The 83,854-nt window shown below is 59.0% G+C and carries 80 protein-coding genes and 9 pseudogenes; 52 read left to right on the top strand and 37 right to left on the bottom strand.

What is annotated here, in order from left to right; translation table 11 throughout:
- The first annotated feature begins 351 nt into the window (after positions 1–351).
- Together ABIB78_RS33395 and ABIB78_RS33390 are read left to right on the top strand one after the other, a co-directional pair.
- Complete coding sequence (locus ABIB78_RS33395; protein WP_429032543.1) at positions 352–675, top strand: Kazal domain-containing protein; 324 nt, start codon at positions 352–354, stop codon at positions 673–675.
- 113 nt (positions 676–788) lie between these two features.
- Positions 789–1,484 (top strand): hypothetical protein, encoded by a 696-nt coding sequence (locus tag ABIB78_RS33390; RefSeq protein WP_429032541.1) that lies wholly within the window; start codon positions 789–791, stop codon positions 1,482–1,484.
- Between the two features lie 771 nt (positions 1,485–2,255).
- Here the strand turns inward: ABIB78_RS33390 and ABIB78_RS33385 are convergent.
- The 4 genes from ABIB78_RS33385 to ABIB78_RS33370 all read right to left on the bottom strand — a co-directional run bounded on the left by ABIB78_RS33385 (position 2,256) and on the right by ABIB78_RS33370 (position 5,378).
- Positions 2,256–2,876: a hypothetical protein gene (locus ABIB78_RS33385; RefSeq protein WP_429032539.1), complete on the bottom strand. Its 621-nt coding sequence runs from the start codon at positions 2,874–2,876 to the stop codon at positions 2,256–2,258.
- Positions 2,873–3,352: a hypothetical protein gene (locus ABIB78_RS33380; protein ID WP_429032538.1), complete on the bottom strand. Its 480-nt coding sequence runs from the start codon at positions 3,350–3,352 to the stop codon at positions 2,873–2,875. The genes ABIB78_RS33385 and ABIB78_RS33380 overlap by 4 nt, the downstream gene beginning before the upstream one ends.
- Before the next feature lie 523 nt (positions 3,353–3,875).
- A complete protein-coding gene (locus ABIB78_RS33375) occupies positions 3,876–4,892 on the bottom strand; it encodes an HNH endonuclease (RefSeq protein WP_429032535.1) in 1,017 nt (338 codons plus the stop codon).
- Between the two features lie 42 nt (positions 4,893–4,934).
- A complete protein-coding gene (locus tag ABIB78_RS33370) occupies positions 4,935–5,378 on the bottom strand; it encodes a mobile mystery protein A (protein ID WP_429032554.1) in 444 nt (147 codons plus the stop codon).
- 280 nt (positions 5,379–5,658) lie between these two features.
- On the opposite strand from ABIB78_RS33370, the gene ABIB78_RS33365 reads away from it, so the two are divergent.
- Both ABIB78_RS33365 and ABIB78_RS33360 read left to right on the top strand, forming a co-directional pair.
- Positions 5,659–6,762 (top strand): type IV toxin-antitoxin system AbiEi family antitoxin, encoded by a 1,104-nt coding sequence (locus ABIB78_RS33365; RefSeq protein WP_429032534.1) that lies wholly within the window; start codon positions 5,659–5,661, stop codon positions 6,760–6,762.
- A gap of 86 nt (positions 6,763–6,848) precedes the next feature.
- A complete protein-coding gene (locus ABIB78_RS33360; RefSeq protein WP_429032532.1) occupies positions 6,849–7,658 on the top strand; it encodes an antitoxin in 810 nt (269 codons plus the stop codon).
- 20 nt (positions 7,659–7,678) lie between these two features.
- On the opposite strand, the gene ABIB78_RS33355 is transcribed toward ABIB78_RS33360, so the two are convergent.
- Positions 7,679–8,671 carry a hypothetical protein gene (locus tag ABIB78_RS33355; protein WP_429032531.1) on the bottom strand — a complete coding sequence of 331 codons (993 nt, stop codon included), beginning with the start codon at positions 8,669–8,671 and terminating at the stop codon, positions 7,679–7,681.
- Positions 8,672–8,846: 175 nt separating this feature from the next.
- Positions 8,847–9,116, bottom strand: a pseudogene (locus ABIB78_RS33350) (transposase domain-containing protein); the annotation flags it as partial.
- A gap of 171 nt (positions 9,117–9,287) precedes the next feature.
- On the opposite strand from ABIB78_RS33350, the gene istA (ABIB78_RS33345) reads away from it, so the two are divergent.
- From istA (ABIB78_RS33345) to ABIB78_RS33335, 3 genes are all read left to right on the top strand, one after another.
- Positions 9,288–10,826, top strand: coding sequence for an IS21 family transposase (gene istA, locus ABIB78_RS33345; protein WP_429032529.1), 1,539 nt, complete (start codon positions 9,288–9,290; stop codon positions 10,824–10,826).
- Between the two features lie 15 nt (positions 10,827–10,841).
- Entirely contained in the window at positions 10,842–11,603 is a 762-nt protein-coding gene (istB, locus tag ABIB78_RS33340; RefSeq protein ID WP_429032526.1) for an IS21-like element helper ATPase IstB, read from the top strand.
- Positions 11,604–11,960: 357 nt separating this feature from the next.
- A complete protein-coding gene (locus ABIB78_RS33335; protein WP_429032551.1) occupies positions 11,961–13,148 on the top strand; it encodes an IS110 family transposase in 1,188 nt (395 codons plus the stop codon).
- Here ABIB78_RS33335 and tnpC (ABIB78_RS33330) read toward each other — a convergent pair.
- The 6 genes and pseudogenes from tnpC (ABIB78_RS33330) to ABIB78_RS33305 all read right to left on the bottom strand — a co-directional run.
- Positions 13,119–14,558: pseudogene (tnpC, locus tag ABIB78_RS33330) on the bottom strand (IS66 family transposase); the annotation flags it as partial. The gene ABIB78_RS33335 and the pseudogene tnpC (ABIB78_RS33330) sit on opposite strands and share 30 nt — an antisense overlap.
- 45 nt (positions 14,559–14,603) lie before the next feature.
- Positions 14,604–14,951 carry an IS66 family insertion sequence element accessory protein TnpB gene (gene tnpB, locus ABIB78_RS33325; protein WP_429032524.1) on the bottom strand — a complete coding sequence of 116 codons (348 nt, stop codon included), beginning with the start codon at positions 14,949–14,951 and terminating at the stop codon, positions 14,604–14,606.
- The gene (gene tnpA, locus ABIB78_RS33320; protein ID WP_429032523.1) at positions 14,948–15,346 is read right to left on the bottom strand and encodes an IS66-like element accessory protein TnpA; all 399 of its coding nucleotides are present in this window, start codon (positions 15,344–15,346) and stop codon (positions 14,948–14,950) included. The genes tnpB (ABIB78_RS33325) and tnpA (ABIB78_RS33320) overlap by 4 nt, the downstream gene beginning before the upstream one ends.
- A 63-nt stretch (positions 15,347–15,409) precedes the next feature.
- Entirely contained in the window at positions 15,410–16,510 is a 1,101-nt protein-coding gene (gene istA / locus ABIB78_RS33315) for an IS21 family transposase (RefSeq protein WP_429032521.1), read from the bottom strand.
- Positions 16,511–16,724: 214 nt separating this feature from the next.
- The gene (locus ABIB78_RS33310; RefSeq protein WP_429032519.1) at positions 16,725–17,987 is read right to left on the bottom strand and encodes a type II toxin-antitoxin system HipA family toxin; all 1,263 of its coding nucleotides are present in this window, start codon (positions 17,985–17,987) and stop codon (positions 16,725–16,727) included.
- Positions 17,977–18,318 carry an XRE family transcriptional regulator gene (locus tag ABIB78_RS33305; RefSeq protein WP_429032517.1) on the bottom strand — a complete coding sequence of 114 codons (342 nt, stop codon included), beginning with the start codon at positions 18,316–18,318 and terminating at the stop codon, positions 17,977–17,979. The genes ABIB78_RS33310 and ABIB78_RS33305 overlap by 11 nt, the downstream gene beginning before the upstream one ends.
- A 330-nt stretch (positions 18,319–18,648) precedes the next feature.
- On the opposite strand from ABIB78_RS33305, the gene ABIB78_RS33300 reads away from it, so the two are divergent.
- Both ABIB78_RS33300 and ABIB78_RS33295 read left to right on the top strand, forming a co-directional pair.
- A complete protein-coding gene (locus ABIB78_RS33300; protein WP_429032515.1) occupies positions 18,649–22,911 on the top strand; it encodes a hypothetical protein in 4,263 nt (1,420 codons plus the stop codon).
- Complete coding sequence (locus ABIB78_RS33295) at positions 22,898–24,832, top strand: hypothetical protein (protein ID WP_429032514.1); 1,935 nt, start codon at positions 22,898–22,900, stop codon at positions 24,830–24,832. The genes ABIB78_RS33300 and ABIB78_RS33295 overlap by 14 nt, the downstream gene beginning before the upstream one ends.
- A 120-nt stretch (positions 24,833–24,952) precedes the next feature.
- Here ABIB78_RS33295 and ABIB78_RS33290 read toward each other — a convergent pair whose 3' ends face one another.
- Entirely contained in the window at positions 24,953–25,243 is a 291-nt protein-coding gene (locus tag ABIB78_RS33290) for a hypothetical protein (protein WP_429032512.1), read from the bottom strand.
- A 497-nt stretch (positions 25,244–25,740) separates the two neighbouring features.
- Between ABIB78_RS33290 and ABIB78_RS33285 the strand changes: the two genes are divergently transcribed.
- The 3 genes and pseudogenes from ABIB78_RS33285 to ABIB78_RS33275 form a co-directional block, all read left to right on the top strand.
- Positions 25,741–25,950, top strand: a complete 210-nt coding sequence (locus tag ABIB78_RS33285; RefSeq protein WP_429032510.1) for an antitoxin MazE-like protein — start codon at positions 25,741–25,743, stop codon at positions 25,948–25,950.
- Entirely contained in the window at positions 25,931–26,266 is a 336-nt protein-coding gene (locus tag ABIB78_RS33280) for a type II toxin-antitoxin system PemK/MazF family toxin (RefSeq protein ID WP_429032508.1), read from the top strand. The genes ABIB78_RS33285 and ABIB78_RS33280 overlap by 20 nt, the downstream gene beginning before the upstream one ends.
- Positions 26,267–26,481: 215 nt before the next feature.
- Positions 26,482–26,730: pseudogene (locus ABIB78_RS33275) on the top strand (IS66 family transposase); the annotation flags it as partial.
- 110 nt (positions 26,731–26,840) lie between these two features.
- Here ABIB78_RS33275 and ABIB78_RS33270 read toward each other — a convergent pair.
- The 7 genes from ABIB78_RS33270 to aepX all read right to left on the bottom strand — a co-directional run bounded on the left by ABIB78_RS33270 (position 26,841) and on the right by aepX (position 34,424).
- A complete protein-coding gene (locus ABIB78_RS33270) occupies positions 26,841–27,974 on the bottom strand; it encodes an NAD(P)/FAD-dependent oxidoreductase (RefSeq protein WP_429032506.1) in 1,134 nt (377 codons plus the stop codon).
- A gap of 26 nt (positions 27,975–28,000) precedes the next feature.
- Positions 28,001–28,801, bottom strand: a complete 801-nt coding sequence (locus ABIB78_RS33265; protein ID WP_429032503.1) for an SDR family NAD(P)-dependent oxidoreductase — start codon at positions 28,799–28,801, stop codon at positions 28,001–28,003.
- A 51-nt stretch (positions 28,802–28,852) separates the two neighbouring features.
- Positions 28,853–30,400 carry a hypothetical protein gene (locus ABIB78_RS33260; RefSeq protein ID WP_429032501.1) on the bottom strand — a complete coding sequence of 516 codons (1,548 nt, stop codon included), beginning with the start codon at positions 30,398–30,400 and terminating at the stop codon, positions 28,853–28,855.
- A gap of 209 nt (positions 30,401–30,609) precedes the next feature.
- Positions 30,610–31,215 (bottom strand): CDP-alcohol phosphatidyltransferase family protein, encoded by a 606-nt coding sequence (locus ABIB78_RS33255; RefSeq protein ID WP_429032498.1) that lies wholly within the window; start codon positions 31,213–31,215, stop codon positions 30,610–30,612.
- A 10-nt stretch (positions 31,216–31,225) separates the two neighbouring features.
- Positions 31,226–32,017: a phosphocholine cytidylyltransferase family protein gene (locus ABIB78_RS33250; protein WP_429032496.1), complete on the bottom strand. Its 792-nt coding sequence runs from the start codon at positions 32,015–32,017 to the stop codon at positions 31,226–31,228.
- A 45-nt stretch (positions 32,018–32,062) separates the two neighbouring features.
- A complete protein-coding gene (locus ABIB78_RS33245) occupies positions 32,063–33,253 on the bottom strand; it encodes an aminotransferase class I/II-fold pyridoxal phosphate-dependent enzyme (RefSeq protein ID WP_429032494.1) in 1,191 nt (396 codons plus the stop codon).
- Positions 33,254–33,563: 310 nt separating this feature from the next.
- Positions 33,564–34,424 (bottom strand): phosphoenolpyruvate mutase, encoded by an 861-nt coding sequence (aepX, locus tag ABIB78_RS33240; protein WP_429032548.1) that lies wholly within the window; start codon positions 34,422–34,424, stop codon positions 33,564–33,566.
- A gap of 717 nt (positions 34,425–35,141) precedes the next feature.
- Between aepX and ABIB78_RS33235 the strand changes: the two genes are divergently transcribed.
- The 8 genes from ABIB78_RS33235 to ABIB78_RS33200 all read left to right on the top strand — a co-directional run bounded on the left by ABIB78_RS33235 (position 35,142) and on the right by ABIB78_RS33200 (position 42,117).
- Complete coding sequence (locus tag ABIB78_RS33235) at positions 35,142–35,654, top strand: type VI secretion system ImpA family N-terminal domain-containing protein (RefSeq protein WP_429032492.1); 513 nt, start codon at positions 35,142–35,144, stop codon at positions 35,652–35,654.
- Between the two features lie 482 nt (positions 35,655–36,136).
- A complete protein-coding gene (locus ABIB78_RS33230) occupies positions 36,137–36,328 on the top strand; it encodes a transcriptional regulator domain-containing protein (protein WP_429032490.1) in 192 nt (63 codons plus the stop codon).
- Between the two features lie 58 nt (positions 36,329–36,386).
- Positions 36,387–36,908, top strand: coding sequence for a DUF2285 domain-containing protein (locus ABIB78_RS33225; protein ID WP_429032487.1), 522 nt, complete (start codon positions 36,387–36,389; stop codon positions 36,906–36,908).
- Positions 36,909–37,028: 120 nt separating this feature from the next.
- Positions 37,029–37,547: a hypothetical protein gene (locus tag ABIB78_RS33220; RefSeq protein WP_429032484.1), complete on the top strand. Its 519-nt coding sequence runs from the start codon at positions 37,029–37,031 to the stop codon at positions 37,545–37,547.
- 253 nt (positions 37,548–37,800) lie between these two features.
- Positions 37,801–38,826 (top strand): radical SAM protein, encoded by a 1,026-nt coding sequence (locus ABIB78_RS33215; RefSeq protein ID WP_429032481.1) that lies wholly within the window; start codon positions 37,801–37,803, stop codon positions 38,824–38,826.
- A gap of 130 nt (positions 38,827–38,956) precedes the next feature.
- Complete coding sequence (locus ABIB78_RS33210; protein WP_429032480.1) at positions 38,957–40,336, top strand: hypothetical protein; 1,380 nt, start codon at positions 38,957–38,959, stop codon at positions 40,334–40,336.
- 226 nt (positions 40,337–40,562) lie between these two features.
- Positions 40,563–40,991, top strand: a complete 429-nt coding sequence (locus ABIB78_RS33205; protein WP_429032477.1) for a hypothetical protein — start codon at positions 40,563–40,565, stop codon at positions 40,989–40,991.
- A gap of 454 nt (positions 40,992–41,445) precedes the next feature.
- Positions 41,446–42,117 carry a hypothetical protein gene (locus ABIB78_RS33200; RefSeq protein WP_429032475.1) on the top strand — a complete coding sequence of 224 codons (672 nt, stop codon included), beginning with the start codon at positions 41,446–41,448 and terminating at the stop codon, positions 42,115–42,117.
- A 444-nt stretch (positions 42,118–42,561) separates the two neighbouring features.
- Here the strand turns inward: ABIB78_RS33200 and ABIB78_RS33195 are convergent, their stop codons facing one another.
- Positions 42,562–43,041 carry a hypothetical protein gene (locus ABIB78_RS33195; RefSeq protein ID WP_429032472.1) on the bottom strand — a complete coding sequence of 160 codons (480 nt, stop codon included), beginning with the start codon at positions 43,039–43,041 and terminating at the stop codon, positions 42,562–42,564.
- 89 nt (positions 43,042–43,130) lie between these two features.
- Positions 43,131–45,140 (bottom strand): acyltransferase family protein, encoded by a 2,010-nt coding sequence (locus ABIB78_RS33190; protein ID WP_429032469.1) that lies wholly within the window; start codon positions 45,138–45,140, stop codon positions 43,131–43,133.
- A gap of 59 nt (positions 45,141–45,199) precedes the next feature.
- Between ABIB78_RS33190 and ABIB78_RS33185 the strand changes: the two genes are divergently transcribed.
- From ABIB78_RS33185 to ABIB78_RS33175, 3 genes are all read left to right on the top strand, one after another.
- A complete protein-coding gene (locus ABIB78_RS33185; RefSeq protein ID WP_429032466.1) occupies positions 45,200–45,415 on the top strand; it encodes a hypothetical protein in 216 nt (71 codons plus the stop codon).
- Positions 45,412–45,747, top strand: coding sequence for a hypothetical protein (locus ABIB78_RS33180; protein WP_429032465.1), 336 nt, complete (start codon positions 45,412–45,414; stop codon positions 45,745–45,747). Before ABIB78_RS33185 ends, ABIB78_RS33180 begins: the two co-directional genes overlap by 4 nt.
- Positions 45,748–47,335: 1,588 nt before the next feature.
- The gene (locus ABIB78_RS33175) at positions 47,336–47,776 is read left to right on the top strand and encodes a DUF736 domain-containing protein (RefSeq protein WP_429032463.1); all 441 of its coding nucleotides are present in this window, start codon (positions 47,336–47,338) and stop codon (positions 47,774–47,776) included.
- On the opposite strand, the gene ABIB78_RS33170 is transcribed toward ABIB78_RS33175, so the two are convergent.
- Positions 47,777–48,382, bottom strand: coding sequence for a UPF0149 family protein (locus ABIB78_RS33170; protein ID WP_429032462.1), 606 nt, complete (start codon positions 48,380–48,382; stop codon positions 47,777–47,779).
- Positions 48,379–48,633: pseudogene (locus tag ABIB78_RS33165) on the bottom strand (transposase domain-containing protein); the annotation flags it as partial. The pseudogene ABIB78_RS33165 and the gene ABIB78_RS33170, both read right to left, overlap by 4 nt.
- A 555-nt stretch (positions 48,634–49,188) precedes the next feature.
- On the opposite strand from ABIB78_RS33165, the gene ABIB78_RS33160 reads away from it, so the two are divergent.
- From ABIB78_RS33160 to ABIB78_RS33140, 5 genes are all read left to right on the top strand, one after another.
- A complete protein-coding gene (locus tag ABIB78_RS33160; RefSeq protein ID WP_429032459.1) occupies positions 49,189–49,848 on the top strand; it encodes a type II toxin-antitoxin system HipA family toxin in 660 nt (219 codons plus the stop codon).
- A 463-nt stretch (positions 49,849–50,311) separates the two neighbouring features.
- On the top strand, positions 50,312–50,554 hold the full coding sequence (locus ABIB78_RS33155; RefSeq protein ID WP_429032456.1) for an MATE family efflux transporter: 243 nt from the start codon (positions 50,312–50,314) through the stop codon (positions 50,552–50,554).
- 16 nt (positions 50,555–50,570) lie between these two features.
- Positions 50,571–50,942, top strand: a complete 372-nt coding sequence (locus ABIB78_RS33150) for a type II toxin-antitoxin system RelE/ParE family toxin (protein WP_429032453.1) — start codon at positions 50,571–50,573, stop codon at positions 50,940–50,942.
- On the top strand, positions 50,918–51,205 hold the full coding sequence (locus ABIB78_RS33145) for a Fis family transcriptional regulator (protein WP_429032450.1): 288 nt from the start codon (positions 50,918–50,920) through the stop codon (positions 51,203–51,205). Before ABIB78_RS33150 ends, ABIB78_RS33145 begins: the two co-directional genes overlap by 25 nt.
- 87 nt (positions 51,206–51,292) lie before the next feature.
- Entirely contained in the window at positions 51,293–51,712 is a 420-nt protein-coding gene (locus ABIB78_RS33140) for a hypothetical protein (protein WP_429032447.1), read from the top strand.
- 153 nt (positions 51,713–51,865) lie between these two features.
- On the opposite strand, the gene ABIB78_RS33135 is transcribed toward ABIB78_RS33140, so the two are convergent.
- From ABIB78_RS33135 to ABIB78_RS33120, 4 genes are all read right to left on the bottom strand, one after another.
- A complete protein-coding gene (locus ABIB78_RS33135) occupies positions 51,866–52,597 on the bottom strand; it encodes a hypothetical protein (protein WP_429032444.1) in 732 nt (243 codons plus the stop codon).
- Positions 52,539–52,751 (bottom strand): hypothetical protein, encoded by a 213-nt coding sequence (locus ABIB78_RS33130; RefSeq protein WP_429032557.1) that lies wholly within the window; start codon positions 52,749–52,751, stop codon positions 52,539–52,541. The genes ABIB78_RS33135 and ABIB78_RS33130 overlap by 59 nt, the downstream gene beginning before the upstream one ends.
- 72 nt (positions 52,752–52,823) lie before the next feature.
- The gene (locus tag ABIB78_RS33125) at positions 52,824–53,171 is read right to left on the bottom strand and encodes a helix-turn-helix domain-containing protein (protein ID WP_429032441.1); all 348 of its coding nucleotides are present in this window, start codon (positions 53,169–53,171) and stop codon (positions 52,824–52,826) included.
- Positions 53,168–53,539, bottom strand: a complete 372-nt coding sequence (locus ABIB78_RS33120; RefSeq protein ID WP_429032440.1) for a type II toxin-antitoxin system RelE/ParE family toxin — start codon at positions 53,537–53,539, stop codon at positions 53,168–53,170. The genes ABIB78_RS33125 and ABIB78_RS33120 overlap by 4 nt, the downstream gene beginning before the upstream one ends.
- A gap of 157 nt (positions 53,540–53,696) precedes the next feature.
- Here ABIB78_RS33120 and ABIB78_RS33115 point away from each other — a divergent pair.
- From ABIB78_RS33115 to tnpA (ABIB78_RS33090), 6 genes and pseudogenes are all read left to right on the top strand, one after another.
- A pseudogene (locus tag ABIB78_RS33115) lies at positions 53,697–54,552 on the top strand (tyrosine-type recombinase/integrase).
- Between the two features lie 23 nt (positions 54,553–54,575).
- Positions 54,576–55,356 (top strand): annotated as a pseudogene (locus tag ABIB78_RS33110) (IS91 family transposase); the annotation flags it as partial.
- A gap of 394 nt (positions 55,357–55,750) precedes the next feature.
- Positions 55,751–56,068 carry a hypothetical protein gene (locus ABIB78_RS33105; protein ID WP_429032438.1) on the top strand — a complete coding sequence of 106 codons (318 nt, stop codon included), beginning with the start codon at positions 55,751–55,753 and terminating at the stop codon, positions 56,066–56,068.
- Positions 56,069–56,278: 210 nt separating this feature from the next.
- A pseudogene (locus ABIB78_RS33100) lies at positions 56,279–56,638 on the top strand (transposase); the annotation flags it as partial.
- 491 nt (positions 56,639–57,129) lie between these two features.
- Positions 57,130–59,265, top strand: coding sequence for a hypothetical protein (locus tag ABIB78_RS33095; RefSeq protein ID WP_429032435.1), 2,136 nt, complete (start codon positions 57,130–57,132; stop codon positions 59,263–59,265).
- A 146-nt stretch (positions 59,266–59,411) separates the two neighbouring features.
- On the top strand, positions 59,412–59,924 hold the full coding sequence (gene tnpA, locus ABIB78_RS33090; RefSeq protein ID WP_429032432.1) for an IS66-like element accessory protein TnpA: 513 nt from the start codon (positions 59,412–59,414) through the stop codon (positions 59,922–59,924).
- A 163-nt stretch (positions 59,925–60,087) separates the two neighbouring features.
- On the opposite strand, the pseudogene ABIB78_RS33085 reads toward tnpA (ABIB78_RS33090), so the two are convergent.
- A pseudogene (locus ABIB78_RS33085) lies at positions 60,088–60,609 on the bottom strand (transposase); the annotation flags it as partial.
- 289 nt (positions 60,610–60,898) lie between these two features.
- Between ABIB78_RS33085 and tnpC (ABIB78_RS33080) the strand changes: the two are divergent.
- The 3 genes from tnpC (ABIB78_RS33080) (at position 60,899) to ABIB78_RS33070 (ending at position 64,576) form a co-directional block, all read left to right on the top strand.
- Positions 60,899–62,470 (top strand): IS66 family transposase, encoded by a 1,572-nt coding sequence (gene tnpC / locus ABIB78_RS33080; protein ID WP_429032430.1) that lies wholly within the window; start codon positions 60,899–60,901, stop codon positions 62,468–62,470.
- Positions 62,471–63,057: 587 nt separating this feature from the next.
- A complete protein-coding gene (locus tag ABIB78_RS33075) occupies positions 63,058–63,351 on the top strand; it encodes a type II toxin-antitoxin system HigB family toxin (protein WP_429032427.1) in 294 nt (97 codons plus the stop codon).
- A gap of 1 nt (position 63,352) precedes the next feature.
- The gene (locus ABIB78_RS33070; RefSeq protein WP_429032426.1) at positions 63,353–64,576 is read left to right on the top strand and encodes a hypothetical protein; all 1,224 of its coding nucleotides are present in this window, start codon (positions 63,353–63,355) and stop codon (positions 64,574–64,576) included.
- On the opposite strand, the gene ABIB78_RS33065 is transcribed toward ABIB78_RS33070, so the two are convergent.
- The gene (locus ABIB78_RS33065; protein WP_429032423.1) at positions 64,551–64,775 is read right to left on the bottom strand and encodes a hypothetical protein; all 225 of its coding nucleotides are present in this window, start codon (positions 64,773–64,775) and stop codon (positions 64,551–64,553) included. The two genes, ABIB78_RS33070 and ABIB78_RS33065, sit on opposite strands and share 26 nt — an antisense overlap.
- 122 nt (positions 64,776–64,897) lie before the next feature.
- Between ABIB78_RS33065 and ABIB78_RS33060 the strand changes: the two genes are divergently transcribed.
- From ABIB78_RS33060 to ABIB78_RS33045, 4 genes are all read left to right on the top strand, one after another.
- The gene (locus ABIB78_RS33060) at positions 64,898–67,264 is read left to right on the top strand and encodes a type IA DNA topoisomerase (protein ID WP_429032421.1); all 2,367 of its coding nucleotides are present in this window, start codon (positions 64,898–64,900) and stop codon (positions 67,262–67,264) included.
- An 831-nt stretch (positions 67,265–68,095) separates the two neighbouring features.
- A complete protein-coding gene (locus tag ABIB78_RS33055; protein WP_429032419.1) occupies positions 68,096–68,659 on the top strand; it encodes a hypothetical protein in 564 nt (187 codons plus the stop codon).
- A 119-nt stretch (positions 68,660–68,778) separates the two neighbouring features.
- Positions 68,779–69,054, top strand: a complete 276-nt coding sequence (locus ABIB78_RS33050) for a type II toxin-antitoxin system ParD family antitoxin (RefSeq protein ID WP_429032417.1) — start codon at positions 68,779–68,781, stop codon at positions 69,052–69,054.
- Between the two features lie 5 nt (positions 69,055–69,059).
- Positions 69,060–69,419, top strand: a complete 360-nt coding sequence (locus tag ABIB78_RS33045) for a type II toxin-antitoxin system RelE/ParE family toxin (protein ID WP_429032416.1) — start codon at positions 69,060–69,062, stop codon at positions 69,417–69,419.
- Between the two features lie 207 nt (positions 69,420–69,626).
- On the opposite strand, the gene ABIB78_RS33040 is transcribed toward ABIB78_RS33045, so the two are convergent.
- Positions 69,627–69,875 (bottom strand): HigA family addiction module antitoxin, encoded by a 249-nt coding sequence (locus tag ABIB78_RS33040; RefSeq protein ID WP_429032413.1) that lies wholly within the window; start codon positions 69,873–69,875, stop codon positions 69,627–69,629.
- A gap of 191 nt (positions 69,876–70,066) precedes the next feature.
- On the opposite strand from ABIB78_RS33040, the gene ABIB78_RS33035 reads away from it, so the two are divergent.
- Together ABIB78_RS33035 and ABIB78_RS33030 are read left to right on the top strand one after the other, a co-directional pair.
- Complete coding sequence (locus tag ABIB78_RS33035; RefSeq protein WP_429032411.1) at positions 70,067–70,279, top strand: antitoxin MazE-like protein; 213 nt, start codon at positions 70,067–70,069, stop codon at positions 70,277–70,279.
- Positions 70,266–70,595 carry a type II toxin-antitoxin system PemK/MazF family toxin gene (locus ABIB78_RS33030; protein ID WP_429032409.1) on the top strand — a complete coding sequence of 110 codons (330 nt, stop codon included), beginning with the start codon at positions 70,266–70,268 and terminating at the stop codon, positions 70,593–70,595. Before ABIB78_RS33035 ends, ABIB78_RS33030 begins: the two co-directional genes overlap by 14 nt.
- 699 nt (positions 70,596–71,294) lie before the next feature.
- Here ABIB78_RS33030 and ABIB78_RS33025 read toward each other — a convergent pair.
- Complete coding sequence (locus tag ABIB78_RS33025) at positions 71,295–72,392, bottom strand: type II toxin-antitoxin system HipA family toxin (RefSeq protein WP_429032546.1); 1,098 nt, start codon at positions 72,390–72,392, stop codon at positions 71,295–71,297.
- A 155-nt stretch (positions 72,393–72,547) separates the two neighbouring features.
- Positions 72,548–72,889, bottom strand: coding sequence for an XRE family transcriptional regulator (locus tag ABIB78_RS33020; protein WP_429032406.1), 342 nt, complete (start codon positions 72,887–72,889; stop codon positions 72,548–72,550).
- Positions 72,890–73,213: 324 nt separating this feature from the next.
- On the opposite strand from ABIB78_RS33020, the gene ABIB78_RS33015 reads away from it, so the two are divergent.
- The 3 genes from ABIB78_RS33015 (at position 73,214) to ABIB78_RS33005 (ending at position 75,177) form a co-directional block, all read left to right on the top strand.
- A complete protein-coding gene (locus ABIB78_RS33015; RefSeq protein WP_429032404.1) occupies positions 73,214–73,420 on the top strand; it encodes a hypothetical protein in 207 nt (68 codons plus the stop codon).
- Between the two features lie 213 nt (positions 73,421–73,633).
- Complete coding sequence (locus ABIB78_RS33010; RefSeq protein WP_429032402.1) at positions 73,634–74,461, top strand: type IV toxin-antitoxin system AbiEi family antitoxin domain-containing protein; 828 nt, start codon at positions 73,634–73,636, stop codon at positions 74,459–74,461.
- On the top strand, positions 74,458–75,177 hold the full coding sequence (locus tag ABIB78_RS33005; RefSeq protein ID WP_429032399.1) for a nucleotidyl transferase AbiEii/AbiGii toxin family protein: 720 nt from the start codon (positions 74,458–74,460) through the stop codon (positions 75,175–75,177). The genes ABIB78_RS33010 and ABIB78_RS33005 overlap by 4 nt, the downstream gene beginning before the upstream one ends.
- Before the next feature lie 149 nt (positions 75,178–75,326).
- On the opposite strand, the gene ABIB78_RS33000 is transcribed toward ABIB78_RS33005, so the two are convergent.
- The gene (locus tag ABIB78_RS33000; RefSeq protein WP_429032397.1) at positions 75,327–76,925 is read right to left on the bottom strand and encodes a hypothetical protein; all 1,599 of its coding nucleotides are present in this window, start codon (positions 76,923–76,925) and stop codon (positions 75,327–75,329) included.
- 188 nt (positions 76,926–77,113) lie between these two features.
- Between ABIB78_RS33000 and ABIB78_RS32995 the strand changes: the two genes are divergently transcribed.
- Together ABIB78_RS32995 and ABIB78_RS32990 are read left to right on the top strand one after the other, a co-directional pair.
- Positions 77,114–77,350 carry an antitoxin gene (locus ABIB78_RS32995; RefSeq protein WP_429032395.1) on the top strand — a complete coding sequence of 79 codons (237 nt, stop codon included), beginning with the start codon at positions 77,114–77,116 and terminating at the stop codon, positions 77,348–77,350.
- An 8-nt stretch (positions 77,351–77,358) separates the two neighbouring features.
- Entirely contained in the window at positions 77,359–77,748 is a 390-nt protein-coding gene (locus ABIB78_RS32990) for a type II toxin-antitoxin system VapC family toxin (RefSeq protein WP_429032393.1), read from the top strand.
- 184 nt (positions 77,749–77,932) lie between these two features.
- On the opposite strand, the gene ABIB78_RS32985 is transcribed toward ABIB78_RS32990, so the two are convergent.
- On the bottom strand, positions 77,933–78,214 hold the full coding sequence (locus tag ABIB78_RS32985) for a hypothetical protein (RefSeq protein ID WP_429032391.1): 282 nt from the start codon (positions 78,212–78,214) through the stop codon (positions 77,933–77,935).
- Positions 78,211–78,768, bottom strand: coding sequence for a tyrosine-type recombinase/integrase (locus ABIB78_RS32980; protein ID WP_429032389.1), 558 nt, complete (start codon positions 78,766–78,768; stop codon positions 78,211–78,213). The genes ABIB78_RS32985 and ABIB78_RS32980 overlap by 4 nt, the downstream gene beginning before the upstream one ends.
- An 821-nt stretch (positions 78,769–79,589) precedes the next feature.
- Here ABIB78_RS32980 and ABIB78_RS32975 point away from each other — a divergent pair.
- From ABIB78_RS32975 to ABIB78_RS32965, 3 genes are all read left to right on the top strand, one after another.
- Entirely contained in the window at positions 79,590–80,849 is a 1,260-nt protein-coding gene (locus ABIB78_RS32975; RefSeq protein ID WP_429032387.1) for a glycosyltransferase, read from the top strand.
- A gap of 90 nt (positions 80,850–80,939) precedes the next feature.
- Positions 80,940–82,187 (top strand): MFS transporter, encoded by a 1,248-nt coding sequence (locus tag ABIB78_RS32970; RefSeq protein WP_429032386.1) that lies wholly within the window; start codon positions 80,940–80,942, stop codon positions 82,185–82,187.
- A gap of 28 nt (positions 82,188–82,215) precedes the next feature.
- On the top strand, positions 82,216–83,079 hold the full coding sequence (locus ABIB78_RS32965) for an alpha/beta fold hydrolase (protein WP_429032384.1): 864 nt from the start codon (positions 82,216–82,218) through the stop codon (positions 83,077–83,079).
- A gap of 156 nt (positions 83,080–83,235) precedes the next feature.
- Here ABIB78_RS32965 and tnpB (ABIB78_RS32960) read toward each other — a convergent pair.
- Positions 83,236–83,436 (bottom strand): annotated as a pseudogene (tnpB, locus tag ABIB78_RS32960) (IS66 family insertion sequence element accessory protein TnpB); the annotation flags it as partial.
- Between the two features lie 14 nt (positions 83,437–83,450).
- Here tnpB (ABIB78_RS32960) and ABIB78_RS32955 point away from each other — a divergent pair.
- Positions 83,451–83,854, top strand: a 404-nt coding sequence (locus tag ABIB78_RS32955; protein WP_429032382.1) for a helix-turn-helix domain-containing protein, incomplete at its 3' end; no start/stop codon positions are given.

Here is an 83,854-nt window from a genome sequence, read left to right as displayed (position 1 = left end):
TGCTCATCGTCGCTCCTGATTCGCAGGCACCAGCGTGCCCGCTGTCAGGCAGAAACTCCACTTACCGACCTGTTCAAATTTGCGGAGCCGGCTCTCCCCGCCAAAATCGGCAGCCGAGCTGCGGGTTGGCGAACTTCGCGAGAAAGTTCAAAAATGGACATGACAAACTCTAGGTAGTTATTGTATGGTTCTACCATCTTTTGAGAAATGCCCGTTTCCTTCTTCGACGTCATTTGCCTTCAGGCAAACGCTGTTCTGATCTTCTCGCGCCTAGCTGCCGAATTGATGAGCGCTCCCCACTTATAGGTGGGTGGGCGAAGTGTTTTCTGTTCATTGCACGGAGCGTCACAGATGTCCCTCAAGAGCGTACTTTCCTTCATGTTGTTCCTTGCGGTGGCTTTTGGCGCCCCGGCTTCCTCGCAAGCTGCAAAAGTGGGTGAAGCGTGCGGTGGCTTCGGTGGGATCAAGTGCGATCGGGGACTTTGGTGCGATCCAACGCCTGGCCAATGTGGCTTCGCTGATGCATCGGGCGTATGCGTCAAGGTCGGTCAGTTGTGCCCACAATCGCGTGCGAAATCGGTGATCCCAGTGTGCGGTTGTGACGGAAAAACTTACAACAATGATTGCGAGCGGCAGAAGAAGCACGTCGGTAAGAAGAACGACGGAAGCTGTTAATGCGGATCCGCGTCTCGTCAACGACGCGCGGCCGCCCTTAATAACGCTCAGTAGGCTTGCGTGGCTCACGTCGCCACGATCGTTATCAGATATTTTTCGCGGATGAGGGCAAGATGATTTCAGCAAAGATAACTGGAGCATGTAGTGCACTTCTAGTTTTTGGAGCGGCTAACTGTGCCGTTGCCGCCGATCTTCGTGTCTATCGCCCCGATGGCAGTTTGCAATGCAACGAAGGCGAGGCCCGTACTCTCGATCAAGACAAGGCCGTGCTGGAAAGTCTTGGAGCTCACGTTCTTGGCCAAGAAAAGAAGCAGTTGCCGTTCAAGATCATCCAAATGTGCGGGGCTCCGACCGGGCAGGCCAACACCTACGTGATCAGCGAAGCCGATTGGGAAAAGATCCGGCGCGGATTTGTCGGTCCAGCGAAGTTCGGACTATGGATATTCGAATCAAAGACTGCTGTTGTCTACAAATATGACGGAACCATCCTTTGTGCCGAAGGCACTGGGATCAAGCTTGACGAGATGGCCAAGGAGCTCACGCGCGCCGGAATTGCAATTGTCAGTCAAAAGAAGGCCGCTGACGGGTTGATGCACATACAGCTGTGCGGATCGATCACGGGCAGCGTGAACGCCTACGAGATTGCATCTTCCGACTTGCAGAAAGCGCTGGATCTCGGCTTCTCTTATTTGATCACGCCTCAAACAGCGCCATCCATTGTCGGCGAACCGGCTTCCAAGAAAAAGGCGCTTGCTGCACCTGCCGCGCGAAACGGAAGTTGGCCCTTGCCTTGGCCATTCCCGTGGTAGGCGCGTCCATTCTGATGTGCGTTGTTGAAGGAGAAAGAGCGATGTTCATTCGTCCTACGATGGCTTTGGTCTTCGCCGTAAGCATGTTTAGCGTTGGCTTTGCGTCTGCTGATCAGCGCACCGATAGATTGTCGCGTATCAGGATCGCTCAGGAAAAGACCACTTGCCCGCAGGTCATACATTGCGGAACCAAGAACGGGGTGGTCAAAGAGTATCCCACCCGCTGTGCCGCAGAGGAAGATGGAGCTACGAATATCGCGCCAAAGACGGGCCCCACGTGCCCAGCGGCGCAATAGAAAAGCGCCGAGCGCTGCCGCGATTGTCGGGTCCGGCTGTGATGCGGGTGGGATTCCAGGCTTGTGCGCCTCGGAGCGATTGGCCGGATACACGCATGAAAGCCTTCGCAGCCATGAAATAGGGCGCGATTACGATCAGCAAGGCGATGACCACACTCGACGAAAGCGGGGCTCACATAGACCGGCAGGTATAAGACATTGAACGACCATCCTGTGTTGTCACGACGGCGCCGCCGATCTCCCCGATCGTCTGTGTAAGGTCGCCGACGAAGCGATCGATTCCACGCTCGACGGTGGCTTAAGGCTGATCCGCAACATAGCCGGCATCGTTCGAGACGTAAGCGTCTTTCTCGACAGCGAGGATGCTTGGCTATCCGTGATCCAACCCTGCTTCGTTCGCCGGCGAAGATCGGTTGCAGCAATGCCCAGCTCTTGAAGCTTGCCTTTCGCAGCCATGAGCTTCTCTGGCCGAGTCTCATCCGGCGAAGTAATCCACGCTGTCACGCAGGCTTCCTGAGCGGCGGTCAGCGCATCTTTCGTGAACTCCTTGAGGTCGACGATCTCCTTCCGGCGGTCGCGCGCTACCGCAAATCTGTGAGCGACCCACAATCCCAAGACCGCGACCACCAACGGCGAAGTGCAGCGGGCTGGGCAGTTCTCGCGCTACCTTGTTCGGGAACCACTCTCCGGCACCGGCGTCGAGAAGTACGACCAGCATCTTACCGGAGGCATAGGCCGCGCCGCCCTTTCCCCGCTTTTGTTCGATGGCATTCAAAATGAGCGCTTTCGCATCCAACCCGTCAGCCGCGCTTTGTCTCGGCACGAGCACGTGTTCGGTTGGCCAGGTCTGGCCAGTTGCGCCGTCCTGAATGATGCCGTCGCTCCCGATTGGATCGCTGGAAAACATCAATTCTCGCTTATCGACCGCGTTGATGGTGGCGCAGAGCAGCCAGTTCGCCAGCACCTCGCGCGAACGCATTCCGCTCAGCTGCTTGAACGGCTTTCCCGTTTGCAGGTGAGTGCCGTTCTTGACGAAAGGCTCCATCTCTTTCAGCGCAATTTCCATGCTCTTGAAGCGAGTGATGGGATATTTCATGACGCCGCTTTGTCTGCCTTCGCAGCGCGCGCCAACCCTGTGTCCACGCCTTCAAGATAACCGTCGCGCTCGGTGCTCAGTCTGTCCCAAAAACTGTAGGCGTCATCCTTGCGATCCGCCTGCATCGCTGGCTTGTCCAGATTTTCGAGCAAATCGAACTGCGCGGTCGGCATCAGGCTGTTCAAGCGGCCTCCCGCGAACAGGATGTAAGCCGAGATTGCCTCGGTCACACGCGCGAGTATCCTAATTGCGTCGGTGATCTTGTTCGTCGTCACCATCGCGTCTGCGATGCGCTCTCTGTTTTCTCGACTGCCTGCGTGGGCGAGATAGGCATGACTCCATTCGGCTAGACCGTCCGCGCCGCTGGAATCGAGCCATCCTTCGATCGTATTCAGCAGTGTGATCGGGAGACGATCCTCGCGCCCGCGTTTGGTTACGTCGATTCCCGCAAGCTTATCGAACTGCTCATGGGCCATTTGCGATGTTCCATGCGCGTCTGGACCCGTTGTGGCGCCCCAAAAGGCGCCTTTTCCGACTCTCGCGGCCATCTCCCTCTGCATGACCGCTTCATAGTCATAAGGGAGTCCGTCGTGGCAGACGTAATTTTCCCGGGTGAAAGGCTGAAATTGCTGCGCATGTCCTTAATCAGCCTCCGCAACGATATAACATCGCGCCGATTATCGACGAGTCTCCGGATCGCCAATACCTGCGTCGCGACGTGTCCGCTAATGATCTGCTCGGCCACGAGCGTATTACTGAGGCAGCTTGTTTCGTCCTCGGCAGCGAACTGCGCCAGTGTTCTGAACGAAACGTCCGTCCAGACCATCCCCGATATTGTGGTCCAGATCGCATGATGCTCGTCGGTGTCCAGCCACGCGAGCCACTCGCGGCGCTTGGCGCGGTAGGCTTCAAGCGCCGCCCGCCGCTCTTGCGGCACGTCGCATTGGATGATCCGGAATAGATAATTCTCAGCCATCCGTGCAGCCCGCTTTCGTCAAATCAAACCTGCCCGGCGGACGAAGCCGCAAACCTTTGGCGATAACGCTCAGCGAAGACCTTCTCCAGCTCGTCGCGAAAATGATCTCGCAACTGTTCTGCGTCGGCAACACCGAGACCAATCGACTTCCAGTCTTGCCCTTCAAACTCGGCGGGGTCGATTGAGAATTCACTGCTCCTGTCCAACTGACCGAGAACGTCATAGGCGTAGATATGCTCTATTAGCACGGAGGGTCCGCCAGCATCGGCGAAGACGCCTCCGACCTTGAGCATTCCAAGAATTTCGATGAATGCGATCAGTTTGCCGGTTGCTGGTACGGATCGGACAACGATCTTGTGTCCCAATTGTATGTCTGGGCCCCTGAGCCCAGGAAATCCTTGGATAGGGTATCGAAATGTCCCGCCATGCGTCTGCATGGCTTGCACCACCTCCAACAGCCGGTCCCACTCCATAAAGCCACGACCGGTCGTATGCGCTAGATAGAGCCAGAACGCAGTCACTATCCCGCCGAAAACCGCTTCGGGGCTGAAATCCAAGCTCATTCTCAGTTCATCGCCGTCCTCAATGCCGACCGCGCGCGCATGTTGTTCGGCAACTTTTGGGTCAAAGGTCGGGAACTGCTTTTCAGCCCGATTAAGCAGCTGGCGGAAGGTCTTCATGTTGCCAGCCGCGATTTGAACCTTGTGCCCACCTGCAACGGGCGCGATATCATACTTAACCTCAGCAGATGTCATTGAGCCGTCGGCTTCTAGCCGAACCCTGCGACCGTTTCGGGTCTCTATGAGCTTGGGCGGGTTCGAGCCGCGGTCGCGCGGAATATCAAGAAGCGTTGGCCAATCGCCGAATGCTTTGATGAGCGCGTTGTCCGTAAGCTTATCCAGCTTCGTGTTGCAGTCCCTGCAAATGATGCCTTTCGGCTTGAGCCGTCCGCCCAAGGCGTTTGGAATTATATGAGCCTCGGAGTCGTTATCCTTGACCAGAACAGCTCCACATCCTTTGCATGTTTTCTGCGTGTTCATTTGTCTCTTACTCATCCACCCCGTCCGGATATTCAATTGCCGTCATTTATCGCTCCAAAAGTCTGGAGGCATCTCCTGCGCAATTTCGCGCGCGAGGCGCTCAAGCTCTTGAGTGATCTTGTCCTTTGGCGGAGTCTGGCTTTCCAAGGCCATGTGTGTGCTGGCCGTGCCGACGAGAGCCATGGCCTTTTTCCGAGCCTGGGCCATGATTACATCCTCGATGCGCTTTTCGGGAACGATGGCGTACACGAACCGGCAGCCCATGGCCTCGGCTGCTGCCTGCATGGATTTCAGGGATGATCCGCCGCTCAGTTCGGCATGTTCAGCTTGGGCAACACGGGCACGCGTGACGCCCATCCTTTTTGCGAGCTGAGCGCCAGACATGCCGAGAGCCTTGCGCACTGTCCGCATCCAACCCTCAGACGGTGTTTGCAGACTCGCATGGCTCGCAGCGGCTTCCACGATGCTTTGATACTGCTGATGCACGATTGGTTTGACTGCCGTTGTCAACTTATATGTTTACATCCGCCGTAAAATGTATACATATAACTATACAAACTCAGAGAATTTGTCAATATATAAGTGATGCCAGCTCAGCCCGATAATAGAAAATGCTAGCGCATAGCTAGCAACACTAAATACCTGAAAACTAAATATATTTTCGAGTCTCCTAGCATATCAGGCCATTCTTCACTGCGCAGTGAATATTGCATTTTGGTCGGAAATTCGGCATAATAATCTTATTCACTGCCCAGCGAAAATTGGAATGCGAACACAAATCGGGTACGAACGAGAAAAAGCCACCCTTGATGCGCTAATAAAGGCGATTCAAGAGCTCCCCCACGCTCACGCCTCTTTCCTAAATGTGCAGCATCCGCCCGTCAGTTCGAATTCCCGGCTGGACGCGACAATCGATCTCGCTGTTGCAGACAGGAATGTGACGCTCCTTATCGAATTGAAAACGACGGTCTATCCCCGCGACATCCGGGAAATTCTTTGGCAGCTCAGCCGCGCTCCGAATGCTGACATGTACAGGCGGACGGACAATGTCATTCCCCTGGTGGCAGCCGAGTCCATTTCAATAGGCGCAAGAGAATTGCTCAAAGCCGAGAACATCGGCTTTTTCGACACCGGAGGCAGCCTCTTCATCCCTGCCAAGGGCGCATATCTCTATGTGGAGCGGCCCGTTCCCAAAACAGTTGAAAAATCTATTCGATCCTTCTTCACCGGGAAGCGGTCACAGGTTCTACACGCGTTGCTTGTCAAGCACCGCGACTGGATGGGCGTCACTGAGCTTTCACGCTTGGCGGAAGTCTCTCCCGCCACAGCATCCGAGACCCTTAAGGGACTAGAGCGGATGGAATGGGTCTCTTCGCGTGGCCATGGCCCCTCCAAGGAACGCCGCCCTATCGACGCATCCCGGCTACTGGACGAATGGCGCACGCAAATCTTTGCGTCGCGGCGGCCTTTGGCTCGGCGAAGATATTATGTACCCGGACGGGACAGCAGCAAATTGGCCGATCAGCTGGCCGATCTCTGTGAATCTGCGAGAGTCGAATACGCGCTTACGCAGGAAGCTGGCGCTCAGCACTACGCCCCCTTCCTATCCAGTATTTCCCGCGTTGCCTGCCGCACGGCTCCAGGTAAAGCGTCCGATGAGATTATTGCGAGGCTTGACGCCCGTGTTGTTACCGAAGGCGCAAACCTCGACATCATTGAAACGAAGTCACGCGGCGAGTTCCTGTTCAAAGAGCTGAAGGGTTCGCTTTGGCTGGCGAGCCCGGTCCAGGTCTATCTTGACCTGCTACGCGGTGACGGCCGTTCTCGCGATATGGCCGAACATTTGAGGAAGGAAGTATTGGGTATTTGAAATGGCAAAGCCGTTAACAGCCGAAGGGTATGAGAACGAGGTCACCGAAAACTGCGAGCGTGTGCTGGTAACGCTGATACGCGGCCTTGGGCCCGTGGCGTGACTCTATCTTCCTGATTGGAGGACTCACCCCGCGTTACTTGATAGCCAAAAAGCCGCCGGACGTTCCGGCCCATGCCGGAACAGGCGATGTCGATGTTGTCATTCAGCTGCATATGCTCGCAGACACCGAGGCCTACCACACGCTGGAAGACAATTTCAAAAAGCTGGGGTTTACGCGCGGAACCAACAGCAAGGGCAAGCCTGTCTCATGGCGATGGGAAACCAGAGCCGATAACGGGACGAAGATCATTGTCGAGCTCCTTGCTGACGACCCTGAGAAATCGGGCGGCAAGGTGATGGAATTGCCGACTGACGGCAACGTCTCGGCATTGAATATACCCCACTCCGCAATCGTATTCGATCATCACAAGAAAACAGAGATCACGGCCAATCTTCTCGGCGACAATGGTGTTGCCACAGTAACTCTCCAATACGCCGATCTGGTCGCTTTCACTTGCCTGAAGGCCTACGCGGTTGACCAACGAGACGAGCGTAAGGACGCCCATGATTTGCTCTACTGCCTAGAACACTATGAAGGTGGTGTCGATGCAGCAGCAAATGACTTCCGTGCCGCATTAGGCGGGAAGCACAGTGCGGTTGTCAAAGAAGTCCTTGGCTTTCTCGCACGTCATTTTGCGGACGACGAAAAAACCGAGGGCCACCTCAAAACGGGTCCCGTTGCCGTCGCAAAATTCGAACTTGGCGAGGACGCGGAGTCACGCGACGCTCGGATTTTGAGGCAGAGAGACGTTGCAGGCCTCGTCATGGGCCTGCTGAACTCAGTTGGCCTATAGCTTCGTCGGAGAGCACGCGGTTACGACACGATCTTGTCTATAAAACCAAGCGTCGTCGCGTTCTCCAAAAGGGTACGAACTTTCGCACGGTCGAGCCCCGCTGGTGCCTCAGCATCAATTTCCAGCTTGAGAGCAACCTCACAGCCTGGAAGCGTCGTGAGCTGCTCGACGATGGCTTCCACGATCTGATGAATGTCGCGCGCAGGCCTATCCGCAGAGATCATGACGGTTCCGACAAAGCGCGTTGGAAGATTCTCTGCTCCAGGTGTTTCGGTCTTACCTGAACCAGCGCTTACTCCGCCTGCGGGCATTGGCGAACCAACGCCCCTGGCAGGTGGAGACGCGACCGGAATCACCTGCGCTTGCGCGGAGAAGTAAGCCAGTGCGATTCCCGGCGCTATGATAACGCTCTCACTGTCGATCACGACCGGGACGTTCGAGGACTTGTCGATAGCAACGCCACGGTACGCCTTATCCGCCTCATCCCATCGCTCCGCATAGGCGAACGGGCCTGGCAGCATCCCTGTAATTGACGCTTGTACAGCCTTGACCAAGACAGCTTGGTTCTTCAAACGCGGCAGATATGTGTACCGGTTGAGATACTCCCAGAGATCCTTTAGCAGGAGATGCGGCTTGTCGCTCCAGATGTATTTCCGAAGGTCCCTATCGAGTCGAGCCGGACCCAGCTTCGGCATGAGTGCTTCGTCGCTGACCAGCTTCTTGCTTGCCCGCGACAGAACTCCATCCTGAGCGGGAATTTTCCCCGAGGTCCATTCGACCTCGGACTGCGCCGTCTCCTGCATTGGGCAAATTAGATAGCACCACGCCTCCTTGAGGCGCGTCTTCATGGTTTCGTTGGCCTCAGTTGATTTCGCCGCCGCCAGTGCGCTGTCGCTTGGCGGAAGGTTAAGGCGCGTTGCGTCCTTAACGATCTGAGACCATGCGATTGCGGCGCGAACAGATTCTTTGAGGCTATCGAGCTGGCGGGCCTCCGCCGCGAGGAACACAAGCATGTTTCGGTATACACGCGGCGTAGCGCCGCGCTGCATAAGGATGTCTTTAGCCTCCTTTAGCGCGTCCGATCCTTCGCGACCTGTGTGAGAATGGGCGTACGCCTACGACGAAGGCCGCCTGATTGACGCGTGCGCGCGGGCACGGCGAGCTATATGTGATGGCGTTGGGTGAAGGTCAGGCGGCTTGCTGATCGTCGGATTTGCCGGCTTGGCGCGGAAGCTTCCATTCCCAGGGCAGCAGTTCGTGCAGCCGCGATGCAGGAAGATCGGCGATACGGGCGAGGACGTCGGCAAGCCAGGCCTTTGGATCGACGTCATTGAGACGACACGTCGTGATCATCGTCAGCATGATGGCGGCACGGTCGGCACCACGCTGGCTGCCGGCGAAGGTCCAGTTGCGCCGTCCCAAGGCGATGCCTCTCAAAGCGCGTTCAGCGCAATTGTTGCGCGTTTCGCGGGATCGTGAGCGCGGATTTCAGCGCATCCTGAGCAACGATTTCAGAGGATCGTGAGCAGCGATTTCAGACGATCGTGAGCACCGTTTGGCGGTGCCGGACGCTTCGGCCGACAACTCAACCGGGCTACGGGTTTCTCATTCAGCCAATGAGGAAGCCTGATGCCTACCGAGAGATTGTCGATGCGCCGGATCCGAGAAGTTCTACGTTTGAGGCACCAGGGCCTGACCGAGCGCGTCATTGCGCGGACGTTGGGGGTGAGCAACGGCGTCGTTCATGGCTACGTGCGTCGCGCCCGCCTTGCGGAGCTGACCTGGCCGCTGCCGGAGGGCATGGACGACGAGGGCCTGGAGCTATTGCTGTTCCCGGCGCCGGCAGCAGCCTCGCAAAGCGACCGGCGCCCGGCACCGGATTGGGCTTATGTTGAGAAGGAGCTGCGCCGCCGCAGCGTGACGCGCCTGCTGTTGTGGGAGGAGTATCGCGCCGCCAATCCGGACGGCTTTGGCTATACCTGGTTTTGCACGACCTTCGAGGCCTGGAAGCAGCGGGCGCGGCCGAGCATGCGTCAGACCCACATTGGTGGGGAGAAGGTGTTCGTCGATTTTGCCGGAGACACCATCGATATCCTCGATCCCATCACCGGCGAAGTGCGCGCGATGAAGCTGTTCGTCGCGGCGATGGGGGCCTCGAACTATACCTACGCCGAGGCCTGCCCAAGCGAGAGCCTGTCCGACTGGATCGGCCTGCATGCCAGCCTGTTCCGGTATCTCGGCGGCGTGCCGAAGTTCGTGGTCTGCGATAATCTCAAGGCCGCAGTGACCAACCCCGATCGTTACGATCCCGGGATCAACCGAACCTATGTCGAGATGGCCGGCCATTACGGCACCGCGATCCTGGCGGCACGACCGCGGCGGCCAAAGGACAAGGCCAAGGTTGAGGTCGCCGTGCAGATCGCGCAGCGCTGGATCCTGGCCCGCCTGCGCAATCAGCGTTTCTTCTCGCTGGCGGAGCTCAATGCCACCATCCGCGGGCTCGTCGTCGAACTCAACGCCCGCCAAATGCGCGGTTTCGGCTCCAGCCGGGCCGAACTATTCGCCGAGATCGATCGTCCCAAGCTGGGGGAGCTGCCGGACCAGCCCTATGTCTTTGCACGCTGGAAGCGCTGCCGCGTCGCTCCCGATTATCACGTCGAGATCGACGGCCATTGGTATTCCACCCCTTACCGCCTGATCCGTGAACTCGTCGATGTCCGCATCGCCGACAAAACCGTCGAGGTCTTCCACAAGGGCCAGAGGATCGCCAGCCACGCCCGTGCGCCCAACCGGCGTGGCCATACCACCATCGCCGATCATATGCCGAGCTCCCACCGCCGCTACGGCAAGTGGACGCCCGGAGGGCTGATCGCCGCCGGCGAGAAGATCGGTCCATCGACCGCGGCGTTCTTCCAGGTCGTCATCGAGGCCCGGCCGCATCCAGAGCAAGGCTTTCGCACCTGCCTCGGTATCCTGTCGCTGGCCAGGAGCTACGAGAATGCGCGCGTCGATGCGGCCTGCCGACGCGGCATCCTGATCAAGGCTCGCTCCGTCGCCTCGATCCGTTCGATCCTCAAGAGCGGCCTCGATCGCGCTTTCCTCGACGAGACGTCCGACCACCAGCCCCTGCGCCACGGCAACATCCGCGGTCAGGGCTATTTCCACTGAACCAGGGAGACTCAAATGCTGACACACCCCACCCATGAACGCCTGATCACGCTTGGCTTGACCGGAATGGCCAAAGCCTTCGAAGAGCAGCGACGGTCGCCGGATCTCGACGCCCTACCGTTCGAGGAGCGCATCGGATTGCTGGTCGATCGCGAAGCCGCCGAGCGCGACACCAAACGTCTCACGACCCGCCTCAAGTTCGCTGCGCTACGCCAAAGCGCATGCGTAGAAGACGTCGATTTGCGCACGCCACGCGGTATCGATCGCGCCGTCTTCGCCAGACTCGTCGGCGGCGACTGGATCGCCCGCAACGAGAACCTGCTCATTACCGGAGCAACCGGGCTCGGCAAGAGCTGGATTGCCTGCGCCCTCGGCCACAAAGCCTGCCGCGACAACCGTTCGGTCCAGTATCATCGCGTCCCACGCCTGTTCGAGGCGCTCGCCCTGGCGCGCGGCGACGGCCGCTATGGCCGGCTGCTCAAAACTATCGGCCGCGTTCAACTCCTGATCCTCGATGACTGGGGTCTGTCGGTTCTCAATCCGCCCGAACGGCGCGACCTTCTGGAGATCCTCGATGATCGCCACGGTCGCGCCTCCACCATCGTCACCAGCCAGGTCCCTGTTGAACATTGGCACGACGTTATCGGCGACCCAACCCTCGGCGACGCCATCCTGGATCGCCTCGTTCACAACGCTCACCGCCTGCAACTCACCGGAGAAAGCATGCGAAAGCAGAACGCCCGCAATCAAACTCTTGACGCCACCTCAAACCCCTGAACCAATCACCATGTCGGTCAAAGCGGCTGCTCACCATCGCGCGAAACAGCTGCTCACGATGCGCTGAAATCGCCGCTCACCATCAGCGAAATGCGCACAATTGTTAAAGGGCATGATGTTTTCAGCGCTCAAACCCGGTGGAGAGGACTGGTCGTCCGGATTAGTCTGTCGAAGCCGGGATAGGGGCGCTGGAGCACGAAACGGTGGCAGGCCGCCATGACCATGAGCTGTGAGCTCGCTTTGTTACTTGGCCGCCCCCTACGACTTGCCCGGCTGCGCTGCGAGCGCGGATCCGTAGATGTCGTGCAAGCCACTGGCTCCTAAGACAAAGGAGAACCAAGCATGCAAATCGTTGGCATGGACATCCATCGATCGTTCGCCCAGGTGGCGATCCTGGAGGACGGAACAATAATCCGACAGCTCCGCGTAGATCTCATCCACGATCGGCTTGTCGCCTTCGCCAAGACACTCAGCCTCGAGGATGAGGTGGTCATCGAGGTGACGGGCAACAGCGCGGCGGTCGAACGTCTTCTGCGCCCGCACGTTAAGCGCGTGGCGGTCGCCAATCCGAGGCTCGTTCGGGCGATCGCCTATGCGCGAGTCAAAACGGACAAGGTCGATGCTGCGACCCTGGCAAAGTTGCATGCTGCCGGCTTCTTGCCGGAGGTCTGGGTTGCTGACGAAGGCACCTACAGCCGCCGGCGCCAGATGGCCGAGCGCGCTGGCGTCCTGGCGCAGATCATCCGGATTAAAGGACGCATGAAGGCTATCCTGCATGCCAACCTCATTCCGCCCTACAAGGGCTATCTCTTCGGCAAGCGCGGACAGCATTGGCTGGACAGTCTGCCTCTTCCACCGGAGGAGCGTGCAATGCTCCGGCGTCTGATCGCGGAGCTCGAACGCGTGACGAAGCAACTGGCGGAGATCGACAAAGTCGTGGCCCAGCAGGCTCTGGACGATCCACGGGCTCTCAAGCTGATGACGATCCCCGGCGTGAGTTCGGTTGTCGCATCGAGTGTACTGGCCTCCATCGGCGACATCGCACGCTTCCCGTCGCCGGATAAGCTCAGCAGCTATTTCGGGTTGACTCCGCGGGTTCGGCAGTCAGGCGAGCACCCGGCACGGCATGGCCGGATCTCGAAGCAGGGCAACCGTGACGCCCGCAAGATGCTGGTTGAGGCGGCGTGGTCAGCCAAGACGGCGCCGGGTCCGTTGCGAGCATTCTTTAACCGCACGCAGAAAAAGCACGGGGCCGGGGTCGCAGCCGTCGCGACGGCGCGCAAGCTCGCAGTCATGATCTGGCACGTCCTGACGACCGGGAAGGACTACGCTTACGCGCGGCCAGCGTTCACCGCGATGAAACTTCGGAAGGTGGCTCTGAAGGCTGGGGCTCCCCGTGCCTACGGCAAGGCTGGCCCGGGCCGGGACTATTGGATCAAAGAAATCCGCGAACGGGAAGCTGGTTACGTCGCACGCGTCGAGCAGGCCTACGAACGCATGGTGGCTGCCTGGAAGGAAAAACCAAAAAAAGTTGCCACGAACTGAAGGTAAGGACTTCTCAACACCATCCGTAGTCAAGCAGATCCTGCCGTCGTCGAGGAAGCGGGCGAAGCCCTCCCAGCGCCTGAGCATGTAGTTGATCGGCTTCAGGACCTCGGACGAGCGCGAGAGGGTTTCTCGCTCGCACAGTAGCCAGGCGTGCATGTCGTCGAGAAGCGCCTTGCTCTGTTCCTGGCGCACGGCACGTCGCTCGTCGGCGCTGCAGCCGTTGATGGCGCGCTCGATCTCGAACAACGCGTCCAGCCGCCTGACCGCCTCCAGTGCGATCGGGGAGACCGGTTTGCCCTTCTTGCTTTCCCGAGCATTTTTCTCAATGTCAGCCAGCTCGAAGAAGCCTCGCCGTGCATGGGCAAAGCAATACGCCGGCGTAATTGGCAGTGTCTTCTTCTGCGGATCGAACAGCGGCTCGAAGCCGTTGTAGCAATCGGCTTGCAGGATGCCAGCGAAGACCGCCAGATGCTTTTGGGGATGCTCGCCTCGTCGGTCGCTCGAGGCGTAATAGACCGCAGCCGGCGGCGCGGGCCCGGCGAAGGGTCGGTCATCCCGCACATAGGTCCAGATCCGCCCAGTCGTGCATTTGCCCTTGGCCAGGATACGGATGGTGGTGTCGTCGCCATGTAGGCGCTCGGCCGCCAGCACATGACGCTCGATCAAGTGGAAGAGCGGCATGACGGCAAAGGTCCCGTGGCCGATCTGGTCAGCCAGTGTCGATAACGGCAAATCGATCCTCTCGGCCTTAAAGCGCACGCTCTGGCGGTTGAGCGGGATATGCATGCCGAACTTGTCGAACAGGATCGTCGCCAACAATTGTGGACCGATGAAGCCACGCGGTGTGGCATGGAACGGCGCCGGCGGCTGGCTGATCTTCTCGCAGTCCCGGCAGGTGAACTTCTCGCGCACCGTCTCGATGACCCTGAAGCGGCGCGGGATCTCCTCCAAGGTCTTGGTCACATCCTCGCCCACCTTCGCCAGCCGCGATCCACCGCAGCAGGCGCAGGTCGTTGGAGCTTCAACAACGACGCGCTCGTGTTCGATATCGTCGGGCCAAGGCTTGCGCACCGGCCGCTTACGCGTGAAGGGACGGACGTTCTGCGTCTTCGCTGCCGCCGCCTGTGCGGCGAGCTCGTCCTCGCTCGCCGTCATGATGAGTTCCTCGAGCTCCAACTCCAACTGCTCGAGCAGCCGTGCCGAGCGCTCGGATCGCTGCCCGTGCAGTTCGCGTTTGAGCTTCTCAATTCGCAGCTCAAGATGCGCGATCAGCGCCTCGTTGTCCGACAGCTCCGCCAACGCACTGGCAGCCACCGCTTCGGCTCGCAGCCGCGCTTCACGCTCGGCCTGCAGCGCCGCTAGAGCGCTGACAAGGTCCGATGGAAGATCGTCCGGCTTCGATATCATGAAGCCATTGAATCAGATCAAGCCGCAGATTCAAACCAAAAACGGCTACCCGACCCGTGTCGGACGCTGTGCTTCTTGCGGGTTGCGCCAATCGATTCCGGACAACAGATAGCTCATCTGCGCTGGCGAGATCGTCACAGCTTCACCCGCAACGGATGGCCATATAAACCTTCCTCTCTCGAGTCTCTTGGTGAACAGGCATGCCCCCTGGCCATCGTGCCAGATCACCTTCACAAGATCGCTGCGGCGACCCCGGAAGACGAACAAATGACCGCTGAGCGGGTCCTTGCGCAGCACCTCCTGCACCTGGAGTGCCAACGACGGAAAGCCTCGGCGCATATCCGTGTGGCCTGTCGCCAGCCACACTCGCGCGCCCGTCGGAACCGGGATCATCGGTGGGCCAAAGCATCGAGAACGCGACGTAGCGCGTCTCCATCAACGTCGCCATCGACCCGAATGCGATGCCCGCTACCAAGATCGATCTCGATGATGCCATCGCTCTTGCGTCGCCGCGCCGTCGTCGTCAACGGCGCTTCGGCCAGCTCCCGCGGTGACGCAGGCGGCCCAATCTCGACCGGAACAAACGGAGCCATGCTCGCTTCGCCGTGCTTGCAAAGCTCCTTGCGCCACCTGAACAGCTGGCTCACATGAAGCCCGGCCACGCGAGCCACCTCGGAAACACTGGCGCCCGGCTCAAGCGATGCTGCAACAAGCCGCTCTTTCTCGTCCTGCGACCACCGGCGCCGCCGCTCGACCGATGTGATTACCTCAGTCCTCGAAATCGTCATAGCGCTTCTCCTAGGATTACCCCTAGGACCTGCAGCGATCTCGTTCGTCAAACAAGGCGGCCTTCAGTGGAGGGATACGAATGGGCAACGCCAAGCACGACTGCGCGAACGCCCCCAGCTTCGTCCGGCACATCGCCTGAACCAGACGGCGCGACTTTGCACAGCGTCGAAATGGCCGCGATCCCCAATGCTGTTGATGTACTTGGTCAGCTCCTGGTCAATGGTCATCAAGACAAGAGCTTCTTCGAGCTGGGCGGCCTGGTCCGCTGCGATGCGGTTCAGGCTCGCAGACATTGAGTACCAGTATCGCCCCAAGTCACCGTGCATGAACTTGGCTTGGTTGGTCAGCCGCGCCAAAATCCATCGCTGAACGATGAGAACCGCCGCCTCGACCTTGGCCTTGTCGCGCGGCTTGCGCGGCCGCGCCGGCATGATGGTGGTGCCGTAATGGGCCGCGAGATCTTGGTAGGTCCGGTTGACCCCCGGCTCGTAGCGGCTCGCCGTCGTGACCCCGGCCTTCAGATTGTCGCAGACGAGCGCCTTCGGCACCCCGCCCAGGAAGGTAAGCGCATCCACATGGGCGCCGATCCAGTCGGGCAACGCCTCGCTGAACCGAGCTTGGACGAATGTGTAATTCGACGCTCCCATGACCGCGACGAAGATCTTGGCGGCGCGGACCTCCCCGATGAGCCCGTCGAACACCGGCACGGTATCGCCGGCGAAGTCCACGAACAGCTTTTCGCCGGCCGCGTGGGTCTGCCGCATGGTCGCCGTGATCCCGTGGCGCCATTCGACGTAGAGGTCGCAGAACCGGCTGTAGCCGTAGCCGTCGGGATGATGCCCGCGGTATTCCTCCCACAGCAGCGCCAGCGTTACGCTGCGGCGGCGCAACTCGGCATGGACACGCCCCCAATCCGGAAGCGGCTTCGATCGCGGCGGGTTGTAGCCGGCCGGCGCAAACAGCTTGCGCTCCAGCGCGGTGTCGTCGAGCTCCTCCGGGATCGGCCAAGTGATGCCGATCACCGCGGCGCGGCGGACATACTCCGCAATCGCCGTGCGACCGATCCCGACAGATCGGGAGATCACCCGATCGCTCGTCCCACAGGAATACTTCGGGCGTAGAACTTCTCGAATCTTCCGCATCGGCAATCTCTCGGCGGGCATCGGACCTCCCATTGCGTGAACCGCAAAAGGAGGGACCTTGCCCCGTTCAGATTGCCGACAACGCCCCCCGTCTCCGCCATTCGGCAAAGCTATCGAAGCTTGGAAAGCTGTCGGGCTTTCCAGGCATTGGCCAAGGGACGCAGAACGACCCAGCGTCCCCGCGCAGTGGCACAATCGAATCCAAGTAGTCGGTGGGAAGCAATCGTCCCTCGCTCTATTCCGTCAGAAAGCCGGGATATACGAAGGCGCCCTTGATCGTTTCGGCGTCTTTCTCGCTGACCCCTTGACCGCGAACAACATCGTACCACGAGGCGCGCACCTGTTCGGTCATGTTCGAGACAATCGCCTTGGCGTCTTCGGCATCTAGCAGAAAGCGGGCGTGTTGCGACAGCACGTTCTTTGCATTTGCAAATCGCCCCTGGTCGCCAACCTCCAGGGCTAGATCGCGGTGTTCCTGCGAGATAACCGGGGACGGCGTCAGGTCATAAGCTGGCGAAAGCTGCCATTCCAGCTCTTTGGCGACCAGCGCGTGGTTGCGAGGATGATCATCCAGGTTGGAGATCAGCGCATTGAACGTCATGCGTTGGAAAAGTTCCTTGGCATCCTTTTCCGGCTCTTGCGTAACCCGGCGCATCTCTTCGGCCATCAATACATACGACCAGCGGTCTCGCATCTCGAGTGCTTCCTCAGCACGCAGCACGGTTAGCCCGCTGATCATCCGCGAACGCAGGTATCCCTTATCCGTCTTCGTTCGATCGAACCGCTTGACGAGAAGAACGTCCTTCGCTCCGACCGTGGCGACACGGCTCTCAGCGACGCGAAGGCCGCAAGATTTGGCCAACTCAAGCATCGCGCGCTCGACGCGCGTGTTGTTCCAGCGGTCGTCGGGGCGGTTGAATTTCGCGATCCAGAGTCCGTCGTCGTCCTCTACGACAGCTTTCGGACGGGCTCCCCCCATGGAGGTGCCTAGGAGCATCAAGTCTTGGACCTGTGCTGCCTCCTCGGTTTTTACATCTTCCTCACGCATCAAGGCTTCGGCGATTTCCTGAAGCTTGGCGAGTTCGAGCGTTTTGTTGAATTTACGACGCGGTGCCGGAGGTTGTTGACCAAGTCCAAACCCAAGCGCCCCTGCGCGGTCGTCGGCTGAATTCAGCAGGTAATCGAGTTCACCAAGTTGAGGAACTCCGGCATGCTTCTCGATGACACGGCGACCCCAATAGTCCGGTCCTGCGTCGCGCAACGCGCCAAAGACACCATTCAGTCGGCCTGTTTCGTAGGTCTCTCCCGAGAGTTTAAGCTCGACCGGATCAATCGATACCGCATCTCCGCGTGAGAGGTACGACTTGCCGTAAACGAAGCGGCCCAGAGCGTTGCCACGGCGATCCTTGGCAAGCTGGAAACGGCCGGCGGTCACCGCTTCAGTCTGACCGGGCAGCGTGATGTAGACGAAGCATTCGGTGTTGCCTTTAGAAGTCATTGTCTAGCCCCCTGGGTTTACGAGCCCGCTTGCGCTCCCGCGTCGCTTGCAATGCGATTCCTTCTTTGTCTTTGGACGGATCCGCAAGTTCTTCGAGGGGCTGGAGCATATCGTAGAGCCACAGCAGTCCGGCATAGACCACGATACCCGTCGAGGCTTTGCCCTTTTCGGCATCCATAACGGCCCGCAGTCCCGTTCCAATTCTGCTGGCTGCATCCTCCATGGTCATGTTGCGGCGGATGCGTGCAGTGCGCAGATCAGCTCCCAATTGCTTGAGGGCCCGCGACACGTGGAAGGGCGGTGCCTTTTGAAGTTTGTTGGTCGCTACCATGCTCTTAAAGGCCCGATACTCGATTTATAGTGCCTTTAAGAGCATGCATCAATTTGCTGCTTTTTGCAATTATTTGCTTTTAAGAGCCCATAATAAAAGATAACTGGCTCTTAAGAGCATTTATACCGTTTGGCTTCTTCTTTGAGGTAGTTAGTAGTAATATCCCAGATTTATCAACCGGTTATTGAGTTCCAGGTGCAGCTATGAGTTGCGATGGTTCTTGTAATGTTCTATTTGGGCAGCCCTTTTGGCTCGGTCCCAGGCACACCCCAGACCAGCACGAGGGCTGCCATCAGTCACGAATAACAAGGCGGGTCGGAATTCAAAAACATGTCTGACGCCAACAACGAACAGCTTCGCCCGCCGCCGAGCTGGGACAAATTCGAGGAACTCTGCGCTGATCTTTTTTCGCGCATCTGGAAGGACAATCAAGTCGTCCGCTACGGCCGCACCGGGCAACGACAACACGGCGTCGACATCTACGGGAAGGATAGTGAGGCCGACGCCGGGGTTCAGTGCAAAGGCAAGCGCGATTGGCCACCTACCAAACTGACGATCCCCGAAATTGACGCGGAAATTCAAGAAGCCAAGAAGTTCGATCCACCACTTCGCACCTATATCTTTGCAACCACGGCTGACAACGACGTCTACATCACGGATCACGTCAATGCCGTTTCTGCCAAGCAGGCTGAACAAGGACTCTTCCGCGTAACCGTCTTCGGATGGAAAGAGCTTACCCGCCGCCTCTACGACTACCCCGAGCTGCTTGAGAAGCATTTCAGCATCTACACGCTTCGTCAGATGAAGCGTGAATTGCCCGGCGAGATCGTCACCCGCGTCGTCGAGGAATTGCTAAACACCAGTCTTTTCGCCGGTCCTAGCCCCGCGCAGGTCCCGACTGGCCAGTCCGGCCCGCTGGACGACCGGTTGACTGATGCGCTCGAGCGCGATTACGCCGCGCGCTACGAACGCCTTCTCCAGCGTTCGGTCTTTCCTGAACTCAACAAACGAGATGAATTCGCGCCGCTCGCCTCTGAACTCCTGGAAACGAAAGGAGCGCCGTCTTCGAATTTGAGACGCAAGATTCTCCTTCGGGCCTCGCGGTCGGCATCGATCCATGGCAATCTTGATGACGCGCGCCGCTTCCTCGCGGAGGGCCGAAAGCTTTCGGGATCCGAGCCTGATGAACTCGCGCGGGCGCGTCTAGCCGTCGCGGAAGGTCGGGTCGACGAGGCTATCCAGCTCCTGCGCGACAGAACCGATCCAGATTCGCGAACCGTTCTGTTCACCATACTCGCGAATGAGCGCGGCGCCGAGATTGCCACTGATTGGTTGGCTGAGAACAACCTTTCGCCGGCGCTGCTTACGCCCAATGGCGTACTCAGCTTGTGCTACGTCTATTTGAAGCGCAACGATCTGGCTTCCGTCAACCGGATACTTTCCCAGGCAAACCTCTCGCAATTCGCGCAGCTCCCCTACCTCTATTTTCTGAGAGGTGCCATGAGCTTTGCGAGCGTGCTCCCGGTGCCGGAGCAAGCGAGCGCCCTCAGCGGCTTGCCCTTAGACGTGAGCAATGCGTCGCCCATCATAGGCGATCCTGACCTCTCGAAAGCGCTCGACGCGGCTTTGAATGACCTGCGTCAGGCGTTGCCCTATGCAAGGACCCTCGAACTACAGCACGCTCCGCAGATCATCGGTTCCTACATCGTTTGGTGCGAATTGCTGCATCCCGCGCGTAAAGAAGCCGCGCTTGCTCAACTTCGACGCGATATGGAAGACCATGCTCTTGCCGTGTCGCTCGTCCAATACGCGCTAGCCTATCTAAAGGGATATTCGCCGGCAGGTCTGGAAAATTATCTGGCGCGTCGTGACGCCCTTGGCGGTTTGACCAACGAAGAGCTCCGCGCTGCCTTTGTCATCAAGATGCATGGCAATGACGCAGCCGGTCTCGCGTCACTGATCGCCTCGAAGCGGCTCCAGGTAGAAGCGATCTTGGGAAAGAGAGAAGCCTTTTCGGTCGAGATCCAGGCGTTGGCCAAGAGTGGGGATGCGACCTCCGCGAATATTATCCTAGAGGATAATCTGAGCCGCTTTGCGGCAAGTCAGATCGCTGGCCTTCGCGCCGAAATCGCGAAGGCGCAAGGCGCCGATCCGGTCGCAGAACATCGGCGCCTCTATGAGAACGATAAAACGACCGAGGCGCTCCGTGCCCTTGTGAGTGAGCTCGCGCGGAAGAAAGATCATGCCGCCATCGCTAGGTACGCCGAGCTTCTTTACGAAGACACCAAAGACCCGCGTATCATCGCGCTCGCTGCTGAAGCCGCAATGCATGCGGGCGATGGTGACAATTTTGTTCGCCTTGTCGAGAGCCATCCGGAGCTCGAGGATCGCGACGTTCGTTTCTTGCGTCACTACGGCTGGCAACTATTTCGCCTGGGTCGTCTGGGTGAAGCAAAGGACGTTGCCGGGAAGGTAGTGAGAGACCATCCCGCCGATCGTGATCTCCAACTTGAAGTTGCCCTCGCGATCGAGACCGGGGAATGGGAACTGCTGGCGGCCCCGCTCGCGGCGTCGCTCGAGCCCGCCCGCAATCTCGATGGACTTTCGCTTATTCGCGCCGCGCACCTCGCGCAAGCGTCGGGACAGGGTTCGCTTATGGATCTTGTTAATGCGGCCATCGCCAAGGGTGGCGACGATCCCCACGTGCTGCTCGGTGCTTACCATCTGTTCGTGGAGCAAGGTCTCGAAGAAGATCGTCCCGAGGCCCACGCGTGGTTTCAAAAAGCGCTTGCGCTCTCAGGTCCGGACGGGCCGATTCAGACCTTCGAGATCAAAGAACTTCTCGCGCAGCAGACCGAGTGGGACCAACATACACGGTCCATCACCGAAAACGTCGTGCGTGGAGAACTGCCGATTTTTGCGGCCGGCGCCGGATTGCGCACCACCCCGATCGATTTGATTCTACGCAATCTCATCCGCAACGCCGCGCCGACCGACAGCCGGCGGCGGGTCGCGCTTCCTCTCTTCGCCGGCAGACGTCTGCCGCTGCCGATTGGCGCACCAGCGGCTCTTGCTTTGGACATAACGGCGCTTCTCGTCCTTGGTTGGCTCGGGATTCTGCCCGTAGTCCTTGAAGCGTTCCCAAATGTCGTCTTGCCCGCAGGCGTGCTTGCCGAACTGTTCGAGGGACGTCGGCGTATTCGCCGGGGACAAAAGACGCGGCTTCGAAAGGCAATGGATGTTCGGGACGCCATTGCAAAGGGACAGTTGAAAGTCTTGCGCACCCCCGATCTTGCGCGTGATCCTTTGTCTGAGGAGGTCGGCGTTGAATTGAGCGCGCTGATCCGAGAGGCCAAAGCCACGAAGGGGATCGTTATTCGCCCCGCGCCGGTTAGCCGAGCAAGAATCTCGGAAGACGGCGTTGCCGATATGAGCGCGCAGAGCGACTATCTGTGTGATATGCACGGACTGCTCAAGGCGATAACCGAGCTAAACGCGATCGATGAAGAGGCGGAAACAGCAGCCCGGCAGTATTTCAACCTGCAAGACAAAGGCTGGCCTTCTTCTGTTGCTCCGACGCCAGAGCAGCCGATTCTCCTCGATGGCCTCGCGCTGGCTTATTTGCAGTATACCAAACTCCTGCAAGCCTTTCTGCGTACCTTTCGGAATGTCTACATCCATGGATCGACAGAAGACGAAGCCAATGTTCTGATCGATGACGATCGGAACGTCGCCCAGGTTTTCCAGGTCATTGATGATATTCGATCCGCAATCCGCCAGGCGAATGCTGCCGGTCATGTGTCATTTGGATCTCGGCGTCTCAACGCGGACGAGACCGAGTTTGATGGGCCCCAGTCGACGGTAAGCCTGTTCGTCGATTTCAAGGGGGCCGACGTTGTTGTTGTTGACGATCGCGCTCTTAACAAAGAGGCGTTTGGTGCCGATACAGCCGGCCGGCGCTCGCGCGTGGTGTCAACCCTCGACTTGATCGAAGAGCTTTTGAAGCGCGGTGTTCTGTCCGGTGACCGATATCGGGCAATTCGCTATCGTCTTCGCGAAGCCGGGGCCCTGCTGGTTCCCTTGACGACGGCGGAAGTGGTAGCGGCAGCCAAACGAAATCGACAGAATGAAGCGCCCGAATTTAGGGCTATTCGCGATAGCTTCGACCTCGCGAGAATCTCCGAGATACCGCAATTTCCAGCCGAAATGCGGTGGTTCATGACCTATGTCCAGGCAATCCGGGGAGCTATTTCGCAAATCTGGGTTGAAGAGCCGGACGAACAGCGCGCCCGCGTGATCGCGTCGGCCATCTTCGAGATGCGGATTGTGCCCGAAGATTGGCTTGCCCGCTGGGGAGGGCAGCCACCACCTGGTTGGATCGGCGCCGTTCATCGCGCACTTATCGGCGGTTTTGCCTTGCCGGTCGAAATTCTCGACGACAAGAAGATCGGACCGTATCAAAGGTGGCTTGACGACGTTCTGATGTCGGAAGTTCGTCTTGTATCTCCTGATCTTTACCAGCAAGTCGTTTCCTACATCCAGGAGTTCGCTTTGATGCCATGGGGGACGGGGGGTGATGATGACGAAGAATAAGCCGGATCTAACGCCTGAAGAACTTGCTCGCTACAAGGTTCTTTATGCGCTGCGACGCATCGGGCCAGAGATGCAAAGCGACGTGCTTGCTGACGGCGTGATCGTTAGTCGGAGCGGCATCGGTGTCTCAAATCCGATCAAGCTTCCTGAAAATCTGGTGCTCGACCGAGATGCGCTGTTCGCGGCTTTCAAAAAGGCTGCCGATGGCGAGCCGATTCCGGAATTGCGGGACGTGGGTGGTGGCATCCGCGACCTGAAGCTCGAAGTGGGTGACCAGAGCGCGTACGTTAGTTATGGAAATCATAGGATTGCCTTTCCGCATGCTGCCCTGCTGTCAGAAAAGCTAGCGAGACGGCAGCGCGCCATGGCGGCGATCTTGAAGAGCAACACGCTCGCGACACAGTGGCGAGATGAGCTCCTGGCCGTTGTCAACAAGCCCAACTACACCCAAGCGGACTTCTTCGCGGCTCGCACGATCTTAGCCGGATCGCCTGAAACATTTACGACTTTGCTGCGCGAGGCAGCTAACCGAGGAACTATTGGGCGGAAGGATCTACTTCCCTCCGAAATGACGCACTGGGAGAACCTCACGGCAAAGCGGCTCACCTCGGAACTGCTTGTCGATTTCGTGCGAGATGAACTTGCCGCTCAGCGAGCATCACATTTCACCCAAGATCTCAAGGATGCCCTTGACGTCGTTTCGCTGACGTTTGGCAGCCCTGAGCTTGTGCCCTTGGAGACTTTAGGTCAATTCAATGAGGACGAGCTGCTCGAAGCTTTGAGGCATCTGGTTCAGTACACAGATCCCTTTGCGCTAGCAGGTGCATTCGATATTTGTTCCAATCGTGCCGATTCCGATCCTCGATTCGTTACTGTGGGAGAGGAAATTCTTGATCGGCTGCTAACCGATCCCAAGCGACTGCATGGCGAACTGACGACATTCGCCACCGGATTTGTTGTCGCGACCGCCTATCTTGCCGAACATCAGACACTGCGTAGGCAACCCGTGTTTTGGCGGCGCCTTGCGGCTGCTTCTCATGCCGCCCTCGTCACGCGTGTTCTCGGCGGTAGCAATGACGAGGAAGGCTCGTTGCTCAATTGGGCCATGCGCAATACGGGAAAGAGTTTCTATCTTTCGGTGATGAATGATTTCGATGTTGAACCCCGTTGGCGTCCCGACTGGATAAATCCGAACTTTATCGCTGCCGATGTTTACGGCCGTCTCCTGGCATCACTGGAGAAACTTGGCGACACGGCACCCGAGAGCTGGCGCAAGCGGCTGGAGGACGCCCGATCCTCAATTACGGACGGTGCACCCCCGATGGCGCGCATGTTCCCTGCGCTCTTGCAGGGATGGCGGGTGCCCTCCAGCGATCAACCCCCTGCCGACACGCCCGTCGGCAAGTTGTTCACTGAACTTGGGAAAGCGCCAACCGTCGAGAAGTTTCTTGAGTTCATCCAGCTTGTTTACATGTTCGGATTTCCTCCCGAAGCCCGATCTTCAGTCCTCAAGGTTATGGCGACCCTTCGCTCCGAGTTGGCAACGACCAATCCCGACTTCGCCCAAGCGGCCCTCGATTTGGCGGCCCTCATCGCTGCGCGGAATCACGATGCGGAATTGGCCGAAACCGTTGCCGTTGTTGCTATCGAACGACTCGTGACGGAGTACGGAATTGGGCGTCTGTTGCCGACAGTCTCCGTGTTGCTGGAATGCGCGGCTGCGATTGCGGATCGGAGGGAGGCGCTAGCAACGCTCGCCCGTCGCTTGGAAAATCTCGCTTTCGTCTCTCCAGCTGGTTGGTTGCCTGACGCTCTTGATGCGTTCCGGCTTCTTCAATCGATCAACGAAGACTTGGCTCCTCTGCTCGGGCGCGCCACCGCGACGGCCCGCCTTGGGCTGCCGCGCGGCAATGCAGCTTGACAGCACGTGGTGCCCGTCAGCCCGGCGGCTGGGAATCCTCGGCGGGCCGCGAACCAGAGTGCTGGTGATACGAAGAGCCTAACGTTATGCGGCCTCACGCTGAAGGCTAACCTGCAAGAATCATCTCGACCAACCGTAATCGTAATACGGGTAGTCGGAGTCGAGTCCGTTCTCGTGCATGCCGCCGATGCTCCGAAACAGATCAACAGCCGTCTGGAAGGTGTGCTCGACCGCACGCCAGTGGTCGCGCGCGCGGTCCGGAATCCGGTCGAGAAAATCGCCTGACCTTGTGTCGGTCATGTAGACGCTGATCATCATATGCATGTGGCGGTGATGCGTTGGACAGAGCCAGATGAAATCATGGATCGGCTTTTCGATCCCGAGTTTGACCGCGCTTGACCTTCTGGTCATGGCTGCCGCCGCGCTGCCAAGCGTTTGCAGCCGTCTTCCGCGACATCGTTCAACTGATCCCAGGGGAACCTTGGGCGAATACGCCCGAGAAAATCAAGCAACACGATCTTGCCAATGACCATTGAAGCCGTGGCGCGGGAGGGAGGGTACTCGCGCCGGTCCAGACATACGTGGCGCCGAGTCCAGCCTCGGTGGCACAAGTCCAAACTTAGGGGGGATCCTACAGTGAAATGGCGCGCCACGGCCGATGAAGATGGGCACTACTGTTTCGCCGTGGCGCTATGATGCCGTGCTCGAGTCTACCCCATCGCGTCCGGGAAGTTGCCGATCTTTGCGTGGGCGCTACGAGCAAACGCCACAGAACAGCGAACGCAGCCGACCGTCCGACGGAACAGCGGAGTTGCAGCAGTGTTCGGCCGTGCCCGCGACTTCGAATTGACCTTGCCTCCCGGCCTGTAACGCGTGACGCTGTCACGCGTTACAGATGGGGAAGTCTCATGACCGCAGCCGAAAGGATGAAGATGATGCGGCAGCGGCGGCGCGCAGGGGGATTACGCGAATTGCGTCTCGTGGTAGCCGATGCCCGCTCGCGGGCGGTGCGACGACGGGTGGCGAAGCAGGTCGCCCGTCTCGACCCTGATCGCGAACGCGACGCGCTGGAGTGGATCGAGTCGGTCTCCGAGTTTGATGCAGATGCAACGCGGTGACGTGATAGTTGTTGCCGCGGCCGGTGACTATGGCAAGCCCCGCTCAGCGGTCATCGTGCAGACTGACGCCTTTCCGCAGAGCCATGCTTCTGTAGTGCTTTGCCAGTTGACTTCCGAACTGGTAGACGCTCCGGATTTTCGCGTCACCATCGAATCAAAGCCCGATAATGGATTGCGACTTAGATCGCAGGTGATGGCCGACAAGCCCGTCACCGTGAAACGCGAACGGGTCGGGCAGAAGATCGGGCGTCTCGGCAACCAAGACATGGCTCGGGTCGGGATTGCTTTGGCGTTTGTCTTAGGGCTAGCGGATTAGCAATTCCGTCGGTCACGTCGATAGAGGGAAGGTATCGGGCGGCGCCGATGCCAAGATGCAGCAATTTCGGCCGCCTGGCAGCGATATCGTGCAAAATCGTAAAATGGCGCAGCGCAGGCGATTCGAACCTTGGGCTGTGCTTCGTAAGCGCTTCATGTAGGAGTAAAATCTGCGCGAGGCGCTATGCATATCCCGCTCAACCGCCAGAGCGCGCGCGCTTCGATGCGTTGTTCGAGATCGAGCGCGCCATCAACGGCCGCGGCGCCGACGAGCGGCGCGCCGTGCGCCAGGAAAAGAGCAAGCCACTTCTCAAGGACATGCACGCCTGGTTGCTGCGTGAGCGCGAAACCCTCTCGCGCTCCTCCGAGGTCCTGAAGCCTATGAATTACATGCTCAGGCGCTGGAAAGATTTCGCCCGCTTCCTCGACGATGGCAGGATCGCCAACGAGACGGACGACTCCGAGGTCGTCGACAACGGCCGCCTACAGATTGATCTGCTCGGTTGACCGCTGTCTCTAGCTATCTCTTGTAATCACAGTTTTGTATCCATGATCCTATTCCCGGCCCTTGGTCGCTACTTGGACGGTCTGGTTGACAGCGTTTGCTCACGCCAATCGGCATCTTGCGCAATTGATCGCCTCGGCCGATAGGCGTCTAGCTCGATGGTCTCATTCTCTTCCACCATTTCAGATGCGACGAGGCGTCCTGCTAACGGACCAAGGGTTATTCCGCCGTGCATGACCGCTACGTATATGGTGCGGTCTTCGTCAAGAGCGCCAATCATCGGCCGGCCATCCGCCGGCATCGGACGTACACCAACTGTCCATCTTTGTCCCATTTCCGCAAAATTCATGATCCACTCGCTTGCGGAACGAATCAGAGAACGGCGCTCCTCCTCCATTCGCTCATGCTCGGGGGCGTCACCAGCGACCGCAGCGACGCCGGCCAGAAACCCTCCGTGGTCGCCCGGCCTGACATGGAGCTTGTCGGCGTAGACAGCCCGTCGCACGCCTTGCGAGCCCAGCGAACAAGAGAGGTCCACAAGCGGCCCGGGTGCTGCTGTCAATCTAAGTGGGATGAACCCGGCAGGCGTGAGCAATGCATTGGTGTCATTGCCGGCCGCCAGCACGAGGGAGTCGAATACCTCAGTTCCTGTCGTAAGGCGCAGTCGTGCCTTTGACTGAAGGCTCTCAAGACCTAGTACTTGCTCCCGCCGATACCGAACCGCAAACTGTTTAGTAGAGAAGTCTATCAGAGCCCGGCATAGCGCTCCTGCATTCACCCATCCTTCTTCCGGAACCAGAACTGCTTCGGCGGCCGATTCAGTCCTGATAGCTGGCTCAAGGCGACTTGCTGCGGCCGGTGAAATGAATTCCAACTGACTTCCGTACTTGGAAAGAGCCTTGGCATTCTGTTCGAGCTTTGCAGCATCATTCCCGGAGGAGGTGAGCCGCAACGTTCCAGTCGTGTGGAGGTGGCGCTCGCTTCCGACTTCGCGAGCGATCATGCTGTGGTACTTGATAGCGTCGAGCCTAAACGGCAGGTCGGCTTCGGCTTGGCCAAACGCATTAAGACATGCAAATGACGTGGAAGACACGCCATTGCCAGGATCGCCGATGTCGAACACGGTCACTCGGGCGCCGGCCTTTCCCAGGTGATAGGCAATGGAGCTGCCAATGATACCAGCCCCAACGACTCCGATTTTCATCGGCTCCTCCCTCCTGGAAAGTTTGCTCAGGCACTGGCGGTGAGCCCGCCATCGATGCGAAGAATTTGGCCCGTCACGAAGCGGGATAGCGAAGACGCGAAGAAGTGCACAGCGCCTGCGACATCCTCAGGCGTAGCCAATCGCCCAAGGGGAATGTTCACGGTGGCTCGCTTGAATGCGGCCGGGTCATCTAAGGCTTCTTCGTTCTTCTGCGTCCGTACCAGCCCAGGCGCGACACCATTTACGGTGATGTCGTACGGCCCCAATTCCGTTGCCAGTTGCTTCAACAACACGGCGAGCCCGCCTTTGGCGGCGCAAAAGGCGCTATAGCCGCGGTTTCGGAAACCAAGCGATGAGCGCACGGAAAGGAGATGGATATGACTCCCGCCTCTTCCGGCGGATAATTGCTGAGCAGCGACCGCCTGGGAGAGAAACATTCCGGCACGCAATGTCCTGGAATAGACCTCATCGAAGGCTTCCGGTGTCACCTCGAACAGCATCTGCTCCTTGTTGAAGCCGGTGCAGTTCACCAGAATATCTATAGAACCATGTTGTTGCTTCAGAGACGCAGAGAGCGCATGCACCGCGCCGACATCGCACGCGTCCAGCTCGATAGCACGGGCTGAGAAGCCTCGCGTGGCCAGCTCAGCGGCAAGAGCCCGCGCCCGGTCCCCGTTTCGTCCCGCAATAATGCTGGTCGCACCGGCAAGGGTCAACACTTCGGAGATTGTTGTGCCGATCGCTCCGTAGCCGCCAACGATCAACGCCACTTTGCCATGCAAGCTCAACGGATGCTGGGATCCCACTTCGATCGTCTGAACGTTCATTTCAACCTTCCTTGGATTTTCGGCGCGATAATGTCCATGACCTCGGTCGAGCTATCCGGTGTTGCGCGGACGTTGCGATGCATGAAATTCCGCCGAACCGTATTGGCCCTTGAAAACCGGTCCGAGATGGTCTTTGGCGCTGCCACCGAGCTGGACCGTTCCACTGATACTGCCGTCTTCGGCGATTTTGCCCTCGAAGCCATAGAACAGGGACATCGGTATCTGCTCGTGTGCAGCCTCGAACCGGAGATGGTCGCCGTGAATCTCACCGGAAAGCCCGCGGGAAGATGATCCGGTGTGATGGACACCAGATATCAGCACCTCATTCTGCTGAAGATCGAGATGATGTGTCGCCGAGCCATGAAGGAACTGAATTTCGATACGCCAACTCCCTGAGACGTCGGCTTCTGCCCGAAGGATTGAGGGCAGTTCAGCAATGCACCTGGGCTCATAAAACGCGCTTGCCAAAGCACGGCCGACGATCTCCGCCTCGTCATCGCCGAGATTGACAGGATCAAGCACGATCGAGGTCGGCGTGGACCAAAAATCGTGGATAAGAATCCGTGGTCGCTGCCGTAAGAGCGCAAGCCGTAGATCTTCCGCACTGAATGGAACGACTTTCTCGTCCCAGCTCACCTTGAGCCGAACTGCTGTGACAGAACCGGGCCAGGACAGCACCTCGGTCGTGACGCCTGGCAGAAAGTTGAGCTGCGCCTCAATCCGCTTTAAGCGCGGAAGCCATTGGTCACGGTCGTGTTTGGCTGTTTGAGAATTGATCCAGCGATCGAGTGCGACGACAGCACCCACAATCTCCTCCTTGCCCACCTTCATCGCCCGGCCGAAGGCCTGGTGAGGCGCTCCGTTCCACCAGATTGCCTTGCATAGCCGTTCACTCCCAAGCACGATCGCAGTCGATTGTGGAGCCCGGATATATTTGCCGCCCGCATAAACCACCAGGTCAACGCCGCATTTGATCCAGCGGTCCGGCTTTTCTGGCGAAAGCCCGGCAGCATCGACGAGAATCGGCACGCCATGGGCACGCGCGAGAGACAGGATTGAGCTTAATGGCAATACGGACGCTGCGTCCATGCGGCCGAGCAGGCAGATCATCGCGACGCTTCCGTCCAATGCCTCTGCCAGCCTTTCTACAGTGGCAACACTCACAATCTCGCCGCCTGCGATACGGATTGCCTGTTCATAGGCAAACCGTTGATCAGAGGGGATCAATACCTTGTTGCGCAGCCCCGATGTGTCCGGCAATCGCAACATCAATTCCGGATTGTTTCCGGCGATGCACGCCGCAGTGGCTAACGCCAGTGTCGCCGCAGTGCCGGCGGTAATCACACCCCATTCGGCGCCCGTGAGTTCAGCGAGCCTTTTACCTGCCGCGCCGGCGAGCTCGTCCATGTCGACGAAAGCCTCTGCAGCCGCGTTCATGGCTGCGATGACTTCGTCACTCGGATTGCTTGCTCCATATAACGTGCGCACCCCGGCGCATTGAATGAACGGTTCGACGCCGAGTTCCCGAAAGATCCAGCCTCGTACGTGATCTCGTTGACGCAGATCAGGTGCTTGCAAGAGTTCAAGCCGAATGGTCATACCAGCCGCCTCATTGCAAGTACGATGGATGCCCTAATAAACATCTCACGGCCCTGTACGTAATGCTGCCCTTTTTCGCCGGTCAGTGAGGCACAACATTCAGGAAAACGGCTACGGACTTGTGCTTGGCAGATTGTCCTACCAGAAAGCCTAGCACGTGCACCGATCATGCCTCTCTCCGTACCCTTCGTTAATCTGCCCTCGGCTGGTCAAAGAGAACGGCTGGCTAAGACCGCCGAAGACGTCGCGGCGAAGATGCTGATTGCCGCATACATTGCCGGGTTCGGTGACGGCACACGAATGGATGCCACGTGAGCGATGGCAAGCAGCAAGAAGCAGATGTTCACGAGCCACTCAAATAATTCGGCTCCGATGAGAGGCTGGAGAAGGAACAAGAGAGCCATTAGCGGAACGTCGTACGACAGGGGCACACCCAAGAAGCGCCCGTCGGACGATCGGCCGAAATTTGCAAAATAGCTAAGCCTGATTGCTCCCGCCACGAGTAGAGCAGTGGCGGTCGCCAGGGAAAGAATGGAGGTGTGGCTGAGCTGGATCACAACTGCGGTGGGCAATACGGCTCCGTAGATAATGTCGCCGAACCCGTCCAGGCTCTTGCCCATTTTGGCAGCGTCTGGATCACGATTCGCTGTGCGGGCGGCCACGAAGCCATCGAGGTGATCTGACAGGACAGCCCAAAGAGCCACCGCCACGGATAGCTCAAGGTGCCCGGACAGAGCGAGGAACAGGCTGGCGGATGACAAAACAAGACCCCCCGCTGTGATGGCATTCGCCGGATCCCAAAGGTATTTTAGCATTGGCACCTCACTAATCCTGCTGGTCGTACGATTGGCCGAGGGCATGCGCCGGTGAGAAAATGCGCTCTGCAATGCGCAGATCTTCGGTGCTATCGATTTCGCACCACCTGAGATCATCGCATCGCGCCGCTGCGAGCTGTAGGCCGCGCTTCTCCACCAGATAGCCAAGAAGCTCTTCGGTGTAGGCCTGCGTAGCTCCGGACCCGATGATATCGTCCAGGGCTGGAACGATCGTTGCCTTGAGGGTCGGGGCCGAGAAACGTAGTAGGTTCATAGTTTTGAAAAGCCGCGGGCCATCCGTGACAAGGTTAGCCGCCGTTTGCTTCATGCGGAAACCTGTGATGAAGCCGTTATCCGACAAAAGAACTGCAGACCCTTCCATGGATTCATCGAAGGGAGCTACTGCTGCCAGATCGGTCGCTGGGCCGATCAGGCGGCGCAATGCATCTTGCTCGAAGAAAACGTCTCCCTCGAGGAGAAAGCAGTCTCCAGAAAGCAGCGCGTCACGCGCCAGCCACAGGGAATAGGCGCTACCGGTGCGATCGAAAACTATCGATTCGACGTAGTTGATCGCAAGCCCGCCGAAGCGGCTGCCGCACGCATATTGAATGGCGTCCTTGCGGTAGCCGACGACGATCGTCACCTCGTCGACGCCGACTGCCTCCAGGTTCCGCAGGGCGTTGTGCAGGATCGGCGTGCCGTTGACCTCGACGAGTGGCTTTGGCCGCAGATCCGTCAGCGGCCGCAGGCGTGAGCCGAGACCAGCCGCAAGGACGATGGCACGGCGTGGAAATTCGGGCATAATGCTAACCTTCTGCAATTCCAAGCACGCCGAAGAGCCAGGAATTCAGTTCCACGTGTTCAGAGTTGCGCACAGACGTCGCAATCCCTTGTCGAGCGAGCCAAGATCAACGCCGTAGGAGAGCCGGACCCCGGCTGGATCGCCGAAGACCGTACCCGAAACTGTCGCGACACCAGCGTCCATCAGCAATACGTTAACGACGTCATCGGCGTTGAATTCGGGGCCGGGGCCCTTGGTGCGCCGCTGCCAGCCTTTGAGATCGAGATAGAAGTGAAATCCGCCTTGGGCAGCAGGTTGGGGGATTGATCTTAGCGTCGACAGGATGAAGAGCCCAAGCGTTCGCGCGTCGCCAACCTGACGTTGAAGTTTTTGTTGGAAGGCGTCATCACCGCAGTTCAACTGATGGAGCAGTGCATGCTGTGCAATGAGGTTCGGGTTGTGGGTCGTATCGCGTTGTAGCGCCTGCGCTGCGCTGATAACGGCTCTTGGGCCGGCGAGATAGCCAATCCGCCAGCCGGTCAGGGCCAGGGATTTGGAGAAAGAATTAACGATCAGAGTGCGGACGCGTGCCGCAGGAGCGACCGAGACGATCGGATGATGGATGTGTGGGGCATGGGCGAAAGCGGCATAGCATTCATCGAACACAATCCAGAGATCCCGCTCGATAGCAAGCTGGGCAATTTCAGCAAGAGTTTCGCGGTCGTAAATCGTGCCAGTCGGATTGTTCGGGCTGTTGACAACGATCGCTTTAGTCTTTGATGTAACTGCCGCAGCTAGATCTGAAAGCTTCGGCACGTAGTTGTTGTCCCTTGTCTCGATGAAGATCGGGGTGCCGCCAGCCAGAAGGATCTGCGCGGGGAAAGAAGTCCAATGTGGGACGGGGATGAGCACCTCGTCCCCGGGATTGAGAAGCACCATAGCCGCGTTGAAGAGTGCATGTTTGGAGCCGCCCGTTACTGCGACTTCGTCCGCCGACCAAGGTTGACTGGTCTCGGTCGAAATATTGCGAGCGATCGCGTGGCGGAGCTCTTTCGGGTCGCCTGTCTCGGTGTTGTGGTCGACATTGCGATTAATCGCGATGATGGTGCCCTCTCGCACCATCGGCGCTAGGTCACTCCGGATCTCTTCAGCGGTCAAATCGATGATTTGCTCAGCGCGCGCGGCAGCTGCTTTGGCCGCGGTCCACGCCGCGGCGGTGTCCGAAGACTTGAACAGGGCTGTGCGCTGCGCCAGCATGTGCGCTCCTCCGTTAATCCAACATGTCACGATTAGTGCTGCGGCGCGAAGCGTGCCCGCTACAAAAGGAGGACCTGCTCATATTGAGGGTGACGGTTCATCGTCCCATTGACTGTTTGGATGATTGGATGGTCGCTGAAACGGCGAGGGATTGCCCCAAGGATGGTGAGTGGCGGAAGAGCTGCCGCGCCGTTTCACTCTATATCCGATGTGAGGGCACATCGCGTCGTTTGCGCTGGATCGTATGGCAGAAGGTTTCATGTCAGCTGCGCCCTGCGGAATCGCTGCCGTCGTGTGTATGAAAGGCGTCTCATCCCAGCTCAGGCGAATATCGCGCTTCCGCTCGGGCCAGTTCGTCGTATCGTTGCAGTTCGAAGACCTCGTCGAGCGTCGCAATATTGAGCTCAATGCTCGCAGTGTTCTCTTCAGCGAAGATGCGACCGCAGACTTGGCGCATAGCGGCTATTGCGGCCCTCATCGAGTGGTTGGCCCAGATCACCGTGGAAATGCGGGCTTTGCGATAGGCAGAGACTGGCGTTCGATAGTATTTCGTCGGAACAATCACCACCGGCAGCCTGTTCCGCCAGGCGCACACAAACGCAAGGATCTCGTCGGCGGTGGTCCGTCGCGAGTGAATGAGGATCGCATCGGCTCCAGCGTCCGCGTAAGCGTGAGCGCGCGAGATTGCTTCGTCCATTCCGTGGCCATTGATGAGCGCTTCTGTCCGGGCCACAAGGACGAAGTCGCCCGCGACTGTATCCTTCACGGCACGCAAGCGGCCAGAGAATTCATCGATGTCGGCGAGGGGATGCAGATCACCAACGAACGAGTTCATCTTCGGAAAGCAGCTGTCCTCCAGCGCGATCCCGGCAGCGCCGCGCTGACAGAGTTTGCGCGCCAGCAGGCGAGCGTTGTTGAAGTTGCCGAACCCACCGTCCCCATCGACCAGAACCGGCAGCTGGCTCGAATCCACGATCCGCTCGACGACGTCGACAAGTTGACTCCACGATCCTTCATTGGCGTCGCGGTAGCCCAGAGAGGAGGCTATCGATAGGCCAGATGCCCAAAGGCCGTTGAAACCTGCGCGCTTAGCGATCGCGGCGGAGAGACCGTCATGTGCTTCCATGAGGAACGAGAGTTCGCGGCTGCAGCAGATCTGAGCGCGCAGCATTTCGGCGATTGACGGATCACCAGATTGAACGGAGCCGTCGGCGAGGACAGATGGTGATTGGTCTTGCATGCCGAGTCCTTGTGTGCTTGGCCGACCGACGATCATCAGGGAACGTGACATGTGTCTGTCATCCAGATCAATTGTGCGGGTTAGTAGTTGACGAGACCTCAAACTGTGGGGTCTCGCCGTAGATGCGCAGGAACTCCGGCTAAGGCCAGACCATCACCAGATGATCATCGTTTCTGGCGGAAGCTGCGTTCTCTTGCAGTGCTCCTGCGGTTTTGAGGCCGCCCGTGTCAGTTTACCAGCATTCCGCGAGCCTCGATTGTTCAAACGTTCGGGACGAACGAGGGGGCATGGTGTGTCTGAGCCTAAGACGCTCGAGGGTTAATGATTGAGCCTTCCCGAGGGCTCTGATGCCAGCTATGCAACGTGCTGCCGCTCCCACGACACTTCCGATTGAGCAAATTGCATTTTCAAATCAAACTATGCGATTGGCATAAGACTTGATTGAGCTTGTACGGAGCAGCGCCTGTGCAAGGAGCGGCAGTGGTGACTTACAAAAGCGTCGGCTCTGACTGGATTGTCTGGGACGAGCACGAAGTCGACCGTTCCAATGACGCGACGCCTCGCAACGCGCGTGTGGTATTGTCAGCATGATCGATTATTTGGTCATGGTTTGCGACAACATCGCTGCGCGCTCGCGCCGCTGCGCCTTTGCCGGGTCCGGAACCTGCCGGCATCGATATTCGTGATGCAGCCGAATTCAAGTGGATCGAAGGCGAGGTTCGGCGGATGGATGCCGGCGGACCAACTGGGGTTGATTGGAACAACGTCGGCACGCTGTCGCTCAATATCTTGGCGAAGCAGTCAAAAGACATTCTGGTCGCTTGTTGGGCGACTATGGTTTGTTTCGGGTCGAGGGATATGAGGGTCTTGCTGGCGGCCTTGGCGTCTTGCGCGGCACGGTGGAGGCGGATTGGGAGGGGCTATTTTTCGCCGATTGGCTCGTTGGTCGCCTTGGTCCGGGCGGTGGCCGGGATTGTGCCGATCGCGGCCGACTCTCCGGCGGTCGTCGCCGCCTATGATGCGCTTGATGATCTCGCTCGCCCACTCAGCGGAAAGCTGGTTCAGCGAGCAGGTCACTTTGGAGGGGATGCTCCGGGCGCTGCAATCATAATACGAACAGGCTACGTGCGCGCTGGTCACCGCTACCAAGCATGGGGCTGAAGCAGTGCGAGCTGCCGAGCCCGGCCGGAGCCGCATTGGCGGAACACATATCAGCCCGGCTGAGGCTGCTCCACCAACAGCACGGAAGGTAGCGCTATCCCTTGCGCCATTTGCATTGGGCTGCTTCTAGAGAAGGTTGCCAAATATATGCTGCGGCAAGCTGCGGCCCTCCCGCGCGTCGCGCCCTGGCGACTCTTCAGAGCATTCGGCGTGCCAGGATTCGACCTTTTCGCAGGCGTCACCCAGATCCGTTGACCGCGCCGTGGACAGCGCAGGCTATCGCAATCTCCTGCGCCGGGGTGCCGAAAAGTAAAGACTGAAGGTATCTGAAGCGGACGTGAGTCCTTTCAAATCGCAAAAGTCGATCCTTCCATCGCGTAAGTGGATCAACTGTTGAATAACTGCATGAGCGCAACCATAAATCGTCACATGCCTGCAGTTTCCTTGCGTGTACATTCGGAACACGCGGGGAAAATAGTGCGATGTCAGGTGTCGACTGGAGATCAGAGAGCGCATACCACGATGTCAAGAACGCAGAAACGGTCGACATTGCTTGGGAGTGGCTACGTCGCGATCGCGAGTATCAAAAAGACTTCAGGACCCTGCTCGGCAGCAAACAATCCAGCGCGACTGATCACTTCCGACGGAAGTGGGGACTGACGTTTCGCGGCTGATCCGCAAAAGACGTTCGACAAACAAGCTGTTTTCTGGTCGCCTGAGGCGCTGTCGACCGTGCTAACCGTTCGCACGGCGATCTGCTCGACCGCGTCCAAACCGTACGAGCTTGATTTCGCCGACCTGGCAGGCAGCGAGCTTCGTGAAGCGCCGGATGGATGGCATGCCATCGTGCCGCTGGGAGGGGCGAAGCATCGGCTTTGGCTAACAGAACTTCCACCGAGCGGTTCATTGGTTGCCATCGACTTGCCACTCGACCGCAATTTCGACCTCCGTTTGCAGGCTGCATATCGATTTTGGTTGGCGCTCGAACAGCACCCCATTGGGCCACCCCCTCTTGTTCAATCGATCGGAACCCGGCATCGGCACATCCTCGCTTTGCGTGCAGTAGATGGGTGGCTGGAGGGCAACAGCTATCGCAACATCGCGCAAGGCCTGTTTGGCAAGCCTCGCATTCCGGATCGAGGTTGGAAAACACACGATCTGCGCAGCCGGACCATTCGCCTGGTCCAGATGGGGCTGCGTCTCATGCGGGGCGGCTATCGCGCATTGCTCCGTCGCAAGGGCAGGGACAGGTAACGGCGCTTCCTGAGCTCTTGGCCGATCGGCTGGTCGTCGCGCCACCTTGCAGCACTGACTGCAGCCATGGAGGCTCAATCTGCCTCGGTTTCACTTGGGATCGTAAGACGAAATTGGCGGATGACCGGCTTGCTCAGCCCCGCATCCTCCATCCCTGGCTGCAACAGCGCTTTGCCGTCACTTGCCCTGCGCAATGTCGACGTCTGCAAACTGTCTTGGAAAGCGCCTGCCTACCACAGCGTAATGCAGATCCTGCTCAATCCGCCCTCGCATACGTCTTCGGTTGAGGCAGAGAACGCGCGTAATCCCCGCAAAGTCAGCGGCGTCGACAAGCGCCGAGAGGGCGTGGAATGTCCTGATCAAGGACAACCACGAGGGCTACATCAGCTGGCAGGAGTATGGGACAAGCGCGCCATGTCGCCCACGAACAGGAGGCGCGTTGGAACCGCGCGAAAAGATCGAAGAGCGCGCCGGCGGCCAGACCGTATCGACGGCACGTCCGAAAATCGATCGGGCCCTGTTTCTCAAACCAGCCTAAGACCTGCCGGCGGTCTGGAATGCGCCGTCCATCGACATGCGCACCAGCCGCGCCTGATCCGCATCTTCGTGCGCAAGATCATCTACGAGCTCGACGAGTAGCCCCCGGCCGATCGTGTCGCATCGGTCACAAAGGCGTCGGGGCGGGCGGCTTGTCGAGAATCCCAATATCAGCTTTTGGCTTGCGCGGAAGCATTGGCGTGCTTCTGTCTGAAAGCAAACGCGCCTGATGTCCAGAACCCGCCAAGCTGTTTGGAGCGCGACATTGCGCCCCTAAAAGCTGGTCGTTTTCCGTAGCGTCCCCGCTGGCGCAGATCATGCTTCGTCCTCGGTGAGACAAACCCAGGAGGGCGCCATGCCACTCGACAATCCGCTTCCTATTGTCTTCGACCACATGAGAATCAGCATATCTTTGTACTGCAATCTTCACTGCGACCACTGCTATATTCCCGAAGAATATCGAGATCAATACAAGAGGCTCTTGGAGCCATCACAGTTATCGATCGAGGAGATGACAAATTTCGTCGACCTGCTCGTCGACAGATATTCCCTGAGAAAAATCACCATAACTGGTGGGGAGCCGCTTCTCAAAATCGTGTTTCCGCGCTCCGCAGCCTTGATGGCCCACGCGAACAAGCGAGGCCTTCACGTCCAGTTGAACACAGGGGGGCTCGGCCAAATTCCCATTTCTGATGTCGTCTCGCTCTTCGACGGCCGAGAGAAGTTGGTCTTCCAATTCAGCTTTGACGGTGCAAAGAGGGACACCGTGGACCGTTTCCGCCGCAAGCCGGGCGTTTACGAATCTGCACTCCGTCAGATGTCCGAGGCAGTCAATTGCGGGGCCTTGGTGCAGGCCAGGATGACCGCCAATCGGCACAATGTCGGTGAAGCGCTCGATGCGTATCGGCTACTGTCATCGATCGGCGTCGACTCGTTTAAAATCAGGCCGATGTTTGCCGCAGGTGTCGCCATCGACAACCAGGATGCGCTTTTAGGCTCAGCTGAGGAGCTGAAGGAGCTGCAGGAGGCCCTGATCGCAATGGCTGCGCAGAGCTCGGTACGCCTCGAACTGCCGCCGCCGATTTTCGTCGACACGACGAAGCCGCGGCCGAACGTTAAATTCATTGAATGCAATTGTGGGGTCGCCTCGGGCTACCTCTCTACAAACGGCGACGTCTATCCGTGCGTTTACGTGGTCGGGGATCCCGAAAGCCAAGAATTCCGCGTCGGTAACATCCGATCGCCGGGCTTCGACCTCGAGACTGCTTGGCGAACCTCGCCGGCTCTCAAGAAGTACCGGGCGAACAGCGGCTGCGCCCAATGCCCGACCCAGGTCGCCCTCCTGAAGAATGTCGAGAACCGCGCGCTTGCCTGCGCATGATCCGCCCACCCATGAACCGAAGCCATCTCCGTGTCGGCGGTTCTCGGTGTTCGAGGAGGTAACGTCCCGCCTTTCAGAGGCTGCCGGGTCGACCCGGGGTCTGCCCTGACGCGAGAGCATATCAGAAGACATGAAAGAACTCATCCTCGTCGGGCTCGGTCCTCATGCCCGGGCCAAGTATATTCCTCTGATCGAGGACGCCGTCGCCAGCGGCCGAGCATCGGGGTTCCATGCCGTCGAGCTCGAGACCACGCGAGATGACTTGGATTCCTTCTTTCTGACCCGCGCATGCAAGCCGCTGAGCATCTCATATGTACCCGATCTTCGACGACAGGGGATCTGGTACTCCGGCCATGGGAAGGACGTCCTTACGGCCTTGGCAGGTCCAGGCGCAAAAGTAATTATCTCGACCGAGCCGAAAGCCCATCTAGGCTATCTTCGCGCGGCCCTCGATCTTGGCCTTGATTGCCTGGTCGACAAGCCCATCGTTCTTCCCATGGATTCGAATGGACGCCCCGCAGCGAACCGTTTGGTTGGTGCGGTTGCGGAGCTCAAGGAGATCTGCAATCGGACTGGCGGCGGTTGCGTCGTAATGGCGCCGCGCCGCTACAACGCAGTCTACGAATTGATTGGACGGTATGTGCGCCGCGCCTCCCGCAGTCTCGGGATGCCGGTCACCTATATTGGTATCGAGCATCACGAGGGGGTGTGGAACACGGAGGAGGAAATTCTCTCTCGGGAAGACCATCCCTACCGTTACGGCTACGGAATGCTTTGCCACTCCGGCTATCACTACGTCGACCTTCTCTCCAGCTTCCTAGCCCACAATGAGGACAACTTTGGGAGCCTGACGATCGAGCTCGATGTCCACCGGGCGACGGCCGCCGACCAGGTCAGGCAGATCGGACCTGATCTGGTGCGTAGGCTTCGCGGTGACGCTTCCGTCCCTGGACTGTTTCCCTCCCCACAGTTCTGGGGAGAGACGGACCTCGTCTCGTCTGGAGCCGCACGCTGTCGCGGGAGCCGCAATACCGTCTGCCTCTTCCGGCTCGACCTTCTGCAGACCAGCGTATCGCTGCGCAACTGGCGGCAATTGCCAAGCAATGTTTACAACAAGAACGGGCGGTACCCGTCCGAGACCATTCGCTTGAATATAGGCCCCTTCGCTGCGATCGAGGCTAGAATCCTGAAGTTGCCGCAGTTGGGCACCGAAGGTCATCTGGAATTGACCAAGCATGCGCACATCATGCTTTGGCGGAACGGTGGTTTCCTCGGCCGCGCCGCCTTTCGGGAGAAGTTCTATCCCGCGCGCGACACACTCATCCGAAACGCCGACCTCGGCGCTGGCCGCAGGAGACTGTTCGACGATTGGCTGGCAGGCCGCACCGGTAAGAGCACCCTCGAATCGCACACCCGGACGATCTCGCTCTTCGCTCGCTATCTGGCGGCGGTCACGACGGATCGAGGAGAAGCTGCCGCATCACCCGCTATCGACAGGGTTCCGGCATGAATGTCGTTGCGTCAAGTTCGGCGCGCTCTGGGCTTTTGGGCTTGCAATATCGACGGGCGGGACTGGAATTGCGGGACTGTAACGAAGCGTCCTTGTCCCAGGTCGTGTCATCGGCCCAGGTCATGGCCCGATGCGGCGTGAGCTCCGCTGCTCGTCTGGCTTCGAGACGTCAACAGTGCGCGGCGCTTCGCTCGTCAGATCGAGCTGATCGGCTTCGGAGGCGTTCATGTCGATCACAGGAGATCCAAAGATGAACGTATTCCGAAGCCACACCCATATGCTGAACAATCCGATGGAATTCTTTGGACGCATTCGGGCAATTAAGCATCGTGTCCACGACCCGGATTTCGTCGCCGTGGCCCGTACTGAGGCCATGGTCTGCGCGTTTGAGGGCGAAGCCCGGCCTGAGCGGTGCGACGGCTGTCGGATGGCCGGTGCCGATGCGGTTCTCGTTCACGCGAAGAGATGTGATGCCGACGAGGTCAAGGCATTCACGCAAGGATGGCCACAGCCCTGCGCCGATTTTGTCGTGCCGGCCACCGATGCCTCGACCCCGATCTCTTCCGGCGAGAGTCGCCTGCCAGATCTCCCAGACCGGCTAGCCTGCCTTCTTCGAGCCATTGGTCGACCGATCGTCGAGAAGGGGGGAGGATAGGATCACTCGCCGTCGAGCTGTCACGGCCCTATGTTTGAGCGCCGGCACCACCGGGTACGCCGGCGCGCCACGGTTCTGGCTGCCGTCGTGATCTTTTCCGATTCTCGCACCGCCGAGTATCCGGCGGCGGTAGCGCTACCGTCTGCTATCGTCAACACGGACCGGCTATGGTCAGCGCCATCGACCGACGACGGTACATCATTCAGATCCCGTGCCTCCGACGAGATTCTGGCCGTGTCGGTGCGTCGACTGCACGGATGTTCACCCTCGCCATCAGGCCGGCGACCACCGTGTCGTATCGACAGCCGACCTTCTCGGTCCACTGGCCGCTGTTCTCGCTGAAAGCGGCGTGACGTCGACTATCGTGCTTGTTCCGGCCGCACCGAAGATGAGGCGCTGGATAATGCGTTCGCCACGCCGGAAATACATTCCCTGAGCAACCGGGAGACGATTGATGAACGACCTCCTCTTTGACGCTGGCCATCCTCTGCCGAGCAACTACCGTGCGTATCGGCACTCGGTTCATACGCGCCTGCTCCGCATCCTTGGACAAAATCCGGGATGCCGCTTTCTCGAGATCGGCGTAGGACCAATCTTCAGACAGGAGCGGTTCAGGACCATCGACAACCTCGGCATCCACTATGTGGGTTTGGACTTCGAAGACGTTTGCGCCGAACGTCGAGCCGACTTGGCCGCGGCCGGCATCGCGGATCGAGACATCAGGTTTTTGGGAAATCACGTCGGGACATACCTGTTCAACCTGATCAGGTTGGCCAGGAATCGGGAGACTTTCGATATCATCTATCTCGACGGTAGCCATTCGATCTATGTAGATCTGGCGGCTGCCATCGCAGCCGTTCGGCTGTTGAAGCCTTGCGCCCTGTTCCTTTTCGATGATGTGAGGTTCGCCTTCGGAAGGAGACATTTGATCCAGGCGACCGCTCGATATGCCGATGGAGAGGAGACCAAAGGGTTGACCGAGGATGAGGCCAACGAACCTCATGTCACGATCATCATCAGGGACTATCTGATCCCTTTGTTCAGCTTTGAGGTGGAGCGGTCGTGGTCAGATCCTGATTGGATCGCACTTCGAGCCCCCAGGTCCGCTCCGTGGATACGGATTTGAGGGTTTTCGCGCTATCCGGCTCCTCGTCTACCTCCTGATCATGCCGGCAGGGTTCGCCATCTTGGCAGGCTTGAAGTTGCGGTTGTTCGCAACCTTGAACTTACAGACCGCTCGCCGAACCCTCGTCCTTTCGAAAATCGTTGACCGACTTATGATCAAGAGCCGGAGGGCCAATTAACCAGATCGCCTCGACATTACCCGCTTCGTGCTCAAAGCGCCGACTGAGGCCGAGATCGTACAGCGCTGCGGACAGCTTGTTGCTGTGCTCGGTCAGGTCTTTTTTTCCAAAGTGCCCCGCTCACGTGCCTTTCTAAATTGAACGAGGCCGGTCCCGCCATCCTGTTGATGACTTTGACGTCCCCCAGCAAGGATCAGGATGGCGTTGCTGGTGAGTTCGCTTCGCTGCCGTAGTCGCGGACCATCATCTTCAGCTTGCCCGCTCAATCACCAGCCGCTCCCGTAAGCACGGGTGTCGGCCACCGCCGCCAGGCCCGCGGTGCAATCATCGATCACGGCCAGGACGCGGAAGTGTCCATCTATGGATTCCTGCGCAATCGCGCCAAAAACGCTGAATTTCTGCGCCCCTTGACGGCTCCCTTGCGAGCGGCAGGAAAACAAACCTGTCCCCGATTCGAAAGGTCGCACGAGTAAGGAGATTGCTAACGAAGGTTGATGTTCCCAAGAAATCAAGACGAGGGGATGTCGTGTGGCCTTGCTGGAGCCGTCCGCCGACATGTGGCGGTCGCCCACAGCGTGGCAATCGAGAGCAATGCCGGCGCTGGCATTGGATTCACGCAACCAAGCCAGACTCGGGAGCGATACATTGGCCGATTTCTTTGAAATCGATTTTTTGGACGTTGAAGCGAACAGCAGTGGGACGCCATTTGCATCCGCTATGAGGTGAACGGTCAGACCTTCATTCATGTCGTTGATGGATCGGAAAGATCATTCCGCCACATCGTTTGCAGCGGCGGGGACCACTCGATCGCCGGAACGAGGTTCATCATCCATTCCTACGGCGGCATCCCTGCGGGCGATGATTGATGGGGAAGCGGCACAGCCGGGTTGAGCATTTCGTCCGATGCCTGGCCAACCAGGAACATTGAGCCTGGCACCGTGAGATGACCGGGGTCGAATGCGGTCAATTCCGACTCGTTTGGCCCGATCCGCGTCAGGCAGCCGTCGTCATTGCAGAAGATATTGCGCACCGAGATGTAGTGGATGCCGAGCTCGTGCGACAACGCGCTCAGCATCACATCCCTGCCCCGCGTCCACTCGTCATTCGAGCGATAGAAGGTCCGCGCCGGCAGGACCGTTCCTGTTTTCCTGTAGTAATCAAGCACATTCGCCGACAACCCCGCGCCTTGCCAGCTTGGCGGCGGCCCCATGAGAACGATACGTGCGATATTCGCAGCCTTGAGCTGTGAGATCGTACGCGGCAAATCCTCGCGTAGCGTCGGCTCGGCCTGTCCCCAGGTCGCATCGAGAATGACGACATCGGGATGCAGTTTGCCAATTCGCGCGACGACATCGTCATTGATGCTTCTGCAGAACGGCCGCTCCGCGAGCGTGTATCCGATCAATGGCGGGCAGGCCGAAGCGGTGTATTGGGCAACGTCATACCCTCGCTCGCGCGCAAAGTGGAGGAGTCCGGGATAGAGAGCCGCACCATACGAATCTCCCCAGATTAATAGCAGCGGATGACCGCCGTTACCGGCGCATTCGGGAGCGAACTCCGACGCTGGCTGCAGCGCCAACAGGCACGTGCCCCGTCGCCAGGAGATCGAGGTTTCGCTGCCCGACAGCATGAAGCCACGAATTGATTCCGGGAAGCGCACCGGCAGGCCGCGCGTATTGACGGCGACAATTCCGATCAACCAGGTACCCCCCATCGCGGCAATCAGAGGTGCGACCCTCAACTCGATCGTCGATTTGCCAAACCTGATGGGTCGCTCGACGAAGCGATAGGTCAACCACGCAAGCAAGAAGCTGAGGACGAGAAGCCCGCACATCGACAGCGCGGGCACCGCTGCTCCACCGGCGTTCAGCTTGGCAAAGGCGATGAGCGGGAAGTGCCAGAGATAAAGCGGATAGCTGATGAGGCCGATGAAAACCATCGGCCGCGCCGACAATAGACGACAATGAACCAGCGTGCCCGTTGTCACGATCAAGGCCATCGCTGCCAGCACGGGAACCAATGTCAGGATGCCTGGCCAAGGCGAGCGGCCGCTGAGCCCAAAGAACGCGAAGGCGAGGCCGGCCAGTCCGGCAAAGGCGAGCGCGGTGTCGAACCGACGACCGACGACACCAGAGTCCTTGCGTGACCACAGTGCGAGCAGAGCTCCGGCAAGAAGCTCCCACCCTCTGGTCGTCGGCGAATAGAATGCCCAGGCCGAATCGACCGGAGGCGTCAGAACGCAGACCACGAAGGAGCCGAGCGCAAGGGCCGCGACAATGGCCACGCACCGCGCGGGCCAACGCGAGATGAGCCAAAGCGCCGCCGGCCACACGATATAGTACTGCTCCTCGATTCCGAGCGACCACAGATGCAGCAGCGGCAGGCGCTCCGCGTCGGGATCGAAATATCCGACGATCTGCCCGTGAAGCACGAAATTTTCTATGAACGCCGCCGCGCCGCTGATGTCGGCTCCCAACGCTTCCATCTCGCCCACCGGCAAGACAAACCAGCCGAGCATGAAGGGCGCGACAATGACAACAATCAGAGCCGGAAATATTCTCAGGATGCGACGGGCGTAGAAACTGGCGAGGCTGAAGCGCTTGTCCAGCATCTCGCGGTGAATGATCCCGGTGATCAGATAGCCAGAAATGACGAAGAAGATATCCACGCCGGCGAAGCCGCCCGGAACCAGTCGCGGAAAAGCGTGATAGGCGAGCACCGCAATGACCGCGACCGCGCGCAATCCGTCGATGTCGGGGCGATATCCGCGAAAATGCGGCATGCGGGCACCAAGCGTGCGCACGCCACCGACCCTGAGCTCGCCTGCTCCACCGCTAATGTGCATCTTTGCTCCTCAAGGCGCGAAACGCAGTTGTCTTCTCTAGCGCGCTGACGAGGCCGCGCGTGAATTCGGCCGCACCGTTCCTGTCGAAATGCCCGCCTTTTCCGCGATTTCCCGCCGGCCACAATCCGCCGGTGAAAATGGGTCGCGATCTCGATTGCCACGCCACACCGGAGGCCGTCGCAACCACGCGCGAGTTCGTTCGCAGCTTAGGCGCGCCCGTTGTGCTGAACCCTTTTGGCGGCGAGCCCATCGAGATCGTGAACGTGGAATTGTGAATGCCGACATTCTTGCTGCGGCGACATTGAACGAACGCATCCATGCGGCATCCGGCGAGGCCGAGCTGGAACCTTATGAACGGCAGTACCTCAATGCCCCGCGGCTGCGCCGGCTTGGTTTCTCGCAGACCAAGACGTCCGCTAAACAGCTGAAAGAAATCCGCTTTCGCTCCAACCACCCGGACGCAGCAATGCTTAATCAAACGGCTGAGACAAATGGCGATTATCAACTTAATGAGGGAACCCGGTTCGACCTCAGTTATGGCTGCACGTCCAAAAATAAGTTTGGCGATCTGTGTGCGGTTGGCAGGAGTTCGCATATTCGCCGGTAATGCCGCGACTGCTTCATCAAAAATTCGTCCCAAAGCTGAGAGCTGATCTGGATCGTATACGCTGCTGTGTTCCCGTTGGAGTCGCGCCGCTCCACTACCCAAGATCGCGCTGCCGGTTCGCTCGTCGCGTTCCGGGCAAAGCCCGAGCCCTGCCGCTATTAGCTCGCTTGTGAGCTCGTTGAGCAGCGGGGTCGCCACAACCGCGTCCTTGTCTTCGTAGATCAGTCTCGCAACCGCTTCGATTTGCAGCCCGATGGTCTGCTTAAGGTGCTGGACACGCGAATTGCAGCGATGAAGGTGCGCAGCACGTTCTACTGAGTGCGGTCCAGTGAAGTTCAGATGTGGACCAACCTTACACTCGAAAAGCAAGTTGACGAGCATGTGCAAAGGCAAGGTGAGAAATCGAAGTGGTTTGCGCGCAAAACGCTGTCACCCGATCTGCTCGTTTCAGGTGCTCTACTGGCCCGGTTTTCCTAGATCCGTACTCTGTCATAGTCATTGTCGCCTCTTGCAGCGTTCTGGTGTCCGAATTCGGATTCGATGCACGCCGCCAATTCGCTGTCGTGCAATGTCAGCTTCTGTATTGAGACATGCCGGCCCGCAGGGGCGCGCACGCCAGACCGATGGCCCTCGGCAATCGACAATCAATTTTCACGAGCTGCTATGCCCTCAATTTTATCTCGGCCGGCGCTTTGACTAGCAGCGTTCGATGTGATCGGTAAAATAGATTTTTCTAATTGAATGTATTCACGCGGTGGATACAAGAAAAAGCCAATGAGCTTGCTTATACGATTCCAGAGAATGAAAAGTGCGGCGTTTGAAGGCTTCGTTGGACGGCGGACAAATGCACGACCGCTGTCGCGGGACAGGAAATTTGAGAAGCCCTCCCCAAGTACAGATCAAGCACAGGTACACCGCGTGTTCGTCAGACGCCCAGACGATCGAAGCTCGGATGCTCGCGTGGCCGGCGCGCGGGGCTCTTCGTCAACGAAGCCTATCGCGGACGCTTCGCGGGCGCGACAGCTGGTTCGACGATCCAGTCTTGCTGCGTCATAATTTTTGATATCTACTTCGACTTGCGATTGTGCCTGATGCAACAAGGGCAATCGAGATAATGCGGACGCGAGAGCAGCGTTCATTTTTCTTCGAATGGCGGCAATCGAATTTGGAATGTGTCGTTCAGGCCGCAATGGCGGATCCCCTCGGTCGAGGGGTTTTGGGAATTGCAACCTCCTTGAAGAGCTTGGTGGAGGCTGTTTGTGAGGGGGATCGCCTTACTGATCGCGTCGCTGTTGTGCATGGCACTATCTACGGGGATCTTCGTTGCCATCCGATTGTCGTTCGGCACCTTGCCTTACCGCGCATTACCGACATGTCCTGTCCATTCCGCTCCCCCCGACCGACGACTTAAGGTTTGTTCGCCCCATGTTGCAGCAACCGAACAATGACGCGCGATGCGCGCCCTTCGGGAACGCAATGAGAGGATTTAGGCCTAACGCCTGTTTCTGACATTTTCACATTGCCGTTTCCGTTCGTCCGCAGCGGTCAGAGGCAACAAGACCGTCATCGGAACGGTCGCGCAACCTAAATGGAGACGAACGTGATCATTGGTAACTTTGCCAACGACGCCAAGGCGGACACCTATCTCGGGGGCATTCTGAGCCTCAACTTCGACATCGTGCGGGTCCCGAACGAGAAGAACAGCGACAAGGAGCCCGACTACCGTATCATGGCTCCAACCGAGAACGGCAACGTCGAACTCGGCGCGGGTTGGAAACGCACCGGCGAGCGCAATAAGGACTTCATCTCGCTTTCGCTGGACGGTTCGTTGCTTGCGGCTCCGTTCAACGCCGTGATGTTTATGGACGAAGACCACAAGGCATCCTCGGTCTGGACCCGCGCCAGGCCGAAAGCCGTCGAAGCTGCGAATACCAGCGTGAAGGCAAGGGCCAAGAAAGCCGCCTACGCCAACCGCGCAGATGACCGTCGCGTCAAATTTAACCGGTATGAGCTCCCACGTCCGGGGTGATCAGCGGCCGCGCGGGTAGCGGATCGGCATCCAGTACTGGCGCAGCGCCTCCACAGCCGCTGAAATATCGGCGTAGATGTCAGGGCTGTTTGGTGGCGGCCCGAGCAGCGGACGGCCTTGATCGTCGCGACAGTGCCGCAGGATGGGCCGCAGCAGGCGGTGATTGACGTTGCTGGCGTCCAGCAACGGCGCCCACGCCGGCAGCCTGAGCCGCAGCGCGGCGTAGAACCCTTGGCGCCAGGGACGCGCGTCGACATCGCCATTGGCTTCACGCTGGTGCGTTGGCGCGAACCGCTTCGGCGCGCTCGAAAGGGTCTGGCTGATCTCGTTATGGCGCAATGCGACAGTGGAGATCGCCCCGAGCTCCGGCGTGCCGCCGTGGTTGAACGCATCGGCGGCATTGATAGCGAGCAGCGGGCAGATCCAGTCGAGCGGGCTCATCGACACCGGTCCGGCCACGATCGCGGCGACGTAGCCGTCGAGCGCGGGAAGGCTGGTGGCGGCAGGATGCCGGTCGACGCGAGCCTGGAGCCATCGCTCGGGCTCCACAAGGGACATGGCGGCGGCCGCCATCGACGACGAAGCTTTGCGGCGACGCGGGCTCATGCGGCTCGCCGGTGCTCCACCTTCCAGTTCCAGGCAAGCAGTTCGTGCAGCTGATGACTCTTGGTCTGACCGGAGACGATGCGCTCCAGCACGTCGGTGAGATAGGCCTGCGGATCGAGTTCGTGGAGTTTTACGGTGTTCACAATCGACCCCAGGATCGCCCAGCTCTCGGCGCCGCCTTCGCTGCCGCTGAACAATGAGTTGCGTCTTCCTATGGCAATCGGGCGCATGGAACGCTCGACCGTATTGCTGTGTGTGCCTTGATAAGGCGCACTGTCCTCCCTGGTGGAAATCCAGGCACCGGCAAACTCTCGCTCCAGTCGGAAGTACTCGGGGCGGGTCAGGAGGCGACGAATGGCCTAAAGCACTCTCAGAAAAGGCCCCTTTTTTGGGGGGCATCGGTCCGCGCGGGCCGCAACTTGCGAGTGAACACCGAGCAGGCTCCGAAAGCGTCATCGTGGGAGTCGACCCGCCATAACAACGGGGAAGGCCGACGTCCGGGGGGAAGCGAGCGAGAAAAGCACCCCAGGATCCCACCGGGGTAGTGGTGGCAGCACGCGCGGGACATGGACAGTGGGCAACAAGGGAAGTCTGCCGTCGAGGAGGGATGACGAATCCTGACAACGACGAACCCGTGAGGGCCAGCGTCGGCGGCGGCAGATGAGCGCGCGGCCCAAGGCCACTATCGAAGACGGAGACTCGCTTTGGTTGGCGAAACTCCCTCATCGCGACGATAGATGGAACAACCCTCGGGTCGAGCACGCCATGTTGACCTTGGCCCACGAGTGCGGGATCTCATGTGCCGAATGACGACGATCGGCGACAAGGACGTCGTACTGATCAAGCGGTTCGATCGCCACAAGGCTGAGAAAGGCTATTTCCGCAGCAGGATGGTCAGCGGCCCGACGCTGCTCGACGCGGACGACACTCCCGATACCGTCGATAAGCGCCAAAAATGGTCCTATCTTCTGCTTGCCGATGAAATACGGCGAGCCGCCTCCGGAAGCCAGGCGAGGGATCTGCCAGAGCTTTTCCGTCGATTGTGCTTTAACGCACTCATCTCCAACACCGATGATCATCCACGTAACCATGCAATCTTGGCAAAGGACCAGGCCTGGTCGCTGTCGCCGGCATACGACCTAACTCCGAACCCGATGATCTCACAGGAGCGCCGTGACCTGGCGATGCCATTTGGCAATTGGGGGCGATATGCGAACCGGGTCAATCTGTTGTCGCGGTGCGAACGCTTTCTGCTGTCCAAGGAGGAGGCCACAACGATCGTCGATGGCATGAAATTGACGATTGGGGAGTCGTGGTACCGCATATGTCAGCAAGTCGGTGTCAGCGAGCGCGATTGTGAACTGATCCGCAGCGCGTTCGTTTACGAAGGGTTCGGCTACGATTTGGAAGATCCGACAATCGCGACTGACGACGCCAATGAGCTGCCGAGCACTCGCCCGCGCTAAGCGATCCGGAACTCTCCAAGAAACGCGAAGATCGCGGCCTCGTTGGGCGAACGATGAATGGGCTGTCCAGCGTGTCCGCTACATGACGCTGGAAACCATCGCGCCGTTGAGCGATGATCCAACCGCCAGCCTTCCGGCTATCGCCGCCTGACCTGCCCGGCTCTTTGCCGACGAAGGCGGTGCCCACCGCGAGTTACACCACGCCCTTCTTGGCTGGTTTGTGGTTCGCGCGTCGCCCTTTCCGTGACTACCGCGTGTGCTCGCATATCTCTGGCGCTTCGATGGGCCGCTGATGCGGCAGGTCATCGTGCTCGGAATGCCGATCTCGATCGCCATTTTCATGGAAGCCGGACTTTTCTCTGCTATGGCGCTCCGATAGGCGTGATCAGACCACGGCGGTTGCCGCCCACCAGATCGCGTTGCAGGTGGTCACGATCCTGTTCATGATCCCTTTTTGCATCGTATGGCGGCGAGCGTTCGGGTTGGGCACGCAGTAGGCCGCAACGACGCCTCAGGCGTAAAGCGGGCAGGTTTGGCCGCCATGTTGCTCGGGGTCCTGATCGCTGCAATTCTTACACTTGCGGTGATCGCCGCGCGTTTTGAGATCGCCGCGTTGTTTGTCGGCAAATCGGCCAGCAATGCCCGGAGAAAAACCCCAAAAACAGCTCTCCTCGAACGTGCGCTTGCATTTTTGTATCTTTTTTGATACATTGCCCTGGTGAATGACCAAGAGCCTCAACCCTATCCCTCTCGTATTTTGGCGCTCGGCGACAGGCCGCGAACCGGTGCGGGAATGGTTGAACGAGTTATCCCGCGAGGATAAGCGGATCATCGGCCGCGACATTGCCAAAGTGCAGTACGGCTGGCCGGTGGGGCTGCCGCTTTGCCGTCCTTTGAGCGGTGGCTTGTGGGAGGTTCGGGCAACGCTTCCGAGCAATCGCCAAGCTCGTGTATTTTTCGGGTTTCACGATGGGATGCTGGTCGCCTTGCACGCCATCTTAAAGAAAACGCAGAAGACCCCGACGGACGATCTCGCGCTGGCGAGACAGAGATTTAAGGAGTTGCAGTCATGGCAAAGAAAAACCCCCACATAGGTTCCAGCTTCGAAAGCTGGCTCGATGAAACCGGAATCCGCGAGGACGTCACGGCGGCCGCGATCAAGGCAGTGATTGCGCGCCAACTTGCCAGCGAGATGAAGAAGAAGGGCATCACCAAGCCGAAGATGGCGGAATTGATGAAAACCAGCCGCGCACAAATCGACCGCTTACTCGATCCCGACAACGGCAGCGCCACTATCGAGAGCCTCCAGCGCGCCGCAAAAATCGTCGGCCGCGAATTGCGGTTACAATTGGTGTGACAGCGCTAATCACCGCGGGCCGCATTACAAAGATAACGATGCGCGGCCCGGTTTTTGACGCAACTTTATTGCAACCCACGAATTCGCATGAATGACGAAGCGATTGCCGAAGAATTGCAACGCCAACGCGAGCCAGCGCGGCGGTGCTTCGAGCATTATGCCAGGCAGGAGCAACTCAGCATCCTGCTTCCTGCGCCCAAGCCGGGTCTGGAGGAGATCGCCGCCTCGTTAGCCGCGCTTGTCACCCAGCATCCAAAATTCGGGCAGCCGCAAACGCGATTTTACGGCGAGAAGCAACTTATGCTCCATCCACAATTTCTGCCACGTAGCCTGCTCCAAGTCGCGGCGCAGCGAGATGGTGCCACGGCTGTTAGCTGGCTGCATAAGGTATACGGCACGGCGTCAACCGATTTACGTTTTGTCGCTGCGGTGCATGGCCTCGAAATCACGCAGCCGATCACGTTGGGAAATGGTTGTCACGATCATCCCGTTGAACAGCGTTCTTAATTCGCCAAATGCGCAAATGCTCGCGCGCCAGTTTGAAATCAGGCCCGGGTTCTTGCCCGTGAACGGGTTTAGCCACCCCCCTAATGCAGCGGTGCTCGAAATCCGGGGCGTCGCGGCTTCTCCCGAGCCAGCAAAGCCGGCGGCCGATTTCGCCTACGATATCGTGGTCAACTCCATCAAGGCGTTTACCCTGGCGAACGGCGGCGCGCCGGGCTTTGCGTCGATCTGCCCATTATGCAGATTAATCAAGTCAAGTTGCGATAGAAGGCGCTGGTGCGATGCATCAATCTGGAATTCGCCATTCGGATTTCGTTCCCCGAGGGCCTTTACGTGGTCGATGACATTCTTTGCGAGAGCTAATCCATCTTTCAGCTTTGCAAACAATTCGGCCTCCGATTTCTCCTTTGGCAGCATGTTGTGCCGTTCGTAGCAGCGGGTCTTAACACCATCGTTGAGTACGTAGAGCAGCGCTACCGCGCCGTTGTACCTGGTGGCTAGGTCGTAGCCGGTTTGCGAATCGAAATACTGCCCTTCCACCGCGTCCATCACGTCCGCAATCGCCTTGAGCGCATCCTTGACCCGCTTGCGGCTTGCGTCAGCGAGCGGCTTTGCCGGTTCGCCAATTGCCAGCTTCAAATCCTTGTGGCCGATGCGACGGTTGCGCCAAACCTGGCAAAACTCCATCGTCTTGATCGCGACATCGGCCAGGGCAGAAACTTTGGCTTTGGCCGCAGCGTCAGGAACGAGATCGGGGAGGTTGCGGATCGTTAGATTGGTTTTACCGCCAGTGGCTGATGCGTTGGTAATCCGCGCAATATGCAGCAACCTACTTTCCCAAAGCTCCTCCTGGATCATATGAAAGAAAGATGGGGCTGCATTGTTCAACAGCTCGATCCGCGAGGGTTTTTGCCGAACAATTCGGTGTATTCGGCCCAAGAATGGCAAGCTCCTGCCAGAGCGCCGTGAATTGCGTTCGCAGCCGCTCGCCCATTTTTTCAATGTTGCGCTCTTTGACTTCCTCCGCGGATAGATCCGTCACGACACAGCTCCCAACGCAAAATGTCGCAGACGGTACATTCCATGAATAGGGGGCACGCTCGCCCCCTATGTATCAAGTCGCGGCTGGAATGAATGTGATCCGTCCGGCCTCGCCACGTTTCCGATGAGGCTTCACCGTGATTTCCACATCTTGAGCGAATGCCGTCAACATCCGCATCAGCTTCTCTACTGAAACCAGCCGGAAATCGCCCCTGAGCAGCTTCGATAGGTCGGGCTGCTTCATTTCGATCAGCTTGGCGGCTGCCGTTTGGGTCAACTCCCGCTCGGCTATTAGCCGTTTGAGTTGCACTAGAAGGGCAGCTTTGAGCTGGTGTTCCTCGGCATTAGGCAGACCGAGGTCCGCGAAAATGTTGCCAGAGCCTTTTTCGTGGGCTGGCAGTTTCTTCCTGGTAGTCATCATCGGTCTCCCTTTGTTGCTTTGTGAATGGTCTCAGCATCCTTTAAGCGCTTCCTGACCATTTCAACGTGTCGCTGCGGGGTGGCAATCCCGCTCGTCGATTTCTTTTGAAAGGCGTGTAGGACGTACAGGACGCCCTCAAATCGCACGGTGTAGACGGCCCTATATGTATCGCCGTCAAAGTCGTCGCGGATTTCGAGGACCCCGCTAAAACCCTTCAGGGGCTTCGCGCTATGCGGATGATCCCCGAGTTGCGCTTCAAAAAGGGCCTGCCCGATCTCGCCGCGAATGGCCGCAGGGAACGCCTGCAGGTCTTTCCGACGAGAGCCCACGAAAATCGCGGGCTTCAGCGAGCGCAACAGATCTTTCACTGGACTATAGTAATATACCTATAGTCGAAAGTCAATACTGACACGTCGCAAAAAATCGTTGCTGCCACTGGCGTGCTATTGCTCCTGTAATGGCGTGCCTACCGGCCGGGCTCTAGGCGTTGCCCGGAGCCGCACCCTCTCAGACAGGAGTATCGAGATGGCCGATTTGAGCCCTCTTCGCCGCCCGCATGATCGAAGACATGACCGTCCGCAATCTGTCGCCGGCGACGCAGCGATCCTACATCAGCGCGGTTTCGAAGTTCAGCCGCTATTTTGGTCGATCACCTGACCGGTTGGAGCTGGAAGAGGTCCGCGCCTTCCAGGTGCATCTGGTCTCGACCGGCATCTCATGGCCGGCGCTGAACCAGATCGTGCGCTCCGGTTTTTCTACGGCGTCACGCTCGGCGAGGCGCTGATCCCGGAGCGCATTCCCTATGCGCGAGAACCGCGCAAGCTGCCGGTCGTGCTCAGCGCCGACGAAGTGGTTCAGTTCCTCGAGGCCGTGTCCAGCCTGAAGAGCCGCGCCGCGCTCACCACGGCCTATGCGGCCGGACTCAGGGCCCGAAGTCGCGGGACTGCGGATCGAAGACATCGACAGCGCCCGCGGCGTCATCCAGGTGCGCCACGGCAAAGGCGCGAAGGATCGCAACGTGATGCTGTCGCCCCAGCTGCTGGGCATCCTGCGCACCTACTGGCGGCTCGCCCGGCCGCGGCTTTATCTGTTCCCGGGACGCGACGAAGATCATCCGATCGATCAGACGGTATTGCACGCCGCCTGCCGGTCGGCGGTGAAGGCTGCGGGCCTGACCAAGCGCGTCACGCTCAACACGCTGCGCCACAGCTTCGCGACGCATCTTCTCGAGAACGGAACCGATATCCGGATCATCCAGGTCTTGCTCGGGCACAATAATTTGTCGTCGACAGCGCGCTACACGCAGGTCGCCACCGATACGTTCCGGGCGACGCAGAGCCCGCTCGATCGCCTGTCGCTGGAGGTGACGCCAGCTGGATGATCCGCGGCGGGATGCGGGTGATGATCGGCGTCGTCGCCGTCCTCCACACCTGGGGGCAGGCACTGACGCACCATCCCCACGTCCACTGCGTCGTGCCGGGCGGCGGCCTCTCGCCCGATAGCGCGCGCTGGATCGCCAGCCGACCAAACTTCTTCCTGGCCGTCAAACCGCTCGCCCGGCTGTTCAGACGCCTGTTCTTCGAACGTCTGACCGCCACCTTCGACGCCGGCACCCTGAACTTCTTCGGCGACCTCGCATCCCTGGCCGAGCCTGCTGCCTTCGCAGCTCACCTCGTCGCCATGCGACGCATCAGCTGGGTCGTCTACGCCAAACGGCCGTTCGGTGGCCCCGCGCAGGTGCTGGCCTATCTCGGCCGCTATACCCATCGCATTGCTATCGCCAACAGCCGGCTCGTCGCCCTCGACGAGGATCACGTCGCCTTTACCTGGAAGGACTATACCGCAGAACGGCGCGACAAAGATCATGAAGCTCAAGGCCGACGAGTTCATCCGCCGCTTCCTTCTTCACACGCTGCCCGATGGCTTCCATCGCATCCGCCACTTCGGCTTCATGGCCAACGGCCATCGCGCTGCCAAACTCGCCCTTTGCCGAAAACTTCTCGATCGTGAGCGGCCAGCGCCAAACGATGACCAGCCGTCGCCTGTGGATTCGGACGCTCTGACGTGGCCCAAGGTTCCCGCCTGTCCTGAGTGTGGTGGCGTTATGCGCATCGTCGAGCGCTTTCGACACAGCTTCAACCGCTCCAGTCCTCAAACATCCGCGTTCCGGTGCGACACATCGTGAGCCAAGCATGCCGTGCACAACGATCATCATTCGTTATTCCGCTCCCAGCGTCTCGATCATCGTGGACGCTGTCGAATCCGTGCTGCCACACGGCGCGACAACAACCGTCCGATGCAGCAAAACGCCTATCGCGATCTCCGGCAAAGCGCGCCTGATCTCAACTCTTCCCCGATGCACACATGTCGCAGCTCTGCCTCACGTGCCGCGCCGGCAGACCCGGCCTTGCGATCTCCAACAATCCCCATAGCTGCAAAACCGCGCATACCCGCCCGCGCCTTCGTTCAATCCGGCTTCAATGAGGTCGCGCAACTGCGCATGCCGCGCCAGCGCGTGAGCGCGACCTCACAGAACCCTCCAGATTCCCAAATCAGTCGAGGTGTGATTCGATCCGGGAATGTTCATCGAGACGATTCCCAATCGAGGCTCGCCGCCTGCGGTGCTGTTGCGGGAGGCGTATCGCGACGAGCATGGCCGCGCGCAGAAGCGGACCTTGGCCAATCTGAGCAAGCTGCCGGTGGATTTGATCGGCGGACTGAAGGCTCTGCTCAAGGGCGGCACGGTGATTGGCAGCTTCCGGTCCATGAAAACCATTGATCTCGAAATACGGCCGATCCGCCACTGGACGGCACAGCACGTGCGGGCCCATGTCTTCCTGTGCATGCTGGCCCATCACGTCGAATGGCATCTGCGAGAAGCCTTGGCACCGCTGTAGTTCCACGACACCGACCCTGAGGCCGCCCGGGGGAACGCACGTCTCCCGTCGCCAAGACCGAACCATCTGAGGCGGCGAAGGCCAAGAAGGCAACAAAGCGATCGGCCGATGGCCATCACGTCATGAGCTTCTATGCGCTGATCGCCCATCTCGGCACGCTGGTCCGACACACGATGCACGTGCCCCTTCATACCAAGCACCGCTTCACGCTATCGCCACGGCAGCCGGACGCGGTCGCGGACCGGCACGTTCGGGCCGATCGAGATCGCGGTGCCGCGCGCCCGGCTGACCACGTCCGAGGGCAAGACGACGGAATGGAAGAGCCAAGCACTGCGGGCCTATCAGCGGCGCACGCTTGCCGCCGATGCGCTGATCGCGAGCAGCTATCTCGCCGGCACCAATACGCGACGGGTACGTCGCGCGCTGGCGGCGCTGTTCGGCGGGACGGTCGGTAAAGACACGGTGAGCCGGACCTCGCGCAAGGTCAAAAGCGACTGGGATGCCTGGAACAGCCGCTCGCTGGCCGAGGAGCCGATCGTGCGCCTGATCCTTGACGCCGCCGTCGTTCGGGCACCGCAACCAGATCCTCCAATGCTTCGACGCTTAGTCTGGTGCGCATGGCGCTGCTCGCTCACATCATTGAGGATGTCACCCTCGTCAAAATGCCGGCGGAAGGCACCACCAAGATCCACGTCCGCTTCAAGGGCGGTAAGATCCAAACGCTCATCACGATGAGCCCAAGATCTTCCGCGCAGCAGGTGAAGACGCCGTCCGGCATCGTCGAACTGGCCGACATGCGCGGGATCTGCAGAACGAGAGGCGAGGCCTGCGGGAGATCGCGGCGCTTGTGGGTTGCCACGCGTCGACGGTGTCTCGCGCCTTAGAATATCAAAAAGGAGAGGAAACGATCGCATGCTCGCGGCGAATTCATAATCCCGTCAGCTTTTCGAAAGCTTGCGGCTGCAAAGATCGCAAATCTGATTGTCGCTGAACGGCTGCCACTTTGCCGATGTAAGCCGTGTGGATTGCGGCAGGGCCTGTACCATCACAAGGAGAGCAGGATGGATTCGATTAACCCATTGTTCCGTTCACAAGCCTGGATGCAGGAGTACGCTGCCCAACAGGCGCGGCCTGAGCATCGAGCGGGCAACGCAGGCCAGCAAGGCGATTTTGAGCGGCGGATGGAGGATCTGCAGCTCGATTCTACTGACGCGAGCTCTGCAAAATCAACTTCGCGGGATCCGGCTCCCGCAGGAGGCGGTCGAGCGGTCCGGCGGGACGATTTCGGCGGTTCGATGCGGATGCCGCCACACTCCGCTTTAAGGGAGAGTGCGGTCGGCGGCACGCGGCGGAACGTAGACATTCCCCGCCTTCAGCTTCCAGCTTCGGCGCAAGTGCCGCAGTCCAGTCTGCGGGATGATCTGTTCAGCAGCGCGCGCTACAGCTTTCCGGACCCAGAGCCGGCGGCTGTGGGCAAGAGCGGCAAAAGCAGCGGATTGTGGTCACGCTTCAAGTCGGGGATCGGCAAAGCCTTTGGCGGAAGCAGCAGCGAAAAGTTCTCGCGCGATGCGGAGCAGCCTGACGTCATTTCAACGAAATTCAGGGTGGATTACGCCAGGCAGCCGGGCCGGACGCGCGGGGTTTCTGCGGCGGATGTGGCGCTCATTGAAGACTTCAGAAACAGGGCAACGGGCAAACTGAGCGACGGCACCATCAAAAATGCGGCGGCCGATCTGCGCCATTTGAGCAAGCGCCTGAGCGAAGCCAGCAGGCCATCAATTGCCGATCGAATCGACCGCGAGCTGCAAAACGCGCAATTGGAAAATCCGGAGGCGGAAAACCACCGGCTGGAAGCTGAGCTCGATGAGGACGTGGACGTCTATGCAAAGGACCGCGGCACGCGCATCAAGGCGGCTTTGAATAAGCTGCGGAACGTCCGTGCCGGAAACACGTTGGCAGCCAATGTCCGCCGCCTGGTCCCCCATGGCGCGGACGCAACCCTGATCGGCAGCTGGGCCGCGGCGGAAAAGACGACACATAGGGTCGAGCCAACGACGGTCGACAGGCGCGTTCGCCGCCTGTCCAGGCTGAGTGAGTGGCTGCAGACGCACGACAAGCAGCCGATGGCCGGCCGACTTTTCACCCCTGAGTTCGCCCAGGATGTCGAGGAGTACAGGCACCAAACCGGAGACAGCCAAATCAACCCTGATTTACTCAGGCTTAGGCGCTGCCAGCAAATCCTTGAGGCGAACAGGGCGCTCGGATTACAGCCTCCTGAGGACGCGGGGCAGCCTTTCGGGGAAGCTGCTCGACAGGCGCACTCGCCGCAGGAGCTTCCCGCAACCCCAGCCACGCCGAGCGCCGGAGCCTGGGATTGGCTCGGCGAGCAGATCCACGGACCCGCCTCACCCGTGCCAGCGCCGCACTGGGCCATGCAGCCCAATCTGCCGCTCGAGCTTCCGGCGACTCCAGCCACCCCGAGCCAAGGAGCTTGGGATTGGTTTGAGCAACAGATGCAAGAACTGGCATCGCCGTCGTCCGTGGGGCCTCGGTCGTCAAACATCTACGGCGGTCTCGATCCCCTGGTTGATTTGGATCCGCCCACACCGTACGACTTGCGCGACGAGGCGCGCTCTGCGCCAGCACCTGAATTTGCCGGAGCGTCGTCGTTCGCGGAACCGCCGGGGGCCGCTCAGGAGCTGCGGGATATTGGAGCGATCGTTGGCGCGGACTGGCGCCACGGCTCTCAGGCGGCCTCAGACGTGTTGATTGATGTATTGGGCAACATCAATCTGTTGCCAGACCAGTTCGGGCCAAGTCAGTTTACGATCAACGGTGAGCGCTATTCGGCCACGTTTGGACCAGGAAGGCGCAGGGATGTTCGTCTGATCCATCACCCGCGCGCCGGCGGGATGAACGAAGCTGGCCCATCCCGGGCGCTCCATCGTCCCCCGCAGATCGTCAGGGCCGCGCAACCCGATGAAGATGCGTTGGATCTTGGGCATCTGATCCGCGGGGGATGGGAGCATAGAGAGCGGTTCCTTCCGCCTTACCTCGTCCGCGTCCTGGAAGGCCAGCGCATCATGCCGGAGCCCGGGCGCCCAACCTATTTCGAGATCCGGGAAGTGCCTTACAGGGGCGAGTTGGTGGAAAGCGAGGGCCGCCAGCGCGTGCGCATTTATCCTGAACGTCGCTGAACAACGTGCGTGGGCTGCAAACGAAGAGTCAGCGGCGCAGCTCACGCGAGGCGTTCTATAGCCGGGCCTTTCCGGCGCGGAGTATCGCTCCGGCGGAGGCCGCCTTGTGCGGTTTGGCGGTTCGTCTGAGGATTTGGCGCCCGACGATGAAGTTCGTGGCGACCAAGACCGCGGAACAACTGGATCTGCAGGTTCGTCTGATTGAAGAGACGTTGCGGGCTGGCGAGACTGTGTGCGGCGTCGCGCGCCGAAATGGAATGGCGCAGAGCCTGCTGTTTACTTGGCGTCTGCAAGCGGGCCAGGGCCGCCTAGGCAGCGAGGGCGTGCCGGCGCTTGTTCCCGTCGAGGTCGCATCCACGCCGGCTCCGGCACCCGCGTTCGGGCCGCAGCCGTCTTCGCCTCCTGCACAGCGTCCAAGGGGCGGAATGATCGAGATCGAGCTTGGAGGCGGCTGTCGCGTGCGAGTTGACCGGGAGGTTGACACTGAGGCGCTGCAGCGTGTGCTTGAGCTTCTCAGGCTGCGTGAGAAGTCGCGGGTTTTACGATTGGCGGACGCAGCGGTAGCTGCGGGGCACAAAAATCCTCGTCAGGCTGTGGCGGGCTCAAGCGCTTGCAGCAGCGCCGGCACTCCTAGCATTACAGTTGTTTTTTTGATTTGAAGTGGGCGCGTTGAGCGGCAGCTTGGTGAGCTCTACGCCAGAAAGACCATGCGATGATGTGTGCGGGTTGAATCCGCTTTCGAGCAAGTCTGATAGCGATGCGGCGGATTTCCTGGATTGACCAGCGGATCAGTGGTGGGGTGGTTATGCTTTGGCTTTTGCGGGGGGCGCCGTTTCGTTTTTTGGGCGGTGGCGGATTAGCGCGATGTCGGATCGCGGCCATCATGGCGAAGGCGAGCAACGCCAAGGACACATGACGGTGCCAGCCATGCCAGGATCTGCTCTCGTTGTGATCGAGCCCGAACTCGTTTTTCGCGGTTTCAAAGCTGTCCTCGATCGCCCATCGATGGCCTTCGACCGCGACCAGCGTTTCAATGGCTGTTCCCGCTGGGCACCAGGTGGTGAAGAAGGCGAGGTCATCATCGGCGATGCGACGACGGATCAGTAGACCGCGTGTCCACAAACCGTCATTTGCACTGTTGAACTGCTCGGCCTCGAGATCGGCCAATTCGAGATAACACCAATCGTGCAGCCGCGGTCCTTTGGTTCCGGCTCCCGCCGACAGGCGCTTCCAGTCGGATGAGCGCCGCGTCCGGGCGAGGTCTGCGGCCGTACCGGCGACCGGCGGTCGTTTGCCCCAGGATCGAAACACATGAGCGCTGCTGACCCCAAGCACGTAGCCTTTTTCGCCGGCGGTTTTTGCGTTCTGCAATCGCCGTTGCGACCGGATGAAGCTGCTGTTCTTCGACCGGTCCGGCTTTGTGCTGGTCCTGAAGCGGCTGACCGAGGACAAGTTCCGATGGCCGCGCCGCAGGAGGCGGTCGTCACGCTTACGACCGAGCAATTGCACTGGATCCTTGACGGCATCGATATCGATGCGATGGTCCGCCATCCGGTGCGGCAATATCAGGTTGCCGGCTGAGCTCTCGAGTTGAGCGGTTGACGCGTCGGTACTGTTCAGATTCAAGATTCCGATGAATCGAACCGGCGAACCGAGTGTCGAAGCGCTGTTGGCGCGCATTGCTGCGCTGCAGGCGCAGAATCGTCAGCTCACGGAGCGCGTCGTCAAGCTCGAGGAAGAACTGGCGCTGGCACGCCTGCATCGTTTTGCGCCGCGCAGCGAAAAGCACGTCGATCGTCTGTTCAATGAAGCCGAGCAGGCCGCCGATGAGGATGTTGCCGGCAGTGAAACGAACAATATCGCCGAACTTCCGGACACGGGCTTGCCACCCGTCGACAACACAACGGGAAAGAAGCGCGGCCGCAGACCGCTGCCGGCAAGCCTGCCGCGCGAGCGCGTCGAGTATGACCTGCCCGACGATCAGAAGGCGTGTCCTTGCTGCCGTGGCCAGATGCATCGCATGGGCGAGGCCGTTACCGAGCAACTTCATATCGAGGTGAAGGCGAAGGTCTTACAGAATGTGCGCTTCAAATATGGGTGCCGCCATTGCGATCGCACCGGGATCAACGCACCTGTCGTGACGGCGCCGATGCCGACGCAGCCCTTGCCGGGCAGCGTTGCCACAGCCTCAACGCTGGCGTTCGCGCTGGTTCATAAATATGTCGATGGCACGCCGCTCTACCGCCTGGCGCAGGCCTTCGAACGCGCCGGTGTTGCTGTCAGCCGCGGCGCTCTGGGCCACCGGGTGATCGGCTCACGCGAGAAGCATCTCTCCCGCATCTCAGACGCCCTGAAGCTGCGGCTCAGATCGCAGCCCCTCATCCATGGCGACGAGACGACGGTTCAGGTCCTCAAGGAAAAGCACAGAGAGGCCACCAGCACATCGTACATGTTGGCTTATCGCAGCGGCGAGGACAGCAACGAGCCGATCGTGCTTCTCGATTATCAGCCAGGCCGTGGCCAAATCCACCCGCAGGCCTTTCTCGGCGATTACCGTGGCATCGTGATGAGTGACGGCTATACGGCCTGGCGCACGCTGGAAGGGGCAACCCACATTGGATGCATGGCCCACTCCCGACGGCACTTTGTCGATGCCCTCAAGGCGAGGAAGAAAGGCGGCGGTCCGCCCGAGCAGGCGCTGCGGTTCTTCGACCAGCTTTACCGGGTTGAAAGGCAGGCGCGGGACGAAAAACCAGACAGCGGCGAAACGCCAGATCAATGCATTCGCCGCTTCCGCCAGCAACACAGCATTCCCGTCCTGAACGCCCTCAAGGAATGGCTCGATCAAATCGCCCCGAAGGTCTTGCCCGACAGCAAGCTTGGCGATGCCGTATCCTACACTCTGAACCAATGGGAATATCTGACGCGCTACACGCAAGACGGCAGGATGCCGATCGACAACAATCTCCTGGAGCGCGATATCAGAATCTTTGCCACTGGCAGAAAGAGCTGGCTGTTCAGCGACACCGTCGAGGGCGCCAGGGCCAGTGCCGTCGTCTACAGCCTGATGCTGACCTGCCGCGCCTCACGCGTCGAGCCGTTAGCCTGGTTGCGCCACGTGCTCACCGAATTGCCTCAGCGCGCCGACGACGCCGATATCACCGACCTGCTGCCATTCAACTTCCCCAAAACCGCCACTGCCTGAACGGGTCAGATACCGCCCTCGATACGAAGGCCATCCGTCAAAAGCGCGGGCGTCAACGTGCGGAGAAAATCGCGGTTACTCCAGGTCGCATTCCAATTGAGTACTTTTTGCTTCCGCGTCATGTGCCCGGCTCACCGCTACTAACGGGGACTTTCCGAATGGTGGCGACATGTTCGGATAGTGCTTCTCCGTATTCGGTTCTATGAGACGGCGATGCTCTGGCATGCGCTGCTCCATCCGTTCGGGAGTTGGCCGGAGTGCGACCGGCGTTCTCATCACCGACAATAGCCACAGTTTGGTGCGGTGACGGAATCACCGTGCGACCGGAATACGAGCGACGCCAGGACGATGCGTATGTTGATGCCGACCGCAATGACCGCCCTGCGATCCGCAAGGCCAGTCCTTCCCGCTCACAGATCACTGAATAGCCGCACTCCAAGACCTCGTGCGCGATTCTTAAAGAAAAGTTAACTCTACGCTAATCATTTGAAACTAAAGAAGAAAATGCATTTTTAGCCGCGGACATACTTCTGTGACATTTGGGATCGTATTGCTTGCGAACGTTTTGGGAGCATCTTATCTTTGCCATGCGCGTAATCGCCAAAGGAACACTGCGTGATTTCTGGTGCTTGAACCCAGAGGCGGAAGAGCCGCTGCTTTCTTGGTACCGAGAAGCGGAGCGCGCCGATTGGGATCAGCCGCCGGCAGTCAAAGCTCACTATAAGAATAGCAGCATTTTGAAAGACAGCAGGGTGGTCTTCAACATCAAGGGGAACGAATTCCGGTTAGTCGTGCGTATCAACTATCCGTATCGCGTCGTCTACATCCGATTTGTGGGGACGCATTCAGAGTACGACAAGATTGATGCGCAGGAGGTGTGAGATGAATGTAAAGCCAATTAGAACAAACGCTGACTATGAAGCGGCTTTAGATCGCATTTCCGAGCTGATGGATGCGCATGCCGGTACGCCTGAAGGAATTGAATTGGATGTGCTCGTTGACCTTGTTGAGCTTTATGAATCCAAGAACATCCCTATGGGCGTTCCGAGCCCCGTCGCCGCTATCGAATTCCGTATGGAGCAGGCAGGTCTATCTGCGCGCGATCTAGTGCCACTTATCGGGAGTCGGGCCAAAGTCTCTGAAGTTCTCTCTGGTAAGCGGCAGATTACCATGACGATGGCGCGCGCCCTTCATGAGCACCTAGGCATTCCCAGTGACGTTCTGCTCAAAGCAAGCTCCGTGGCGGGCAATCAAGAGTTCGGGATCGATTGGGCTAAATTTCCGATCACCGAAATGGTGAAACGTAAATGGCTTCCAAAGCGCCCGAGGGCGGTTCAGCATGCCGAAGAAATTATGCGGGGGCTGATGCACCGAGCCGGGAGAACGAGTCTGGTTGTTGAGGCTATGTACCGAAAGAATGACCATGTTCGTGCAAATGCGAAGGCTGATCCGTTCGCTTTGAATGCGTGGTGTTTGCAGCTGCTGGCGCTGGCCTCGGAGACGAAGCTGCCTAAAGAGTTTAAGCCGGGAACCGTAACTCCGGATTTCCTGAGCCAAGTAGCGAAGTTGAGCTGGTCCGAGAACGGTCCACTCTTGGCCAAGGAATTTCTTGAAAAGAACGGCATTCATCTCATCATCTTGGAGCATTTTCCGAAGACGCACTTGGATGGAGCCGCACTGAAATTAGCCGATGGCACGCCCGTTATTGGGCTGACTCTGCGATATGACAGGATTGATAATTTCTGGTTCTGTTTGCTTCACGAACTGGCGCACGTCGGAAGACACTTTGAAAATGCGGTAGACGTTGGGTTCGTTGATGATCTCACGTTGCGTGAAAACGTCGGCGTGAGCCGCGATGTAAGAGAGGAAGAGGCTGACCAATGGGCTGAAGAAGCATGTGTTCCTCGGTCCATTTGGGACAATAGTGACGTGCGGTTTCATCCCACTGCAACAGGGGTGATCAATCTGGCGGGTGCGCTTCAGATCCATCCCGCTATCGTCGCAGGTCGAGTGAGGCATCAGTTTCGAAATTATCGTTTGTTGTCGCATTTTGTTGGCACAGGTGAGGTGCGAAAGCATTTCAAGAATTGTGAACAGCCAGCTTGAAAGCGAGAAGGCTATGTCGGGTGAACTCGCGGTCGATCAAGCAGTTAATGGCGACTGCGCCGACGTGACAATCTTTGCAGGATAACGCCACAGCGCGCATTACAGCGGCGTTTGGATTGAAACATTCCGTGGGTTCGCCAGGGCAATCCCCGTCGGCGGCGACGAACGGCAGCGCGACAAAATAGGTGACTTCAGCCATGGCCTGACTCCAACTGCTTGACCTGACCGGCGAATAATGTTCTTGATATGTTCTTTTGTCAATCTGGCCTGACCATGACGAATGAGCGACCCGCAAGCTGGCGAATGCCCTCCGCGAAGCAGATGGAAAAGCTGGCGTCGGAGGCTGCTCGTCGGCGCGATATCGAGAGGCCGGATCCGGCAGCGAACCGCATGGTGCCGGGTCAATCATGGGATGGAGTCCTGTCCGATCCACGCGCCGGTCTGGCAGATCAGATCGTTATCACCGAGAAAACCAGCCAGGCCAAAGACGTCCGCGCCGCAATTGGTTCGCGCTACGGTGATGTTCTTCCAGCAGAGGGCCATTTGTTCGATCTCCTCGAACCAGAGGAGGTCGTCCCGGCCTGGAAGCGGTGGTCGCCAATACTTCTGCGGCCTGAAGGTCTTTACGGAACGCGCCCGGCAGAGGGTGGCAACAAGGCCGCTAAGCTCAAGGCTATTCGCGAGGCGTTGCGCACTGCCAAACGAGTTTGGCTTGCAACCGATTGTGACCGCGAGGGCCAGCTAATCGGTCAGGAAATTCTTGAGCATTACAAGTATCGCGGTCAGGTGATGCGGGTGCTGTTCACCGCGCAGGATTCGCAGACCATCCGCGACGCATTTGGTCGCGCAAAACCTAATATCGAATATGCCCGGCTGTACGCCGCCGCTGTGGCGCGCCGACAGGCTGATCAGATTTACAATCTCTCACTCACTCGCGCCGCAACCGTCATCCTGGGGCAGGGCGCGCGAAGAGTGATTGGAGTTGGTCGTGTAAAGACGCCGACATTAGCCATTGTATGCAAGCGCGAGCTGGAAATTCGAAACTTCGTGCCGCTTGCCTATTTCGAAATTGTCGCCACCGCGAAGGTTGCGGACGGGCAATTCCAGATGCGGCATGCGCCGCAGGACCGAATTGTTAAGCGCGAAAGGGCGGAGGCCGTCGTCAAGGCGGCTGAAGGTTTCGAGGGCGCGCTTGCCGTGCGCGTCGAGGATAAGCGGCAAGGGCCACCCAAGCTGCATGATTTGCCGTCGTTGCAGAAAGTCTGCGGCTCGCGCTTCGGCTGGTCAGCCAGCAAAACGCTCGAAGTGGCGCAGGAGCTTTATGACGGCCAGGGCAAGAAGATTGTCACCTATCCTCGTGCCGAAGTGCGTTACCTGCCGCAAAACTTGATATCGGACGTGCCGCGAATCATATCCGCACTGCGGGTGGGCCAATCGTTCGGCGCGATTCCTGTACCCGAGCCGCCGATGATTCGTAGAGGTACGAGCGGCACTTTCTACGACAAGGGGCTTGAGGGTGCGAGCCATCATGCCGTCATTCCCAATGTCAACACCATCGACAAACTGCCGGAGGTCTGGCCCCGTCTGTCATCTGACGAGAGGAAGCTCTTTGACGTCATCGCGCGGGCATATCTAGCCGCCCTGATGCCCGACTTCCGTTACCGGCAGACAACCGCAACGCTCGATGTGCGCGGCTTCGAATTCCGCGCAGCCGGTCGCCAGCCTATTGATCTCGGCTGGCGAGCCGCATTCCCGGAGTGGCAACCTGCCGACGAAAAGGGCGATGAGGCGCAATTGCTGCCACCGCTGCGCAACGGCGAGACCGCGCAACTGCAAGATCCAAAAATTGAGAACAAGGAGACCCGGCCGCCGCCGCGTTATAACGAAGGTACTCTGATCGAGGCTATGCAGAATGCCTGGCGTTTTGTTGATGACGAGGTTCTGCGGGATCGCTTGAAGGAAGCCAAGGGTATTGGCACGCCTGCGACCCGAGCCGAGATCATCGGTGGGCTTAAGAAGCAGGGTTTTCTGATTGCCCAGGGAAAGAATATTGTGCCGACCGAGACCGGCCTGTCGTTGTTCGGCGTTCTCAAACAAGCCGACCCGGCGCTGGTCGATCCAGGCGTGACGGCGCAACTTGAATGCCTGCTCGACGACGTCGTTGTAGGTAAACAGGAGATGGTCGGCGCGATTGACGCCGTATGCGATGCCGCCGAGCGCATTATCAGAAAGCTGAAAGAGGGTGCTACCGCGGGGGTGCCTTTTTTGCTTGGCAGTGCAGGGGACAATGGCACAGGAACGTGTCCACCGACGCCTGCCATGAAACGCTTTGCTGACAGCCTTGTCCGGCAAAAAGGCATCAAACCACCACCCGGCTACAAGACGTCGATATCGATCTGCCGCAAATTCCTTAGCGAACATGCGCCTAAAAAGTCCGACTGTAAAACAGCCGGTAAGCTCGGCCTCAAACCGGTAAGTGCAGCACAGTTGCTGTACGCCAAAAAGCTAGCGCAGCGGAACGGACTCGTCATACCCGATAATGCGAGGGTCAGCTCGGCTGCGATGTCTGCATGGATCGACGCAAATCGAGGTAAAAAACGCAGCAAGGTTAAAAACCTCCAGCAGGCCGGTGGGGTCGGCTGCACCCCAGGCTGTACCGCCGAAGAGGTCTCGAAAACGAAAAGTTAACGCCGCTTCGACGGCTCCCGTATCAGCAGACTCAAGCGTGACGCCGCTGCGGATTCCTTATGGCAACAAGGAACCGCATCGTGTACGATAGAGTGAGCCGATAGGTCTGCTCCGAGCGTGTCGAACTCCATGAGCAGCGACCGCAGCAATTGGCCAACCAGATCGCCCAAAAGGTACGTTCCTCCGAGACGTCCCTTCACCATCAGATCGAACATCTAATCTCACGGCGGGTCGCAGACGATGGACCGGAGAGGTTCGATCCGCTTCGCCGCGAGCGTCTCTACGGGCGCGCCAAAAGGCCGATTGATGCGATGGCCGCGATGGTCGGAATAGAGGCTTGGAGCCAGGGCGCTCAGGTGCTGTTCGTAAGTGCGTGATCCCTCCCGGCTCGAGCAGCGAAAGGGCCCCATTCAGCGTATCGGTCAATTGCGCGACATGATCCACGTTGTGATCATGCGCTATGCCGGCACCGTTGAAGATGACGTCTACTCGGTCTTGTCCGAGCGGTTCCTGTCACTGGGATTGCTGGCTATCAAGGGGTTCCCTTGGGGCCGAGGTCGAGGGGATACTCCCATGCTCCGCGCGTGAAGGCTTTTCATGTTTATCGTATTGCGTGAATGTTTTTCGCGGTATAAGAGGCATTTTCGGCTCGAAGGCTAAATTGAGAGTGAAATTCACGGCCGAGAATGTTTTTCATGGATTCGGTGCCATGCAGACAAGGTTTTCAGGACCCGTGAGCGTTTTTCATGACTGGAGGCTGCCGGAGGTGGCAACTCCTGTTGGCTATGCTGCGCTGATAGACGCCTACAATCTATCCGTCCCGATCCCGCGATGCTTTCCGCCATCGGAACAAAGCACCGTATCATTGAGCAAGGGGGATGGCGCATCTACACGCCGCGCCATGCGCCGGACAAGACACTTGAGGGACATCTCACCTTCGCTCTCAAGAATGAAGGACTCGACCTTGCAATCCTGAAGCGGCTTTTCCTCGTCGTGAACGAGGATCAGATTGCGGACCTTGTGAGACAGAAGCCGGCCGGTCTCTACACTCGTCGCATCTGGTTTCTCCATGAATGGCTGCTGGAGCGCCAAATCGATCTGCCTGCGGCAGATCAGGTCTCTTACGTCGATGCCGTCGATACCGAACTTCAATACGCTACCTCCGGGCGGAATTCGGCACGGCACCGCGTTCGCAACAATCTGCCAGGAACACCGGAATTCTGCCCGCTTGTTTTCAAGACTGCAGCGCTGAGCGAATTTATTGCCCAGGATCTCAAGGAGCGCGCCCGCGTCGTGGTGAGCCAAGTTCCGAAAGATCTGCTCGCACGAACCGCCGCCTTCCTTCTCCTCAAGGATTCAAAGTCAAGCTACGTCATTGAAGGAGAAAGCCCGTAGCTCGAACCAAGGCGAAAGGCCGCGACGGACTGCGATTTTTTGCAGGGCCCGTGCCTGATCGATCAGTTGGCAAACTTTGCCATAGATGATAAAATCTCCCCGACACCGGGAGAATAGCAATGCCCACTCGCAATATCAGCCTGACCAACGAGCAGGACGCCTTCGTCGAAAAGGTCGTGAAGACAGGGGAGTACCAGAATGCGAGCGAAGCGGTACGCGACGCGCTCCGTGTGCTGCAACAGCGGCGCCGCGAGGACGCGTTGAAACTGAAGGCTCTGCGCGTCCAGATCAAGGCCGGCATCGATGCGCTCGACCGGGGGGATTTTGTCGAAGTAGACGACGCCGAGCTTGACGACTATCTGGAAGGATTGACGGCTCCGTCAGGCTCCTACTGATCCAGATGGCCCGCTTCCGCCTTTCATCATTGGCGCGAAGCGATCTTGCGCAAATCCTCACTGTCAGCGCGGAACGATGGGGACTCGAAGGCAAGCGCCGGTATGCAACGCTCCTCTCTGCCGCTATGCGCAAAGTCGCGGCTCAACCGGACGGCGCTGCGACGCAAGACCGTGGCGAGTTGTCTCGCGGAGTTCGAACCTTTCACCTTCGGCATGCGCGTGCCGGCGGCGGTGAGACGAGGGTGAGACAGCCCGTCCACGTTCTATTCTACCGCGTCGTTCGGCCGGGCGTCGTGGAGATCGTGAGGGTGCTCCACGAACGGATGGAGCCAAGCCGGCACTTGGGTGCGGAGCCCGACGAATGAGGCGCCGTGGAGCAAGAACGGCGACGATTGGCGGCAATATCGCAGTATCGAAATGGCGCGCCACGGCCGATGAAGATGGGCACTACTGTTTCGCCGTGGCGCTATGAAGTTGTGCTCGCGGCTGCGCCAAGATTTCCGGACCCGCGATCATGCCGCCGATTGCCATTCGCCGTTAGCCTCGGATAGGCCCTTGAGGTCAGCTATCGGTCAAGCTGCGGGTTTAGCTGCGCGCGCCGGCGCGATCTTGCGCAGCGCGGCACCTAGTTCGTCCTCGGCCTGCTCAAGATCATACTGTGTCTGGATGCCCATCCAGAACGCGGCCGAAGTGCCGAAATATCTGCCGAGCCGCAGCGCGGTATCAGCGGTCACGGGAGTCTGTTCATTGGCCAGCCGCTCAATTCGCGTGCGCGGTACGCCGACGGCACGAGCCACCGCGTATGGCGAGACGTTCGCCACGGCCGATGAAGACGGGCACTACAGCTTCGCTGTGGCGCTTCGGGTCAATGCGCCAGAACGCGCGAGCGCGGCCCGCCGTCCGACAGAATAGCCGAGCCTGCGGCCTTTCAGCCTCGCCTGGAAAGTCCTGACCCTTGCCTTCCGGCTTGTAACGCGTTACATTGTAACGCGTTACGGAAGGAGAAATCCAAATGACCGCGCCAGCCGAGAGGATGAAGTTGATGCGGCAGCGGAGGCGCGCGCGGGGCCTGCGCGAACTGCGTCTCGTGGTGGCCGACGCCCGCTCGCGGGCTGTGCGACGACGGGTTGCGAAGCAGGTCGCCAGTCTCGACCCTGATCGGGAGCGCGAAGCGCTGCAGTGGATCGAGTCGGTCTCCGAGTTTGACGCAGATGCACCGCGGTGACGTTGTAACCGTTGCCGCGGCGGGTGACGACGGCAAGCCCCGCCCGGCGGTCATCGTGCAGACGGACGCCTTTCCGGAGAGCCATGCCTCTGTAGTGGTTTGTCAGTTGACCTCCGAACTGGCGGACGCTCCAGATTTTCACGTCACCATTGAGCCAAAGCCCGAAAATGGATTGCGGCTTAGATCGCAGGTGATGGCCGACAAACCGGTCACCGTAAGGCGCGAACGGATCGGGGAGAAGATCGGGCGCCTCGGCGATCAAGACATGGCTCGGCTCGGAATTGCTTTGGCGTTTGTCTTAGGGCTAGCGGATTAACAACGCAGTCGGTAGCGTCGACAGAGGGTAGGTATCGGGCGGCGCCGACGCCTAGATGCGGTATTCTCCGCCGCCCGGCAACGATATCGTGCAAAATCGTACAGTGGCGCCCGATGAAGATGGGCACTACGTGTTCGCCGTGGCGCTATGATAGTGCGGCCTGCCACTCGCGCTGATCCGCAAGTGTTCGACGCGCTGCGAACTTGTACTACGCGGGCTAGGCTGCCTTCGGCTTGTTTACGGTCTCGATCCGGTCGAGAATCTTGCCAAGATCGCGCTGCGCTACTTGAACATCATAGTCAGTCTGCAGTTTAGCGGGCTCTGGCGTACTTGGTGAAGTGGCGCACCCGACGACACGATTCGAACGTGTGACCTTTGCCTTCGGAGCAATTTAACTTGCTTCAGCGCGAGTTCTAGCGCCGTCAATCCGACCAATTCGCCGGCTTTGATCAAGTCGAAATCAAGCCATGCGAGCACGTAGAGCTTCTGAGCGCGTTCAAACTTTGCGCTCACGATGTGCGGAATGCTGGGGTTCAAATTGAATTGCAGCAGAAACGCTCGCCGTTCCGCAAAGCTATCAAAGCTTGGAAAGCTGTCAGGCGTTCCAGGCATTGGCCAAGGGACGCAGAACGACCTAGCATCCCGGCGCAGTGGCGCAATCGAGTCCAAGTAGTCAGCGGGACGCAATTGTCCCTCACTCTATTCCGTCAGAAAGCCGGGGTATACGAAGGCGCCCTTGATCGTTTCGGCGTCCTTCTCGCCGACCCCTTGACCGCGAACAACGTCGTACCACGAGGCACGCACCTGTTCGGTCATGCTCGAGACAATCGCTTTGGCCTCTTCGGCATCCAGAAGGAAGCGGGCATGTTGCGACAGCACATTCTTTGCATTTGCAAATCGCCCCTGGTCGCCAACTTCCAAAGCTAGATCACGATGTTCCTGCGAGATAACCGGGGAGGGCGTCAGATCATAAGCTGGCGAAAGCTGCCATTCCCGCTCTTTGGCTACCAGTGCGTGGTTGCGGGGATGATCATCCAGGTTGGAGATCAGTGCATTGAACGTCATGCGTTGGAAAAGCTCCTTGGCATCCGTTTCCGGCTCTTGCGTAGTCCGGCGCATCTCCTCGGCCATCAATACGTAGGACCAGCGGTCTCGCATCTCGACGGCTTCCTCAGCACGCAGCACGGTTAGCCCGCTGATCATCCGCGAACGCATATATCCCTTATCCGTCTTCGTTCGATCGAACCGCTTGACGAGAAGAACGTCCTTCGCTCCGACGGTGGCGACACGGCTCTCAACGACGCGAAGACCGCAAGCCTTGGCCAACTCAAGCATCGCGCGTTCGACGCGCGTGTTGTTCCAGCGGTCGTCCGGTCGGTTGAATTTTGCGATCCAGAGTCCGTCGTCGTCCTCTACGACAGCTTTCGGGCGGGCTCCCCCCATGGAGGTGCCTAGGAGCATCAAGTCTTGGACCTGTGCGGCCTCCTCGGTTTTCACATCTTCCTCACGCATCAAGGCTTCGGCGATTTCCTGAAGCTTTGCGAGTTCGAGCGCTTTGTTGAAGTTGCGACGTGGTGCCGGAGGTTGTTGACCAAGTCCAAAGCCCAGCGCTCCTGCGCGGTCGTCGGCTGAATTCAGCAAGTAGTCGAGTTCACCAAGCTGCGGAACCCCGGCACGCTTCTCGATTACACGGCGACCCCAATAGTCCGGTCCTGCGTCGCGCAACGCGCCAAAGACGCCATTCAGTCGGCCTGTTTCGTAGGTCTCTCCTGAAAGTTTAAGCTCGACAGGATCAATCGAGACCGCATCTCCGCGTGAGAGATACGACTTGCCGTAAACGAAGCGGCCTTAAGGCATTGCCGCGGCGATCCTTGGTAAGCTGGAAACGTCCGGCGGTTACCGCTTCGGTCTGGCCGGGCAGCGTGATGTAGACGAAGCATTCAGTGTTGCCTTTAGAAGTCATTGTCTAGCCCCCGGGGTTTACGAGCCCGTTTGCGCTCCCGCGTCGCCTGCAAGGCGATGCCTTCTTTGTCCTTTGAAGGGTCGGCAAGTTCTTCGAGGGGCTGGAGCATATCGTAGAGCCACAGCAACCCGGCATAGACCACCATACCCGTCGAGGCTTTGCCCTTTTCGGCGTCCATAACCGCGCGCGGGCCCGTTCCGATTCTGCTGGCCGCGTCCTCCATGGTCATGTTGCGGCGGATGCGTGCAGTGCGCAGATCGGCTCCCAATTGCTTGAGGGCCCGCGACACGTGGAAGGGGGGCGCCTTTTGAAGTTTGTTGGTTGCTACCATGCTCTTAAAGACCATATAGTTGGTTTATAGTGCTCTTAAGAGCATACTTTAAGTTCCAGCATTTTTCAATTACTCGCTTTTGTGAGCTTATAATACCAAATAAATTGCTCTTAAGAGCATTTCTTTGCTCGGGCTCCTTTTGAGCAATAATATCTCAGATTTATCAACCCGTTATTGAGCTCCAAGGTGCAGCTATGAGTTGCGATGGTTCTTGTAATGTTCTATTCGGGGGCCCTTTTGGCTCGGTCTCGGCAGGCATACCCCCGGACCACCACAAGGGCTGCCAGCAGTCACGAATAACAAGGCGGGTCGGAATTCAAAAACATGTCTGACGCCAACAACGAGCAGCTTCGCCCGTCGCCGAGCTGGGACAAATTCGAGGAAATCTGCGCTGATCTTTTTTCGCGGATCTGGAAAGACAATCAACTGGTCCGCTACGGCCGCACCGGGCAAAGACAGCACGGCGTCGATATCTACGGGAAGGATAGCGGGGCCGACGCGGGTGTTCAGTGCAAAGGTAAGTGTGATTGACCGCGCTTGACCTTCTGGTCGTGGCTGCCGCCGCGCTGCCAATCCGATACGGCCTGGATGAGTTCGCGCGTGAAAAGTTCGGTGGTCACGGGCGTTCCCGGCTCAATCGGATCATATTGAAAAATGGACATTTTTGGGCGAAATTTGCGTACGCCAGTTTGGTAATTTCAAGCTTTATATTGAAAAATAGACATCTGTGGGCTATTTTTGTATATGATGCTTCAGTCCCGTTCCAGCCTCTCGACCTTCATCACGACCCTCCAATCGCAGGGGCGGATTACGTTCACGCGGGCAGAAGCCATCGCCGCCCTCGGCATCACGGATTCCGCCTTCCTCAAAGCGGCGGCCCGGCTCCAGAAACGCCACATGCTGTTCAATCCCCGGCATGGCTTTTACGTCGCCGTCCCACCGCAGTTCATGAGCTGGGAGGCGCCGCCACCCACTTGGTACATCGATGCGCTGATGCGCCACGAAGCGCGTCCATATTACGTAGGTTTGCTCAAGGCGGCCGAGCTGCACGGTGCCACGCATCATGCCCTCATGGAATTCCAAGTCGTGACGGACAAACAGCTTCGAAAGATCCGGGCAGGGCGCTCTTGGGTTACGTTTCATTTCCGCAAGGAGCTGGACACCGTCCGCGAGGGCATCGTCGATCGAAAGACGGATACGGGCAGCATGAAGATTTCCGGGTCCGAACTGACGGCGCTTGACCTCTTTCGTTACATGCACGTGGTGGGCGGCATCGATGCCGTGGCGACCGTCATGACGGATCTTGCGGAAAGCATTGAGGGTCAAAAGCTCGCAGCCGTGTCGGCGTATTTTGAGCGCGCTTGCGGCCAGAGGATCGGTTATCTGCTTGATCGGCTCGGCCACGCCGATCGCGCCAATCCGCTTCACGACCGACTCTTTGAAAAAGGGACGCTGCCTTGGGTTTCGCTCGAACCGGAGCCGCGCAAAGCCGTGAAATCCGAAAGCAAGCCCGTTGAGCGCAACGAACGTTGGCACGTCGCTGTGCAGCGCCATCCGGAGATCGACGAATGATCCCAGCGCAAAACATCATCGCGTGGTCGAAGCATGTCCCCTGGGCCGAACAGCGCCAAATCGAGCAGGATCTCATCATTGCGCGAGCGCTCGTCGAGCTGTTCAATGATCCATTCCTGCGCAAGGAGCTTCGGTTCCGCGGCGGCACCGCGCTCAACAAGCTGCATTTCCCAAAGCCTCTGCGCTATTTGGAAGATATCGATTTCGTGCGGACGACCGCGGGCGGAATCGGCCCGATCCTCGACCGCGTCCGAGACATCCTGACGCCGTGGCTCGGCAATCCGCGCTTCGATCAAAGCGAGGTTGCGCCAAAGTTTCGCTTCAGGACCGATGCCGAAGATGGATCGGGCCTCATCCGCTTGAAGGTGGAGATCAACACGCGCGAGCGTGAGGCTTATGACCCTACCGCTACCTTCTCCTTCAAGGTGGAGAACCCGTGGTTCTCGGGCGCGACCGAGATTCCGATGTTTTCCAACGAGGAACTGCTCTCCACCAAGCTGCGGGCGCTACTTCAGCGCAACAAAGGACGTGACCTCATAGACCTTTCGCATTCGCTCGACGTCTTTGAGAAGCTCAATGCGAAGCGAATTGTCGAGCTGTTCGGCAAATACCTCGATCTGTCCGGTCAAGCAATTTCACGCGCGCAGGCCGAGCAGCGCATGTTTGAAAAACTGCTCGGTGGCACAAGTCCAAACTTAGGGGGCATCCTACAGTGAAATGGCGCGCCATTCAGAATAAAACTGCGAACTCGTATATAATTGAAATTGTTATATAATTTATTTCGATCGATTCTATTGAAGCGCCAACTCATCTGCTGCGCTCCCAGTTCGGCGAATAGGCGGCGCAAAACGCGCCCCCTGCTCTCTCACATTCGCCCAGCATCCGTGAGGACCGCGATCGTCCGTAATGCGACATCGCGCATCAATCCGATCTCCGTCACGTCCCGTCCGTCGGCAAGCGCTTTTGCAACGATCGCGAGTCCGCGCCAGCATAAATCGGCATCCGGCGGAGCCTCGCGCATCCATAGGGCCGTGCGCAAAACAATGTCAGCCCATCTATCGCGACGTCGCGCAATGACGCTCTGCAATAGATAGGCAACAAGTTTGGCGCGATCACTGCCGCGGGCGCGATCCACCGCTTGAGCGACCTGCGGATCGTCTTCGAACCAGGATTGTGCGACGGCCTCCAGCTCGGCAAGTTCGTTGCTCTTCCGCAGTACCGATGCGAGCGTCGCGGGCTCACACATCGCCTTGGGGATCTCGGCGATCAGCCCGGCGAGCGTTTCACCAAAGGCCATGCGCGCGGGTTGCCAATCAGCACCGCCGATCGTTTCGGCGACCTGGAGCAGGCCGAACGGCGGCGCTTCCCGTTTCTCGGTACTGAGCGCCAGTTCGTGCGCCACGATGCGATCGAGATATGATCGGGATACGGCAAGCGTAGGGGTATTCATCCCGGCGGCGGCGAGACTCGCCTCGATCTGGCGGCGCGATTCCGGCTCGCCGCTCCAGGCGTCCGCAATCCCGCCTTTGGTCAGGACCGACGATATCCGCTTTTTCTGTCCGGCCCGGGATATCAGCAGGAATCCCTGCGCTGTGGCGCCATCGATCGCGGTGGCGACAATTGCCTCGATATTGCCAGCCTCCCATGGTGCGCAATCGATCCCGGCCGCCCGCGCCTTGCGGATGACCGCGTCGACTTCGGCTCGCTCGTTCTCGGGTCGCCAATTGCGCATCGCGATCAGCCGCCGAACGTCGGTCGGCGTCAGCGAGACGGCCACTTGGGCAAGCGCGCCGGCAACCGTGCGCCGCACAGTCGAATCTGGATCGAGCAGGAACAGAACCGCGGCACCACGCGCTCGGGCGTTACCGGCGAGCACCAAGGCACCGGCCAGAGCGCCCCGGGCTTCCACCGGCATGGCATGACCGGTCTCGGTCAGCGCACCGACGGTCGTGAACGGATCGCCATCGCAGGCTTCCAGAATGCCGGCAAGAGCGGCGTGGACGTCGGCCGGAAGCGGTCCGTCCTCGTCCCGATCAAGGGACTGCTTTGCCGAAGCCGCGGCAAGCTCCGGCGATGCAGAAATTTTCGACTGATGCAGCGCTCCTCCAACGAAGGCGAGCATGCGCCCATCGACGCTTCCAGTCTCGACTTGTGCAACGACGTCGGCCTGAAAGTCTGCGATCAACTGGCTTGCGTCCGCGTAGCCGCGATCGGTGCGATAACGCAGATGATCGAGCAGCCGCTGCAGCAGACACAGATAACCGATCGCAAGCGGCTCATCCCGGCCGGCAGGAGGCATGTGGCGAGCCGCGCCTGTGAAGGCGGCAAAGATCTCGCGTGGAGAGCTTTCGCAGTACCGATCGAAGGCATCACTAAACGGGGGTGGTCGACCCTTGGCGATCGCCTGCGCAATCCGTCTCGCATGCTCATCCGTCAACGAGGATTTTGGCTGGGTCCGGCTCATCGAGGCGCCTCCACGAATTATTTGCAATCATAGTCGGGAATCGGTCTCGTTCCTTTCAGAGCTGGCGATATCCACTCACAAAATCAGCGTCCTTGGCGTCAGGCTGAAAGGGAATTATCCGGCTTGGCAGCCCCTTGTAATATGGCGTATAACGGCATATGTCTAAGACATATGCTTGGAGATAACCCATGCCTGACCAGAGGCACGTCAGACTATTCCGCAACGGCCGCAATCAGGCGGTTCGCATTCCCGTGGAGTTCGAGTTGCCAGGCGATGAAGCGATCATGCACCGCGACGGCGATCGTCTGGTGATCGAGCCGGTGCGTAAGCGCGGACTGGTCGCCCTACTCAAAACGATGAAGCCGTTGGAAGAGAGTTTTCCTGAAATCGACGATCCCGCGCCCGCGCCGGAGAGCGTGTTTTGACTCGCTACATGCTGGACACGAACATCGTTTCCGACCTGATTAGAAATCCGCAGGGCAAAGTTGCAAAGCGGATCGCCAAACTGGGCGAGGACTACATCTGCACCAGTATCATCGTGGCGGCCGAACTGCGCTACGGCTGCGCGAAGAGCGGTTCGAAGCGACTGCTCAAAGCTGTTGAAGACCTGCTCGGCGAGATAAATGTGCTGCCGTTCGAAGTGCCCGCCGACACCGAATACGGCGGAATTCGCGCCAAACTGGAAGCGGCGGGAAAGCCGATCGGCGGCAACGACCTGCTGATCGCCGCCCATGCTTATGCGACCGGCACCACGATCGTGACCGCCAATACCAGCGAGTTCAAACGTATCCTCGGCCTGAACGTGGAGAACTGGCTTGCTTGAGAAGACTTACGAGCAAACCAACTGAGCTTAGCGGCGCAAACAGACGCGGGTGGTACAATGAGAGGGCCGATCCCAGGGCCCCGAGTTCGCAGTTTTATTCTGAATGGTGGCAATTTGGCGCACCCGAAGAGATTCGAACTCCTGCGCTAGGAATCCAAATCTCTCGCTTGTTATTGCTGAGACTTCATGACTGGTACCGGAACGCCACCACTGTATCAACGCTGCCGGAAGGTCGGGCGCAATAGTCAGCCCAGTCCTCCATCATTCGCTTGCGCAGGTCGAAGAAGGTCGTGCGCCGATAGGCCGCAACCACTTCATCGCTGACTTTATGCGCGAGCGCAGCTTCGGCGATGGCATCGTCATAGCCGTGCTCTGTAGCCCAATCGCAGAATGATGACCGCAAGCCGTGCGGCACGATTTCGCGGTCGAGCTTCGGATCGATCCAGCGCCGCTCCAGTTCATTCATCCTTCGATCACCGCAGCCATCGAGGCGTCACTCAGAGGCTTGCCCTTGCCGTTGGGGAAGATGTACTCGCTGTCATCCTTCGTCAGTTCCATGCGATCTAGGACGGCGAGCGCCGCCTTGCTCAATGGCACTCTGTGTTCGGCGTCGCTCTTCATGAGCGCGGCCGGAGTGGTCCAAACGGCTGTCTGCCGATCGATTTGCTCCCATTTTGCCGCTACTGCGTTGCCGGGTCTGACGGCCGTCAGGATTTGAATCTCAAGCGCTGCCGCAGCGATACCATCGCGCTCGTGGAGCTTGCGCATGAAGTTGGGCAATTGACGATAAGGCAGCGCCGGATGATTGCGAACCTTCGACGTGGCCGGGAGCAGGTTATCGAGATGCCCCTTCCAGCGTGCCGGTTTTTCGCCTTTAGACTCGCCCTTCGCCTTGCCGGCATCAATCACCTGCTCGATGCGACTGCGAATGCGGCTGGCCGTTTCGGTCTTGCTCGCCCAGATCGGCTCGATGATCCGCAGCACCAGCGTCGTATCAATCGCGCCGCTGAAGCGCGTCATCCGTGCGCCTCGAGCGAACTCAGACGCGAAGTGCGTTCGATGCCGTGAGATCAGGGCCACGTCGGTTGAAACCGGCAATGTCGGACATCTGACAACCGGCAGCATCGTTCGAGAGGCATGCTGGCGACAATGCGTGTTTCTTGTCGTGATGCGACGTGCGCACCGGATTGCGGAACGAATCTGGCCCTGGGCGGCGAGGTTGTAGATCTCGGTCGGTTGCGTCGGGCGGATCAGATTCGTGGAACCAGTGCAGTTGGCGGCTTGTGTTCTCTCCCCCGAAAATCAGGAATGCGCGGAGATGCACTTCGCCGGCGACAGATTGGAATGAGCCCTGCGAGACCGCTAAAAACAGCTTGAATCGCACGTGGCGTCAGATTGTAGGTTCGAGGCTATCACGAAAACGACACGCGGCGTCAATGAATCATCGGCAAGTCACGTTCGAGCTTCACGCCTCTCTTCAAGAGATCCGTACTTCGACGCACCAAAGCGTGAGGCGCTTCGCCGCGGTGCGTTCGGTCGATTTCTCTTCGAGAGGTTGCGCCACTTCGCTCCAGTAGATCGAAACAAATTTGGTCAAAAACAGATCGAGTAGATCTCGTCAACAAGAAGACGCGGCGCACTGTGGAAGGTCGATGGAATGGGTATGACTGGCGCACGTCGGAAGCTCGGAGCGTTTGTGTCATGCGGGTAACACGTCTCTCGTCTCGCGCTTGCTGGACTGCTCGCGTGCAGCGTCCTGGGCTAGCGCGCGCGAACTCGAGTTGCGCCTGCATGACGAGGGCTGCAGATTTTCTGATTGCGCGACTGCGAAGGGGGTATCGGTGACTTCTTACAGTTTTCTCTTCGCCTCGTGGGGCACGTTGGGAAATCTCAGTCCGCTGCTTACAGCGGCTCGCCGATTGCGCCGGCATGGTCATCATGTTCGGGTGATCGCCGATCCGGCCATGCGGACGGAAGTCGAGGCCGCCGATTTCGAATTCGTGACATGGTGCCGCGCCCCGAAGGGGGAGGCCGCGGACCCGACGGATGTCTCGGACCTGCGTGATCGGATGCGCAGGGTCGTCTTTGAGCCTTGCTCTGCCTACGCGGCCGATATTCGCGACGAGATTGGCCGTGTGCCAACAGATGCGGTCCTCGGTCTCGACCTCCTGTTTGGCGCGGCGGTCGGGGCGCAAGCATGTGGCGTGCCTTTCGCGTTTCTCTCGCCTCACGTCAGCATTCGGATTCTGCCGGGAATGCCGCCTGCGACGTCCGGATTGGGGCAACCGAAAACGCCGCAGGAGCGCGCCGAAGTCGGGGCGGCCTCTGCCGCGCTCGCTGCGGCGATGAACGCGTCCCTTCCTATCCTCAACAGAGCACGCGTCGATTTCGGCCTTCCTGTTCTTCCAGACGCTATGGACCTGTTCGACCAGGCAGATCGCGTTCTGCTGGCAATCAGTCAGGCCTTCGACTTCGAGGCAGACTCTCTTCCGGGCAGTTTCCGCTATATCGGGCCCTTGCTCGATATGCCGAGTTCGTCCAGGTCGTGGCAGGCTCCCTGGACCGCGGGACTCGATTGTCCCCGCGCGCTGGTCGCCTGCAGCACGGGTGCGCAGGGCCAGCGCGACTTGTTTCAACGCGTCATCAATGCCGTCGGCGCCATCGATATCGAAGCTGTTTTCACAACAGGTCCACATCTGGACATAGCCGATCTTCGTGCTCCGAAGAACGTCCATCTGGTGTGCGGCGCGCCCCACGACTCCGTTATGAGGGATGTTTCTCTTGTCATATCCCAGGGCGGCCACGGGACCGTCACCCGTTCAATCATCAATGCTTTGCCGCAACTCATTCTGCCAATGGGACGAGACCAGTCGGCAAACGCAGCGCGGGTCGAAGCAAAGGGAGTAGGGCTTCGATTGGGACCGACAGCTTCTGAACCGGAGATAGCGGCCGCGATAAAGCAGCTGATCGCGGGACCGCAATTCAAGGTCGCAGCCCGAAAGCTCGGCGAAGTTATCAAAGCTGATATCGATACTTCGCCTCTTGTTCAAGAGATGGAGATTCTTGCCGCGATCGGACGACGGCGACGAAGCCGCTCGTGACGAGCTACGTCTGGCGCCGATCCGACGATCTCGGGGCGGGCGCCTGGTCGATGCATTGTCTCCCTGACGAAAACATCTCGAAGCTGCGACATGGCGCCAACCTTGACGCCGATCAGGAGAAATACGGCCGTGCGCATTCATCCCAATTCGTTCGCCTTCACCTTGTTGCTTGGTCTTCTGGCGTCGCTGCCGACATTCGGCATTGACATGATCCTGCCAGGCCTTTCGGCGACGGCAGCCGATCTCGGCGCGACGTCGGCCGATGTCGGTCTGGCGATGAGCGTCTATCTCATGAGCATGGGAGCGGCGCTTCTCGTCTATGGGCCGATATCGGATCTCCTCGGCCGCAAGCCGATCGTTGTGTTTGGCTGTGCACTTGTCGTCGTCGCAAGCCTGGGCTGCCTTTTGTCCGTTTCGCTGCCGCAGTTGCTGTTCTTTCGCGCCCTGCAGGGAGCTGGCGCGTCGGCGACCGGGATCGCTGCCGTTGCGATTGTCAACGACCTCTTTGAGGGCGAGGCCGCGGGGGCAAAGATGGCCAACGTGGTTCTGGCGATCTACATCGTCCCGATGATCGCGCCCACCGTCGGCGCGGCGCTGCTTGCGCTAGGCAGTTGGCGGACCATTTACCTCGTGCCGACCGCAGGCGGATTGGTCCTGCTCGTCGCGATGTTCGGTTTCAGCGAGAGTGCGACAATCGATCCAAAGCTTCAGCTCAGCCATGCGACAATCCTTCGAAACTATCTTCGCGTTCTGCGGCATCCACTCTGTGTGGGCTATATCCTTTGCAACGCCGCGGCTGCGGGAGCCATGTTCGCCTACGTTGCCGGCTCATCGCTGTTCTTCATCAATGGCCTGGGTCTCAACCCGTATCAATTTGGTGTGATCTTCGGAGCCAGTTCGCTGTCCGTCATGCTTGGCACCCGCGTCAACAGGATTCTCGGCCGTCTGGGCCTGTCGCCGGCGCCAGTGATTTTGGCCGGCCTCGCACTCTCGACCTTCCTGGCCACGTCCCTGGTCATCATGACGCTCGCGGGAGGCAAATCGGCTGTTCTGGTGGTGATCGTGATCGTCGGCGTCGCATTGTCATTCGGCTTAGTCTCGCCTCATACCACGAACGAAGCGGTGCGGCCGATGCCGGAAATCGCGGGGACCATCACTGCCGCGAGAGCGTTCGTGCAAATGGTTGGCGCCGCGTCGTCCATCGCAATGGTCGCTGCGCTTTACGACGGGCATTCGGTATTTTCGATGGCTGCGGTGATGCTTGGCTTTTGCTTGTTGGCATTCGCCATCTATGTTGGCGTCGTTCGTCCGGCCGAACATCTCGTCTCAGGTGCTTGAATGCCAACCAGGTTAGGGAGGAAGGACCGTGAGTTCTTGTGGCACGTTGAAGCCCGTCCTGTTGTGTCGCGACGGCGTACGTTTGGCAAATGTTGAGGCCGGACCTACAGCCCCGCAAATCCCTCCGCTGCTCCTGATCAACGGCTGGACGGGAGACCACGGCATCTTCACGCCGCAGATCGCCCATTTTGCTCAAAGCCGCCGTGTCGTGGCCGTCAATATTCGCGGCCACGGCGCCAGCGATGCGCCCGAGCAGGAGTACACCATCGCAGGATTTGCTGACGATATCGCTTGGCAATGCGCTCAACTGGAACTGCTCAAGCCTGTTGTGATCGGCCACAGCATGGGAGGCCGGATCGCGCTCGAACTGTGCGGCCGCTATCCTGACCTGGCCTCAGGCGTGGTCATGATCGACACAATCGTCATGCCGCCTCCGATATTGCGCGAATCCCGCGAGCTTACAAGGCTGCTGGAAGGCATTGGCGGACCCAACTATCTGGCGGTCTTAAAGGCAAACGCGTGGGAGATGGGCTGCGATTTTGACGATCCCACCCGGCGAAAGATGATCTACGAGACTTATGTACTTCCGTCTTGCGAGAAAACGCCACAGCATGTGGCCTATTCGATGATACGGAACGCAACCTTGAATTATGATCCCGTCCCTGCCGCAGAAGCCTGCCGGATTCCCATGGCCTATATTTCCGCAGATGTTCCGCTGGTGAACGTGACGCGCGACCTGGATCGGCTGCAGGAGATCTGTCCACAGCTGGTAATAGCGAAGACAATGCTTGCCGGACATTTCAATACGATCGAGGTTGCAGACCAGGTCAATACCATGCTGGATCGCTTCTTGGCCGTCGGCCTCCGCCGTGGAGGTAGAAGCCTTGAATAGATGCGGAAATCGAATTGGCTGTGATCGCGAGCTCGATTGGTAGCGAGCCAATTGGTCCTGTTGGGTTCGGTGCTCGACGCCTTTTCTGCAACCTTCGCCGGCATCACGTGTTGCACCGGTTTTCGGACCGCGGCACGAAAAGTTCGTTACCAGCACCATGCCGCCGCCGTCCCACGGCAGGAGTTTCCCTCTGTCCATGCGCGTGCCGCGGAACACGAAGGCGTCGCCGCAATACGGGTTCGCGCGCAGTGCTTCGCTCACCAGCGCCGACGGCGTATGCACCGACTTGCGAAAATTGACCGGCTGTGCCGCTAGTGTTCTGTCACTGACATTTGAATCCCAGCTTGTCGCGAACATGATTCACTCGCGGGATGGGAAATGACTTGATCGTACTTGATTGCAAGGCTCGCAGGGAACTGGAGCAACTGCTCGTCGATGGAAACACAGCTCAGAAGATCGCCAAGCGAGCGAGGATCGTACTGATGACGGCGGACGGTCATGGCGTCGTGGCGATTATGCGTGAGGTCGGGGTTTCGAAGACCACCGTCTGGCGCTGGCAGGACTATTTTGCCGAGGCCGGCGTCGATGGTCTGATCAAAGGCCGCTCCAAGCCGCCTGGCCGAAAGCCGCTCAGCGCTGCCATGAAGCTCAAGGTCGTCGAGAAGACCGTGAAGGAGCGTCCCGCCAATGCCACGCATTGGAGCGTGCGATCGATGGCGGAAGAAATGGGCATCAGCCACACGAGCGTGCAGCGCATCTGGGCCGAACACGGCCT

Source organism: Bradyrhizobium sp. I1.14.4, from assembly GCF_050435825.1.
Lineage (GTDB): Bacteria > Pseudomonadota > Alphaproteobacteria > Rhizobiales > Xanthobacteraceae > Bradyrhizobium.
Note: the sequence above shows the minus strand (reverse complement) of the source record. Positions and strands in the feature narration are given on the sequence as shown.

What these genes read in the sequence shown, in the direction of transcription:
- ABIB78_RS33395 (WP_429032543.1), top strand. Translation starts at nt 352, where the DNA reads ATGTCCCTCAAGAGCGTACTTTCCTTCATGTTGTTCCTTGCGGTGGCT.
- ABIB78_RS33390 (WP_429032541.1), top strand. Translation starts at nt 789, where the DNA reads ATGATTTCAGCAAAGATAACTGGAGCATGTAGTGCACTTCTAGTTTTT.
- ABIB78_RS33385 (WP_429032539.1), bottom strand. Translation starts at nt 2,876, where the DNA reads ATGAAATATCCCATCACTCGCTTCAAGAGCATGGAAATTGCGCTGAAA.
- ABIB78_RS33380 (WP_429032538.1), bottom strand. Translation starts at nt 3,352, where the DNA reads ATGGCCCATGAGCAGTTCGATAAGCTTGCGGGAATCGACGTAACCAAA.
- ABIB78_RS33375 (WP_429032535.1), bottom strand. Translation starts at nt 4,892, where the DNA reads ATGAACACGCAGAAAACATGCAAAGGATGTGGAGCTGTTCTGGTCAAG.
- ABIB78_RS33365 (WP_429032534.1), top strand. Translation starts at nt 5,659, where the DNA reads ATGCGAACACAAATCGGGTACGAACGAGAAAAAGCCACCCTTGATGCG.
- ABIB78_RS33355 (WP_429032531.1), bottom strand. Translation starts at nt 8,671, where the DNA reads ATGCTTGTGTTCCTCGCGGCGGAGGCCCGCCAGCTCGATAGCCTCAAA.
- istA (WP_429032529.1), top strand. Translation starts at nt 9,288, where the DNA reads ATGCCTACCGAGAGATTGTCGATGCGCCGGATCCGAGAAGTTCTACGT.
- istB (WP_429032526.1), top strand. Translation starts at nt 10,842, where the DNA reads ATGCTGACACACCCCACCCATGAACGCCTGATCACGCTTGGCTTGACC.
- ABIB78_RS33335 (WP_429032551.1), top strand. Translation starts at nt 11,961, where the DNA reads ATGGACATCCATCGATCGTTCGCCCAGGTGGCGATCCTGGAGGACGGA.
- tnpB (WP_429032524.1), bottom strand. Translation starts at nt 14,951, where the DNA reads ATGATCCCGGTTCCGACGGGCGCGCGAGTGTGGCTGGCGACAGGCCAC.
- tnpA (WP_429032523.1), bottom strand. Translation starts at nt 15,346, where the DNA reads ATGACGATTTCGAGGACTGAGGTAATCACATCGGTCGAGCGGCGGCGC.
- istA (WP_429032521.1), bottom strand. Translation starts at nt 16,510, where the DNA reads ATGCCCGCCGAGAGATTGCCGATGCGGAAGATTCGAGAAGTTCTACGC.
- ABIB78_RS33310 (WP_429032519.1), bottom strand. Translation starts at nt 17,987, where the DNA reads ATGACTTCTAAAGGCAACACCGAATGCTTCGTCTACATCACGCTGCCC.
- ABIB78_RS33305 (WP_429032517.1), bottom strand. Translation starts at nt 18,318, where the DNA reads ATGGTAGCGACCAACAAACTTCAAAAGGCACCGCCCTTCCACGTGTCG.
- ABIB78_RS33300 (WP_429032515.1), top strand. Translation starts at nt 18,649, where the DNA reads ATGTCTGACGCCAACAACGAACAGCTTCGCCCGCCGCCGAGCTGGGAC.
- ABIB78_RS33295 (WP_429032514.1), top strand. Translation starts at nt 22,898, where the DNA reads ATGACGAAGAATAAGCCGGATCTAACGCCTGAAGAACTTGCTCGCTAC.
- ABIB78_RS33290 (WP_429032512.1), bottom strand. Translation starts at nt 25,243, where the DNA reads ATGACCAGAAGGTCAAGCGCGGTCAAACTCGGGATCGAAAAGCCGATC.
- ABIB78_RS33285 (WP_429032510.1), top strand. Translation starts at nt 25,741, where the DNA reads ATGACCGCAGCCGAAAGGATGAAGATGATGCGGCAGCGGCGGCGCGCA.
- ABIB78_RS33280 (WP_429032508.1), top strand. Translation starts at nt 25,931, where the DNA reads ATGCAGATGCAACGCGGTGACGTGATAGTTGTTGCCGCGGCCGGTGAC.
- ABIB78_RS33270 (WP_429032506.1), bottom strand. Translation starts at nt 27,974, where the DNA reads ATGAAAATCGGAGTCGTTGGGGCTGGTATCATTGGCAGCTCCATTGCC.
- ABIB78_RS33265 (WP_429032503.1), bottom strand. Translation starts at nt 28,801, where the DNA reads ATGAACGTTCAGACGATCGAAGTGGGATCCCAGCATCCGTTGAGCTTG.
- ABIB78_RS33260 (WP_429032501.1), bottom strand. Translation starts at nt 30,400, where the DNA reads ATGACCATTCGGCTTGAACTCTTGCAAGCACCTGATCTGCGTCAACGA.
- ABIB78_RS33255 (WP_429032498.1), bottom strand. Translation starts at nt 31,215, where the DNA reads ATGCTAAAATACCTTTGGGATCCGGCGAATGCCATCACAGCGGGGGGT.
- ABIB78_RS33250 (WP_429032496.1), bottom strand. Translation starts at nt 32,017, where the DNA reads ATGCCCGAATTTCCACGCCGTGCCATCGTCCTTGCGGCTGGTCTCGGC.
- ABIB78_RS33245 (WP_429032494.1), bottom strand. Translation starts at nt 33,253, where the DNA reads ATGCTGGCGCAGCGCACAGCCCTGTTCAAGTCTTCGGACACCGCCGCG.
- aepX (WP_429032548.1), bottom strand. Translation starts at nt 34,424, where the DNA reads ATGCTGCGCGCTCAGATCTGCTGCAGCCGCGAACTCTCGTTCCTCATG.
- ABIB78_RS33230 (WP_429032490.1), top strand. Translation starts at nt 36,137, where the DNA reads ATGTCAGGTGTCGACTGGAGATCAGAGAGCGCATACCACGATGTCAAG.
- ABIB78_RS33220 (WP_429032484.1), top strand. Translation starts at nt 37,029, where the DNA reads ATGACCGGCTTGCTCAGCCCCGCATCCTCCATCCCTGGCTGCAACAGC.
- ABIB78_RS33215 (WP_429032481.1), top strand. Translation starts at nt 37,801, where the DNA reads ATGCCACTCGACAATCCGCTTCCTATTGTCTTCGACCACATGAGAATC.
- ABIB78_RS33210 (WP_429032480.1), top strand. Translation starts at nt 38,957, where the DNA reads ATGAAAGAACTCATCCTCGTCGGGCTCGGTCCTCATGCCCGGGCCAAG.
- ABIB78_RS33205 (WP_429032477.1), top strand. Translation starts at nt 40,563, where the DNA reads ATGTCGATCACAGGAGATCCAAAGATGAACGTATTCCGAAGCCACACC.
- ABIB78_RS33200 (WP_429032475.1), top strand. Translation starts at nt 41,446, where the DNA reads ATGAACGACCTCCTCTTTGACGCTGGCCATCCTCTGCCGAGCAACTAC.
- ABIB78_RS33195 (WP_429032472.1), bottom strand. Translation starts at nt 43,041, where the DNA reads ATGAATGAAGGTCTGACCGTTCACCTCATAGCGGATGCAAATGGCGTC.
- ABIB78_RS33190 (WP_429032469.1), bottom strand. Translation starts at nt 45,140, where the DNA reads ATGCACATTAGCGGTGGAGCAGGCGAGCTCAGGGTCGGTGGCGTGCGC.
- ABIB78_RS33175 (WP_429032463.1), top strand. Translation starts at nt 47,336, where the DNA reads ATGGAGACGAACGTGATCATTGGTAACTTTGCCAACGACGCCAAGGCG.
- ABIB78_RS33170 (WP_429032462.1), bottom strand. Translation starts at nt 48,382, where the DNA reads ATGAGCCCGCGTCGCCGCAAAGCTTCGTCGTCGATGGCGGCCGCCGCC.
- ABIB78_RS33160 (WP_429032459.1), top strand. Translation starts at nt 49,189, where the DNA reads ATGACGACGATCGGCGACAAGGACGTCGTACTGATCAAGCGGTTCGAT.
- ABIB78_RS33155 (WP_429032456.1), top strand. Translation starts at nt 50,312, where the DNA reads ATGGCGGCGAGCGTTCGGGTTGGGCACGCAGTAGGCCGCAACGACGCC.
- ABIB78_RS33150 (WP_429032453.1), top strand. Translation starts at nt 50,571, where the DNA reads ATGACCAAGAGCCTCAACCCTATCCCTCTCGTATTTTGGCGCTCGGCG.
- ABIB78_RS33145 (WP_429032450.1), top strand. Translation starts at nt 50,918, where the DNA reads ATGGCAAAGAAAAACCCCCACATAGGTTCCAGCTTCGAAAGCTGGCTC.
- ABIB78_RS33140 (WP_429032447.1), top strand. Translation starts at nt 51,293, where the DNA reads ATGAATGACGAAGCGATTGCCGAAGAATTGCAACGCCAACGCGAGCCA.
- ABIB78_RS33125 (WP_429032441.1), bottom strand. Translation starts at nt 53,171, where the DNA reads ATGATGACTACCAGGAAGAAACTGCCAGCCCACGAAAAAGGCTCTGGC.
- ABIB78_RS33105 (WP_429032438.1), top strand. Translation starts at nt 55,751, where the DNA reads ATGTTCATCGAGACGATTCCCAATCGAGGCTCGCCGCCTGCGGTGCTG.
- ABIB78_RS33095 (WP_429032435.1), top strand. Translation starts at nt 57,130, where the DNA reads ATGGATTCGATTAACCCATTGTTCCGTTCACAAGCCTGGATGCAGGAG.
- tnpA (WP_429032432.1), top strand. Translation starts at nt 59,412, where the DNA reads ATGAAGTTCGTGGCGACCAAGACCGCGGAACAACTGGATCTGCAGGTT.
- tnpC (WP_429032430.1), top strand. Translation starts at nt 60,899, where the DNA reads ATGAATCGAACCGGCGAACCGAGTGTCGAAGCGCTGTTGGCGCGCATT.
- ABIB78_RS33075 (WP_429032427.1), top strand. Translation starts at nt 63,058, where the DNA reads ATGCGCGTAATCGCCAAAGGAACACTGCGTGATTTCTGGTGCTTGAAC.
- ABIB78_RS33070 (WP_429032426.1), top strand. Translation starts at nt 63,353, where the DNA reads ATGAATGTAAAGCCAATTAGAACAAACGCTGACTATGAAGCGGCTTTA.
- ABIB78_RS33065 (WP_429032423.1), bottom strand. Translation starts at nt 64,775, where the DNA reads ATGGCTGAAGTCACCTATTTTGTCGCGCTGCCGTTCGTCGCCGCCGAC.
- ABIB78_RS33060 (WP_429032421.1), top strand. Translation starts at nt 64,898, where the DNA reads ATGGAAAAGCTGGCGTCGGAGGCTGCTCGTCGGCGCGATATCGAGAGG.
- ABIB78_RS33055 (WP_429032419.1), top strand. Translation starts at nt 68,096, where the DNA reads ATGCTTTCCGCCATCGGAACAAAGCACCGTATCATTGAGCAAGGGGGA.
- ABIB78_RS33050 (WP_429032417.1), top strand. Translation starts at nt 68,779, where the DNA reads ATGCCCACTCGCAATATCAGCCTGACCAACGAGCAGGACGCCTTCGTC.
- ABIB78_RS33045 (WP_429032416.1), top strand. Translation starts at nt 69,060, where the DNA reads ATGGCCCGCTTCCGCCTTTCATCATTGGCGCGAAGCGATCTTGCGCAA.
- ABIB78_RS33035 (WP_429032411.1), top strand. Translation starts at nt 70,067, where the DNA reads ATGACCGCGCCAGCCGAGAGGATGAAGTTGATGCGGCAGCGGAGGCGC.
- ABIB78_RS33030 (WP_429032409.1), top strand. Translation starts at nt 70,266, where the DNA reads ATGCACCGCGGTGACGTTGTAACCGTTGCCGCGGCGGGTGACGACGGC.
- ABIB78_RS33020 (WP_429032406.1), bottom strand. Translation starts at nt 72,889, where the DNA reads ATGGTAGCAACCAACAAACTTCAAAAGGCGCCCCCCTTCCACGTGTCG.
- ABIB78_RS33015 (WP_429032404.1), top strand. Translation starts at nt 73,214, where the DNA reads ATGTCTGACGCCAACAACGAGCAGCTTCGCCCGTCGCCGAGCTGGGAC.
- ABIB78_RS33010 (WP_429032402.1), top strand. Translation starts at nt 73,634, where the DNA reads ATGATGCTTCAGTCCCGTTCCAGCCTCTCGACCTTCATCACGACCCTC.
- ABIB78_RS33005 (WP_429032399.1), top strand. Translation starts at nt 74,458, where the DNA reads ATGATCCCAGCGCAAAACATCATCGCGTGGTCGAAGCATGTCCCCTGG.
- ABIB78_RS33000 (WP_429032397.1), bottom strand. Translation starts at nt 76,925, where the DNA reads ATGAGCCGGACCCAGCCAAAATCCTCGTTGACGGATGAGCATGCGAGA.
- ABIB78_RS32995 (WP_429032395.1), top strand. Translation starts at nt 77,114, where the DNA reads ATGCCTGACCAGAGGCACGTCAGACTATTCCGCAACGGCCGCAATCAG.
- ABIB78_RS32990 (WP_429032393.1), top strand. Translation starts at nt 77,359, where the DNA reads ATGCTGGACACGAACATCGTTTCCGACCTGATTAGAAATCCGCAGGGC.
- ABIB78_RS32985 (WP_429032391.1), bottom strand. Translation starts at nt 78,214, where the DNA reads ATGAATGAACTGGAGCGGCGCTGGATCGATCCGAAGCTCGACCGCGAA.
- ABIB78_RS32980 (WP_429032389.1), bottom strand. Translation starts at nt 78,768, where the DNA reads ATGACGCGCTTCAGCGGCGCGATTGATACGACGCTGGTGCTGCGGATC.
- ABIB78_RS32970 (WP_429032386.1), top strand. Translation starts at nt 80,940, where the DNA reads ATGGCGCCAACCTTGACGCCGATCAGGAGAAATACGGCCGTGCGCATT.